The organism is Flavobacterium aquidurense (assembly GCF_002217195.1).
GTDB lineage: Bacteria > Bacteroidota > Bacteroidia > Flavobacteriales > Flavobacteriaceae > Flavobacterium > Flavobacterium frigidimaris.
In genome coordinates, this window is record NZ_MUGR01000002.1 from 347 (window position 1) to 115,689 (window position 115,343).

Consider the following 115,343-nt stretch of genomic DNA (forward strand, 5'->3'; position numbering starts at 1 on the left):
AACCTGAAACAAAAAAAACTTGAAACAAAAATAAGTTACATGAAATCAATCATTTTACGAGAAATAAAATCCTTTTTTGGCTCTCCTATTGGCTATTTGGTCATCGCTATTTTCTTAATTAGCAACGGACTATTTTTATGGGTTTTTCAAGGAGATTACAATATACTGAACACGGGTTACGCTGATTTGACTCCGTTTTTCACTTTAGCGCCCTGGATTTTAATTTTCCTTATTCCGGCCGTTACCATGAGAAGTTTTTCTGACGAAAAAAAACAAGGAACATTAGAATTGCTTTTGACGAAACCATTATCGATCTGGCAAATTGTAAACGGAAAATTTTTAGGTTCGTTCCTATTAATTATTCTGGCAATTATCCCAACCTTTATATATGTAAAAGTAATTTCAGATTTGGGTTCTCCTGAAGGAAATATTGACATGGGAAGCACAATTGGCTCTTATTTCGGATTATTGTTTTTGATTGCAGCTTATTCTGCGATCGGCATCTTTACTTCTACCCTTTCAGAAAATCAGATTGTAGCTTTTATCATATCCGTTTTTCTGTGTTTTATCTTTTATTTCGGGTTTGAAGGTTTGTCTTCACTGATTCCGGGATCGTCAACTATTATTTCGGCGCTGGGTATGCAGGACCATTTTAAAAGTATGAGTCGGGGCGTTATCGATACTCGTGATGTTATTTACTTTCTGAGCATAACAGTGTTGTTTCTGTCTTTTACTGTTTATCAATTAAAATCTTTTAAAGCGTAATGAAAGCATCTACTCAGCAAAATATCAAAACATTAGCCATTACTCTTTTTGTTTTAATCGTTTTAAATGTATTAGGAAGTTTATTTTTTCACCGATTCGATTTAACCAAAGACAAACGATACACTTTATCCGAAACCTCTCTGCAAATTGTAAAACAGGTTAAAAATCCGTTATCGATTAAGATCTATATGCAGGGTGATTTACCAGCAGATTTCAAACGTTTACAACAGGAAACCAGACAATTACTCGAAGAATTCCAGGCCTATAACAGTAATATCGTTTTCGAATTCGTTAACCCAATGGAAAACGAAGACGAAAGTATGGATGTTATAAAATCGTTATATCAAAAAGGTCTTACGCCAATCAATATCACTGTTGATGACAAAGGAAAACAATCTCAGGCAATGGTTTTTCCCTGGGCGATTGCGGTTTACAACAATAAAGAAGTCAATATTCCTTTATTGAAGAACATAATGGGAACTTCGACCACTCAAAAAGTAATTGGATCAATTCAGCATTTAGAATATTCGATTGCCGATGCGATTAACAAAATCAGCAAAGACAGGCAAAAAAAGGTTGCGATCATCAAAGGAAATGGAGAACTAAAAGAAGCTCATATAGCAAAAATGCTGATGCAAATTCGTGAGAGCTATTATATAGGTCCTTTCACGTTAGATTCTGTAGCGAAGAACCCAAGCGGAACTTTAGACACCTTAAAAAAATATGATTTAGCGATTATTTCAAAACCAACTGAATCTTTCTCTGATGAGGAAAAACAGGTTTTAGATCAGTTTATCATGAATGGCGGTAAAACATTATGGCTGATCGATCAGGTTGCAGCTGACATGGACAGTTTGTATAACCAGTCAGGCACAACTCTTGCGTATCCAAGAGATTTGAATTTAAACGATATGTTCTTTAAATACGGATTCAGAATTAATCCTGATCTGGTAAAAGATGAACGAGGAAGCAAGTTGAAATTGGCGACAGGCGAACAAGGAAGTGCAACACAATATCAGGAATTTATCTGGAAGTTTGCTCCGGTTGTAGTGCCAACCAGCAGTAATCCGATTGTAAAAAACTTAGGCGAAATCAAATTTGATTTCGCAAGTTCGATTGATACTTTAAAGAACGGAATTAAAAAAACAGTTTTATTGCAATCGTCTCAATATTCGAAAGCAATTGGAACTCCTACAGAAATTACCTTAAACAGCGTTACAGAAGAAACTTCTCCTCAGGATTATCTCAACAAAGGAAACATCCCGCTTTCTGTTTTATTGGAGGGTTCTTTTCATTCTGCTTTTGAGAATCGTGTTTTGCCTTTTAAAGAAAATTCATTTTTAGTAAAAGGAAAACCAAACAAGATGATTGTCATTGCTGATGGAGACCTGGCAAGGAATCAGCTGGATAAAAATATGATGCCGGTTGAATTGGGTTATGATCAGCGCACCGGAAACTTATATGACAACAAAGATTTTATGATGAATTGCGTTAATTATTTACTGGATGATACCGGACTTATTAACATTAGAAGTAAAGATGTCAATTTACCTTTATTAGACAAGAACAAAGTTTACGAAAATTATAGCCTGACACAATTCATAACTATCGGACTTCCAATTCTAATTTTATTGGTTTTTGGATTAGCATTTACTTACATTCGTAAAAGAAAATACAGCAAATAGATGTTAATAAAAAAATTGCGAAACTAAGATTGTTTACGATATATTTGTAAAACCTATCTTAGTTGCAGAAAAACTAAGTGAAAGAGCAAAAAAATAAAACAAAAGAGATGAAATTTATAGTATCGAGTTCGTACTTATTAAAACAATTACAAGTTTTAGGTAGTGTAATCAACAGTAACAATACGTTGCCTATTTTAGATAACTTTTTATTTGAACTAGACAATAATGAGTTGACAGTTTCGGCTTCGGATCTTGAAACTACGATGTCTGCTACATTATCAATCGATTCTACAAGTAAAGGAAGTGTTGCTGTACCTGCAAAACTTTTGCTTGAAATTTTAAAAACGTTCCCGGAACAGCCTTTAACTTTTACAGTTGAAGAAAACAATACGGTTGAGATCAGTTCAAACTCAGGAAAATATGCTTTAGCATATGCTGCAGGTGAAGAATTTCCTAAATCTGTAAGTCTTGAAGATCCTTCTGTAACGCTTGTTCCTGCTGATGTTTTAGCAACTGCAGTAAGCAAAACAATCTTTGCTGCCGGAAATGATGATTTACGTCCGGTAATGTCAGGAGTTTTCTTCCAGTTCTCACCGGAAGGATTGACTTTTGTTGCTACAGACGCTCACAAATTGGTAAAATATGCCCGTACAGATGTAAAAGCATCTCAGGTGGCTGATTTTATTATGCCAAAGAAACCTTTGAATATTTTGAAAAGTATTTTAGGAAGTTCTGATGCTGAAGTAAAAATTGAATACAACGATTCAAATGCGACTTTCTCATTTGACAACTATATCTTAATGTGTCGTTTGATTGATGGAAAATACCCTAATTATGAAGCGGTAATTCCAAAAGAAAATCCAAACAAATTAATGATTGACCGTTCTTTATTTTTAAGCTCTGTTAAACGTGTTGCGATTTTCTCTAACAAAACAACACACCAAATTCGTCTAAAAATTGCCGGAGCTGAATTGAATGTTTCTGCTGAAGATATCGATTACTCTAATAAAGCGGAAGAAAGACTGACATGTGATTATCAGGGAGACGATCTTCAGATTGGTTTTAACTCTCGTTTTCTAACAGAAATGCTGACTAACCTGCAATCAGATATGATTATGTTAGAGATGTCATTACCTAACAGAGCCGGAATTTTAACACCAGTAGATGGTTTAGAAGAAGGTGAAACTGTTACAATGTTGGTAATGCCCGTGATGTTAAATAGTTAACATCAAAAGTTCTTTTTGTTACAGGGATCTTTTTTAGTTTCAAATTAAAGACATATCATTGTAAAAAAAAATAACAACGCTATTAACCAACCATTTTTTATACCTAGAAACCGCAATTCTTTTTTTAAGATTTGCGGTTTTTTATTGTGGGAAAGTTTTTTTTGTTTCAAGTTTCAGGTTTCAGGTTTTTCCTGAATTGTGTGGATTGTGTGGATTTTACCGCAAAGCACGCAAAGTTTTTTCTAGCGTTAACGTCTACAAACGCAAAGTTCGCAAAGTTTTGAGTGAAAAAACTTTGCGAACTTCTATTTTTGTAAAGTTAATTTATAAGTTACACTTTTTTAATCTCGCAGAGTTGCAAAGTTTTTTAAACTCATACTCTCATTCTTTGGTTAGCCTAAATAAGATGCAGACGTTATCAAGATAAACTTTGCGTCCTTGCGTCTTTGCGAGATTATTTTCAGCCCAATAAAAAGATTCTTGCGTGCTTTGCGGTAAAATCCACACAATGCAAGAAAACCTGAAACCTGAAACAAATAAAAACTTGAAACAATTTTTATAACTTTGTACTATGAAAATAGAAATTTGGTCGGACATCATGTGTCCGTTTTGTTATATCGGAAAAAGACAACTGGAAACAGCTTTAGCTGAGTTTCCGGATGGTGAATTTGAAATTGAATGGAAAAGTTTTCAACTTGACCCAACGATCACGCCACAATCAGATAAAGACGTTTATACGTTTTTAGCTGAGAGAAAAGGTATTTCTGTCGAGCAGTCTGTAGAAATGCACAAAGGTGTCACAGAACGCGCAAAAAGTGTTGGTTTGGACTATCATTTTGACAAAGCTATTATCTCAAATTCATTAACTGCACATCGCATTATACAACTGGCTAAGACTAAAAAACTAAGCGATGCAATGGAAGAGATTTTCTTTAAGGCATATTTTACTGAAGGAAGAGATTTAAATGATGGGCCAACCTTAATAGAATTAGCTGTAAAAGCTGGCTTAGATCAGGATCTGGTTTTACAAGTTCTAAAAGATGAAGCGTTATTTTTAAAAGATGTTCAAAATGATATCACCGAAGCGCAGGAAATTGGCGTACAAGGTGTTCCTTTTTTCGTTTTTAACCGAAAATATGCAGTATCAGGCGCTCAGCCCGTTGAAGCTTTTGTGAATACTATAAAAGAAGTATTGAAATAAATGATCTTATCATTCTGAGGAACGAAGGATCTCCAAACTTTGTAGCACTACTTGTGGAGATCCCTCGTTCCTCATGATGACAAACTGATAAAAAATTGTTAGTTCTTCGACTTCGCTCACATTGACAAACCAAGTCAAATCTATCTATTCTCTTTACTCTTTACTCTAAAATCCACACTCCTAAATCACTCCCATTTTCTGCATTAAGAAAGTAGCGCTTTTGTTTTTACAGATTCCGCTTCGGAGTTTGTAGTCGAAATGAAGCTCGTTATTTTGAATTTCTACTTCAAAACATTGATTGGTTAATGTATCCGGATATTCATTTGTTGTTAAACAAACCTCGATATCATGCGTTGCTATGGCTCCAATTGCATTTTTAGCAATGACCTTTTTCACGACTTCGATAGTTCCGTTTCGTTTGTCATCAGAGTTTGTACCTCTTAATATTTCATCTAACAAAACAAAAGCAGGCTGATCTTCCAACGCATCCATAATTTGTTTTAAACGCTTGATTTCGGCAAAAAAGTAAGATTCGCTATCTGCTAAAGAATCCGACAATCGCATTGAAACTAAAACTGGAAGTGGATGAATATTAGCTTCTTTAGCACAAACAACTGAACCTACTCCTCCTAAGACCATATTGATGCCCAAACTTCGTAAAAAAGTACTTTTTCCGGACATATTAGATCCTGTCAAGATCATAAACGATTCTGGATAAAAATGAGTATCGTTCCCTACTCTGGTTGCCGGATTTAATAAAGGATGGCTTAAATCAGAAAATCCGATTTTATATTCTGAATTGATTTTCGGGAAAACAAAATCAGGATTATTGTACGCCAGATTCGCAAGGCTATTTAAGGCTTCAAATTCACCAATAATAGCAATCCATTTTTCCAATTCGGTCGAATAATTGTCTTTCCATTTTAAAAGCGATTTCAAAACATGAAGATTAAATAAAAACGAGCCATTAAATACAACTGCTGTTACAAGATTATTAATCGTATCCATTCTCGAAAACAATTCAGACAAGTCTTTTAAATGTTTGCTGGCGGTAGCATTTTTAAAAATTAACTGTTGCTGTAAATCGATTAATTTTTTGGATTGAAAAGTTTCCGTTTCAATTTTCTGAACTAATAAACTGTATTGTTTAATGATTTTATCTACGTTGTCCGCTTTGGCGATTTCAGATTGAATCCTTTTGAATGACTGCCCTAAAACAATTAGATTCGCAATAAAAATATACGTCAGGTAAGACAATAAAATAGTTTTTGAAGTAATAAAATAAGCTACTAAAAATCCTAAAAACAACGTTGGAAGAATAACAGATAACGCAACTAAAACTTTAGGTAAGGTATTATTTTTAAATGAATTCCAATAAAGTAACGAATCATACGAATTTTTAGAATCGTTGCTGATCATTGCAAGAGCAAGGAAATCCTGACGCCAGTCGATTTTAGATTTAAGCTCATTGATTGCTTCCTGATTTTCGAGAATTGTTTCATTGGGCAACAAGTTTAACAATTGATTTGCCAATGTTTTTTTTCCGATAAAAGTGGCGGTTCTGTTTGTATTCTGAAATAAAGAATGTTCTCCAAAAATATCTAAATCGTAAGCATACGGATGATGAAAATCATTGAATTCAATTCCGTTTTCAAAAGGTATTTTTTCTCTTTTTAAATACGTGATTTCGTTTTGATTCAGTTTCAGAATTGCTGTTGTAAGCTCTTTCTGAAAAGATAGGCGTGAATGAATTCTCATTAAAAAAAGAAAACCAACAAAAGACAGAAAAGCAAAAACTGCATAAAGAATCTCATTGGTTTTTATATAATAGAACAATAAAAACAGGCAAAGAAAAATACTTAAAAGACGCAGAATACTAATGCTGTTGTATCTCTTGTTGATTTTATGAAAAATTGTAGTGTAATGCTTAACTTTATTTTGATATGCTTCCATTTCTTAGATTTAAATGAAATACAAATATAGCTTTTACACCTAGCATTTTACTATCAAACTTTAGCAGATTTTATGTTTCATGCATTACTAAAACAGGAATCGAAACTTCTTTGGCTATTTTTTTAGTAAAGCTGGACTCAAATAAACTCTCAAAGAAAGATCTTTTGTGTGTTATCGTTGTTAACACGTCGATATCTTTATACAATATAAAATCAAGAATTGTTTCTTTTACTTCGTCACTTGGCAGAACGAGAAACTCAACATTTTCATTGGCAAACTCTTTTTCCCATTCTTTGATAGTTGTATCCGCAACATCTGTACTTGTTGTTTTTACATATAAGCTTTTTACTTTTGCATTTGTTTTTCGAGCAATATTGAGTACTTTTCTTAGCTCTGCTTTATCTTTTTCACGATAACGGGTTGTAAATCCAATTGTTTTTATTTTTTTATATTTTGCATCTGCAGGAATACATAAAACAGGAACTTTAATTTCTGAAATTACGGCATTTGTATTTGAACCAAGAAAGAATTTAGTCCAGTCTGTGACTCCTGACGTACCCATAATAACAAAATCTACTTTATCTTCTTCTACGGCATTTTTTAGATTATAAATCAAATCACCATCCATCAGGCGATGTTTTATTACAATATCACCTAAGTTTCGCTCGTCTGCGATGGTTCTTAATTTTGGAATTTCATCTTTGAACATTTCAAATTTTGCCAATTCAATAGAACTGTAAATCGCGGCATAGTTCTCGGGAAAAAACTGACTGTCATAAACCGGAATCTCGAAAGTATGCAGTAAAATAAGTTCGGCGTTGACAATTTTAGCAAATTCTAAAGCATGTACAAATGCATTTGTTGCAGATTCAGAAAAATCGGTGGGGAATAATATTTTTTTCATTTTGATTCGGATTTAGAAGTTGTTCTCTCAAATTTAGTCATTCTAAAAACAAAATACTCTGACAATTATCAGTATTTTAACATTTAATAAATTCTTAATAAATGAATTGCCGACAATTACAGAACATATACAGAACGAGACTTCGGAGACACAACTTTATGGCTTTTTTTATACCTTTGCACCATGATAAATCAAGATTCTATAGTTGCATTGGCTACTCCGTCCGGAGCCGGGGCGATTGCTATAATTCGAATTTCAGGTTCTGAAGCAATTGCAATCGGAAATTCGGTTTTTAAATCCATAAAAGACAAAGACTTAACTAAGCAAAAAACACATACTTTGCATTTAGGACATATTGTTGATGGTTCAAAAACACTTGACGAAGTATTGGTTTCTGTTTTTAAAGGGCCAAATTCGTATACCGGCGAAAATACTGTCGAAATCTCCTGCCATGGCTCTACTTATATTCAGCAGCAAATTATTCAATTATTACTGCGAAAAGGCTGCAGAATGGCGGATGCCGGTGAATTTACGCTGAGGGCTTTTCTAAACGGAAAACTTGACTTATCACAAGCAGAAGCAGTTGCTGATTTGATTTCGTCTGACAATGAAGCTTCGCATCAAATTGCCATGCAGCAAATGCGTGGCGGTTTTAGTAATGAAATTGCCAAATTACGTGAAGAGCTTTTGAACTTCGCTTCTTTGATAGAACTGGAATTGGATTTTGCAGAAGAAGATGTAGAATTTGCAGACAGAACTCAATTTCATGAATTATTAAACAGGATTGAATTTGTCTTAAAACGTTTAATAGACTCTTTTGCTGTTGGAAATGTGATTAAAAACGGAATTCCAGTTGCTATTGTGGGAGAACCAAACGTAGGGAAATCAACTTTGTTAAATGCTTTATTAAACGAAGAACGCGCTATCGTTTCAGACATTGCGGGAACAACCCGTGATACCATTGAGGATGAGTTGGTAATTGGCGGAATTGGTTTCAGATTTATTGATACAGCAGGAATTCGTGAAACTAAGGATGTTGTTGAAAGCATCGGAATTAAGAAAACTTTCGAAAAAATTGAACAAGCGCAGGTTGTTATATTTTTGTTTGACGGTTTCAAGTTTCAGGTTTCAGGTTCTGACTATATTCTGGAAATTGAAAAAGTTAAAAATAAATATCCTTTAAAACCGATATTAGTTGTTGTAAATAAAGTTGATTTGTTAGATGACAATGAGCTTAGATTGATTAATGAGAAACTTGAAACTTTAAACCTGAAACTTTTGAAAATTTCTGCAAAAGAGAAAATTGGTGTTGAAGATTTGAAGAATGAATTGCTTTCTTTTGTCAATACCGGTGCTCTTAGAAACAATGAAACAATTGTTACCAATACAAGACATTATGATTCGTTACTAAAAGCTTTAGATGAAATACAAAAAGTAAAATTTGGTCTTGAAACGAATCTTTCGAGTGACTTAATTGCACTTGATATCCGTGAAGCATTATATCAGTTTGGGTTGATTACAGGTCAGGTTTCCAATGATGAATTGCTGGGGAATATTTTTGCTAATTTCTGCATCGGGAAGTAAATCCACTTTCTTTAAGTTTCTAATACTTTCTTCTACTTGACTACCATTGATTTAGCTTGATTTTTACTTTCTAATATTATCTTTAGTTTGTACATTTGTTACACTCTTTGTACACCTTATCAAAAATAAGGTGTAAAAATGTACAACTTATGATAATCAGTTTAAAGAAGAAAAAATTACAAAACGGTAAGTATAGTTTATATCTTGAATACTACAAAGGATCTACTGCTAATGCAGATGGGAAGCGTGTGCATTTGAGGAATTTTGAATACTTAAAACTATATCCACATCAAGACCCTAAAACGGCTACTGAAAAGAAAGAAAACAAAGAAATTGAGATATTAGGTGAACAGATACTATCTATCAGAAAAGCTGAATACTTTCAAGGTAAATTTGATATTAAAAACAATACAAAATCTAAAACATTATTTTTAGAATATTATAGTAATCAAGCTGAAGAACGAATTGATTCGCCAAAGAATTACGGAAACTGGACAGCTTCTTTTCTACATTTAAAACGATTCTGCAGTCCAAATATAACTTTTAATGAAGTAGATGAAGAATTTGTAAAAGCATATCGGAATTACCTGGATAAAGATGCTAAAACCAAGAGTGATCTACCCCTATCTCAAAACTCAAAATATTCATACTATAATAAATTCAAAGCGGCGATACGATCAGCTTTTGAAGATGGTTACCTCACTACAAATCCTGTCAAAAAAGTAAAAGGATTTGAGCAAGCAGAAAGTCAAAGAGAATATCTAACTTATGGCGAGTTAGTAGCTATGAGTAAAGCTTATTGTAAGTATGATGTTTTGAAAAGGGCATTCATTTTTTCCTGTTTGGTTGGCCTGAGGTGGTCTGATATTAATACCCTAGTTTGGAAAGAAGTTAGAGATGAGGGAGATATTAGTCGGGTAAATTTTAGACAAGAAAAAACCGACGGGGTAGAATATTTATATATTTCTGCAGAAGCGAGAAAACTTTTAGGAGAAAGAGAAAATCCTTTAGATCGTGTTTTCAAAGGCTTGAAATACGGAGCTCATTTTAATGCCGAAATATTAAGATGGTGTATGCGAGCCGGATTAACAAAACACATAACCTTTCATAGTGCCAGACATACCAATGCAGTGTTGCTTTTAGAGAACGGAGCGGACATTTATACCGTTTCAAAACGATTAGGACATAAGGAATTAAAAACCACAGAAATCTACGCTAAAATCATTGATTCTAAGATGAAAGAAGCCGCTAACTTAATCCCTAACATTAATACTTGATTCATATGTTGCATTCTTTTTTTAAGCTTAAAAATAAACAGCACAAAATTTCAAGCCAATTTAGAGACGCACTAACATTTTGCACTACCAATAATTTGTTGATAAAAAAGAAACTTTCTAAACTGAACGAGCCTCAATTCTTATTTATTCTAGAAAAATTATTTAGGCATCCTATTGATCAAATAGAAACTAATACCCTTAATTGTTTTTTTATTCATTTAGAAACTCAAGAATCTGAACAATTTGCCTTACCATGGTTAGATCAAGAAACTATTGCGCCTAATAATGAAAAATTTATTCCAGAAACATATGTTGAGTTAAATTGCAAAAAAGGACTTGAATCATTAGTTAATCATTATGTCAACACCAAAGAATACGGCAAGGATACTCATATTAATAAGCTTTTAGTATTATTGGATTACATCTATAAGGATATTTTACAACCAGTGAATTTAAATAATTACAGTCTCTATGATTATATTGATAATTTAGATGACATTACTGACATGAAAAGATTCATATACATCAATGATATCAGAATTGCTTTAGATAACTATGCCGATATGGCTCAGCAATTATGTGATAGAATTAACACTAAGATTACGTCACTATCAAAACCTAATGTTAGTAGTGAAAATTTCAGATTAGAAATAGATCCTAAGATTTTGAAAAAAATATATTTTGGGCTAGAGCAAGAAATGTTCATTAACCAAGAAAAAACAACATACAATCAGTTTCTTGATGTTTTACAACTTGACTGGAAAAGTCATAATTCAATTATCTACTTTGAAATGGACCATATCCTTTTTAAGCACTTCATCGATTTCCTTGATTTATATTTCAATTTAAAAATGCAATTATCAACTATTGAGTATTCTGCAAAAATTGCAAATAAAAATGGCCTAATAAAAGCTAGTCGAGTATCTGCTTCTATAGGACAATATCGTAAATTTATGAAAGATCGAGATGATATTAACGCCTTGAAATCAATGTTTGAAAAAATTAAAAATTATTAAGATCTTAATATATTAATATTTATCTATTACGCTTTATTGACTTTTGCTTCTATAACGATAAAACAAAACACTTATGGAAAGCAATGCTATTATTCAAAAATTAGCTCATTTAGAAAAACTTATTATTGGGACTAATAAACAAATCTTCACTGTTGATGATGTTGTAAACTATACTGGATTCTCAAAAAGTTATGTCTATAAATTAGTACATATGAATATCCTTCCCTATTCAAAACCAAACAATAGAACTCTCTTCTTCACCAAATCAGAGATTGATGAATGGCTACTCCAAAACAAATCTAAATCTATTTCTCAGATTCAGAACGAGGCTATTACTTATACTAATTCTACTAAAAAATAAAAGCGTCCAATTCCGCCGAATTGTAACGCCTTTATTTTAGTTCTAACCGTATTGTGTCGCATAAAGATACAATAAAAACCATATTGTATAATGAAAAACATATATTTAAGAATAGGAACTACCTATTTTAAGAGATCCCTATACCCTTTACCTTCAGGAGATTTCATAGAGATTTTGGTTATTTGGTCAGCTGAATTGATTAGACAAGACCATGGTAAAAATTCACTTTCAGAAATCGAAAGATTTGATGGTTTCATTTGTATTCCTGAAAATCGTCCTGAATTCTTTAAAAAAAGAGTTCAGGACTATTATAACACCTATCACCAAATAAGTAAGTCACCCATAGAAGGTAATATTACAAATACGATTACCTTTTTAACTCATATTTTTGGTGATCAGCTAGAATTAGGAATTGATTATTTACAGTTAATTTATTCTAAGCCAACTCAAATTTTACCTATTTTATGCTTAGTAAGTAAAGAAAGATCAACAGGAAAATCAACTTTTCTTAAGTGGCTAAAAGAAATTTACGAATACAATCTGACTTTCTTAACAAATAGCGACTTCACATCAAACTTCAACTCTGACTGGAGTTCTAAGCTTTTAATTTGTATTGATGAAGTTCTATTTAAAACCGATGAACTTACAGAACGTATAAAATATCTTTCTACAAGCAACACACACAAAACAGAAGCCAAAGGAAAGGACAAAAAAGAAGCTTCCTTTTTTGGAAAATTCATATTGTGCTCCAATAATGAAACTTCATTTATCAAAATTGATGCTGACGAAATTCGATTTTGGATTATTAAAGTACATCGATATAAAAAAGAGGATGTTAATTTCTTGAAAAAACTAATTGAAGAAATACCTGCATTTCTATATTTTCTAACAAATAGAAAATTGTCAACTGAGAATCAATCTCGAATGTGGTTTACTCCAAAACAAATTAAAACTAAAGCTTTGGAAAAGTTGGTACTTCACAAATCAAGTAAAATTGAGCATGAAATAGCAAGTACTTTATTGAATGTAATGGAAAGTATCGATATTGAAATATTAGAATTTAGTATCTCTGATTTGCTTAATATTCTAAATAAGTTTAAGATAAAATATGATGCTATTGAAATAAAAAAAATCATAAGAGAAAACTGGAAATTATCACCTTCACCAAACTCCAATAAGTACCAAAAAATCACAGTCACAAATGACTTGGATATTTATCAAAATCAAGCTAAAGGAAGACATTATATTATTTTGAAAAATTTTTTGGTCGAAAAAATGATGATTTGATGACAGCATAAGCTCAGCCCTTTATTCATAAGACTTAAACCTGTCATCATTTTGTCATCAAAAATAAAAATGATGACAATAAAATGATGACAGATAAAAAAAAGCATCAAATTTTGATGATTTGATGATATTTTGATGACAGCCTTAGCCCTTACCAGTATTAGCTTTAGAGTAACTTGTCATCAAATCATCAAAATTTTCACTTTCTTAACCCTAAAACAGAAAGACACATGAATTCGACCCAAGCAAGAGAAATTCCGATAGAAAAAATACTCGAAAATTTAGGATGTATGCCGACAAAATCAAATGAAAATGAAAGCTGGTATTTGTCTCCTTTTAGAATTGAAAAAACTGCTTCTTTTAAACTAAATAGAACTCTAAATCGTTTTTTTGATCATGGCGAACAAAAGGGTGGAAATGCTATTGATTTTGTAATATTCAAATTTGGGTTTAGTGTTTCCGAAGCTTTAAGTTATCTTGAAAAATTCGACAGTTTTTTTTCTTTTCAAAAGCAAGTTTTTGAAAGTCCTGTAAATGTAGAAAGCAACATTAAAATTGAAAAAGTGATCGAAGTTCAACATTTAGCTTTAATTCAATATTTGAGAAGCAGGAAAATTTTAAAGTTTCACAATGAAAACAATCTAAAAGAAGTTCATTACACTATCAACGATAAAAAATATTTTGCAATCGGTTTTGAAAACCGAAGTGGTGGTTTTGAACTCAGGTCTAAATATGCTAAACTATGTATTGGAAAAAAAGATGTCAGCCTAATTTCAAACCAATCTAAAATAATAAGAATATTTGAAGGTTTTTTTGACTATCTATCATTTATGCAAATCAGCGGTGATAAAAGACTCGAGCAATCTGATTATCTGATTTTAAATTCTACAGCCCTATTAATAAAAAATTTAGTCCATCTAAAAGAATATAAAAAGATAGAATTGTATTTGGATAATGATCATACAGGAGGTAAATATACCGCTATAATTTTGGAGCAATTTCCTTACTCTTTAGACCTAAGAAAAACGTACAATAAGCACAAAGATTTAAACGAATGGCTAACCAAAGGGGAATAAGATTAATTAGATAGTCAAATAGCGAGGTGTGTTTCGATGCCGTGAAAAACATCAAATCTTCGATTTTTACTTTTCACGCATCAAAACGCCTTGCCCTCCGGGAAGATAAATGCTCCAAAGTCGTATTTTAAATATAACTTTTTGTTTATGAGTAATATTAATAAAGGCGGTAGGCCCAAAAAAGAAGTTAAGAGAACTAAAGAGAAAAGAATTTTGTTCACTGAATTAGAAACGGAACAAATTGATAAAATGTTTTCTGAGAGTGATTATATGAATATGAACACTATGATTAGAGATATTCTTTAAAAAAAGAAATATAGAATAATAACGTTCAATAATGATGCTCGAATCCAAAAAGACATCTTAATTGAAGAGGTTAGAAGAATTGGAAACAACTTTAACCAGTTAATAAAAAGTTTTAATGAACGGAAAATGGGTACATTTAGCAAGATCGAAATTGAGATGTTGTTAAAAAGTCTTGCGGAAATAAAAGAAGTTTTTTTCAAAATTCAAGATATAGCTACAGAGAACTATCTACCAGAATCACGTAAACCATTACAGTAAGCAAGCTCTTTATTTATTTATTTATTTATTTATTTATTTATTTATTTATTTATTTATATAGTGCTATATTACTATAGTCGTATAGCACTATACTTATCCGTTAAATCTTGCTCTATAAACCCATGAAAAAACATGAGTAAGATATTACTCATTACTGATTGTTTTGCTAATTTATAACCTAAACGTTACATAATGGAAGATATAAAATCCCTAGAAGAATACATGATTCTAATTGGTCAGAAACTTGAAATGCTCCGTCAAAATATGGATTTCATACAAAGCGACATCAAAGATGAAGTTGGAATAAGCCGAAAAACTGTTAGTTCTATTGAGAATGGAAATAATTTTTCAGTTGAAAATTTAGTTAAATTATTAATTACTTATAACCGAATAGAATCTTTTTTAAACGCCATTACTCTACCCTATGATTTTGACATTAAACAGTATAAAAAAGAACTGAAAGAATTTAATAAAAAATATAAAACCGAATGGTGATTCAATCCAAAAAAAAAGAGGATTAATACTTAGATAGTTATACTTAAAAAAAATCAAATCATCAATGTACTATGGAACAATATTATAAACTTATGGATGAATATTCCGAAAGAGAATTATTTAAAGAAATCATCCATTTCATGGATATATCTTTTCCCGAATGGAAAACTAATCGAGGTTTAGGTTTTACATCTTTAGAGTTTATAAGACATTGTATTGATTTTTTAACTCTATCTAGCCTGGAGAAAAATGATAAAGTTCTTAAGCTAAGATACTTAAAGACAGTGTACATGAGTTTAGTAGAAGACTATGAACGTTTTAGAATGGAATATCAATTTATATTTTCATCTTTTGCGTTGGATAAATTTTCTGCTGAATATGCGGATGAGATTGAAGATGAATATTTGACTGATTTTAAATATAATTATCTGTATAATAGTTTTTTAAATGATGAACTTCCAAAAGTGACTTATGATTTTAAGTGTTAAGTACTGAAACTATAATTACAATAAAAGAAAGATATTTCTTTTATTTTTACGGTTTTCCATAATATTAAAAATCATTTTTTCAATATCTTAGCAAAGATTTGTAAAAGTTATTCCCAGATGCGACAGAACCTTTTTTTTACATAAATAGTCAAATTTTAAAAAAAACTATTTTAGCTTCCATGGATTGGTGAGAAAAATATAATATTGTAAGGCCAATATCAAACTAGGAAGTAATTCTAAAAAAATTAAGTAATCAAATAATTAAAGTTATATTAGAAATAGTTAAATGGAAAAAATAAATAAACCTGAGGGCTTACCTGATTGTAAAATAATAAATGCGCTTATAACTAAGGCAAATACGAAAACTGATTATGAATTCAATTACATAAATCATTTGGAAGCGATTAGGAAAATAATTTCAATTGAAGTTTCTAGGATTAATCTTTTATTTCCAGAATATACACCACATGATGAACAATATCATCTTAAAAGATTATTTTATGTTGCAGATCAAATGCTTGGAGATGATATTATTGAGAATATGAATGCAACAGAATTATTTCTGCTATGTGTTTCATTGTATGGCCACGATTGGGGTATGGCTATGAGCGAGGAAGAAAAATCATATATTTTAACAGGTAATGATGAAGATGTTAGTAGTACTGTAAATCTTTTGGACGATGAAAAAAATAGAATAAGAGAATTTTGTAGAATTAAAAACATTGAAGTTGGTAAAATTGAAATAGAAGATTGGAAAGAGTATGTTAGACTTACTCATGCTTTTCGAAGTGGTAAAAGGATAAAAAAATATTTTGAGCCAATAAGTTCGGGAATTGCTGATTTTGCTTCTCGAATTTGCGAAGGACATTGGCTTGATTTTGATATAATTGATGACTATACTTCATATCCAACAGATGCATCAATTCATAGAGAAATAGTTAATGTAAAGGCATTAACTATATATGTTAGATTGATTGATCTTTTGGATCTCGGAGAAGATAGAACTCCTTTTATTCTATGGAAGTTTGTAGCGCCAAGAAATAAATTTTCAAAACTAGAATGGTCTAAGCATAGAGCTTTGCAGCCAGTTACTTTTCCAAAATACCAATTGACTAGATCTATTCAAGTTGACGGAAGTACTGATGATCAAAATGTCTACATGAGTATTCTGGATTTAAAAAGGTATGTTGATGAACAATTCAGACAATGTTCCGATATCTTAAATCGAATTAACCATAGCTATCATAAATTAAATATATCACATATTGATTGGCGTATTGCTCCTAGAGGTTTTGAACCGGTTGCTATTCAATTTGAGTTTGATAGAAACAGAATGTTTGACATTCTTGGAGATGAAATATATCGTGGCAATCCGTATGTTTTTGTGAGATAGTTATTGCAAAATGCAATTGATGCAATTGAGATGAGAGCAGAAATACTATTTAAAAAAGATTTATCCTTTGTACCGAAAATAAAAGTAGAAGTTACTGAAGATGAAACTTGTTATATTGTTCGGATAACAGATAATGGAATTGGAATGGACGAGTATATAATAAGAAATTATTTAGCTGTTGCTGGAAAAAGTTATTATCGTAGTTGTGATTTTCAAAAAGAAGGATTAAAAATGGATCCTATTTCAAGATTTGGTATTGGTGTTTTGAGTTGTTTTATGACTGCAGACTACATAGAAATTGAAACATTTAAGGATCCAAATACAACCAAAAGTCAAAATCACTTAAAAGTAACTATCCCTTCAAAAGAAAATTATTTTAAAATAAATAGAAATACCGAAACATTTAATATCGGAACCACTTTCAAAGTTTTTGTAATTAAAAATAAATTACCTGATATTAAAGGAACTAGTAGCAAAATAGATTTTAATATAACAGAATATTTGAAAAAAACTGCAGGATTTGTAAAGTATCCTATCTTTATTAATGAAAAAGGAGTTGAGTCATTGATAAACAATCCAAATGTTATAGGCCAATCTAACACAAACTCATTCAAAATTGATTATAAATTTCCCATAGAAAAGGCAATATTTCCGCAAAATAAAGTGACTGTTGAGGAATACTTCGTTGAAAAAAGATTTTATCTAAAATCAGATTTAAAATTAGAGACTTTTGACGGTTGTTTGACATACCTTTTACCGAAATCTGAAAGTGTTGATATTATAAGTGATGGACACTCATGGCCAATAAGTGAAGCGAAAGTTGTAGATTATAATTCTAAAATTGAAAAGAACAAAAGAGTTAAGTGGACTGAGAACTGGGTTTCGTTTAGTAGATACTCCTTTTATGAAGATAAAAATATAATTCCGGAGAGAAGTTATAGCGTTTTCATGGACGGAATATTAATTCAAGAAATTACACCACCACAAATTAAAATAAACACTATAGATGAAACCAAATGGAATAAATATTACAGACGTTCTATGTCTGAAAATTTCGTTAGTCCTCAGCTAATTGTTAATATTCCCAAGCCAACTGGAATGAAAATCGATTTAGCAAGAACAAATATTGAAACTATCGAAAAATGGGACAATGCAATTTGGATTGCTTTTTGTGATTATTTGCGAAATAATATAGTAAAAGATATATTAATCAAAAGACCAAAAGATAAATTATTATCACTGAGTAAATTACTTACTTTTTACAAATTAACGGAGGAAATTATTATTGAAAACTTGTTAGCTAATTCAAAGTATCCTTTGACATTTATTGCAGATAATGGCTCTATTAGGTATCAGGATTGTGACCCTTCAACAGAGGAATATATAAAACTTGCTCCATACGAATTTGGTTATGAATTTTACAAATTACTTGAATCAGAGTATATTGACTATGTAAATTACGAGGGTAAATTAGATTTGTGGAGAGGAGATGCTGTTATTAATTTCGACAATGTCAGTTATTTCGAAAATTTACCTGTTTCACTAATAAATTTAGGTACTTTAACTAAAGCATTTATAAAACGTAATTATTTTATTGATACTATTGAATTCATTACTTCGCCACTTGGAGAAAAGTTTCCGTTAGTACAGGAGGTACAAAAAAGAAGACCAAATGATAAGCCTTTAAAATTAGAAATAAATGAGATTCCAGTAATATGCTTAGACACAATTGATAGTTATTCTTGTACTAATTTAAACTCTTTGCTGAATGAACATTTTCACTCATTTCCTATACTTGTGAGATTTCCATCTCCATATGAGTCCAAAATGTTTTATGGATTCAGGTTTTTAAATTTAAACACAAAACTTATAAAATGTTTTGTAAAAATTTGCATGGGTATTATAGTGGCGAAAGAAGAGAATTCACTTTCAAAAGAAATAATAGGGCAATTATTCGATATGATTAATGAAATTCGATTTGTCAAATCATTTTATTCTGACTCTGCACAAATAAAAATAAGTGACTTTAATTTTAAAATGAATGAAATTTTTCAAGAAGCATTAAAGCATCGAATAATTGATAATGATTTATGTGTAAAATCGGAAATAACCATTGATGACTTCGTCGAAAATTCAGTTGCTTTTGATAAAAAACTAAAATCATTCAATGTGAATTTTAGCTTGAAAAAACACTTAAAAGGTAGTAACGAATGGGGGAAAAGAATAGTATAAGGTATATAAGCTAAGCGAAAGTATAAAGTCAAATGAGTTATGTAGCTAAATCTTTCGTTTCCAAATTAATTACTTATTTAAACTAGCGAAATGAAAAGAAAGATGAGGAATGTTCATCCAGGAGAAATTTTAAAGATGGAACTTGTTTTAGGACGAAAGTTTTCCGTAAGCAAAATCGCAGAAATGTTAAGTACAAAGAATTCAGAAATTTCCAATATTTTAAATAGTAGAGCGGTAATCTCACCTACTATGGCTTTAAAACTTGAAGCCGTTTTTGGAGGAAAAGCAGATTTCTTTATGCGTTTACAGATAAATTATGATTTAGAAAAAGCACAAAAAAAATTTAAATTCTAACTCAGATGAGTTAATTGTTTAAAATGTAGATATTTCCAACATTAGTTTCAACAAATTCGAAATTAATACTATAAAACTAATTAGATCCGTCATGAGAGCCAGTATATGGCTAGTATAAATAAGTTGTACGCAATTATAAACTACTCCAATGAAATTAACCATTCCAAATTTAGTTTTTATCCTTTTAATTGGAATAACTACAATTTGTTTAACATTTCTTACGACTAAAGGTCAATTTACTGATAATAGATATAATAGATTATGGGATAAGTTAACAAAAAGAGGTAAAACAGTATTTTTTACTTTAATTTTTATGCTATTCTTATTAATTACACAAGAATGGAATAATCAAAATTTAAATTCAAATAACCAAAATCTAATAGACTCTATTCAATTTAAAAGGAATGATGATATAACTAGAGGAATTAAAAAAGGAGTTGATTCAAGTAACAAAAAATTATTTGAGAACCTTTCAATAGCATTAGCAAACCAAAACTTGAAATTTGATACTCTAAATAAATCCTTCATAAAATTCAAAAATTTGAAAGAAACTATCAATAATTTTGCTATAGATGACCCCGTAATTTTCATCGATTCAAATGGTATTTCATTTAATAAAAGAAGAGGTTTCTCTAATAACTATAAAGTAAAATTTATAAGCCAAAATGCTGGATCTACACAACACAATATAATAAGTTACTGCCTTATTCATTTTCAGGATGGTTCTTATAATATCGACAAAGCTAATCTATTTGCAAAAGATTTACATATTCCTAAAAATGCAGTATGGATTACAGGAATTAATGTTGATGCTTATAAACCAATAACAACAATCTATTTACTTCTGAAGGGTACATATTCTACTATTGATAAATCAAAAAAATATGAGATAGAAGATTTATATGCATATGACGTCGAAGCTCAAAAGGTTTCGATTCCGATTGCTGATCGAGGAAGAATTATTTCTATAATAAATGAATTGTCCTCACAAAAAAAATAACTACTTACACACGTCTCTTGCCATATTGTAAATTTAGTGGAATTACCGCTTTTAATCGTATTTTAGTTTAAACGAAATTTAAAAAAGTAAATAATATTTTTTTTTACTATCAACAATTACTCCTTTCTTTATCAAAAAACTACATCTTTTGTACACCTCTACCCTTCTAATCCCTTTAAAAACAAGCCATGTTACTTATTGCATCGGGAAGTAAAACTCGTAAGAGAACATAGTGAAAAATTCATAAAAAAACTCCGATGTCGTCAGGCATCGGAGTTTTTAGTTTTATGTAGAATTATATTTTAAGAACGTGGTTTAGGCAAGTTTCTGTCGTACATAATAATGCTTCCTGCCACTGCAACGTTTAAGCTTTTCTCTGATTTAAATTTTATCAAATGATGGCATTTATCCATTACTTTTCTGGACAAGCCGTGATCCTCTGCTCCCAATAAATAAACACAGCGTCTTGGATGTTCGAAGGTTTCTAAATCTGATGCTTTTTCATCTAATTCAACACCTATCAATCTTGCTCCTTTGGGTAAGTTTTCGAAAAACGCTTCAAAAGTATCGTAATGAAAATAAGGTATTGCTTTTACTGCATCATGAGTATCACACGCTTGTTTGGCATATCGATTGCCTATGGTAAATATAAAAGTAGCTCCTAAATTTTGAGCTGTTCGCCACAAAACACCCAAATTCTCAGGCGTTTTACCATTTTGGATCCCTATGCCAAAATATTCATTTATAAAATTATCATTCATAAATGCAAAAGTACAAACTGTAAGTACATAAGTCAATTTTTTATTGAAAGGAAGACTCATTGTGGAGATCTCTTTTATACATTCAAACACAACTTTCCCTACGTTTTGTGCTTTGCAGGGAAGATGCTGTTTGTCATTGTAAATCACGATTCTAAACACTTTAAAACACAATATTAGAAGAAAATACATCTTTCCCGAAGGAATTAATTCTAATTTTAAAAAACTAAAAAATTGTAATAGAATATATCTTATATTCGTTCAAAAAAGAAAGTTTATGTTGTAAAACCAACCTAATTAGAGCTTATTAACAGATGGCTAAATACATTTTAGGAAAAAACAAAATGCATTACCAAAATTAAAAGCGTATTAATAAATTATGGAAGTCTATTTCTGGAATATCTTCATGATCTTAATGGGAGCAATAGCCATTATTGTTTCTTTTTCTATTCATAGAAATCAATCAAAACTAAAAAGAAACGGAGTGATTGGAGAGGCCAAAATAATATATTTTTCTACTGAAAAAGGGATTAGCGATTCCCCTTCTTTAAAAATACCTGTTTTTACATTTTCTGCCGAAGATCAAAATGGAGTCAAAGTCTATTATGTAAAAGGAAAAAGCAATTCGATCTGTGAAATTGGAGAATTGACTCCGATATATTACAATCCTGAAGATCCCGAAAAAGAATATTATTTACCCAAAAAAGATTTTCTGATGAAGTATGTTGCATTTTTTATAGGAACGTTCTTTTTTTGTCTGGGTTCTATTTATTTGATGAAAAATTTAAATTATCCAACTGAGGATTATTTTCTATACCTAATTATTAGTTTATTTTCAGGAACCTTACTCCTATATACGATGGGGAAAATATATAATTTAATACATCGAAAATAGAATCTAAAGCCGATTTGCATTAGTTATTTCATTGAATGATTTACTATTTTTATACTCATCTACCCTATTAAAAACATTTAAAAATAAAGATTAGCAAATGACGATACAAGATTTGATTGGCAGTTATTCGATTTCCGGAAGCAATCAGGATGAGAGTCCTGAAATAACTTACGAAGGCATTTTGAATTTATCGCTGGATGAAAATAACAGAATTATTGCTCAATGGCTTATTAATAACTCTCAACAACAAAAGGGACATGGTTTCTTTAAAGACAATATTTTGGTCCTTAATTTTAGCTATAAGGGAGAAAATAATATAACCTTTAAAGGAGTTGCTGTTTACCGATGTCTCACTAAAGATGTCCTGGAAGGTTTTTGGTCTGAGAAACACGGAGATCCGCTCTATCTTGGAGCTGAACATTGTTTAAGAATAACCAGTACGGAAAGACTGAACTAGCTTATATTATACAACCGTACTAAAAAGATACATCAACAATTAAGTAATTTTTTGGCACAAAAAAACACCTGCTATTGACAGGTGTTCTTTTGTGCTTTTTCTTAGTAGATTAAGCTACTACAACGTTTACTGCGTTTGGTCCTTTTTTACCTTCTGCGATGTCATAACGTACTTCGTCATTCTCACGAATGTTTTCTGACAAACCTGAAACATGAACGAAAATTTCACTTCCACCATTCTTTGGTGTTATAAATCCAAAACCTTTTTCTTCATTGAAGAATTTTACTGTACCTTCTTGCATCTTAATAATTATTTATTGGTGGTAAATATAGTAAAATTAACAGTACAACTCTGAAAAATAAGTACTTATATATAATTATTACTTAATAACTTCTAAATCAGACCACTTTACATGTTTCTCAACACTACCGGATATGATGTAAATCAGGTATTTTTACTTGTTTATCTAATACTTTAAGAGACCTTTTCGTACTGATTATCAATACTATTATTACTAATAAAATTGTTTTAGATAAAAACAATAAAACATAAAAGCCCGTTATTTTAAGACGTTTTATATATTTGCATTATTTTAATTAAGTCTAAATAATAATGTTAAAATTTCCTACTCTCCTTCTGGTGCTCTTTACAATTGGTTCACTTTCTGCACAGCAAATTTCAAAAACAACCACAAATAGTAAAAAAAATAAAACAACAAACATCAAAAATCAGGATACTATCTTACCGGATAAAACATCGACTGATAATGAATTGCAGGAAATTGTTATTTCTGCTTCCAGGCAGGCAGAAAGTTTAGATCAAGTTCCTTCTTCTGTCACTATACTTTCAAAAAAGCAACTGCAGCAGCAACTCATTATAAGTTCTAATCTTAGTGATATTTTAGGCGCCTCTGTTCCCGGATTGGGTTTTACGACTAATAGAACCCAGAATCTGGGCCAGACTTTACGTGGTCGCCGTGTATTGGTTATGATTGACGGTATTCCGCAATCTACTCCTTTGAGGGATGGCGCTAAAGACATGCGTTCTCTGGATCCTACTGTATTAGATCGTGTAGAAGTAATTAAGGGAGCAACTGCTATTTACGGAAATGGTGCTGATGGCGGTTTGATAAATTATATTACTAAAAAAGCAAATCAGGACAAGGCAATAAGCGGATCAACGGAAATCGGAAGTGCTTTCTCTCTTATTAAACCTAAAGGAACGGCTGGTTTCTTCGTTTCGCAACTCTTTACGGGAAAAGTTAAGAAATTTGATTATGTAGTGAGCGGCCGTTATGAAGAAACCGGGCTTTATCGCGATGCCAAGGGCCGTGTGCTCTCTCCGGAATATGGTATGAATGATCTTCGCAACTGGAATGCTTTTGCTAAAATTGGTTATGATATCAACCCGAATAATCGTGTAGAATTAATGTACAACTATTTCCAGAGTACTCAGCACACGGATTATATTGCAAAAGCCGGAATTTACGGTAATTTTGATTCACCAACTACAGGGATTAAAGGACAAAGACCCGGAGAGCCTGAAGGAACGCCTTATAATCACAATGCAAGTTTAAGTTATATCGGAAAGAATTTTATCGGAAATACGGATGTCAATGCTACTCTTTATTTTCAAGATTACCTTACATTAATTAATTATAGTGACTTTTTCGAAAATAACGGACAGCCTGCTACACAAAGTAAGAAATTGGGTTTTCGTTTAAATCTAAATACGCCATATGAGTTCAGTTCTCTTATTTCTGGTAACCTGACTTATGGGTTAGATATACTTTCAGATATAACAGACACGCATCTTACGGATGACAGGGTGGTAATTCCTGAAATGAGTATGACAAATCTGGCGCCGTATTTTCAGCTGAAGAACATGTTTGGACCAAACTTAGTATTAAAAACAGGCTTAAGATTAGAAAATGTAAATATTGATGTCCCGGATTATACTACAATTGGTATTCGTAATTATGTAAACGGAACTTATGTAGGCGGCAGTATTGCAGTAAATGGCGGAGCATTAGATTTCAATGCGCTTATGTTTAATGCCGGACTTCGCTATACAAAATGGTCTTTATTTAAACCTTTTTTTAGTTTTTCTCAGAGTTTCAGTGTAGCTGATTTGGGTCTGGTTTTACGTGCTGCGAAAGAAAACACCGTTAGTAATACTTCAATCAAAGCGGTAACGGCTAATAATTATGAATTTGGATTCTCCGGCTCTTTCGATAAACTTTCTTATGAAGGCGCTCTTTATTACAGTACTTCTAAACTTGGTGCTTCTTATGTTTATATTGATGGTAATCCGCAGATTTCAAGATCGCCTGAAAAAATTTATGGTTTTGAACTGTCAGCAAAATATCGTCTTCATCCAAAAGTTGACATTGGCGCCAATTATTCTTTTACTGAAGGAAAACGTGAACTTGCAGACAAAAAAGTGTATTTGGGCGGAGATCGTATAAATCCACCTAAAATAGCAGCTTATACTATTTTCAGACCTCTGGAAGCCTGGTCAATATTTTTGCAAATGACGAGCACGACAGGCAGGGATAGATTTGAACCTGTCAATGGAGCTTATACTTATGGCACAGGACCAATCAAATCTTTCACGGCTTTTAATCTTTCTTCCAGTTATACTTTCAGAGAAAAAAGTACGATTCGTTTTGGTGTCGAAAACTTATTCAACAAAGACTATTATACCGTTATATCGCAATGGCAGTCTAACAACATGAATTATGTAAAAGAAAACGGCACACGTTTAACTATTAGCTTTGTGCAGGCATTCTAATTACATCAATTACTATTTAATTCAAGGTCATAAAAAAAGCTAAATCTTTCGATTTAGCTTTTTTATTTAATAATATAGTGGAGTATCCTTTTTTGGAATTCAGTTTATTTTACATCAAACCATAGTTTTGTCGTAAGTAAGTCTTTTCCCTGTGCAGATACTGCAGTCTGATAACTTGTTCCGTTCAACGATTGCTCAGTACCCGGATAAAAGAAACGTGAAGGAATCTGCCCGTTCAAAACAGTAGATGGACCAGCAGTCAATACAGGATAATCAAGTCTTCTCCATTCCACAAAGGCATCGAGACCTTGTCCAAAGAATGCAATCCATTTTTGCGTACCAATAGATTTTGCATAATTAGTTGCGTCGTATTTCACAGATGCCTGATTAAGATAACTAGAAATGGCTGTCGCATTGGTAATGCCAAATTGATTGAACGATGCTGTAATAGCCTCTTTATAAAGCTGCTCTGCATCTCCGGCGATAAAACCACGAGCTACTGCTTCAGAAAGATTGAACAACGTTTCAGAATACGAAACAATTACTGCCGGTGATGTCGAAGTCAGGAAGTAACTTCCGGGTTTTGATGTTTTAGCAAAACCCTGGCTATTGGCATCACTATTTGATAATCCATTAGCACCTCCAACATATTTGCCTACAGTAGCATCTGATGGTAACTGAGCATAAACTGGCAAACGCGGATCTGCTAATTCATTTAGCTTGTCAACCAGTGTTTTCGAAATACGAAAATCGTCACGGGTTTCAAACCAGGCCGAAGCAGGATTTTGCTGAGGCGAACTGATGTAAGTAAACTTAAAAGTATCATTATTACTGCTTAATACTCCCGCAGCGTCGCTTGTCGCTTCAATCGCAGCTTGCTTGGCTAAAGCAGGTTCTTTATCAGAAATTCTCAAAGCAATACGCAAACGAAGCGAATTTACCAGTTTTTTCCATTTTGAAATGTCTCCTTTATAAGCTAAATCTCCTGTAACTGCACCATTTGCGGGATTCAACAGCGATTGAGCTTGTTTCAGATCTTCTAATAATCCTGTGTATACTTCTTTTTGAGTATTGTATGCCGGTGTTACTTTCTGACCTGCTTCTTTATAAGGAATGCTTCCGTAAGCATCTGTCAACAATAAGAATGTCCATGAACGCAACGTTAATGCAATTCCTTTATAGTTTGAATTTGCCTGTTGATCTGAAAATTTCAGAATCGTGTTCAAATCCGTGATTAAAGTTGCATATCCTGTATTCCATAACGAAACGAATGAAGTGTTGGATACATCGTATCTGTCCGGTTCTGTGTATTGAATTTTAGCCCAATGCTGCACAAATAGCAAAGACGAGTTAAAGTTATTATCAGATCCCCAATAGATGTCAGCGCCCTGTTTTAATGATCCTGTTAACAGGTAAGGTGCTAAAGGTGTTTCTGTTGCGTTTGGATTTTTATTAATTTCATCCAGACTGTCGCTGCAAGAGACCAATGATACTGCAAACAGCGTTATATAAGCTAGTTTTTTTAGCATGATTTCGTGTTTTTAAAATTTAAGATTAACATTAAGACTAAAGCTTCTTGTTGTTGGCAAAGCCAAACTCTCCAATCCTTGTCCGTTTCCTGTATTAAAAGCTGATTCAGGATCAATATTTGGTACATCTTTGTAGATAAAAAACAAATTACGACCTACTGCAGTAACACTTGCGGCCTGAAAACCAAGTTTCTTAGCAAATGACTTATTGAAATTGTAAGCCAGTTTTATTTCTCTTAATTTTACAAAAGTTGAACTGTAAATATAAGCTTCACTTATATTGTATGAAGCTTTGTAATATTCCTGTGCACTAATTACCTGATTGTTTGGTGTTCCGTCAGCATGTACTCCGTTAAAGATCATTCCGTCATCATATACCACAGCTCCGTTTGGAGCAGTACCGCCATTCAATAAAGTTTTCGTAGTACCAGTTACATAATAATTTAACCCGCCATTAGCAGCATCACGACCCGGCATCGTTTGATCTAATACACCAGTATAAGTACCTGTTCTGTTGGTTCCTGAAAAAAGTTCTCCACCTACACGGGCATCAACAAGAAACGAAAGTTCAAGGTTTTTATAAGTCAATGTGTTCGTAATACCACCTAAAAAGTCTGGAGTATAATGTCCTAATACTTTTTTTGTTGGATCAGCTTGCGGCAATCCGTTTGCTCCTACTATTATATTTCCGTTTGTATCACGCAAATAAGCTGTACCGTAAAGTGCTCCGTAAGCTTGTCCTACAGATGCCAATACATCAACACCTCCTGAAGAAGCAATTGTGTAGTTTTGAATCTGTTTTTCATAATCAAGAATATCAACTTTGCTTATATTTCTTGAATAATTTACACCCACGTTCCATTTAAAATCACGAGTCTGAATAGGAGTTCCGTCCAATTGAACCTCTATACCGTGGTTGTTTATTTTACCGGCATTGATTAATTGCGAATTATAACCGCTCGCAGTAGTTGTTTTGATTTCCAGAATCTGGTCAAAACTATTAGTGTTATAGTAAGCGACATCAAGGTGCAGTCTGTTTTTCCAGAAAGAAGATTCCAGACCTACTTCAGTAGAACGGGTTGTTTCAGGTTTCAGGTTCTCATTAAGTTTCTTTTTAGAAGAAGTCTGAATTGGATTTCCGTCAAATGCCGTTTGAAAATCATAAACCGTAGCCAATTGATATGGATCTGCATCGTTACCTACTTCAGACCAGCCACCACGTAGTTTTAAGAAATCTAAAGTACTGCTTTTTAAATTCAGTGCATCAGATAATACTAAACTACCACTAACAGAAGGATAGAAATAAGAACGGTTGCTGCTTGGCAATGTCGATGACCAGTCATTACGTCCGGTTACATTCAAAAACGCATAGTTTTTATACCCTACTTGTGCAGAAGCATATACACTATATACTTTTAATTCTGAGAAATAGTTAGATGAAGTCAACGGATCACGGGAGTTGGTCAATGTGTACAAATCAGGTACAGCCAAACGTGGTGCTTTTTGATAATTGTTGGCATCACTGTGGTTACGTTCATTGAATCCTGCAAGAGCGTCTATACTAAAATCGTCATTCACTTTCTTGGTATACGTAAAAATACCTTCTGTATTTCTTTCATCTACAGTGTACGCATCTTCAGCATAAGATCCAAAAGGAGTTCCGTTTGTACCATATTTAATCTCGTATTTTCTGCGGTCGTTATAATAGTCAACTCCTGTACGGAATTTAAAAAGAAGTCCGTCTGCAAGTTTTGCTTCTAAATGGATATCTCCTATAAAGCGGTTACGCTGTTGGCTTGTAGTATTGTAATACGCATTCCAATATGGATTGCTGTAATAGCTATTGTTCCAGTTAACATCTCTGTTATCTCTAAGTGCATCCGTATCAACCTGACGTCCGAACCAAAGAAACTGTAGCATTACACCAGCAGCACGGTTACCTGATGGTCCTCCTGGCAAAGTTGGAGCAGTCGTAACAATATAATTTGCCGTAACCCCTACTTTTATACCTTTGGTTATTTGGTAATTCGTGTTAACCGTAAAGTTCGTTTTGTTTATTTCACTATTAGGTACTGTTCCTAATTGTTTTTGATTGTTTACTCCTAAACGAAAATCTGATTTATCATCTGATTTGGCGATCGAAATACTGTTATCATAAGTAAGACCTGTATTAAAGAAGTTCTTCACATTATCAGGATGCGCCACAAAAGGAACTGCTACCCCATTTGAATTGAACTGAGGAATAAGGCGTCCGTCTAATTTAGGTCCCCAACTTTCGTCAACACCATCATTAATTCCGCCACCTTTACCATCTACATAGCTAAATCTTCCGTTTGATCCCTGTCCAAATGAATTTTGGAATCTAGGTAAAGTTGCAACCTGTGAAACCGTGATACCTGAACTGAAGCTTATGCCTAATCCTTGCTGACTTTTTCCGGATTTTGTAGTAATCAGAACAACACCATGTGCTGCACGTGATCCGTAAAGAGCAGCAGCATTTGGTCCTTTAAGTACCGTTAAGGTTTCAATATCCTGCGGATTTAAATCGGCAATTGCATTTCTAAAATCACGGGTAGCTCCACCAACAGATCCTAATTGCGAGTTGTCTACCGGAACTCCGTCAACCACAAATAATGGTTGGTTATTTCCTGATATAGACGTTTCTCCACGAATAATGATACGTGAAGATCCCATATCTCCTTGTGAATTGGTGATACGTACTCCGGCCAATTTACCACTAAGACCATTTAAAAAATTCGTTTCTTTTGTTTCTGACAACTCCTTGCCTTTAAGCGCCTGAGTTGTATATCCTAACGATTTCTTTTCTTTTGTAATACCTAGTGCGGTAACTACTACTTCTGATAATGCATTTTGCTCTTCAGTAAGACTAATAGTAATTGGATTTGAATTGACTACAACTTCCGTTTTTTTATATCCTAAAAAACTTACTATTAAAGTGTAAGGGAATTTTTGCCCTGTTTGGAAATGAAATTTTCCATCAAAATCTGTTACTGCCCCGTGTGTAGTACCTTTAATGTTTATCGAAGCGCCTATAACAGGCTCTTTTGTAACCGCATCGATTACTGTACCATCGAGTTTTGACTGAACTAAAGCTTTTGTTTCCTGCGCTTTAACCCCTATAGAAATCAACAAAATGCATAAAAATGCATATCTATTTAATTTTGTTTTCATTACTTTATTTTAGTTTAATAAATAAGGCCAGTCGAAGTTAGGTTTACTCCTCTCTCGCTTTCCTTATCGAGATGAACAATTTCTTTAAGCTTCACCATTTCTGCTGCAACAGGAATGGTCTTTTTTATCAGCTATGCATTCGTTTTTTCATTTTCATTTATTTTAGGTTACTATTCTTTAAATTGGTCCATACCAGAGTCACCCCTAAAACAAGGGTTGCTTTCATTAAAAATGGGTATAAATTAGGGATTGAAGAATTTTTGAAGGTAGCAGCCTGTAAGGCGCGAATGGCTAGATGGCTATTCCTTTTTCAAAAACAAAATATTTTATTTGATAATCTTTAATCTTTGGTATTTAACTTATTTTTAAATTCTACTAATTTGGTAGAACAAAGGTATATTAAAAATCTTAGTCCCAAAATTTTAATTGTTTTTTTTATAAAAAAAATGTTAACGAAAACGATTCATTAATTTTAATTCACTAATAATAAGAAAGTTAACTTTTAACCCTTTTTATTTTATTGTGTAAGAATTTTTCTAAAACGATAATAATATCTTCACAAAATCCTCCTGAACTCTCTAGTGTTATACAATTCAATAATTGTACTTAGTAAGCCAATGGTGCAATAGTATCGGAGGAAGTGTCTCCTATTTATTTCATGTTATATTTATCTCAAAATAAAAATTGAGTATAATAAACCTGAAAAATTACAGTTTATAGCAGGAATAAAAAGAGATAATGATTCCTATTTTCTACAATGAAAAAATTTCAAATTAAAAAAACATCACAAGACAACTGGACTGTTTCGCATAATGAATTCCCCAAATTTACCTGCGTTTTCGAAGACAAAAAATTTAATTTCAGCAGGACAATAAATGGGCTTGAAGATCCAATGGGAAGGCCGAAAGAAGTTCAACTGCTTCAAAAAATGGAAAAATGGCTTCTACAGTATCATAAGGACAAAATGAATGATTGAAGGTTAATAACGCATCCATCCCATAAACAAAACCTCTAAAATCAAATGGCTTCAGAGGTTTTGTTGTTTTTTCGAAACTGAATCCAAACATATCCTAAGGCTAAGAAAACCATTGCTGCACTCGTATACATCAGCATTGGGATTTTTGCAATTACATCCTGATACACCCATCCGGCAAAAAGTGCCCCAAGACCTATTCCAGCTTCCAGGGCAATATACATCGTTGCCATCGCTTTGCCGCGGTGTTCAGCAAAACTCATATCGACTGTCCACGCATTCAAGGCCGGAGAGACAATTCCTGTGGAAACTCCGTACAATGCGGCTCCTGCCAAAAATCCGGCAATTGATGTTGAAAATCCCACAATTACCAGCGATATAATCAATAAAAAGAGTCCGATTCCGATCAGGTTAAGCCGGCCATATTTGTCAGAAGCTTTTCCGGCGCCAAAACGAATCATTACCGAAGTGATTGTGAAGACCATGAAAAACAAACCTTTGTTAGCAATTCCTAAATGCTGACTCCAATCCGGAATCAACGTTAGAATCACACCATAAGCCATATAAGACAAAAAAGTTACGATAGCCGCCGGAAGTACTTCGAGGGCAATAATATCTTTTCGTGAAATTTTTAGAATGCGCAGGCTAAAACGCTGTTTGTGTTTTAGAGTTTCCTTCATGTTCATCAGAATAACGATAGAAAGAAGTGCAAAAACAGACGAAGCATAAAAAAGCATGTTCATAGAAGAGTACAGTTTTATCGAGCTTCCAATAGCAGGTCCAAGCGCCATTCCTATAGAAAAACACAATCCGTGTAAACCTAAAGCTTCTCCCCATCGTTCTCTTGGCACAATGTCCGCAACATAAGCCGCAGTAGCCGTAGGTTTGAATCCTGTAGAAAATCCGTGAATCAATCTCAGGAACAAAAATCCGGAAACTGTTCCTAAAACCGGATATAAAATACCGCAGACAAAACAAACAATAGAACCCACTGCCATTACGGGTACTCTTCCTAAAGTATCAGTCAACCGTCCGCTAAAAGGTCTTGAAATCCCTGCTGTTAATGTAAAAAGTGCAATAATCAGTCCTTTGTATTCTGCTCCTCCCATATTGCTTAAATATTCCGGAAGTTCAGGAATCAGCATATTAAAACTGGCAGAAAAAAGTAAGGAACTTAAACAGACTAATCCAAATTGTACATTATAAATTGGATGGATGGCTTTTACAGGGGAATTCATGAGGATTTTTTAGAAGTGCAAAAATAATGAAAACTCCACTTTAAAACTAATAACAAGCCTAAATTAGCCAGTCACTTTTTTACCGCAATTACAGTTTCATTATAATACAATAAAAGCAGCCGGTAATTAATACTTTAGCTGCTTTTACCTAATTAAAAAATTTAACGATTTACAATAACATTGTCAACTTCCTTTTTTTGTGAATGACTATTTCGTGTCTCTGCAAAAAGCTGAAAATCTGATATTTCATATTCAGGACATGCTCCTTCTTTAGATGTAATATAAGCTCCTAAAGTTACTGCCTGCTGCATAATATCATCTATAGAAGCTGTTTTATCCAGTCTTTTAGACAAAAAACCGGCTAAAAAGGCATCTCCGCTTCCTACCGTATCAGCCACTATGATATCGACAGCCGGATACAGGTACAACTCACCATCGTTGGCGTAAAGCGCTCCCTTGCTTCCTTTTGAGACGATAATTTCCGGCAGTTCAAAAACATCCTGCAGATAGCTGACAATATCTTCTTCTGAAGCGTATTGCTTTCCTAAAAATTCCATTAGCAATAATAATTCTGCTTTATTGAATTTGGCGAGGTGCGATCTATGTAAAAGATCCTTAATGACACCTAGATCATAATGTGGTTTTCGGAGATTAATATCAAAAACATTAAACCTGCTATTTTCAAGTAAGGTAAACAGTGTGTTTTTTGATTTCGGATTTCTTGTTGCAAGTGAACCGAAAACAAGAGCGTCTTCGCGTTTTATCGTTTCTATATCTTGAGCCACTACTTCTATAAAATCCCAGGCTACATTACTTACAATATCATAATGGGCTTCCTTGTGCTCATCAAATGTAGCCACAACAGTACTGGTTGGATAATTTTTGTTTATTTGAATGCTATCAACCGGGATATTCCAGTTTTCTATTTTTTTTATAATTTCTGTCCCGGCATTATCATCTCCCACGCTACTGATCATTCGGGAATCAATTCCCATTTTAAAAAGGTTGTACGCAACGTTAAAAGGCGCTCCGCCGGCACTTTTTTCCTTTCCCGGAAAAAGATCCCATAATACTTCGCCAAAACAGGCTACTTTTATCTTATTTGAATTTGTCATTTTACTATTTTTTATACTTGAGAGTAAGGCATTGGCTTTGTGGCCCTGCCGGAACTTAAAATATTCCGTTAGTTGTAGTTCTTTTTAAAACATAGAGACACAGATTCTATATGTTCCAAAAAGGTGTTTCAATTCTTTAAAAAGCACAGAACTTAGCTATGTGTAAAAAAACATATTTCGTTTTACATTCTTTTTACAGATTTAAAACCTATGTTTCTATGTGTTAAATGTAATTTTGGTAATTACATGCAACGGGTTATTTATATCATATCTTTTTCTCTGGGTTGTGATCCTATTAAAGCGTACAGCAATATCAATAGTTCGCATACAAGGGTCAGACACCAGGTCCAGCGCCACGAACCAAAGAGATCTGCCAGCGCACCCTGCAGCAATGTAAAAACTGCACCACCGAATACTGCTGATATAAAAACTCCCGAAGCCTTTGAGGTATATTGTTTTAATCCTTTTATAGAAAGCGAATAAATACAGCTCCACATAGAAGAATGCAGTAAACCTATCGCAACCAAAAACCAGATATTCTGGAAAACCATCGCAATTACAGCAAAAACTGCTGCTATGATCGTGGTGGTAATTAATTGCTGACGGGCCGAAACCCTGCTAAGAAAACTGGATATTACGCGCCCTACAAGAAAACCTCCCCAATAAAGCGTAGAAAGCAAAGCATGTATGCCAAGATCCATCCCGCCAATGATGATGTCTGTCTTCCCGAAGAAAGAAACAGGATTTCCCAACTCTTCAAGTTCAAACGCATATAAATTGATATTGGCGCCAATAGCTACCTCTGTACCTACATAAAAGAAAATAGCGATCACTCCTAGTGCAAAATGCCTGAAAGACCAAATACTCTTTTCCAGTTTTTCTCCCACTGTCGCACGGGTATGCGCGATATCAGGAATGTCAAGTTTTCGTACCAAAACTGCCACTGCCGCAATGCACAATATAAGCAGTACAAGAGGTGTAATTAACTGTTTGATTTCAATATTATCAATAGAAATTCCTCTAAACATTACCAGTGTCACAAAAAATGGTGCTGAGGTAGTTCCTATAGAATTAATTCCCGTGGTAATACTCAGACGCTGAACGGGCTGTGTACCGGGTAAATCATAAGAAGCCACATAAGGATTTACCACTACTTGTATGATTGCTGCGGAGGTACCCATTAAGTAAGAACCTAACAAGAAGACAATATATCCGTAAGGAATTACTGCTCCGCCTGCCGCGAAATGAAAATCAGGAAACCTGTATCCTATTTCTACGGCACACAAATACATTAGAAGTCCGGCTATAATAAAGAAAATACCTCTAATGATAGTCTTTTTATATCCGAAGGTATTGACCCACCTACTCCCTAAGGTACCGTTGATAAGATATCCCAGGAAAAAGAAAAAAGAAATCAAGGTGGTCAGCGTATTTTTATATGCTCCCGCTTCAGATAAAAATGTAAACTTTAAAGGTGCCTGAAGCTGCTCATTTACGGTAGTCAGAAAACCGACAATAAAATAAATAAAAGTAACTACGATGTAAGGTAATATTCTGTATTCTGATTTTAGTTTCATATTCGTTGTATTAACAGTTTGACCCTTATGCTACTATTGTTGTCAATACAGTTACTATTCCGTCTTGTTTTATCGCATTAACGAAATGCATATAAGATGCTGTAAATTTCTCTGAACTGCCAAGGTCAAAACTTTTAAACGGGGCTAACTTCAGAAAATCCTGAGGAATATCACTTTCGATAAGATCACTATCAACAGTATCCAGCCACGGTTCTGCGATATCGTATTGCAATCCGTCAGAATCTGTTTTATATTTTAAATAATGCCTGTAAGAAGCGATAAGAAAGGCCATACGTGACAAGTCTTTATCCTCTTTTATCATTTTGCCAAGATTAGGCATAATGTAAACCGGAAATTTCGAAATACCGTCATAACACAATCTGCTAAGCTGATCGCTTACTGCGCGGTTGGCAAAACGCTCTAAGAGTGTCTTTTTATACAACTCAAGATCTACCCCTTCAGGCGCAGGTACATAAGGTGTAATATCTATATTCATAAAATCCTTTAGCAGACTGATAAAAAGATTGTCGTGCATCGCAACATCAACTTTACGGTAACCCGCCAAAAATGCAGGATACGACAATAGTGTATGTGATGCATTCAAAAGACTTAGTTTCATGTTTTCGAAAACGGCAACGTCTTTTACAAACTCAACTCCTACTCTTTCCCATGCTGGTCTTCCTGCAATAAAATCATCCTCAATAACCCATTGAATAAAATCTTCGCAATAAACAGGCGCCTTGTCATCAATTCCACTTTTCTTGTTAAGGCGTTTAATATCCTCCGTTGTTGTTGCAGGCGTTATCCTATCAACCATACTGTTAGGAAAAGTAACGTTTTGTGCTACCCAGACTGCAAGTTCGTCGTCCTGTGCTTTTATAAAAGTTGTAAATGCTTTTTTTGCCGTATCACCGTTATGCTGAAGATTGTCGCAGGAAAGAATCGTGATGCCGCCATTTCCTTTTTCCTTGCGGGCACGCAACCCTTCAGCAATAAACCCAAAAACAGTAGCAGGCGATTCAGGATTTTCAATATCGTGCATGATTTTTCCATCCTCAAGCCTGAAATCACCGGTTTCCTTGTCCAGATTGTATCCGCCTTCTGTAATAGTAAGTGAGATAATTTTGATCGTACTTTCAGCGATCTTATCAATTACAGCTTTTGGATTTTCATAACCTGCTATAATTTCCTGTAACGCACCAATTTTATAAATCTCATCCTGTCCGTCCCTGCCGCAAACCGTTACGGTGTAATCAAAATCCTGTGACTTTAAATTTTCTACTGTATTTTTATCCGCAGCCAGCAAGCTTACTCCACATATACCCCAATCGCTTTGGTCTTTATGTGCTAACAACGTATTGGTATAAAATGCTTCATGCGCCCTGTGAAAGTTACCAACCCCGATATGTACTATACCCTGACTAATAGCTCTAGCATTATATTGATATTCTATAGTTTTCATTTTTTTGATTTATTTGGTAATAATTTGTCGATATTTTTATCAAACTTATGACATTCACCTACTATTTACATCGTTTTCGTAAAAAAACCATTATGGGAACGTTCCCAATATATTGGGAACGTTCCCATGTTATTAAATTGTATTTTTTAGTTTTAATTATAATTCATTTAATCACCTGAAAAAAGCAACTCCTGAACTGACAATAAGGTGTTTCAATTCATAAAAACTTACAAAATTATCCGAGGAAAAGAAACAGTTTTCTTTATAAACATAAAATCTACATCGAAGCTTCAGGACTATGTGTCGGATTATTGTTATTTTTGAACAAATTAAGCATGATGAAACGAACCACCATAAAAGATCTTGCACAGTATCTTTCCTTATCTACTTCGACTATATCGAGGGCATTGCTTAATGATAAAAACATACATTCTGATACAAAAAACAGGGTTTTGGAAGCCGCTCAAAAACTGGGATACAAACCCAATGTAACGGCTCTGAATCTCAAATACGGCAAAACGAAAAGCATAGGATTTGTTGTTCCGGAAATGACAACTCCTTTTTCATCTAAAGTGCTGCAAGGTGTTCACAACATTCTTTATCCTTTGGGATATAAGGTTATCATTCTGCAATCAGACGAAGATCCTGTACGCGAAAGGGAAAATCTGCTGTTGCTGGAAAGTTTTAATGTTGACGGGATTATCATTAATCTTTGCCACGAAACCCACAATCAGAGTATCTATGAAGAAATAATACATCGCGGAACTCCCTTGGTATTTTTTGACAGAATCCCACAAAATACGCTTGATGTTTCGAAAGTTTTGGTGGACGATCATATTAAGGCCTCTTTGATGATCGAACATCTTATTAGTTGTGGGCGTACCAAAATTGTGCATTTAATGGGGCCTTCGACTGTTCGAAATGCGATAGAACGTGCAGGTGGTTATCAACGTATTTTAACCAAGCATAATCTTTACGATTCGCAACTTATGATAAAGACTAATGGCGTAGGATTTGAAGCCGGAAGAATTGCCGCCAAACAATTAATTGACAACAACGTGAAATTTGACAGTATTTTTGCTTTTACTGATACCTTAGCGATTGGTGCGATGAACTATTTACAGGAACAAGGTATAAAAGTTCCTGAAGAAATTGCCATTGCAAGTTTCTCGGGAACAGAATTCTCTGTCAATGTATTTCCTCAATTGACCAGTGTCGAGCAGCCTTTGACTCAAATGGGCGAAAGTGCCGCAACACTTTTAATCGAAAAAATAAAAGACAATACATCAGCAAGCCAAACGATAATACTGGATGCTAAACTTGTATATCGTGCTTCTACATTAGGTAAAGAAGTGTAAAATCTATTGGTCTAAAAACAATTGAGAATAGCCTGAATAAAGTGAAAAAAGAAGGAGTAAAAAAAATGAAAAATGAAGGAACAAACTGGACTATTTGTCCGGAATGTCAGGGACGCGGCAAAAAAAGCCAACGGCTCAGCAAGAAAGTAAGACTCCGTTATCAGACCGCACTGGATGAGTTCGAAAAAGCAAATAGCGAAGAAACAGCTCCGGTTCGCCCTAAAGCCCACTTAATCTCCTGTTTGAACTGTTCGGGATCCGGATTACTTCCTTCCCTTGATCCTGCTTTACCGGACAAAGAAAATTACCCGCACGTTGCAATTATTGGCGCAGGTATTGGCGGAGTGGCTCTGGCAGTGGCCTGTTTGCACCGCGGAATCCCTTTTACGCTTTACGAACGCGACAGCAATTTTGATTCCCGATCTCAGGGTTACGGACTGACTTTGCAGCAAGCCAGTAAAGCAATCGAAGGATTTGGGATTTTCTCCTTAAACGAAGGCGTGATTTCAACACGACATTTGGTTCATACTACAGAAGGAAACGTAATTGGGGAATGGGGCGTGAGAAAATGGATACCGTCTGATACAACAACATTTCAGAAACGTTCGAATATACATATTGCGCGACAATCTTTACGTCTGGCACTTCTGGAGCAACTTGGCGGAGAAAGTGCCGTAAATTGGGGACATCAATTAATAGATTTTACCAAATGTAAAGATGAAAGTATTACCCTGAGCTTTCAGGTAAACGGAGAGATCAAAAATTGCAAGGCTGATGTTGTAGTTGGCGCGGATGGTATTCGCAGCTCAGTTCGGAAGCTATTGATTGGTGAAGATGTTACGCCTTTGCGTTATCTGGGCTGTATTGTAATATTGGGTATTTGTCCTTTGAAAGCTCTTAAAGGACTTGATAGCTCTTTATTAGATTCCGCTACCGTATTTCAAACTGCCAATGGCAATGAGCGCATCTACATGATGCCATATACGTCTGATGCCATAATGTGGCAGCTTAGTTTTCCTATGACCGAAGATGAGGCCAAGACATTAAGCGCTCAGGGGCTTAAAGCTCTTAAAGAAGAAGCCTGTCGCAGAACACAATGGCACAGTCCTATACCTGAAATTTTATTAGCAACACCGGAAGCTCAGATTTCCGGTTATCCCGTATATGACCGTGAATTGCTTCGCTCTGAATTGTTGGAAAAAAACGGACAAATAACACTAATTGGAGATGCAGCGCACCCAATGAGCCCTTTTAAAGGACAAGGAGCCAATCAGGCACTTCTTGATGCGCTCACATTGGCCCGGCTGCTATTTAAAGGATGTAAATCTTTATCACATTGGAAAAAAGTGGGATTAAGAGAAAGTGTATTGAATGAATTTGAAACAGAAATGTTAGAAAGGAGTGCTGTCAAAGTAAAAGATTCAGCAGATGCCGCCCAATTCCTGCATTCTGATATTGTACTACATGAAGGCGATGAACCAAGAGGACGCTGTTTGAAGAAAAAAGACGATTAAAAAATAGACTATAATAAATAAGAGCCATCTTTTAATGGCTCTTATTGTATCTGGTATACTCTAATGTTTTATTCTGTTCGTTTTACTGATAACTTATCCAGACAAAAATAAGCTGCGGTATTCATTCCATAAACTAAATCAAAGTCTGTTGAAGACATTTGAAAAACAAGATATTGTACTTCTCCTAAACTTTGAAGATTAGTTGCGCTTACATTTACCCAGCCTGTAGGCATTACCAATGAAGATCCTGTATGATTGGCTAATGTATGAGTAATGGGATTGGTAATAGTTCCGTCTTCGGTTACGCCGTAAATTAATAATTTGAAAGAATCACCTGAAGTAAACGCCCTTGCAAATCCATCTCCGTACAAACAACCGTAATAGGGCCATGGATGCATGTTTATTTTTAATCCTTCAACTTGGTATAATCCAGTGTTTCCAATTTTAATCCAGTTAGAAAAACTGCTTTCGCTAAAAGTAGTTCCTTGTGGATTTTTAGGATCTAAATAACTTGACCAATAGGCAACAATATAAGGATCTCCTGCTGTTCCCGGAGTCCCCGGAGTTACAGAAGAAGAACTTCCAAAGCCACTTCCCGCCATTGTTCCCCACTGATGCGCTACCCAGCCATCAGATCCGCCAGGTGCTGCGCCTGAACCATAATCGGTAATATCATTTACATTAGATACCGTAAAACCATCCCAGTAATTATAACCTGCAGAAGTTGCTGTATGCGAAAATGTAAAGATGTCAACATTAAGATTAGTACCGGAAACATAGGTATTCTCCCAGTATTTACCGCCAGTTGTAGTGGTTCCGCTTGCTAATAATGCACTGGTCAGAGTAAGTGTTGATGTGGTTCCAATTGCCGGATCTGTGACCGTTTTTCTTGTTACGCCACTTTTGCTTGTTGCTACTGCACTTGCGCTTTCGTTATTTAAAGGAGCATCATCATTGTTACAGGATGAAAGGCCTAAAAACAAACCTACTGTCAAAACATAAAGTACTTTTTTCATCATTTATAAAATTTAGGGTTAATAATTCGTCTTTAATTAATTTTAAAAAGTAGGCTTATTTGCTTTTAGAAAAATTCAAATCTTCTGCCTGTATAAAGTAGCTTGTTACCAGATCTGTAGCGCCAGCCTCCGCAAATGTCGAAACGAATACTTTGATAAAATCGATTCCCGGTAAATGAACTTTCTTTCCCTTATTGTCTACAGCCCAGCTAATATCTATTGACGGATCTTTGATGCCTCCGTAACCCCACTCAAAAGCTCCTACATTAAACACTGTACCTTCTCCATCGCTAACATCTTTTACCGGTAAATACACTTTTGTTCCTTTTACTGTATAAGATTCTCCCATCCATTGTGGATAATAATTATAGCGTCTCCATTTTTTTGTTTTTGTAATAAAACCGGATGCGTTTTTATTGTCTGTCCATTTAAGATATTCTTTATCAAACTGCCAGTCCTTTGTGCCTGTTACAGCTGCTTTAGCCGGATCAGGCTTGTTGTATGTCATTTCATAATTTTTGACAGTAGTCGATTTATGGTATTCACTACCCGCAATTTCGTACCATTCGTTTTCGTCTGCGATACCGTTTTTATTAGCATCGTAGGCAACATATATGCTTACGGGAGAAAATTTTAAACTACCGTTGTTCTCATTCATTAAAACCTTGAAATCGCGTTTACCATACGTATTTATTACTGTATGGTCAAAAGCTGTAACAATTGATCCTCCAAAAGTTCCTAATGAGATACCATTTTCTTCTGTAAGATCTGATTGAATTTGTGCCATAACTTCTGCTTTGGTCGTGAATGGAGTATTATCACTGCTATAACTAGGTGCAGGCAAATAATCGATAACAGATATTACTTTTGAAGTATAGGTTTTGCCTGTTTCTGAAACAGCAACTTTTGTAGACACCTGTTTTGTCAGTTTACCTAATGTTACGGTTAGATCTACAGTATAACTGGCTGATTTGGGCGCTATGAACTGTAATGTCTTCGTGTCTCCAATAACAGAATCTTTTACAGTTCCGTTAGTACCAGTTGCTTTTACTGTCCATTTATATTCTGCAAGAGCCGGATCGCCATTTTCAATCACTACTTCGGGATCTACAGTAACCGCATTATACCTGCTTACTGTAAAATCTGAGGCTAATTTTAAGGAAAGTGAAGCTTCTTTTACTGGTTGCGTTTCAGGATTGTCTTCTTTTGAATCATCATTGCTGCAGCAATAAAAAGCGCCAACAGCTACCAGAAACAAACTATGTTTTAAATACTTTTTCATATTCTTATTATTTTACTTTTTTTAAATTGTATTTTTTTAACAGATGAAGATCCGCAGCACCTGCAAATCGGGTAGCCATTGAAGATTGTTGATGACAAAGTCCCATTGGTTCGCTCACACAGTTTACTACTTTTATAAAATTAATTCCCGGAAGATTGGCCTTATTTCCGTTTTTATCTACTGCCCAGTCGATATCAATATCAGGGTTTACAGCATTTGCATATCCCCATTGCGGAGGAGTAAAATTCCATAGTGTAGTTTGTCCCGGACGTGCCGTAACAAAATCTACATTCAGTTTTGTTCCTTCATACGTAACCGCATTCTGAGTAGCCCATAAAGGATAATATTCCTTTTTGCTCTTCGATCTTGGCAGGTAATAAGTCTCAGCTGAGTTGTTTTCGCAAAAGATGTGCTCACGATCCACAAACATATCATTAGGCCCGCCAACTACTACAGGCGCTCCTGCTGCTTTTTTATGATAGGTAATTTTAAAATTCTTTATGGTATTTGCTTTTGTATGCTGACTTCCTATGATTTCGTACCATTCATCTTCGTCCGGTTTTCCGTTTCCATTTTTATCATATGCAACATATATTAAGCCCGGTGCCGGCGGATTGGCTTTATCTGTTAAATCACCACCGTAAATTTTAAAATCACCTTGTCCCGGAACATTCACAACAGTATGATCAAAACCTACGATAACAGATCCTCCAAAACCACCTAAATCAAGTTGATATCCCACGCTGGTTTCATTGATTCTGCCCAATGCAGTTCGTACGATATCTTCTTTTTTGAATCCGTCTTTATATAAATCGTTGGCAAACATTCCCGGTGCCGGATCAAAATCAAAAATGCTTGTGATGTAAGGATTGTAGTTTTTAGCCTCATTCGTTACATTGATTATTGTTTTTTTGCTGCCTTTTTTATCCCCTGACGAAACATTTAAAGTAAGTTCATAAGCGCCAGCGTAAATCGCTGTAAAACGCAGGTCTTTTGTATTTCCTACGATAGAATCTGTAGTTTGGTTCACCGGATTTTTGGTCAAAACCCACTCGTAAACAGGACTGGAAATTTCGGCAGAAGCCACTATGTTTAAAACACTAAATGTTGGCGCTTCATATTTTTCCTGAAGTGTAATTGCGATCAATTTTTGCTCAGGTTTATCATCATTACTGCTGCATCCTGTAAACACGGCTGCAAAGGCAATTAATAATAAATGGGTAAAGTTTTTTTTCATAATTTCTGGTATAATAATTTAATTTAACACACTATTTAATGGATTATCGGGTTGGGATGTTTTCTCCCAAAAGGTGCAAATCTGTGGCTCCCATAATCTCTGTCGATGTCTCACCAAGCCATCCAGCCTGCTGATTAAGACCATTGTAAACTTTCACAAAATCAATTCCCGGAAGACGGATTTTATCTCCGTTTTTATCTATCGCCCAATCAATATCAATCGCCGAATCATCATCATTGTTAGGCGCATTGTCTGCGTAGCCGTATAAAAAGGCATACTGCACAAAATAACTTCCTGTTCCACTTTCGTCAACCGCATTGTCCGGTAATCTTGTACCTTTAAAAGTGATACTTTGCTGATCTTTCAGCCATTTTGGCCAATATTCAAGAGAATGGTTGTAAGCATTGTTTTGTACCAGATAACCGTCTTTGCCCTGATTGTCCTTCCAATAGATATATTCCGTATCCGTAAAATTTACTGTTCCTGTTCCACCGCCCGGAACGGGTATTTTATTAGGATCCGGTCTGTAATAGGTTATTTCATAATTATGAATCGTTTTTTCCATTTTATGTCCGGCACCTTCTATTTCGTACCATTCATCGTCCGGAAGCCCGTTTTTGTTTTTATCATAAGACACCATGATTACCCCCGCTTCACTACTGCCGCCACGCATAGTACTATTAGGGTTAGGATTGGCTTCTGCCCAAAACGCATTACCCAATACCCTGAAATCGCGTTTTTCCTTAACATTTACAATAGTATGGTCGAAGCCAAAAACAACATAACCACCAAAAGCACCAAGAGAAATCAGGTCTCCGTTTTTCTTGGCCAGGTAAGTATTCGTTCTTGTCAAAACCCTCTCGGCCGTATCTCCATCATTGGCTGCCGGCAAATCGTTTATAAATTGTCCCGGAGCAGGTTTAAATTCAAAAACTTTAGCGATAAAAGTTTTAAGTTCTTTTGCTTCTTTGCTTACTGTAATGACAATCTTCTGGTTCTGGATTGCTCCTTTGTCATTTATAGTAACTGTCAGATTATAAGTTCCGACTTCTGTAGCTGCAAACAAGGCTTCTTTTGTGGTTGTATTGACCAATGAATAATTCTGGGTTGGTGCATTGGTTACCGTCCAGCTGTAAGCAGCATCTGCGCCGGCTACAATATTGGGACTCACGGCAAGTATGGTAAATCTTGCTACATTATAAGGGAGATCCTGACCGGCTATTGGAGGATTACTCACATCGTCACTTCCGCCATTATCTGAACAATTGGTAAGCATAATTGCTGCAGCCAAAAGGATCGTCGATCTAAAATAGGGTAAGGCTCTTTTATACATATATTTATTGTTTTAATTTTTAATTATAAAAAGAATAGTTATTAAACTATTTGTTGAGGTAACTTTTATTTTATAACTGTCTATATGAAGAGTACAACAGATAAAAATATTCAATTGAATCCCGTAATGGCGGAATATAAATTGCTCCGACTTTGAAGTTTGTCGGAATTTTTGAATAAGGATTTTTAGGAATTGGGATTGCGAAATGAGCTTTAATATGCTCGTTTAAACTTTGAGATAATTTTCCGGACAAGCTTTTTATTACAGCGAAATGCCAACGAAGTTTTAATTGTAGTGTATCGAATTTTAAAACCCGCAAAAAAGCCTCAGACTTCCCTGATTGAACAAAGGAAGCGGTTATTACAAAATGAAATAAAAGTTTTTTTCCGGTAGTATACATCACTCATTTAATTAAATAAACTCCGTGATATAACAATCAAAAGCAATAAGAGAGAATCCCGTTATAAAATAACAGGTCAATTTCTTGTTGTTCAACTTTATTCCACGAAAGTCTTAAACTATGTGATTCTGGCAGGTCTCCTGACTTGTTCCATCTTTAAACAACCTTCTCATCCGCCGCAGCGAACAATGGCATGAGTAACGTTTAAAGACTTATATAGAACTTACAGTAGCGGGTCTGTTCAGGATTTGCACCTGATTCCCTTTTAACTGTTTTTTCTTAAGAAAAAACAGACCAAAATCTGAGGGTAAATATATAATTATCTTTATAGAAATCCACTACTTTTTATCATTAAATTAGATTTATCACAATTTTTATAAAAAATGTAATGGTTAAACTTCTAAAAAATTGATTAAAATATCATTTTCGTAAGAAATAACCATTTCGTGTTTTTAATGTTGATTTTAAAGACTTTCCCTGAACCGAAGCCTTTCTGTATCATCAAAATACAAGCTTTATTTTAAGTTAAGAATGTGTATCTTTACTATCAAAAATCCTACAATACGTATCGTGTTGCTACTGTGCAGTATCAAATGCAACGGCAAAAAAATCGCAAATTTGTTCTTATCCATATCTGTAAATACCCCGAAATATTTCTTTAATACAACGAATTGAATCATTTGGTTTTAAGGAAAGCAACAATAATCTCTCAATAGCAGTTATAGATTGAATTAACATCACTTAAAAACTATTACATATGGCATTTGATTATATACCGATAGAAAGAGTTGAAAAACTAACTAAAAAGGAGTTTATAGACAATTATTACAAACCGCAGAAACCTGTTGTAATTACAAATCAAATAGAAGACTGGCCCGCTTTTACCAAATGGGATTTTAATTTTATCAGGGAAGTTGCAGGTGACAAAATGGTGCCTTTGTATGACAGCCGTAAAACCGATTATACTAAAAAAGTCAATGAACCTGACTTTACAATGACAATGTCAGAATACATCGATATTCTTGAAAAAGGTCCGACTGATCTCCGTATATTTTTATACAATCTTATGAAAGAGGTTCCTGTAATGAAGTCTGATATGCAGTGGCCGCGCCTGGGACTTCGATTACTTAAAAATTTGCCTCTTGTTTTTTTTGGCGGTCAGGATGCAAAAGTATTCATGCATTATGATATTGATTTTCCTAATATTTTTCATGTACATTTTGAAGGTAAAAAGCAATGTGTTTTGGTCGATCCTAAAGAAACAAAATACATGTATCGCCTGCCCTATTCCTGGTTGTGCAATGAGGACATTGATTTTGATAACCCTGATTTTGAACGATTTCCGGCACTTCGAAAAGTAAAGCCCTACATTACCCAGCTCAACCACGGAGAAATGCTGTATATGCCGGAAGGCTGGTGGCATTATATGAAATATCTTTCGCCGGGTTTCTCCCTGAGCCTGAGATCCCTTGCAGGAAGGCCTTTGAACTTGTGGAAAGGTTTTGCGAACGTTGCCATCATCCGTTATTATGATAACTGGATGCGCAAAAGAAAAGGTCAGGAATGGCTGGATTACAAAGATGCCGAATCTATTCGCAGGACTAATGCCGCTTTAGAAGCAGCAGAATAAACAATAGATAGAAAAAAAACATAAAAAACTCCAAAATCTATTGACTCTGGAGCTTTAAAAATACTATCGGTTTTAACTAAAGATTTTAAACCAATCTGATTCCCAGACTTCTGTAACTATCCAGTTTGCTGTCATCACTTGGCAGATCTGTAATAAGTGTATTAACCTCTTCAAGATCACATACTTTGAAGGGTTCTGTATTGTTTATTTTTTCAATATTTCCCAATGCAATTGTCTGTTTCGCATTGTTTAACATCATTCGTTTTATTTCTGCTTCATCATTAAAGGTCGATGTTATCCCAAATTTACTTTGTATGGCGCAGGCACCTAAAAAATAAATATCGGCAATATAATTCTTTACGTCTTCACAGGTTTTAGCGCCTAAATTGGTTTCTGTATGCCTGTTGTAAATACCTCCTAAAATAATAATTTCAATGTCTTTGAATTTTGAAAGAATCGGTATAAGGGCTACATTATTCGTTACAATCCTGAAATTCGAATTCAGCGGAAGATGAGCAGCAATTGCACATACAGTTGTGCCGCCATCCATAAACACGGTTTGTCCGTTTTTAATAAATTGTTGGGCTTTTAAGGCAATTGTCTGTTTACCGTCTGAAAGATAGGACGCTCGATCCTGAAAATTCAGAGGATTTTTTGATATCGATATGGCACCTCCCCTAACTTTAGACAATAATCCGTTATTGTGAAGAAGTTCAATATCCCGACGAATGGTATCTTCAGAAACTTCAAGATCAAGTGCCAGTGTATCATAAGTCACTTTGCCTTTCTGTTTCAGCAATCCAAGTATATGGTCAAAACGTTCTTCTTTTATCATGAAATTTTAATATTAATAGTTGGATACAATGAATTGTAAAACATCCAACACTTAGTATGAATACAAATATAATAGATTAAGCAATTTTTAAAAAGTTTGATAACTCTTTAATTTCTTCCAGAACAACTGCCCCCATCTCTGCCATTTCTTTTTCATTGAATCCATTAGTGAGTCCGTATAGGGTAAAGCCTTCTTCTAAGACATTTTTTGCCCCAATAATGCTATCTGCAATTACCGCACATTGTTCCGGTTTATATCCCATTTTTTTTGCAGCTTTCAGGTACAATTCAGCATTTGGGTCCTGATTTTCCATTTCGCAGGTGGTAAATATTTCTTCAGGCTTAAAAAAATGAAGCAGATTGGTTAACCTCAGATTAAATTCAATTTCTTCTCTTGGAGTGTTCGATAATACACAAAATGGAACTTTCATCATTTCAAGCATTTCTCTGACGCCTTCTTTGGCATCAAGTCCATGCCTTAATTCTTCATATATTTTTTTTCGTAGTTCTTCTTCAAAATCGTCCGGAACACTGATATCAAAAAGATTTTTAAGCTGTATTATATTCTGCTCAATTCCTTTCTCGCTAAAAAGCCATACAGCATCATCCAATTCGATGTTTAATCCGTATTCTTCAGCTTTGTCTAACAGGACAGAAATTATTATCGTTTCTGTATTGAGTAAAATAGCATCACTATTAAAAATAATACACGCAATGACCGGAGCAACCTTTTCTTCTTTCATACCTTTTTCTTAACTAAAAAATCTATTATTCCTGTTTTCTCCATTTATAGGCTGCTGCGACTAATACCAAAAAGATCCCGCAACATCCCAAAGCTATTGGCAAAGAGAAAAATTGCGCAAGCAAACCTAATAAAGCCGGACCTGCCAATTGTCCTGCATATCCCATCGTGGTAATCGCCGGGATAGCCACTGCTGCTGAAATGTTCTTTAATCGTCCGGCTTCGCTTAAAAAAACAGGAACTATATTCGCTGCACCCAATCCTAAAAGTATAAAGCCAATCAATGCTGTTATCGTCCACGGAGTCAATACGGCCAGAAATAATCCTGAAGCTGCAATAAGACTTCCTGCAACGACCACCACTTTACTGTTAAAACGTGATACTATTTTATCGCCAATCAAACGCATTGTAGCCATGGCAATCGAAAAAGTTGCATATCCCATTCCGGTAAACGCTTCGTTGACACCGCGGTTTTCATGTAGAAATAATGCACTCCAGTCTAACATTGCGCCCTCAGAAAGGAAAACGATAAAACACATGATTCCCAGAAAAACAACACTCTTTTTAAGCCACGAGAAAGATTTGGCTCCTGTTTCTTTTTCTGAAGAAAAATTCGCTATAGCAGCTTTTTCTGTTGCAGCATCAAAAAGAAAGCGATACTGAAAGGAGACAATCAAAATGAGCAGTATGGCGATACTTACGGCAGCAGTTATTGGCTCCAGGCCAAATTTCATTAAAAAGCCCAAACCAAGAGAACCAAAAAGTCCGCCAACGCTAAAAAGTCCGTGAAGAGAAGACATAATCGGTTTTCCGTACAGGTTCTGAACCTGAACACCGTGGGAATTCATGGCAACATCGACCGTTCCCACTGCGGCACCAAAGACAAATAAAGCAACCCCCATTGCTATTGCCGTGTTTAAGATTAAAAGTAAAGGCAGTGTCAGTGCCATCAATAAAGTGGCACAAAGAATAACAATCCTGTTGCCGTATTTATGTCCCAGATAACCACTAACCGGCATCATGGTTATTGCGCCACAACCCAACATCAATAGTAACAAGCCTAGATTGGCATCGTCAAGGTTCAATCGTTGTTTTGCGTACGGAACCATCGGCGCCCAACTTGCTATTCCTAATCCGCAGACCAAAAACATTGTTTTTGTAGCTGTTTTAGCTTTAACCACATTGTCAATCATAATTCATTCATTTAAATATTATTTGCAAATTAATGCAAATTTGCATTAATTTGCAAATAATATTACAGAATTAAATTTTTAGAGTCAGAATGATGAATGTTCTTATAGAAGATTCCTTTCAAAAAAATAAACCATTAAAAGAATAAACATGAAAAAAAGACTAATTGTAGATATCGATGGTGTCCTTGCTGACATTTACGGACAGTTTAGAAAATTTGAATTAGAAGATTTTGGCCACAATCAGGATTTATCTAAAATTACAGGAAAGTTGGAAGAAGAAGCATTTGTAAACGGTGAAATCTATATGGCAACTCAGGGATTTTTCAGACACGCTGCCGTTATTAAAGGAAGTGTTGAGGCAATCGAAAAACTAAATCAAACGCATGACTTGTTTATCGTTTCTGCTGCAACAAAATTCCCGAATAGTATGGCAGAAAAACAGGAATGGCTTCTGGAATATTTTCCCTTCATAACATGGGAACAAATTGTATTTTGCGGTACAAAAGAAATTATAAAAGGCGACATCATGATTGATGACCATTTTAAAAATCTCGACAAATTTTACGGTCAGACGATACTGTTTAGCCAGCCTCATAATCTCAACCGAATCGAAAATGGACATAGCAGGGTCACAAACTGGAAGGAAATTATCAAGTTGCTTTCATAAATCCAAAGATCTTAACCTGATCTGAAAAATTAATTATAAAAAGTGAATATCGTTTTATTGTACTATTTACAATACGTATAGATAAAGAAAAGACAGCCTAAATAAACTGAGCTGTCTTTTTTTTTTAGGATCTTACTACTCCTTAAAGTAATTAGCGCCCCAAATGGTATATCGCTTTTTCATGGTTTCAATTTTTGTTTGAAATTCTGTCCAGTTTTTACTTTCTTTTGGCGACCACAATACCTCGCTTAAAGCACTCAAACGTGGAAATATCATATATTCTACTTTGGCAGGATTAGCCATATATTCTGTCCATACATTGCCTTGAGCACCCAAAACATATTTTGCCTGTTGTGCATTCAACTCTTTAGGAATTGGCTCATAACTGTATACTGTATCTAAGGGTAAAAAGCCGCCAATAGTCACTTCTTTTTCATCCTTGGTTTGAGAATGGTCTAAATAAACGTGGCTTCCCGGAGTCATTATCACCTGATGGTTTTCTTTTGCAGCAGCAATTCCGCCTGCTTCTCCCTGCCAGCTCATCACGATCGCATTTGGCGCAAGTCCGCCTTCTAATATTTCATCCCAGCCAATTAAAGTCCTTCCTTTTTTATTGATGTATTTTTCTATACGCTGGATGAAATAACTCTGAAGTCCGTGTTCGTCTTTCAAATCTTTGTCTTTGATCATTTGCTGACAAAACGCACTTCTTTTCCAGGCATCTTTAGGAGATTCATCGCCACCCACATGTATGTATTTTGATGGAAATAAAGCCATTACTTCATCCAAAACATCTTCCAGAAATTTAAACATATTTTCTGTTGGAACAAACACATCTGTATGAACACCCCAGGTTTCCTGAACAATTTTATTTCTTCCGTTTGCCATCTCCTGTTTGCTCTTCGCAGACATCATATTCTCCGGTAGATTCGTTTTCTCGTCCGGAAAACAGCTCAACTCCGGATAGGCAGCAATGGCGGCACTACTGTGTCCCGGCATTTCGATTTCCGGAATTACCGTTATAAAACGATCCGAAGCATATTTTACAATGTCTTTTACTTCTTCCTGAGTATAAAAACCGCCCTCAGGAGTATTATCGCTTCCTTTACCGGGATATTTGCCTATAATGCTTCCGTTTCTTTTAGAGCCAATTTCAGTTAGTTTTGGATACTTTTTTATTTCGATTCTCCAGCCCTGATCTTCGGTTAGGTGCCAATGAAAATAATTCATTTTATGCAAGGCTAGGTAATCAATGTATTTTTTTACAAATTCAACGGAGAAAAAATGACGTCCAACATCCAGCATCGCTCCTCTGTAAGCAAAACGAGGTTCATCTTTTACATCTACAGCTGCAATGGCAAGACTACTGCTTTTTTCTACAGGCAATAACTGAATAAGGGTTTGCATGCCATAGAAAGTTCCCATTGGGGAATTACCATTAATTTCAACACCATTTTTACCTGATTTAAAACTATAGCCTTCTCCTTTTAGTCCTTCAATATTTTTTTGACTTATTAATTTTATGGAATTTTTCACTGCTTTATTTACAACAGGCAATTTAAAACCATAATAATTAAATAAATAAGTATTCAAAAAAGCAGCCGCAGCATTGTCTTCTTTATTGGCGACAACTAAACTCGTTTGCGAACTGATCACAAAGTTTCCGGTTTTCCTAACCACTTCTACTGGCTGAGGAATGATATTTACTTCTTGTGCAAACGACAATGTGCTGCAAAAAAGAAGTGAAAATAATAATGACTTTACCATGTTTACTATTTAATTAATTATTGTTAAAACTAAAAAAATCCTCGATGTGTACGATAACACTTTAAGAAAAATGCGTAACAAATTTACTTAAAAACATATTTCCGAAACTTGATGTTATTAAGTTAAGAGATTTTAGAAAATAAAATTAATCTTGCAAAGACGGGAAGTCGCAAAGGTTTTGTACTTAAGCTTTGCGACTTAATGCCTTTAACAGAGATTTATTCGCCCTAACATTTTGATTTTATCTTAATGTAATAGCTTTTTTTACCCCGCTTTATTTTGTATACGCCACAGCGTGTTGTTTACTGCTGCCTAAACCATCCATTCCCAATTCGATTACATCTCCTTCTTTGATGTAAATTGGGTCTGGTTTTATTCCTAAACCAACTCCCGGAGGCGTTCCTGTACTGATGATATCACCTGGAAGCAAGGTCATAAACTGGCTTAAATAATGTACTAAAAATGGGATCTTGAATACTAAATTCGAGGTATTACTGTTTTGGAATTTTTTTCCATTAACAGTTAACCACATTGGTATGTTATTCACGTCTGCTATTTCATCCTGAGTTGCCAAAAAGGGTCCAAGTGGTGCAAATGTGTCGCAGCCTTTTCCTTTTGCCCATTGTCCGCCACGCTCTATTTGAAAAGCTCTTTCGCTGTAATCATTAAGTAAAGCATAACCGGCAACATAATCTAAAGCATCTGCTTCTTCTACGTAACTTGCTTTTTTGCCTACTACAAAAGCCAACTCAATTTCCCAATCTGTTTTTTCGCTGTTCTTTGGGATGATCAAATCATCATTTGGCCCGCATAAAGAGGTTGTTGATTTAAAAAAGATAATAGGCTCCGTTGGAATTGGTGCATTCGTTTCTAAACAATGATCTACATAATTTAAACCAATGCAGATTATTTTTGATGGTCTCGCCACCGGAGAGCCTAAACGTACATTGGCATCCACTTCCGGTAAAACCGGATTACTTTCTAATGCTTTTTTTAATTTCTCTAATCCGTTTTCTTCAAAAAACGTTTCGTTGTAATCTGTTACTATTGAAGAGACATCAAATCTTTTTTCTCCTGCTAAAATACCCGGTTTTTCTTTACCGGCTTCTCCAAATCGTATTAGTTTCATTGTATTACTTTTATTATATTATACTTCTTCTTATCTGTTCAGACAATATTATTTTTGCTCTTTATTCATTCCAATTGTACCTTCAACATACGCTTTTTCAACGGGTAAAACTGGTCGATATGGCAGGGAATGAATAAGGCGACCTTCATTATATCTTAGTTATTTAATTTAATAAAGCCTCCGTCTATAGGATAATCGCAACCGGTAACAAAACCGGATTCATCGCTGCATAAAAACAAAGCCAAAGCTGCCACTTCATCCGGTTTCGCCATACGGCCAATGGGTTGTGACTTTGATAATTTCTCAAACATTTCTGCTTCCTGACCCGGATAATTCTTCGCAATAAATCCGTCTACGAAAGGAGTATGCACGCGCGCCGGAGAAACTGAATTACAACGAATGTTTTCGCTCATATAATCTCTTGCTATCGATAGCGTCATTGCCATTACAGCTCCTTTGGCAGTAGAATAAGCAAATCGATCCGGAATACCTACCCAGGCAGCAATCGAAGCCATATTTAAAATAACGCCTCCGCCAGCATTTCTAAAATGTGGTATCGAAGCATGCAGACAATTGTATACCCCTTTTACATTCACATTCATGATTCTGTCAAAATCTGCTTCAGGAGTGGTATCTACTTTGCCTACATGAGCAATTCCTGCATTGTTTACCAGAATATTAATGTTTCCTATTTTTTCAAATGTGGCCAATACTTCTTGCTGACTGGCGACATTACAGGCATGAGAAAATACTTTTCCTCCATTTGCTTTTATTTCGTCAACAGCTGTTTTAGCACTTTCCTCTGTTAGTTCTATAATGTGTACTTCGGCTCCCTGCTTTGCAAATAAAACCGAAATGGCTTTTCCTATTCCGCTGCCGCCACCGGTAACAACCGCTTTTTTATTTTGTAATGAAAACATATAATTAGATTTTTAGATCATTAGATTATTAGACTTTTAGCTCTTGAGAGTTGCAATTTATAACTCATTGGCTGTAATTAGTTTTAACACATAGAAGCATAGATTCTGCACGCTCAAAAAAAGGCGTTTCACTTCCTTAAAAGACACAGAGTTTAGCTATGTGTAAGAAACATGTTTCTTTTTACACTCTTTTATAAATCCAAAATCTATGTTTCTATGTGTTAAGTGAAATTTTAGTAATTACACTCAATGGGTTAATTTATAACTCATAATTACTACAATGACACTCCTCTTTTCCATGGAATAAAATCATCCTGATTGAGTAATACGGCTTTTGGAATAATTTCTCCGCTTGCCGCTTTGATACAATATTCCAGAATATCTTCTCCCATTTCTTCAATGGTTTTTTCTCCGCTAATTATCGGACCACAATCAATATCGATAATATCGCTCATTTTTTTAGCCAAAATAGAATTTGTAGCTACTTTAATAACCGGACAAACGGGATTACCTGTTGGAGTTCCTAATCCTGTGGTAAACAAAATTAATGTTGCTCCGGCAGCCGCTTTTCCGGTTGTGGCTTCAACGTCATTTCCCGGTGTACAAACCAAACTCAAACCTGCTTTTGTTACCGGTTCTGTATAATCCAATACATCAACTACGGGTGCTGTTCCTCCTTTTTTAGCTGCTCCGGCACTTTTTATGGCATCGGTTATTAATCCGTCTTTGATATTTCCCGGCGATGGATTCATGTGAAATCCTGAACCTACTTTATGTGCCAGGGCATCGTAAGACTGCATTAAATCAATGAATTTTTTAGCAACGGTTTCTGATGTACAACGATCAATCAGGTTCTGCTCCACTCCACACAATTCCGGAAATTCAGCCAGCAAAACTTTACCGCCTAACGCTACTAGTAAATCTGAAGCATAACCTACTGCAGGATTAGCAGAAACCCCGCTAAAACCATCACTGCCGCCACATTTTACTCCAAGACACAATTCGCTTAACGGTGCTGCTACTCTTTCGAGTTTGTTTATTTGTATTAATCCTTCAAATGTTTTTTTAATGGCATCGGCAATCAATTGCTCTTCACTTTTTGATTGTTGCTGCTCAAAAATATACAAAGGTTTATCAAAGGATAGATTTTGCTTTTTAACATCATTCGTAAAATCCTGTACTTGCAAATGCTGGCAACCCAAACTCAATACGGTTATTCCCGCCACATTTGGATGATTTGCATACGAAGCCAGTAACGCACTTAAAGTCGCCGAATCCTGACGCGTGCCTCCGCAACCACCCTGATGGTTCAGAAATTTGATACCATCTACATTTTTGAAGATTTTATTCGTATTTTGATCCGGAGCCAATTGTACATCAATTGAATCGAGGCTTTCTCCTTTTTTAAACGCTTCAAGTAAATTATGGGTATATTGGGTGTACTTATCGCTCACTGAATATCCTAACTCATTGTGCAAAGCTTCACGGATTACATCCAGATTGCGGTTTTCACAAAATACTGTTGGTACAAACAACCAGTAATTGGCTGTCCCTACACGGCCATCATTTCTTTTGTATCCTCTAAAAGTCCTGTCTTTAAATTTTGAAACATCCGGCGCTTTCCATTCAAAATCAACATGACGATACTGATACGGTTCTGCCGCATGTTTCAGGTTGTCTGTTGTCATGAGGCTTCCTTTGGCAACATCATTTTGCACTCTTCCAACCAAAACACCGTACATGGTAACTTCAGCTCCTTCTTTTAAATCAGTTGTATAAAACTTATGCTTTGCCTTAATAGTATCCTGAAGGATATAGGTTTCTTTATCAAAAGTTACACTTTCTCCTTTTGCCAAATCTGTTAAAGCGACCAGCACATTATCTTCCGGGTGCATTTTCACCACCAATCTTTTAACTCCGTTTTCTAACATATTATATAAATAAATTTTATGCTTTATTTGTTTTATGTCCGTTAAATGCAAACAATAATATTACTGAAAAACACGTCAACGGAACAACGTAACCATACTGAATACTTCCTGTACTATCTGAAATCAACCCTAAAACCGGAGGAAGTAAAGCGCCTCCCACTATAGACATTACGATTAATGAAGATCCTATTTTGGTATTATGTCCAAGACCGTCAATTCCCATGGAGAAAATAGTTGGAAACATAATACTCATAAAAAAAGCTATTGTAATTAAGGTATACACCACAATCATTCCTGAACCGAATATGGCTAATATTGATAAGAGGATATTAATGATGGTATAAATGATTAATAATTTTCTTGGTTGTATGTATTGCATGAAAAAAGTTCCTGCAAAACGTCCTAACATAAATGCCAGACCAAAAAATCCAAGATATTTGGCTGCAACACCTTCTTCGAGGCCTGCTGAAGTAGTTGCCATTTTAATAAAAAAACTTCCAACACAAACCTGCGCTCCTACATAAAAAAACTGGGCCAAAATCCCCCATCTTAAACGCATTGATTTTAGGGCTCCTGCAAAACTGGCTCCTTCAACTCCTTCTTTGTTTTCATCTTTTACATCGGGCATATTGGTAAAATAAAACAATACTGCCACTGCCAGAATAATAAGTCCCAAAATCAGGTAAGGCATCTTTACACTTGCTGCTTCTTCTAAAACATACGCATGCAATTCTGCCGGTGCCATTGCATCCATTTGGGCCTTCGTTAAATTTTTTCCGGATAAGATCATTGGTCCAACATAGGCCGGAGCAATAAAAGCGGCAAGTCCGTTAAACGATTGTGAAAAATTCAGTCTTTTCGTTGCCGTTTCAGACGGGCCTAATATTGTTACGTAAGGATTGGCAGCTGTTTCTAAAAAAGTAAGTCCGCACGCGATAACAAAAAGAGCGCCCAGAAAATAAATATACTTCAATTCATTGGCAGCAGGCACAAATAAAATTGAACCAATACCAAACAAAACCAATCCTATCATGATACCCGATTTATAACCGTATTTTCTCATGATATAACCAGCGGGCAAAGCCATAACAAAATAGGCGATAAAAACAGATGAATCAATAAGTGAAGATTCTAAATCTGTAAGATTAAATGCTTTTCTTAAATGCGGAATAAGTATCGGATCTAAATTGTGTACAAATCCCCAGAAAAAAAACAAACTGGTTACCAATATAAAAGGAAACAGCCATTTTTTATTTTCTGTAGAACTGACATTCTTCTGAACATCCATTTGAGTTGGTAATGCCATATGTTTTTTATTAATTTTATGCTTTTTTAGAATTATAAAAGTATAATGTATGACGTATAATTACTGATTCAATATTACCCTTGTTTAATTAGTAATTGTCCTTTCTAAAATTATCCGAAAAAAAACAGCTCTATTTAAAAGGAATGTGGAAAATATTGATTTTTTACTGCGCCATCTTCAAACAAATCTATTACAGCATCGCCCAAAGCATTTGTATATAATTCCTCTATTGTCTATTGTCTATTGTCTATTCTCTCTATTCTTTCTTCTCTATTCTTTCTTCTCTATTCTTTCCTCTTTGCTCTTTCTTCTTTCCTCCAAACATAAACTCCATTCCACTTATTTTTTTATATTTGTTTTTTTGCAAAATCGATTTAGTAAATCGATTCTGATTTTGAACTTTTAGCCATTAACCGCTGTTCTTTTATTATTCTGAAAGAACGAAACCAACGAAACCAAACCATGAAGAAAAAACTTTTCACCCTCTTTACCTTTTGTATCCTCTCTTTGTCCTTTGCACAAAAAACACCCAAAGCAATTAAGGTCACCTATCAAAGAGCCTCTAACGGAAAATTGATCGAAAATCAGGATCCATTGTATTTATTCGCTTCTAAGGAATTGAGTTTGATTACAACAGATAAAATCATGCAGAAAAAAGCTGATTTTCCGTTTGAACAGACTTTTACAGACTTTAGTACTAAGACCATTTTGCAATTGGCGCAGCTGAAAGCAGAGAAGTCGATTCTCAATCACGATAATGAAGCTTTGGGAAAGCAAAAGTTTGAATTTAGCAATGCAACTAAAAAAATTCTGAATTATACCTGCAAAAAAGCAACAACTTCCATAAACTCCAATACAATAGAAATTTGGTACACTACCGAATTAACATTAAAAGGCGGACCAAGTGTTTTGGGACAAGACTTAGGTTTGGTTCTGGAAACCATTCGTAACGGCAATAGTACTATTACTGCAACAAAAATCGAGAATCTAAAAACTGCACCTGCAATTTTTGCAATTCCAAAAGCTCAGTCGGTTGACCAGCTGACGTACAAAGATCTGTTATGGAAAAGCCGTTTTGTGAATATTCCGGTTTTCACCAAAGAACAGATTCATTTTGTATCTGATGCAAAATCCAATGACAGTATTTTCAGGTTTGCGAGCGGCACTGTAATTGTCCGAAAAGTAAAGTTTCCTGAAATCAAAAAAGGAAGCGCTATTTATGTCGATGTTACGGAACAATCAAATGGTGATGCTTATGACAGAACGGGTTCGGTTTTTATGATTCCAACGGATAAAAAAACCTCTTTCCTTGACGGATTAAAAAATGGAGTTCAGACGTTGCCTGTTTATGAAAACGGAAACGGCAAAAAATATCAGGGCGTTACAGCAACAAACGATTATACACCTTTGTTGGAAATGATGCGCTTTTTTACTCCTTTTGGCGTGAAGTATTTTAACTATTTACAACTAAAAAATAAAGTTTGGCAAGACAGTGTCTTCTATCGTCAGGATATTTCTTTATTACAGCCTAAATTGAGCAATCAGGAGGTATACATAGGAATGTTTATTGGGAATTATGATGCTGGCGGACACAAAGCAAGCCTGAATATTTCGATTCACCAGGGCGAAGACAACAACGAGAAAGGCGATTTTATTTTACCTCTTTTCAATACACTGAATGTAATGGAAATGGCGGGACAGGATTACGCCACTATGTTTGATAACGAAAAAGGACTTGAAATGACTTTTGAAATCCCTCAGGGATATAAAAATTTCAAATTGAGTTATACGACAACGGGTCACGGTGGCTGGGAAAATGGCGATGAATTTTTACAGAAGAAGAATACTGTTTTTATCGATGGAAAAGAAGTTTTTGGTTTCACCCCATGGCGAACCGATTGTGGTTCATATCGATTGAGTAATCCTGCATCGGGTAATTTTGGGAATGGATTGTCATCATCCGATTTAAGCCGTTCTAACTGGTGCTCGGGAACAACCACGAATCCAAATCTTATTGATCTGGGAAATCTTACAGCAGGAAAACACACGATCCGCGTTGCTATTCCGATGGGAAAACCGGAAGGCACCAGCAGCAGTGCATGGAATGTTTCCGGTTTCCTGATTGGAGAAAGGTAATTGATAATTAAATTTAGATAATATCGACTTATTGACGGAACAGAAGTCTTTATACATTTAAGTTTCAAAAAAAACGTAAAATAATTAATCGCAATAAATTATGACTTTTAGCGGATCTATTGTCATTATTCAAAGTCTTTATTTAATGCTGTTTTTTTTCTATTAAAAACTATCAAACCACTTAACTAAAAAACCATGAAAAAAATCACACTTTGCCTGCTGTTTTTCTCCATGAGCTGGACAGCAATACTAGCACAAACCTACACCCCTACTGAAGGAAACCTGAAAAACAGAAAAGAATTTCAAGACGATAAATTTGGAATGTTCGTTCATTTTGGTCCTTACAGTGTTCTGGGAAATGGGGAATGGATTATGACGAACCAAAACATCAGAGTAACGGAATACGGAAGGTTAATTAACGTTTTTAATCCTCAGGATTTTGATGCGAAAAAATGGGTTGGCATTGCGAAAGCGGCAGGAATGAAATACATCACTTTTACCACGCGCCATCACGATGGTTTCAGCAATTTTGACACTAAATTATCCGATTGGAAAATTACAAACACGCATTTCAAAAGAGATCTTCTTAAGGAACTGGCCGATGAATGTCATAAAGAGGGAATCAAACTGTTTTGCTATTATTCGCTTTTAGACTGGACAAGAAGTGATTATCAATACGAAACTGGAAAAACTGGAAAAGGAACAGGCAGAACTCAAAAAAGTGACTGGGACAGCTACGTTCGTTTTATGAAAGGTCAATTGACTGAAATACTGACCAATTACGGTGAAATTGGAGGAATCTGGTTTGACGGACATTGGGATCAACTGGACAATGATACGGATAAAACACTGACGCCGAAAGTAAATTGGCATTATGACGAAATTTACCAGCTGATTCACACGTTACAGCCTAATTGCCTTATTTCAAACAACCATCATTTATCACCGATACAAGGTGAAGATTTTCAGGCTTTTGAAAAAGATCTGCCAGGCGGAAATACCTCCGGATTTGGCGGGCAATCCGTTTCTCAATTACCATTGGAAACCTGCGAAACGATGAACAATTCCTGGGGATTTAATATCAATGACAGAAAATACAAATCGACCAAAGACTTATTGCATTACCTGATCAATGCCGCCAGTTTAAATGCTAATTTCCTTTTGAATGTTGGTCCGATGGCAGACGGATCAATTCAGCCGGAATTTGTTGAGACTTTAAAAGAAATAGGAAGCTGGATGGATAAAAACGGAAAAAGTATTTACGGTACAAGAGGCAATGTAATACAACCGCAGGACTGGGGCGTATTTACGGCAAAAGAAAAAACGTTGTTTGCACACATCATCAATACATCAAAACAAGCTGAATATATTTTTATCCCGGAAATGAAGCAAAAAATCAAAAAATGTTATTTGATAGACAGTAAAAAAGAGCTGAAATTCAAACAACAGCCGGAAGGAACTTTTGTCTATTTGAATGGTGTAAAAATAGATCCGATCGATACCATAATAGAAATGCAAATACAATAATTTTTATAAAGTTTAAGAGCGAAGGCTATAAAAAACTTTGACAGAAGCTTATGTTCAAAATTGAATACTTTAAATCATTATCAAAGTTTAAAATTAAAATTCGTTACGCTCTTTGTTTTAATAACTTCTGCTTTTATTTCATTTTATCTCAATAAATTAATTATCAAATATGTTTAAAAAAATTCTTTTCCTGTCTGTTGTTGCTTTGATTGCAACCGAAAAAGGAACCGCACAATCAACATTTTCTGCTAAAAAATTCCTTCAGCATGACCGTTATCTGGCTTCAGATAAGTTAGAAGGCCGTCTTGCGGGAACAAAAGGCAATAATGAAGCGGCAGCTTACATCAAAAAATATTTTAAAAAATTTGGTCTTAAAAAATTTAATAACGATTATTATCAGCCGTTCAGGATTTTTATGAAACCTGATATCAACAAAATGAAATCAGATAGTGTATCTACTCAAAATGTTGCAGGTTATCTGGAGGGATCCGATGAGAACCTCAAAAAAGAATTTATTGTGATTGGGGCACATTATGACCATTGGGGATGGGGCGGAAAAGGTTCCGGCAGCAAGAAAAAAGACACGCTTGCCATTCATAACGGAGCAGACGATAATGCTTCGGGTGTTTCGGCTCTTTTGTCTATTTTAGAAGAGCTTCATCATCAAAAAATCGCACCCAAAAGAAGTATTATCTTCATTTCTTTCAGTGCCGAAGAGGAAGGTTTATTGGGATCAAAATATTTTGTCAGCCACTTGCCTGTAGACAAAAGTGCTGTAAAAGTGATGATCAACATGGATATGGTAGGGCGATTGAATGATAAAAAAGAACTGTATATGGGCGGTGCCGGTACTTTTCCTGATGGCGTTGAGCTCATGAAGAAACTAGGTGAAGGAAGCGGACTTAATCCTATTGTTTTTGCAGGTGATGTGGGCGGTTCTGATCACGTTACGTTTTACAAAAACGATATTTCGGCTATAGGATTACACACCGGAGGACATCCGCAATACCACACGCCTGAAGACGATACGGCTTTGATTAACAGTGAAGGCGGTGCTTTAGTCTCGAAATATATCTATAGCGCTTTGGTTTCGATTGCTAATTATGAGCAGCCCTTAACTTTTATCAGGCAAAATTAAAGGTGTCAGGTTCCTTCTAATTGCTTCTCTGAACAATGATCGAAAGTGCTTAAATAAAAATCGGCTAATTGCAGTTCCTCTTCCTGTAATTAGCCGATTTTTTATGCTTTACATCAACGCATTTCTAGCAGGTTTTATTCTACTAAAAAAGACCGGATGAAATACTAAAAAACCCCGGACTCAGAAAAATCCTGAGTCTGGGGTTTACCAATTACTAACAAAACATTAAAAATGAAATTATTTTACGTCCCAGAAGATTTTAGTACTTAAGTTGTCTTTATCCTTCACTACATTATAATTTTCTGTATTATAAACGCGTTCAGAATTTGGATAAGTCCAACGTGTTGGAGGAGTTTTTCTAATACTGCTTGTCTCATCTTCCATAAAATTCAACACCGGAAGTTTTAATCTTCTTTGTTCCGCCCAGGATTCATCAGCCTGCATGATATTGTAGTGAATGTACTTTTGAAAAGCAATCAACTGCAATTGATCAGCAGGCGATACTGCTCCCGCAAAGTTAATTTTAGCAATATAAGCATCCACTTCAGCGGCTGTTGGTTCTGCAGTTGGTTTCCATGTCAAAACATCTGCTTTGTCCCCTAATCTCACATAGTAATCAACGGATTGCCTGATGGCTTTCTCGAAATGTGTTTTTGCAGCACCGCTATTGCCGCTTCTCGAGTAGTATTCTGCCAGAATCAGGTTTACTTCAGCAGCATTTATCAATGTTCCCGGTAACCATTTGTTTTTACTGATTACAGATCTGTTGTAAATCGATACCACAGTATTGGAAATCAACTGATCCTGAGCTCCAGATGCCAACAAAGGATCCAATCCTATGTAAGTTGTTGAACTTGCTCCTTTTTCAAATAACCATGCTTCACGAGGATCACTATTGGCATTCATATGGTCGATCATTGGTTTTGGAGCAATGTTATTGTTTCCTGATTCTAAAGCATCGAAGAAACCTGAAGTATCTAAATCAGTATCCTGAGTATACACTTTGAATGCAATATTCTCTGCACTTTCATCAACAATTTTTGCTTCGGCAATAATTTCGGCAATTTCAGAATTGGCTCTGGCTGCCATAGCAGGAACTGCAGAAACTCTGTTCAACAATTTCAAACGCAAAGAGTTGCAATAGTTTTTCCAGCTTACCAGGTTTCCTTTATTGATTAAATCCTGATTTTTGAATTCCACATCAACCTTAGCTGATAACGTAATTGTGTTTAATTCAGTTGAGAAAGCTTTCAATTCATCGAGCATCTTAACATAAAGCTCCGTTTGATTGTCGTATTTAGGAGATGCAGCACCATAGTTACCGCCTGTCATACTAATTTTACCTGCCTCAGAAAAAGGAATATCTCCAAAATTATCTATCATCTTTGACGTATGATCGTACAAATAGATGGTTGAAGTAATCGTGTATATTCTATTTTCTGTTTGTTGAGCAACAGGCAAAGAAGCCATGACTTTTTCAAGCTCTCTGTATTGGGTAATGAATTTATAATATCTTTCCCATCTGTTGGTCACCGCTGCTCCCGGAATGTAACGGCCCGCTACATTTGTAAAACCATGAGCTTGTGTATAACTAAGAGAAGTCGTTCGTATTACTGTATAATAATTCCAGTAAGACGGGATTACATCCTCGAAGTTAATTTTCATGAAGCCTGCAAATTGTTTAGGCACATTTGTCTCTGCTACAGTAGACGGATCTCTATAAGCATTTTCGAAATCACTATCTGAGCAGGAATTTAAAAAAATTGCTACCGAGGCTAATGATATATATAATAATTTTCTCATGTTGTCTGTTTTTAAATTATAATTTATCCAATTAGAAAGATGCTCTTAACATAACTCCGTAACTTCTTGTAGAAGGACTTAGTCCGGCATTGTTTACGTTTTTGTCCCATCTGGATCCTGCAGTAGTTGCCTCAGCATCCATATCTTTAATGGTTCTGTAGATGTAAAACAAATTACGTCCAAAGAAAGAAAAGCTTAATTTCGTAGCTCCAATTTTACTGGCATAAGACGCCGGTACATTAAAAGCAAGGGATACCTCTCTTAGTTTAACATAATCATTCTTTTGAATATACAATTCATAACGTGAACTACTGTATTGAGGGCCACCCCAATTGTAAGTCATATTATAATAACCTGCCTGAGAAACTACATTAGTATTTGGTGCGCCATCGGCAGTTACTCCAGTCATCAACATACCATCGCGGAATAATGTCTGGCCACCCGGTCCTGCAGTAGCGCTATTAGGAACCTGAACTCCTTTACCGCCGCCATCTATGTAATACGTTAAACCACCACGCTCATTTGTAGAATAGTTTAATGTCTCCTCTGTTAAACCGGCTGACTTCATCCAGTTGAGCCCTGTTGGCATCAAATAACCTCCATAAGAATAATCGATATTGACATCTAATGTGAAGCTTTTATACGTAAATGAGTTCATCAAACCACCTACTCCTTTAGGCATAGCTGTTCCGTATTTTACCCATTTATCTCCATCAATCATTAAGAATCCGTCAGAGTCCACTATATTATTTCCGTTAGCATCTGTTTTAAGAGGGTGCGCATAAAGACCTCCCATTGGATCACCAACAACTGATTTTAACTGAGCAGCAGATCCGTCGTAATCAGCATGCAATAATTCACTTGCACCGTTTGCCAATTTTACAATTTTGTTGATATTTTTGGCCCAGTTTAAAGTGACATCCCAAGAGAAACTCTCGGTTCTAAAAGGAGATCCAGTCAAAGCAACTTCAAATCCTTTATTACTCAACTCTCCTACGTTTGCTAATATTTTACTTGCTCCTGTAGTTGGTGCCAGACTCAAATCAAGAATTTGATCTTTAATTTTTGCATCATAATATGAAAAGTCTAATCCTACTCTTCTATCAAAGAATTTAGTTTCGAAACCAAATTCGATCTCATCCTTCATTTCAGGTTTGATTGACTCGTTACCATATAAATCCTGAGAATTTGTGATCAAAACCGGATTTGTAGTTCCCTGAGTTCCTAAAGTATTCTGAATAAAAGCAACGTTAGCTCTGTAACGATCCGGGTAGTTACCTACTTTACCCCAGGAACCACGCATTTTTGCATAACTGATAAATTCCGGAAGTTGAACAGCATCTGACAATACAAAACTTGAATTTACAGATGGGTAGGTAAAAGTATTATTATTTGGGTTCATTGTAGAAGTACGGTCTCTTCTGATCGTTCCTTCAATGAATAAATAATTTCTGAAGCTACCGCTTAAAGTTCCAAAAATCGCATCTTTTACGGTTTCATATCTTGTAGAAGTACTTGTAGCAATACCTATAGATGAATTCATATCGTACCATCCTTCAACACTCAGTCCGCGATTAGTAGAACGGGATAATGTTTTTCCGGTTTCCTGAGAACCTGAATAACCAAGAACAGCATTCAAACCAAAATCTTCATTAAATTTCTTATTGTAAGTCAATAATAAATCGCCGTAAAGAATATTATAGTCCTGAGCATCCATCATAAAAGATCCGGAAGAATCTCCGTCTCCGCCAAATTGATAAAGCAATGGTATTTCTACAGGGTTTTTATTTTCTGTATTTACTGAAGTCAAATCCGTCGAAACACGGCCGCGTAATGATAAATCTTTAGTAATAGAAAGGGTTTCAGTAACGCTTGCAATCAAACGGTTTGTAATCTCCTCTTGTTGCTTGGCATTTGTATTCCAGAAATAATCAGCAATATCACCTTTGAAACCATTACGGTAGATATTTTCACCCGGAGTTAAACTTTGTGTGTCTTTACCTTTCACGTATTTATATCCTAAACTGGTTTGGTATTTCGCTTTGTACCAGTCACCATTATCAAATGGACTTAACATTCCGGTAAAATTGTTTACCAAACGATCCATCGCAAAAGTACGGTTGTGAATACTCTGATTCATATAACTCACAATAACATCAGTTTTTAACTTACCTGTTTTGAATGAAGCATTTAAGTTAAAATTATTCTTCTTGTTATTATTTCCCATACTTAATCCTTCTGATTCAATATGTGTATAAGAGAAACGAGTGCTACTGTTTTCTGTATTACTTGTCAATGCTACGTTTGTTGTGGCATCCCAGGCATTTTGGAACAGGTTTTTGTATCCGTTTTTTTGTGCAGCATAAGGACGTACTACTCCATCCCAACTCATTGTTGGTTTACCATCGAACCACGGACCAAAGTTGTTACTACTATTTGAAACCCCTCTTGTTTCTTTGATTCCGTCGCCGTCTGTGTCATAATATTGAAAACCATCCGGAGCTAAATATCCACTGGAATAATTGCCATTCGTCCATCCCGGACCTCTTTCGTACTGAAATCTTGGCAGGTAGGCAATTTCATTCCCGGAATAACTGGTACTAAAATCAATACCCAATCCTTTTTTTCCTTTACCTGATTTAGAAGTAATCAATACCACACCGTTTACAGCTTCTGAACCGTATAATGCAGCTGCAGAAGCTCCTTTTAGAATCGAAATATTCTCAATATCTTCAGGGTTAATATCTGCTAAACCATTATTTTTAACACGTTGCTGGTTCCAATAATCATTATTATTAACCTCTCCGTCACGAATAGGTACACCATCAAGAATGATAAGCGGCTGATTTCTACCCGTGATAGAGTTTATTCCACGAATCTGAATGTTGATCGCTCCTGCTCCACCCGGAGTAGAACTAATACGTACTCCCGGTGCTTTACCATACAGAGAGTTTGCAATTGTAGGTGATGCCGTTTTTACGATCGCATCTGCTTTTATAATACTTGTTGCGTACCCAATTGATTTGTTCTTTTTAGCCTGACCCAAAGCGGTAACAGTAACGCCGTCAAGTTCATTGGTTGCGCTGGCTAATTTTACTTTCATTCCGTCAACAGCTTTCAGTTCTGTTGTTTTAAATCCTATTGAGCTCACAATTAGGGTTGCTCCCTCATTTACCGAAATTGTAAATGCTCCATTTTCATCGGTAGTAGTTACCTCTTTTCCGCCTTTTTCCTTAACGATAACGGAAGGAACCGGAAGATTTGCATTGTCTGTAATTACTCCGGAGATTGTTTTGTTTTGTGCATTCACTCCTTGAAAACACATTACTGTCAGAAAAACTAACAGCGACTCATATAACAGTTTTCTCATAATTAATTTTGGTTTGGTTAAGTTTGGTTTGTAATTTTGTTTGAGGTTATAAGGTTCTGTTTGCTTAAAATACGGAACGCTAAAACCTTCATTTTTTTTATTGTTAATTCTCCTCACAAGGATTTCACAATAATTAAGTTTCTGATTAATGCCTCTTGTTTTCTTTTACCTCATAAGCGTTCTTTTTTTTATTTAATAATTCTCTTTATTTTTCTGGTTTGCTATCCTAATTCACGTTAAGCCCCTACTATAACGTTTTAGTAAATTATGTAAAAAAAAAGGAATACAATTCCTAAACCGATTCCCTTATAATTAGGCTTCCTTTTTTCTTTTCTTTCTCGATGATGTAAGTGCTGCCTTCGTTCATTTGCTTCATTAATAATCGTACTGTTTTTTTTCCCATCTCTTCAATTGGCTGGGATAAAACGGTAATAGAAGGAGCGTGTAATCTAAAACTCTCATGATCATCAAAACTAATTACTGCTTTATCTGTTGGAATTTTCAATCCCAATTTCCTTAAGGACTGCAAGCCGGCGAGCAGCAAATAATTGGCACTAAATAAAACAGCGTCAATTTTTAGATTACTCAAAAAATCAGCAATCTCGTTGATGCGTTCTTCTTCTGTTATATAATATTCCAAATCAAGAATTCTGGAGTCATCATACAATCCTGCTTCTTTCAACGCATTTACATATCCCTGCTTTCTTAAATTCATCTGAATCAACTGTGAAGAATTCGTAACAAATGCTATGTTTTTGAATCCGTTTTTCAAAAGATACTGTGTTGCCGTCCGGGCTCCGTCGAAATTATCCAACACTACATGGCTCACCTCCTGTTCTTCAAAATACCGGTCAACCAAAACAACGGGACACTGAAGTGCTATCAATCGATCTATTGTGGTTTTCATATTTTCTGTAGGCGTTATTATAAAACCATCTACATTTGCCTGCAATAAGCTATCGACCAACTCAATCGCACGTTCGTCATTTCCGCCCGTGCTGCAATAAAATACCCTGTAATTTAGATCTATTGCTTCTCTCTCGATTACTCTTGCCAAATCAGAAAAAAACCGATTCGAAATATCTTCTACTATAAGCCCAATTGATCTTGTTTTACCAGTCCTCAAACTGCTGGCAATCATATTGAGTTTAAATTTCATTTCCTCAGTAACTTTTAGAACTTTCTTAATTACTTCTTTGCTGATTCCCATCTTCTCTCCTTTATCATTCAGGACAAATGAAACCGTCGTAACCGATACATTTGCAGCCTTTGCAATATCTTTAATGGTAATCTTTTTCTTCATCAAACGTTAAGCTTATCTTAAATATTAGTTAATTTATTTAAGCAAATATATATTTAATAAAACGATTTACAAAAACGTTTTAGCATTTTTTTTACATCTCTTTTATTTTTTTAACACATAAAGAAAATTTATTCAAAAAATACAGCTAAATGACTATAAATAAAATAGGTACAAGATAAAAACCAGCATTATTTTTCTAATAAATCAGAAAAACAGCCTAAAATTTAAGAAAAATTAAACCCGTAAAAAAACTGCCAAAAAAAGCCTTCAAATCATGAAGTCTTTAACATAAATATATGTTAACGCTTATTTTTCTAATTAAATTATTTATGCCTGTAATTAGCAGTACGTGATGGTATCACGATACTGCTATTTTATTACTTTAAAATTTATCCTGCTTACTCCTTAACGGTAAGAATTTCTCTCAATCGAATATCTCTTGAAGAAGCACCAATCATGATTCTGAAATCACCCGGTTCGACCACCCATTTCATTTCTTCGTTCAACATTTGAAGTGTTTCTTTGCTGATATCAAACGAAATTTCTTGTGATTCTCCCGCTTTAAGCGAAATTCTATGAAAACCTTTCAACTGTTTGATCGGTTGTGCAAGAGATGCCAAAACATCCCGTACGTACAACTGAACGACTTCATCGCCATCAACTTTACTTGTATTTTTTATTGTGCAATACACTTTTATTGCTTCTGATTTCATTATTTGCTTTTTACTCAATCGCATATTACTGTACTCAAAAGTTGAATAACTCAACCCGAAACCAAAAGGGAATAAAGGAGCACCGTTTAAATTGGTATAATCATCTGAACGGCCTGTTGGTTTGTGGTTGTATACCAAGGGCAATTGCCCTTCGAAAACCGGGAAAGTAATTGGTAAACGTCCGGCAGGATTTTTATCTCCAAACAAAATATTGGCTACGGCATGTCCGCCATCTTCGCCCGGATACCAAACATCTAAAATTGAAGGTACATTGTTGATCCATTTGTCCATCGTGATAGCACTTCCTCCCACTAAAATCACTACAACCGGTTTTCCTGTTGCCGCCACAGCGTTTATCAATTCTTCCTGATGTCCTAACAAACCTAAATAAGCTCTGTCATTGAACTCTCCTTCTTCGATTCCGGCAGCAATAACAGCTACATCTGATTTTTTAGCAGCAGCTACAGCTTCTTCAATTTTCTTTTGCCAATCGTTATTCACATCAACATTCCAGACCAGTTTGAATTTAGCATATCCCTGCGATTCGAAAAACTCAATTCTGATGTCGTATTCTTTATTTTTTTCAAAATTGAAATCAACCAGTTTTGTCGAATAGGTCTGGCTTTTCCAATTGTCAATTATTAGTTTTCCGTTCAGATACAAACGATAACCATCATTGCCTTCAAAACCAATTTTATACGTTCCGGTGACTGGCGCTTTTATTTTTCCGCTCCACTTAACCGAATAAAAATCGTAGTTAATTTTTTCCTGATCCGGAGAATACAGCGTCCAGTCAAAATTAATCGCATTGTCTAATCTTGTCAGGACCGGGCTTCCGGTTAACTGCACATTATTAAAATATTCACCTGTTAATCCGTTTGCGCTTTTTCCTTTTTCAATACTAAATAAATTAGCTGCCGGCACAGGAACATAATCGGTGCTTTTTCTTGCGCAGCCTTCTGCCAGATTGATAACGGTTGATTTTCCTAACTTCGCTTTTATTCCTTCAAGCATACTCACTTTTCCATTACCGGGTCCGCTGTAGCCTCCCAATCGTGCTTCGGTAATATCATTTCCTATTAAGGCAATTGATTGTATCGATTTGTTAAGAGGTAAAACATTGTTTTCATTTTTCAACAATACCATTCCTTTTTCAGCCGCTTCTCTAGACAGTAACTTATGCAGCGGATTTCCGTTCCATTTGTTTGTTTCTTTTTCATCAGCATAAGGGTTTTCGAACAATCCCAGTTCAAATTTCAGTCTTAAAACTCTCGCTACAGATTCGTCAATGTTTTTCATGTCGATTCTTCCATCCAGAAAAGGCGGCTGGAATAATTTGTAATGATCGTAAGCGGTTTGAAAAATCACATCTAAACCATTATTGATTGCATTGGCACCGGATTCCGGGTAATCTTTTGCAGTATAATGCAATACATTTCCTCCTCCAACGGCATTTGCATCTGAAATAATGAATCCTTTAAAATTCATTTGCCCTTTCAGTTTTTTATTCAACAGCCAGTCGTTTGCTGTACAAGGACTTCCGTTTATACTATTGTATGAAGTCATAACACTTCGGCTTCCGCCCTCTTCAAAGCAAGCACGAAAAGGCGGTAACTGATATTCCTCCAGATAACGTTCGTTGTACTCAATCGGGTAACTGTCACGACCACCGTCTCCGCTATTTGCGAGGAAATGTTTTGGAGTTGTAATCACGCCTCTTTCCTCAAAAGACGATACATACGCCACGCCCATTTTTGCAGAAAGAAAGGGATCTTCGCCATACGTTTCCTCTACACGTCCCCAACGTACATCAGAAGCCAGGTTGACAACGGGCGATAAAATCTGACGAATACCACGGCTTTTTGATTCTAATGCGATAGCTGTCGAAACTCTTTTCATCAATCCGGGATCAAATGTTGCCGCCAGCGAAATAGATTGAGGAAAAGCAGTTGCTCCGTCCCTTACCAATCCATGCAAAGCTTCATCAAAAGCAATAATTGGAATTCCCAGACGTGTTTTTTCTACAAAATAGTGTTGTATTTTATTGATCAGTTTTACTGTTTCCTTTGCATTACTTGCTGCGCTGTAATCTAAAATTTGATTACTGGCATCAGTACTTCCTTTGGCACTCACCTGAAAACCGAATATTCCGTTTTTATAATGCTCAGCGCCGTCAGACAAATCACCGGGAATCATGAACATTTGCCAAAACTTTTCCTCTACGGTCATTCGGGACAATAAATCCTGAACACGCTCTTCAACAGGCAATTTTGGGTTTTTATAATTTGGAACATTCTGAGAGAATAATGTCTGAACTCCCAGAAACAAACCTATTAAAAGTGCTTTTTTATTCATGATTTTATTTTTTTTTATGAAATGCATCAAAAGAGTTACTACGACTAACTCATTCAATGTATTGAATGCATTTGTAAATCTATCTGCTTATTTTTTTACTAAATCGATTAACCAGAACGATAAAAAAATATCATCTTCTAAAATGAAGATGCCATTTTATATTCTTTGGTTAATTGGTAAGGAAACCTCCCTGGCCTCTGTACAATTTAATTGGTGCGTCTAATGTTACTTTGATACAAGTCACATATTTGTCTGCAGTATTTTCCGGCAAATCGATGTAAACCAATCCCGGAACTGCGCTCCAGGAAATTTTACCTACTACTTTATGCGTCAGTTTTGTATTGGAACCTAAAACCGTAATGTCCTGAATTTTATTATCAAGTCCTTTCAGCATCAATTGCCCTGAAGTTTTTCCGTGAACAAATAAGTAAAGTGTTTTAGAATCTTTAGAAAGTGTCGTAGGTCCGTAAAAGTGCCCTAATTCAATTCCGGGAATAGTTCCAAAAATACCTTCTCCGTTTCTTCTGTTCCAGTCTCCAAGTTCTTTCAGGGTAGACACAACCGTTTCAGGATAAGTTCCGTCAGGTTTTGGTCCGATGTCTAATAACAGATTCCCACCGTTTGAAACTGCATCTACAAAAATAGTGATAATCTCGTAGGGTGTTTTCCAATTGTTATCGCTTACACGGTATCCCCAGTTTTCATTCATGGTCATACACAATTCCCACCATCTGAATGCCGGACGCACTACCGGAAAGTTTTGCTCCGGAGTATCATAATCACCATATCCCTGCAAACGTCCGTTGATGATTGTATTAGGATTTCGGTCTAACATCATTTTACGTGTCTTTTCAGCTTGCCATTCGTCAGCGCTGTGTTCCCAATCGCCATCAAACCACCATAAATCAGGATTGTACCCGTCTGAAATTTCTTTGATTTGCCCCTGAAAGAACTTCTGGAAACGTTCCCAGCGGGCCGGTTCTTTTTTGATGTCGTAACGTGCTTTATCTTTCAGAAAACCCGGATAATCATTGTGTGTCCAGTCGATTAAAGAGAAATAAGCACCGCATTTTATGTCTCTTTTGCGCAATTCTTCAAAAAAAGGTTTTATCATGTCTTTTTTGGCCGGACAGGTTTTTACTGAACTCAGTTTCCCTAATTTCGTATCGTACATCGCCACACCATCGTGGTGTTTTGTAGTGATTACGGCATATTTGGCACCTGAATCTTTGATCATATCTGCCCAGGCAGCAGGATCGTATTTACTCAGAGTGTAGCTTTTTTGCTGTTTCATATAATCCTCTACAGAGATTTTCCCGTTGTGAAAACTCCACGATTCAGAAACATCTGCAACCGAATAAATTCCGGCGTGAATGAAGATTCCCAGTTTGGCATCTTCAAACCATTTCATTTTTTCAGCAATATCTTTTGCAGCAATTTTGTTCTGCGCAATGCCCGTGATACTTGTTCCAACAACTAAAGCTGCTAAAATTATTTTCTTAATCATTTCTATTTCTTTTAATATTTATTATTTTAACTACTTTGGCGTAATATTTTAACACATAGAAACATAGATTCTACATGCTTAAAAAAGGCGTTTCACTTCTTTAAAAGGCACAGAGCTCGGTTATGTGTAAGAAACATGTTTCTTTTATACTCTTTTTTACAGATCAAAAATCTATGTTTCTATGTGTTAAATTAAATTTTAGTAATTACACCCAATAGACTATTTGATTCTGATCGTTGTTGTTGCAGCCTGCAATCCTGCACTTTCTGCTTTTACCGTAAATTGTCCTTTTTGATCTTTCTTCGCTTTCACAATCGCTAAAACTTTTCCGTTATAAGCAGGTCTCTCTGTACTTTGAAAAGGCACAAAACTCGTTGCGTCTCCGTTGTCTGTTGCCACAATTTCTCCCGCTCCTTCTATCGAAAACCTTACTAATGGATTTGAACGCGGAACGAGCAAACCATTACTATCACTAATATCTACTGTTACGAAAACAAAATCAACATCGTCTGCAAGTACTTCTGTTCTGTCAGGAGACATTTTTAGTTTTGTCGCAATTCCGGTGGTTTTAACAACATCTGTCGCCCATTTTTTTCCTTTTTTATAACAGACGACTTTCAATTCTCCGGGAGTATAAACCACATCATCCCACGTCAAACGAAAATCTTTCCCTGCTGTCATTTTCTTTCTGCCCAGGCTTTTTCCGTTTAGAAACAATTCGCCTTCATCACCCGAAGTATAAACATGTACAGGGACTACTTTTCCAACACGTTCACTCCAGTTCCAGTGTGGCAATATGTGAGCCGTTGGTACGTCTGGCCTCCAATGTGATTTATAACTGTAATAACGGTCTTTTGGGAAACCTGCCATATCAATAATTCCAAAATAACTGCTTCTTGATGGCGGATTACTTTTTTGTAATTCGGCTAATTTTGCTTCCAGTTCAGTTTGTTTTGAGGGGTCAGTTCTAAAGTTTAATAAATTGGTTTCATCTGAATTGTACGGTGTTGGTTCTCCCAGATAATCAAAACCGGTCCAGACATATTCTCCCAATAAATGTGGGTATTTTGCATTGGTACGAAATTGTGTATCAGGCGAACAGCCCCATCCCGGGAACGCATCATCATAAGACGAAATTTGCCAGGATGTTTTGTTGTATTTATCGTCAAAGAAATATTCACCACGAGAACTGACTGTTGAAGCTGTTTCGCTGCCAAGTGTTGGCTTATTCGCATATCTTGGATCAGCATCCCATTTTGGCTGCTGGTCGAAGAAATAGTTTACTCCCATCACGTCGAGTGCAACAGCGGCACCAGATCCTCTTCCTCCATCCGGATCATTATATCCGTTAGAAATTGGACGCGTTGGATCTTCTCTGCGCATAATATCTGCCAGCTCTTTGGTCAGTTTTACGTTTTGCTGATCCGGTACTTCATTTCCAATGGACCAGATAAATACCGAAGGATTGTTTCTGTCTCTGTGTACTAAAGCGACCAGATCTTTTTCGTGCCATTGATCAAAAATCAGATTATAATCGTTCTTTTTCTTTCCTGTTTTCCAGGCATCAAATGCTTCGTCCCAAACTAAAAATCCCATTTTATCTGCCAGTTCCAACAATTCCGGCGCAGGAGGATTATGAGAAGTACGCAAAGAGTTACAGCCCATTTCTTTTAAAATGACCAGTTGTCTTTTTAATGCCGAAGTATTGATCGCGGCTCCCAAAGCACCTAAATCATGATGGTTGCAAGTCCCGAAAATCTCTACTTTTTTTCCATTCAACAGGAATCCGTTTCTTGCCGTAAATTCAATCGTACGCACACCAAAAGGCGTATTATAAATATCCACTACTTTTCCTTCGACAGTAACTTTAGTTTGTGCCACATAACGATTGGGCGTTTTTAAATCCCATAATTTAGGATGGTGCAAAACCGAATGTGTTTCTGCTTCTTCGGTTGTGTTTGGTTTAATTTCAAGTGTAGAAGAAATTAATGATCCTGCTTTTGCTTTAGGCTTATCGTGGATATCCATTTCGTATAAGTCGGTTGTAACAACCGCTTTTACAGTTTTATTTGTAGCGTTGTCAACCTTTACCAGTACTCTGACATCAGCGGTTTCTTTCGTAATATTTGGAGTCGTAATATACGTTCCCCAGTGGTCAACATGCACCGGATTGGTTTTTACCAGCCAGACATGACGATAAATTCCGGCACCCGGATACCAGCGTGAGTCCCAGTTTTCTGTATCCAGACGAACCGCTAAAATATTTTCCTGTCCAAATTTTAAAAATGGAGTCAGATTCATACGAAACGAATTGTAACCGTATGGCCAGGTTCCCACATAGCTCCCGTTCAGGTACACTTTGGCATTCGCCATTGCGCCATCAAAATCAACAAAAACCTGTTTTCCTACATCTGACGCCGGAACAGTAAAATGTTTGCGGTACCAGCCAATTCCTTTCCACGGCAATTTACCTGTTTCTCCTCTTAATTCAATTCTAAAAGGTCCTTTGATAGCCCAATCGTGAGGCAAATTCAGTTTTTCCCAGTTGGTTTCATTCGTAGCAACAGATTCTAAATTCTTAGGCTCTTCCTTAACTAATCCGTCAGCCTGAGATCCGTATCTTGAAAAAAGCCAATTATCATCAAATGACTGCGTATCAACCGATCCCATTCTTTTTATCGCTGTATTCTGTGAAAAAACAGATAATCCCATCATCATGCAAAGCAGCAGAATAATGCTGTTATACTGTGTAAACATTTTCTTGTTCATATCCATTATATTTAATTGTTTTATGCGTTTGCAAAACGAACAGTATTACCATCAATACCTATTTATTTAACGAATTTCTTATATCTGTTTTAACTTCTTTCTTTGGCATTTCGAAGGCTGCAATATTTGTTTTCCAACTGGTATTAAAAGTGTTGTTTTTAATTACTACATCTTTACAGGCAGTCAATGTAAACGAATTTTCATTTGTTCCGGTTTCCGGCAAATTGGACGGATTGATCGTATTATTCGAAAAAAATAATCCTTTAGTCGAACGTGCAGACAAAATGGGTTTGTCGAAAATTTTGAATGTATTGTTGACGATTCTAATGTTGCGATGCACATAATAACCCTCTGTCAGTTCGTGATTTTCAGGCATTATATTGATTATTGGTCCGGCGTTATAGCCGCATTCTTCAAAAGTATTATTCCTGATCAGTACATCTGAAACCGCACCTGATTCAAACCAGCCCGAAGCATCGTTTGCAATCAGGATGGCGTGCATACCTGTACGATAGAAAATATTATTTTCAATTAGTATTTTTCGGCGTGTTGTCAGCAGTAAACCTCTTGTATTGGTACGCTCAAATCTCGAATTCCTAACGGTAACTTCAGGAGTCCAGGTGGTGTTTTCAATGACATCACCTACTTTTACTTTATTAGACAGTTCGCCCTCCAAAACCAATTCCATCTCTTTTTTGTTTATCAATATTGCCGATTTCAGTTTGCCGTAAACAATTGGTTTTAATGTTTTCGGACTTACAAAACTGATGCTGTCTCCGGCAAAAAAGGCTTCGAATCCGTAGGTTTGATGGTGCATGAATTGCACTTTTATTTTCTTGTTTTCTGAAATTTCAGTTATTTTCAAATGAGTTCCGTGCACGTTCATTGGGTCATCATGCGAACCTGAGGTTTTGCATCTGTCTATCAGTATTTTACCTTTGCATCCTGAAAAATGAAAACAATCTGCAAACGAAGCAATGACACGGCCGGAATCTTCACGTGGCGCAACTATCACTTTCAAAAATGTAATATTTTCGGCAAATTGAGAAACAATTCCCAATCCGTGCATGAAATGCATTTTGACATCAGACAACACAATGTCTTTGCTCAAAGTAATAAATCCTCCGCAATTATCCCGGTAAGGATCACGAACAGAAAGTACATCGCCTGCTTTGTAATTTGTTTTTGTAAAATCACCTTCAAACAAAACGGTTCTGTTTTCTTGCTGAGTGGCTTTTGAATTCAAAAATGTGTCAAACGATGCATAACGCATCAGGTCTTTGTCTTTATCTAATGAAATTGTGAAAAATGAACTACTTTTCCAGCCTTCTCCGTAAAAACCTATTTTTCCTTTTTCGATAAAATATCTGGAATCAGGATGAATTTTTATTTTGACAGCAGATGGCGAAACTGAAATAATGGCTGCTTCAGATATTGTGGGGCGTTCATAATCGAATTGAATGTTTTTAATCTCAATATTCTGGCAGTTGAACAATGCAAATGAAATCATTTTTCCGTGTAAAACTACCAGCGTATTATTTCCGTCCAACGTTACATTTTTCAAATGATCGAAGAAAAAACCAATGTTTTTTACTTTTGATAGCGTATCATTTTCTGTTGTATTTGAAATATAAATTTCTTTTTTAACGGCATCTTCCGGCCACAAATCAATTCTTCCTCCGGGCAGCTGAATGACAACATTCTGTTTTCCTTTGCATTTTTCTATCGCTTCCCTGATTCCTTTACTCGCATTCAGATAACTATTGGATTTTACGCTAAATTGCGTGACTTTTATAGTATCAGCAACTTGACCCGAAACACTGAATGTTATCAGGAAAAATAAAAAGAGTGCTATTATCTGTCTGGTTAAATTCATTTTTGGTTTAGCGATAAAAACTTCGTTATCAATTATAATGAACGGTCTAAATGTGTGTATCCTCCATCAACATAAATCAATTGTCCCGTAGTGTGACTTGATTTGTCAGACAATAAGAAAACCGTCATATTTGCAATTTCCTCCGCTGTTGTCATTCTGTTTTCGAACGGAATTTTTGCTGTGATTTCTTTTAATTTTTGCTCCGGATTTTCAAGCGTTTTAATCCACGTATCATATAAAGGCGTGTAACATTCAGCCACAATAACTGAATTAACACGGATTCCGTATTTCAATAATTCAATCGCCCACTCACGGGTTAAAGCATTTCGTCCGCCATTTGATGCAGCATAAGCAGACGTATTTCCTTGTCCGGTATCGGCTGTTTTTGAACCTATATTTACAATTGCACCTTTTGTCTTTTTCAACTCCGGCAAAGCATATTGTGCCATCAGGTAATAATGCACAAGATTTTTATGAATCGATGCGACAAATTTTTCGTAATCCCCGCTTTCCAGGCCTACACCATCGTTTACGCCGGCATTATTGATTAATCCATCGATACGGCCGCAAAGCGTAATTACTTGTTCTACGGCACTTTTGCAAGCTTCAGGATTGGTCAGTTCCGCTACTACCGCTAAAGCTTTTCCGCCTTCGGCTTCTATTTCTTTAATCGCAATTTGATTGTCAGCATCAGCTCTTCCTATAATCACAGGAATTGCGCCTTCAGCAGCCAGAACTTTGCAGATTCCAAGTCCAATTCCTTTTGCTCCGCCGGTTACGATAATTACTTTGTCAGTCAGATTAAGATTCATCTATTCTTTATTTTAGTTGGATAGTTAGTTTTTTGTTTTTTTGATTGTGCAATTAATCTTTTAAATCAAAGAATTCAACAGCGTTGTTACCCCAGATTTTATCCTGATCTTTTTTTGAAAATCCCGAAAAATAATGCGTTATAATCTCACATGATTCCGCATAAGAAGCCGCAAGCAAACAAACTGGCCAGTCACTGCCGAACATCAGACGCTCCGCTCCAAATACCGCTGTCTTTTGCCAAATCCAGCAAAAAGCGAGTTTCTTCTTCGCTCTGATCCGCCTGAACAGCCACACAGCCCCCAAACTGATTTGCTGCCAACAGCGGTTCCAGATCTGAAGGTAAAAAATCCCGCTTGATTACTTTCATATCTTCATTGATCCAGGCATCTTTTACCGGATGATATTTCCAAAAATGCTGATGGCTATCTATTCTCATGCAAGTCAAATATCTTATCCATCATCATCCATTTTTCACCTTCTTTTGCTAATGGCAATGCTTTTTGATATTTCCACATGAGTTCCTCCCATTTCTGAACCACTGGATTATTAGCGTCCATTTCCCCTTTTCTTTCAAAAGTAAAAGTCTCATTGGCCTCGATAATCATAAACAACCTGTTGCCAACACAATAAATATCAAGATTTTCAATTCCTGAATCAACGATGCTTTCAGTTATTTCAGGCCAGATCTTTTCATGGTGTTTTTTGTATTCTGCTATTAATACCGGATCATCATTGAGATCTAATGCAAGACAATATTTTTGAGTTACCATATTATTTTATTTAAAATTTCAGGTTTAAACCTAAAACTATTCATTTATCAATTAAAAAAAACAAAATTTCATGCGTTTATCAAGCCTTCACTTCAACAACAATTTTGATTTACTAAATCGTTTTTTGTGTTTTCGAGCACACTTTTTATTGCAATCTTAAAAAAATAAAATTATTGCATTATTAAGTATTATTTTAGCTCAAAATTATCATTAATTAATCATTTATTATCTTTATAATTAATTTCATAAAAAACGACCAAATAATTATCTATTTATGTAATAAATTATCGATTAAAAAATTAAATCTTCTTTACACGAAACAATGTCCCGAAAAAACAGTTAGTAATTACAATCAAAATAAAACAGATTCAATAAAAAAGGGATGTAAATTATTCGATACTCTCCTTATAATAATTAAGGTACAGCATAAAGTCAGTTATTGCTATTTTACAAAAAGTATGGCGTTTTTAAACCAATGCTTTTTTTCGATATTCCTTGGGAGTGGTTCCCATTAATTTCTTGAATAATTTATTGAAGTTCGATGCGGTTTTGTAGCCGCATTCGTAGGCAATTTCAGAAATACCCAAATCCGTTTCAATTAGATATTTGCACGCATTTGACACTCTGATTTCATTTAGATATTCTACAAAAGGTTTTTTGGCTTTCGCCTTAAACATTCTGCAAAAAGATGTAGGTGTCAGGTTAGCAATTTTAGAGATTTCATCAAGTGATATTTCCTCTTTATAATTCGATTTTACATATTGAAAAACTGCTGCAAGCCGGTCATTTTTATTATCATCACTAACTGAGACATACGAATTGTCGTTGATATACCTCAAATCTTTGCTTTTAGATAACAGAAACAAAATTTCAATAAGTCCCATAATCACTTCAAAACCTTTCTTTTTGATTAGTTTTTCCATTTTTTTAGCAATCAGCGTATTGGTCTGTCCGGTAATCGACACTCCTTTTACGGCCTGAGAAAGGAACTTTTTGACTTCCTGTGCCTCGGGCAATTCATAGAAGGAATTCCCAAAAAGTTCCCTGCTAAAATAAATCACCATGGCTTTCGCCTTTAAACTATTAATTCCTTTGTAAAAAATTTCATCATTAAGCCAAACATGCGGAATATCATCTCCCAGAAAAACCATATCTCCCGCTTCGAACGATTCTACTGAGTTTCCTATTATTCTTTTTCCGTGACTTTCTAAGATATAAACCAACTCAAATTCCGGATGTGAATGAAAAGGCGACTGAAAAAAAGACTCTTCACGAGAGAACACTGAAAGTGATGTATTCGTATAGGAAGCGATATTTGTTTTTACAATTTTCATTTTAAGAATAATAATGATAATTAATAATTAAATAAGGATAAAATTGAATTAATCACTAAATTGATTTAGATCTAATTTTAGATTTCCTAAAAAACAAAAATAACAAAAAATGCTTACGAGCCAACTAAATCGTTTTAATAAGATCAAAATATCTAAAAACGGCTTCGATATTTTTTTCTGAGACCACTCTGCAGATTGTTATTTTACAGGTAAAACCGATACTAATATCAAATTTAAAATAATAGTAAATACACCATTTGAAATGTATTTAACTTCAAAAAATAAAACTGAAAAATGAAAAAAGGGCTTACATTCTTCCTGATTGCTTTATCTGTGAATTTGATCGCGCAGACCAAAACTACCGGAAATGTTGTTGAATATTTTGGAAAAGAAAAAATTGTAACTACCGCCGAAGGAAGTGTTTTATACCATTTTGTAAACGGTTACACACTTGCAGCGGATAAAAAAATCGGTACGCTTTTTAATGGGCAAGATGCTGTTGCCTGGCAATACGCCGTTGGAAAATTTGTAAACCCGGATCAGCAAAAAGGAGACTGGCAGCCTGTCAAAGTGGATTCTGTTGGCGTTTTTAGTCAGAAGGAAATGAAATCTGCGTTTCTTTTTACAGCCTACAATTCCCCAAAAGAACAAATTGTGCTTTTAGAAACTACAGGCGGAACCCGCACTTATATCAACGGTTTGCCTCACGAAGGCGATCATTATGATTTTGGCTATACATTGATTCCGTTTAAACTTCGTAAAGGCATAAATGAATTTGTATACACTAAAGGACGTTTTGGCCGTGTGAAATCACAAATTATTGTGCCTGCAAAAAGCATTCAGTTCACCAAGCGAGATATGACGCTTCCGGATATTATCAATGGTGAAAATGACGAAAAATGGGCTTCAATACGTATTATTAATGCTACTGAAAAAGAGCTTAAAAACCTTGTTATTACGACAAAATTGTCAAGCGGAGAAACGGTATCTTATACAACAGATGCTATTATGCCTTTGTTTGTGAGAAAAGTTAAATTTAAAATTCCTGCTGCAAAATCTAATTTTACTGGTGAAGTAAAAATGAAAATAACGCTTACTGACAAAAGCGGAAAAGTGATTGACGAAACAGAAATTACAATTCAGCAACGTTCCGGAACTGTGCATCACGAACGCACTTTTATCAGTAAAATCGATAACAGCGTGCAGTATTACAGTGTAGCTCCCGCATCAGAAAGCGGGCAAAAAGCGCTAATTCTCTCTGTTCACGGTGCTTCGGTTGAAGCCCGAAATCAGGCAAGGGCATACAAACAAAAAGACTGGGCGCATATTGTTGCGGCTACCAATCGCCGTCCTTTTGGTTTCAACTGGGAAGATTGGGGCAGAATTGATGCTTTGGAAGTGCTCGCGGAAGCCAAAAAAGTATTTAATACTGTTCCGGCTCAAACTTATTTAACAGGGCATTCGATGGGCGGTCACGGAACCTGGTTTCTGGGAACGACCTATCCGGATCAGTTTGCTGCAATTGCTCCCTGCGCCTCCTATCCTGATATCGCAACTTATGGATCTGATAAAGGCGATGAAATGCACGATATGTTCAAAGCTTTTGAGCCCATCAGGCGCTCGGCCAATTCCGGCCGTGTAAAAAGCATCATTCAAAACCTGAAACAATCCGGTGTGTATATCCTTCATGGAGACGCTGATTCGACTGTCCCGATTTCGCAGGTAAGGGAAATGCGCCAGATTTTAGGTACTTTTCATCCTAACTTTTGTTATTATGAATATCCTGGAGGTGAACATTGGTATGGTGATCATTCTGTAGATTGGCCTCCTATTTTCGAATTCTTCAAACGCCAAACGATACCAGCAAATAAAGAAGTCAGAGAAATTGATTTCCACACCGCTACTCCTGCCGTTTCTGCTACAGATTATTGGGTAAAACTGCAACAGCAAATTCGCCCGTTTGATTTCTCTACTATCAATGCAAAAATTGATAAAGAGTATATTACTGTGAAAACAAAAAATGTCGCTATTATGGAACTCGATTTGATTTCATTAAATCTAAAAGGCGAAATCACGATCAATATCAACGATCAGATTCTCAAAACAACAATAGACAAAAAAGCTATCCTGGCTTTGCAAAACACAAAATGGACTTTGATAAACGAAATCAATACGGATCAAAAATATGCAGAACGTCAGGGCGGATTCAAATTTGCATTCAATAACAATGTTGTTTTTGTCTATGCAACAGGCGGATCTGCTGCTGAGCGCGAATGGTACCTGAACAGAGCGCGTTTTGACGCTGAAACCTTTTATTACAGAAGCAATGGAAGTATCGATGTAATCTCTGATAATGAATTTTCATTGGAAAAATACAAAGATCGAAATGTAGTACTTTACGGAAATGCCGCTAATAATAGTGCCTGGAAATTGTTGTTGAAAAATGCGCCGGTTCAGATTGATAATCAGCAGATAAAAATAGGCAACAAAGTACTAAAGGGAGATGATCTTGCGGCTTATTTTGTGCTGCCCAGAAAAGACAGCAAAACAGCAATGGTAGGTGTTGTCGCAGGAACTTCTGAAAAAGGGATGAAAGCAACCTGGGCAAACAACTATATTTCCGGAATTACCGGTTTTCCGGATGTCATGATTTTTAAAGCGGATTTGCTTTTGAATGGTTTGCCGAATATGAAAGTAAGCGGTTTCTTTGATAATGACTGGTCTGCCAATACATTAGAATATTTTAATTAACTGATGAGTAAAATTACCTTTGAGATGCAACGCTTTTACCTGGTTTATACTCTCTTTCTTTAAAATTTAAGGAGCTGAATTTATTTTTAAAATTACATTAAATCTGAATCAATAATGACAGCTAAAAAACGAGTTTAAAAAATAAGAGAAACGATTTTTTACTCAAAACGGAGTGGTTTTGTTTAATTTACTAATACGATTTAGTAGTTCAATAAAAACTCTTACTTTTAGCAAAAAAAGCATATCAAAATAGTCAGGTAACTTTGATACATTAATTAAAAACAATCTTTTACCAACTCTATTGTTACCTGGATTCAAATGATCCTTCAGAAGGCTAATTTAAAACCGTGATAAAAATTACTGACAAAAGAAGTTGAAATAAAAAACTAAACAAGTAACCAACAGGATAAAAAATTACATAAATAAAAAGATGGAAAAAAGATTTGCAATAGCTATGGATGTTGGCGGGTCACATATTACTACCGCGGTTATTGATCTGAGTGAGATGAAAGTCTTTAAAGATTCCTTTATTAAGGTTTCTTTCGATTCAAATTTACCAAGCAAAACAGTAATGGATTATTGGGAAAATGCTATCCGTACTTTATGGGAAAATTCAGCAATAGAAAAATTATCAGGAATTGCTTTGGCAGTTCCGGGTCCGTTTGATTACGCAGATGGAACCTGCTGGATCAAAGACCAGGATAAATACGATCATTTCTATGGCCTTAACATAAAAGAGCTTTTAAGAGAACGCTTCGATTTTGATCGGGACTTCCCTATTGTTTTCGAAAATGACGCTAACAGTTTTGGGAAAGGTGAAGTCTATAAAAACATCGAAAATCTTCCTAAAAATGTAATGGCAATAACTTTGGGAACTGGACTTGGTGCCTGCTTTATCGAAAATGGAAAAATTGTAAGCACGGGCAAGAATGTGCCTCAGGATGGTGAAATTTGGAATCTTCCGTACAAAAACGGTATGGCAGAAGATGCTGTTTCACTAAGAGGTTTGCTTGCCAATTACCATAATCTAAGCGGTATTGAATTGAACAACGGACTGGAATTATACCATTTAGCGATTGAAGGGGATGAAGAAGCGATTCGGGCGTTTCACAAATTTGGAGAAGAACTGGCGGAGGTTGTACTTCCGTGGTTGAAAAGCTTTAATGCTCATATGCTGGTTATTGGCGGAAAAGTGGCAAATGCGGGAGATTTGTTTCTGAACATTTTAAGGGAAAAAGCAAAAAATGAAGGAATCGAAATCGAACTGGTACTCTCAACTGACAACGAAACGACTGCTTTATTAGGAGCTGCCAGCTTGCTTTATAAAGCTTAATATTATACTATTTTCTAATTTTTAACAATCGGTTTAACTCACACAATATGACGAATCGTAGAAATTTTCTAAAAAAAACGGCAATGGCTTCGGCTGCTGTAGCATTAAGTTCCTTTACTGTAAAATCAGAAGGAAACGAAGAACAAAATGAACTTCCTGACGGTAAAGTAAGAAAACCAATTGTGCTTTCTACCTGGCGTTTTGGCTTGCAGGCGAATGAAGCTGCCTGGGAAGTATTAAAAAAAGGAGGCCGCGCCTTAGATGCTGTAGAAGCGGGCGTAAAAGTTCCGGAAGCTGATCCAAAGGAAAGAAGCGTAGGTTATGGCGGAAGACCTGACAGAGATGGCCGCGTAACATTAGATGCGTGTATTATGGACGAAATGTCAAATATTGGATCTGTGGGTTGTCTTGAATTTATAAAACATCCTATTTCTGTCGCTCGTGCTGTGATGGAAAAAACACCTCATGTGATGCTGGTTGGCGATGGAGCTCTTCAATTTGCCCTATCGCAAGGATTTCCTAAAGAAAATTTATTGGTTCCGGATTCTGAAAGAGAATGGAAAGAATGGCTGAAAACCTCAGAATACAAACCAATTGCCAATATCGAAAATCATGATACTATTGGAATGATTGCTTTAGATGCCGCCGGAAACCTTTCCGGAGCCTGTACTACAAGCGGAATGGCTTTTAAAATGCACGGACGATTAGGGGATTCTCCAATCATTGGTGCAGGTTTGTATGTCGACAACGAAATTGGTGCAGCAACTGCAACGGGCCATGGTGAAGAAGTAATCAGGATCTCGGGAAGTCACCTGGTTGTTGAATTGATGCGTCAGGGAAAATCTCCGCAGAAAGCCTGTGAAGAAGCTGTTTCGAGAGTGGTCAAACTGATGAAAAACAGAAATAAAGATTTGAAAGATATTCAAGTCGGATTTATTGCTTTGAACAAAAAGGGAGAATACGGTTCTTATTGTGTTCAGAGCGGTTTTAACTATGCTGTTTATGATGAAACAGGAAACCGATTAATAGATCCTGAATTTTATGTAAAATAATCAATAGCAAAAACAAAGGCTAAACAAAAAACAAAAACAAAAGACCAATAATGAAAAACAGATTAAAACTAATGTTCGCAGCATTCATCTGTGCCGGTACGTTTTCCGTACATGCGCAAGGTGATTTTAGTATGGAAGCGGACCAATCAGAAGAAGCAGGTTATATTGCGCCAAAAGATCCGCTGGTAAAAGCAAATCTTGAAAAATGGCAGGGTTACAAATTTGGAGTAATCATACATATGGGACTTTATACTCAGTTGGGTACTGTAGAATCCTGGGCTCTGGCTCCGGAAGACTGGGTAACGAGGGACGGTTATGATGATTATTACAAATATGCTACTGATTACCGAAACACCAAATTCAAATTGAACCCAACAAATCTGAATTCTGAAAAATGGGCTAAAATGTTCAAAAATGCCGGAGCAAAATATATGATTTTCACTTCGAAACATCACGATGGATTTTGTATGTACGATTCAAAATTTACTGATTTCAAAATTACAAACCCTGAATTCCCTTATGCTAAAAATCCAAAAGCCGATGTATTAAAGGATGTATTGGATGCTTCCAGAAAAGAAGGTTTGGCAGTGGGCGTTTATTTCTCAAAACCGGACTGGACTTCTGAAACCTTCTGGTGGCCGTACTATCCGCCAAAAGACAGAAATCCTACTTATGATATTACGAAATTTCCGGACAGATGGAAAAACTATATACAATACACTCAGAATCAGCTGAACGAATTGACTACAAATTACGGAAAAGTTGATATTCTCTGGCTTGACGGATGTTGGGTCCGACCGCTTTCGACCATTAATAAAAAAGTCGAAGAGTTTTGCAAATATCCTTATGATATGGATATCGACATGAAATTAATTGCTGAAACAGCCCGTAAAAAGCAACCGGGAATGCTTGTGGTAGACCGTTGGGTTCCCAGCGAATACGAAAACTATCTGACACCGGAACAAAAAACTCCTGAAAAACCTTTGAGCGTGCCGTGGGAAAGCTGCATTACTCTTGGCGGAGCCTGGGGCTGGGTACCAAATGATCATTACAAATCATCCAAAGAAGTTATTCAATTAATGACGAGTATTGTAGTAAAAGGAGGAAATCTTTTGTTGGGTATAGGACCGGATCCTAAAGGAGAATTTGATCCTGAAATTGAAACAACTATGGCTAATGTAGGGAAATGGCTGAGCGCAAATGGAGAAGCGATTTACGATACTAAACCTGTTGAACCATACCTGGATGGAAAAGTGGGTTATACCCAAAAAGGAAAGGCTATTTACGGGATTTATATGCCTGCAAAAGACGAAAAAGAGCTGCCTGCTGAAATTACTATTAAAACCAATGCAAAAGGGAATTTGAAAGCTACTTTACTGGGAACCAAACAAAAACTGGCCAGTAAAAAGACAAACGGAGGAATTGTTGTTACGATTCCCCAAGAACTAAGAACTTCTTTAGCTGCCCAGGAAGCTGTTGTGATTAAATTGAGTCAATAATTCTAAGTAGAAGATTTAAAATTAGAAAAAATGAAAAAACAATTAGTAACGATTTTGGGATGTTTTGCCTTTCTGTCCATGACGGCACAGAAAATTGGACCACCAGCTCCTTATGGAGCATTGCCAACTGAATCACAGTTGAATTGGCAGGAACTCGAACAATATGTTTTGGTGCATTTTACGCCTACCACTTTTCAAAACAAAGAATGGGGATATGGCGATGCTGATCCCAAAATTTTTAATCCGGTAAAATTTGATGCCAGTCAGATTGTGAATGCTGCTAAAGACGGCGGTTTCAAAGGGGTAATTTTTGTTGCGAAACATCATGACGGGTTTTGTTTATGGCCAACTAAAACAACGTCTTACAATATTAGTAAAAGCCCTTTTCGTAATGGTAAAGGCGATATGGTAAAAGAATTTGAAGTTGCTGCACGTAAAGCGGGAATGAAATTTGGCCTCTACTGTTCGCCTTGGGACAGAAATAATGAAGATTATGGAAAACCTGAATATGTAGAGAAATACAGAAACCAGCTAAGAGAACTGTACTCGAATTACGGAGAATTGTTCATAACGTGGTTTGATGGTGCCAATGGAGGCGACGGCTATTATGGCGGTAAAAATGAGAAAAGAAGTATCGACCGCTCTACTTATTACGGCTGGGAGAAAACCTGGGGAATATCTCGTGAATTACAACCCGGAGCTGTTATTTTTGCGGATAATGGCGATGTACGCTGGGTAGGAAACGAAAGAGGTTTTGCAAACGAAACTTCCTGGGCAACTTTTACTCCGGAACCAATAGCAGGAAAAACAGTAGCTGTTCCAGGAGAAACTGATTCGGAAAAAGCACAGGGCGGAACGCGAAACGGTAAGTTCTGGAAACCTGCCGAATGTGATGTCCCGCTTAGAAATGGCTGGTTTTATCATGCCAATGAAGACAATCAGGTAAAATCAGTTGCTGAATTATTCGAAATTTATTGTAAATCTGTGGGAAGAGGTGCCGGCATGGATATAGGACTTGCACCAAATACAGACGGTGTATTGCATCAAAACGATGTTAAGGCTTTGAAAGATTTCGGCGATTTCCTAAAGAAATTGTTTGCTGATAATCTTGCACAATCTGCTGTAATTACTGCTTCGGAAGTTCGGGGTGAAAATCAAATATTTTTCGGAACCAAAAATCTTACGGATAACGATCGCTACTCGTATTGGGCAACCAGTGATGAAGTAAAAAAAGCATCCGTAACTTTAGAATGGGACAAAGAACAAACGTTTAATATCATTCGCTTAAGAGAAAATATTAAATTAGGGCAACGTATTGAAAAAGTCGAAATTGAAGCTTTTATCAATAAAAACTGGAAAAAAGTAGGCGAAGCTACAAGTATTGGTGCAAACCGATTAGTACGTTTACCCAATTATATCACAACTTCAAAATTGAGGATTCTTATTAAAGAATCTCCGGTTTCTATTGCTTTAAGTGATGTTGGTGTTTTTAGGGAGCCGGAACAATTGGCACTTCCAAAAATTAAAAGAGACAAAGACGGAAATGTTTCGATCACTAGTGAACCAACTGTAAATCAAATTCGCTATACAATAGACGGGACAGAACCTACTCTGCAATCTCCAGTTTATGCAAGTCCTTTTCCATTTTTAAGCTCAGGCGATGTCAAAGCCAAATCATTTGGTACAGATCAGAAATCGAGTGAGACGGCAATTCAATCGTTTAATGTTTGCAAAAAAGACTGGAAAATAAGTACCGTAACTTTTGAAAACGAGGAGAAAGAAAAATCCGTGAATGCTATTGATGATAATGCGGAAACTTTTTGGAGTACTGCTGATAACCCTTCGTTAATGCCTTTACCGCAATCGATAGTAATTGATATGGGGTCAGAAATGGAAATCGCTTCTGTATCGTATTTACCTCGTAAAAACGGAACGGGTGGAATTGTGAAAAATTACCAATGGGAAGTAAGTACAGATAATAGAATCTGGACAACAGTTGCTCAGGGCGAATTTGCGAATATCAAAAGTAATCCGGTGGAGCAAAACATTGTATTAAAAACGGCTGCAAAAGCCAGATACATTAAGTTTAGCGGAAAATCAAGTGTTGAAGGAAATTATATTTCCGCGGCCGAATTGGGGGTAAAAACAATAAAGTAATTTGTGTTTTTCTCCTTAACAGAAAAACTGTTAATTTGCGATAAAGTTATTTCTATCCTGCTTTTAAAATTTACAGGAAAACTTTTTATAATCCGGTGCTGTTTTTTTCGTTAACATTGCTGTAATCTTATTGCTTTGAAAACAATTTAAGCAGCACCGTATTAATAAGAAAAACTACCAAGACAATCACGCATAACACTATTATTATGAATTTTAATTCTGGCAAACTTTATCGGGTACCCTTGCATTATCATATCTTTTTCTGGCTGACTTATTTTTTGTTTAATACGTTTCGCTGGGGAAGTTATTTTAATGATTATATGTATTCATTAAAGACCAATTTGTTGGGGTTCCCTATTCATATGTCTTTGTGTTATTTGAATATTTTAATCTTCATGCCTTATCTGGTTTATCGAAAAAAATATTTCCTGTACGTACTTGCAGTCTTGTCTTCTATATTTATAATGGTGGTTATTAAATTTAATTTTACCTATTTATTAATTACTCACAATGTCTGGCCGGAAGGACCTGAAACCATAGACAAACTAACCCTTAATTATACGATCGATATGATGATGGGGGAACTTTATGTAATCACTTTTGTGACGGCAATTAAAATAACATTAGATTTTCTAAAAGAGCACAAAAGAGTCGCAGATCTTGAAAAATCTCAATTAGAGACTGAGTTGCTTTTCCTTAAATCTCAAATTTCTCCGCACTTTTTCTTTAATACACTTAATAATATTTATTCTCTGTCTGTAGAAAAATCAAATAAAACGCCAAAAGTGGTACTGAAACTTTCAGAACTAATGCGTTATATGCTGTATGATACACAAAATAAAAGACAGACTTTAGAAAATGAAATCCTCTGTATTCAGAATTATCTGGATTTGGAAAGAATTAGAAATGACGATCGGTTAGAGATCAACATGTCTATTTCAGGAGATATTCATGACAAGCAAATATCCCCTATAATATTACTGACCTTTATCGAAAATGCATTTAAACATGGTGTCAACAAAAACACCGGAAAAGTAATCGTTAATATTGGCTTTAAAATAAAAGGCGATTTTCTTCATTTTACTATTTCAAATCCAATGGCGGAAATTACACACCATAAAGACAATATCAACAACTCAAGTGGTATAGGAATAGAAAACATCAAAAAAAGACTTGAACTGGGTTATGATAAAAATGATTATAAACTTTCTTTAAAAACTAAAAAGAATGTATTTATCGTAAAACTTGTAATTAAAGTTGTCTAATATAGATTGTGGTTTTCCTTTTATCATTGCTTCATTTTGCCCGAATAAAACCTCATCGTAAAGTATAATCATAAAAAAACTCCAAAATCAAATGATTCCGGAGTTTTGAAATTAAAGAAATGTTTATGAGACTAAACCGTTAAAGGTTCTGCTTTAAAACCTTTGCTTTTGATGATAGCGATGATTTCATCCTCTGTAGCACCTTCTGATTGTACGGTAAGGATTTTATCAGCATTATCAGTATCTACGTTCCATTCGCCAATACCCTGTGTATTATCCAAATCAGATTTTACTTTTGCTACACATCCACCACAATTAAGAGTTGTTTTGAATTGAAGATTTTTATTTTCCATTTTATTGATACTTTTATAATTATATGATACCGCAAATTTCCGTCAATTATGCTTCAATTTCTTTACACTATTCCCTATTTGATTTGTGATATTTACTGATTAATAAGTAAGTCAAAAGTTTTAAAGTCATAAAGCCAAAAGGACTAATGTTAATTAAATTATCAAAAATCAATGAATTACTTATTTTTATCTGATTACAATGTGATTGTTGCTTAGCTATCTTTTATGTTATTTAAAACTTCATTTTTTGAATCCTAACAGCATTTAGTATCGCCAGTAATGCAACGCCTACATCGGCAAATACAGCTTCCCACATCGTAGCAAGTCCGCCTGCACCAAGTAGTAATACAATTGCTTTTATAGAAAATGCGAGTACAATGTTTTGCCAGACTATTTTTTTGGTTTGTTTACCAATGTTTATTGCCATCGCAATTTTCGAAGGCATATCATCTTGTATCACTACGTCAGCAGTTTCTATGGCAGCATCACTTCCCAGGCCACCCATTGCAATTCCAGCATCGCTCAAAGCAATTACCGGGGCATCGTTTACTCCGTCTCCCACAAAAGCTACACTGCCATTACTGGCTTTGATTTCTTTTACTTTGTTTACCTTGTCTTCAGGAAGTAAATCGCCGTAGGCATTATCTATCCCTAATTGTTTGGCAACGTGATCTACAACAGCGCTTTTATCTCCGCTGAGCATTGTCACTCTTACATTCATGCTGTGCAGTTTATCTATAGCAATTTTTGCATCAACTTTAATACTGTCTGAAATAGTGAGATAACCTACGAATTTTTGATCGTAAGCAATAGCAATTACTGTGTACACGATAGTAGCAGTATCGGCATCATGGCTGATATTAAATTTATCCAGCAATTTAAAATTACCTACCAGTAATTCCTTTCCGTTTACAGTTGATTTAAGCCCATGTCCGGCAATTTCTTCTGTATCTGCCAGATTGATGGTGTTGTCTACTTCGCCTGCATAGTCATGTATGGCAGTTGCTACGGGATGGGTACTCTGACTTTCGAGAGCATTGACCATTTTTAGGATTTGGTCTTTATTAAATTCGGGGTTTATGATCACTTCCTGAACCTTAAAAACACCTTCGGTCATTGTGCCTGTTTTATCGATGACTACATTCTGGATGCTGGCCAGAATATCCAAAAAGTTAGAACCTTTAAACAAAATACCATTATGGCTTGCTGCTCCGATACCTCCAAAATATCCTAAAGGAATGGAAATTACCAAGGCACAAGGGCAAGATATAACAAGGAATACCAATGCTCTGTACAGCCAATCACTAAACACATAGGTATCAGCAAAGAACGCTGGCAATAAAGTTATACCAACAGATAGCAATACAATAATTGGCGTATATACTTTGGCAAACTTACGAATGAACAATTCTGTGGGCGCTTTTTGAGCAGTTGCATCCTGCACCAGTGCAACTATTTTACTAAGCTTACTGTCCGAATAGGCTGTAGTTACTCTGACTAAACTTATAGTACTGCCGTTTATCATACCTGCCAAGACCGTTTCTCCTTTTGATTTCGTATCGGGTTTACTTTCTCCCGTAAGTGCAGCTGTATTGTATGAGGCACTTTCTGAAATCTGCTGTCCATCCAATCCTAACTTTTCTCCCGGTTTTAACTGAATGACATCTCCTATTTTAGCGTCTTCAGCTTTTATAATGACCTGTTTGTTATCTCTGATTACAGTAACCTCATCAGGTCGTTGATTTAACAGGGATTTAATATTTCCTTTGGCGCGTGATACGGCAAGAGTCTGGAATACTTCTCCTACTGCATAAAACAGCATAACGGCCACGGCTTCGGGATATTCGCCCAAAGCAAAAGCGCCTATTGTAGCAATAACCATCAGAAAAAATTCTGAAAAGAAATCTTTGTAGCGAATACTCTCAATAGCTTCTTTAATCACCGGTAACCCAACAGGAATATAGGCGATTATATACCATGCTAATCTTACCTGACCGGTAAACCAATTTTGCAGAAAATAATTATCGAAAGTTATGGCGGTTAACAATAAAATTAATGAAACAACGGCAGGCAAAAACAACTGAAATGTAGTTTTCCCTTCCAGATCGTGGCTGTGATCATGGTCGTGTCCGTGACTATGACTGTGGTCGTGATGATGATTGTCTTTTTTCTTACTATCGCATTGGTTTTGATGCGCCTCTGTTTTTTGAGGTTTTAAATAATTATCTGTAGTACAGCATTGCTTTGACATAACTAATAGTTTTTAATTCTATGGCAAAGTTATCTGTCTGTTTTGGGAACCTGGTTGCAAATGCCTATCTGGCAAATAATCTGTTTTCCCGAAAAGATCTAAAGCCTCAGATTAAAATGATTCCAAGGATTTCTATCTACTATTTTTCTTTAAGAATCTAAAAGAATTTGGAACAATTTTCACAAATGCCTTTCATTACAAAATTGACACTTTCTAATAAGAATTTTTCTGGAAGCTGAATGGGCGGTATAGAAATACTTTCGAGACAATAGGTATTATGGCAGCGGTTACAATTAAAATGAACGTGCAGCTCACCTACTGTGCACATACAGGTTTCATTACAAATTGAATATTTCATTGAGCCTGAACCATCATCAATGTTATGGATAAGCAAGTTTTTATGAAACAAATTCAGCGTTCTGAAAATGGTTGATTTAGTAACCGTTTCTAATTCCGTCTCCAAATCCGTCAGGCTAAATGCTTTTTTAAATTCAGTCATTGTTTTAAATATCAATAACCGTATCGATGTTGGCTTTATATTCCTGTTCCATAATTTTTTTTCTAAACCTTCCATTTTTTATACTTTATTGACGCTTCTGTTACAAATTTAAAGAAAATAGCGAGCGATACTAATGTTACAAATATTCCATTAGGAGTAATTACTTCGTCTGTTTGCGTCGTTTGGGCTATAAAAGTTCAATTAAACACATAGAATTATAGGTTTTATATGAAAAAAAGAACACAAAAAAGAAATACATTTATTTCGCATAGCAAGAGTTATGTGTATTTTAACTAAGTGAAACGCTTTATTTATAACTAAAAAAATCTATGTTTCTATGTGTTAAAAATAATTGTACTCAACACTTACAAATAATGTATATACCCTATCTCTGGCAAATACATACAATTGTCGCAATTATCATATTCGACAGTAGCTGTAGCGGGCTGCTCAAAATTAGCTTTTAAAAAGGCATCCGAAAACAAAGCATATGGAGGGAATTTGGCAATATGGTTCTTGAGCATTTTGTGAGCTTCTACAACTGGCGTTCCGTAAAGTTTCTCAAACCTGCCAATTTTATATCTAGTAAAAGTGCCATAGTGCACAATAATTTTTAATGATAAAGGAATTTCCATCGTGAGCTGTAATGATAGTCTGCTTACTTCTTTCCTAAAGTTATTGTACATTATTTCTATCTGAGTTAAGGTACTCTCAAACGAGGGGATCTTGTGGTATTTGTAAAATAATACAGCATCGCCTTCAATCTCAGAAACTTCTAAAGCTAGTGTATTGCTGTTTATTATTGATTTAAGGAGGTTTTCTGTGATGTATTTTCCGATGACCATATTGGTATTTATCACAAAATCTGTAAAACCGGATATGTCCGGAATCATTACCATTCCTGTTTTATATGGAGTATTAAATTCTTTCATAATGCTGATTTGATAAAAATGACCCCATTCTTAGCCCACTTTCAAAATAGTAAGGAAGAGGGCTAAAAAAAGAGTCCTAAATTATTTAACTTATATTATGTTATTTTAAGCGCTTTGATAGAAAAAGCAGCAATGATTGCGGCAATTATACATATAACGGCCGCTGAGAAAAACGCAGTCTGAAAACCTGCATTTAATGCCCCAATATCTGTTTCTCCTATTGCTTTAAGCGTATTGGTTTTTGCCGAAGAAATTGCAACAACAATACCCAGACCTAAAGCCGACCCCACTTGATAACTTGTATTGACTAATCCGGAAGCCAGCCCCATTTCTTCAGGTTTCGCTCCTGACATTGAAGCTATAGTTCCCGGAATATAAGCCAATGACATACCAAGAGCCCCTAATAAGGAAGCTGGCAATACATTGATTAAAAATGTTCCGTCGGGCGGAATGGTGCTAAACAGCAGAAGTGATCCGCTAAGCGCTATCAATCCAGCGATTAAATTTGCTTTAAAACCAAACTTAGCGACTAATTTTCCGGTAACGCCCACCATCAAAAACATGATCGCAATTGTCATCGGCAATAAGGCAAGTCCGCTATTGAAGGCCGAATAATGAAGCGTCTGCTGTAAATAAAGGTTCAGGAAAAACCATAACGGAATCCATCCTGCAGCCATTAATGCCATTACTAAGTTACCTCCTGAAAGATTGGGAACTTTAAAAATACTCATAGGTACTAACGGTTCTTTTTTCTGTTTCTGAACACTATAGAAAACAAGAAATAATACCAATGAAAGTGTTAATAGTCCGATAGTTTGTAAAGACTTCCACCCCGCTCCTTCTCCGGAAACGATTGCATATACCATTACTACCAATGCTGTTGTGGCAAGAATTGCTCCTGCAACATCTACTTTTCCTTTTCGGGTAATACCGGCAAATAGTAAGCTTTTGCTATAAGCTAACACAATAAGCCCTACGGGAATATTGATTAGGAATATCCAATGCCAGGAAAGCCATTGCGTAATTGCTCCGCCAAGGAAAACTCCTGCAGAACCACCCGCAGCGGCAGATGCTCCCCAAAAGCCTAAGGCTTTATTGAGTTCTTTTGGATCGGTAAATTTAGATAGTACGAGTGTCAGTGCTGCCGGGGCAATAAATGCAGAACCTAAGCCTTGCAATGCTCTTCCTGTATTTAATGCTGCTTCTGACCAGGCTACTCCAGCCAAAAGTGATGCAGCAGAAAGGATCACAAATCCCCACATAAAAATTTTACGAGCACCAAACAGATCAGACAAACGTCCGCCGAGAAGCAAAAAGCCTCCGAACAGAATAACATAGGCATTAAAAATCCATTGCAAGCCGCTTTGCGAATACCCAAGATCTGCTTTGATCGCGGGCAAGGCAACCCCAATAATTGAGGTATCCATAATTACTATAAATTGTGCCGTGCAAAGCAAAAAAAGTGCCGACCATCGTTTGCTATATGGTACAGGTTTGTCTATTGGCTGTTTATTATTTTTAGTCATATTTTTTTTTTAATTGTTTTTAGTTAGTAATTATAAACTTAACAGCCCAAGAGCTTGTTGTAGCGCTACGTGAAGCATTCGCAAATTATAGACAGCGTTCAGGTAGTTGATCTTAGCTTGTGTCAATGCCAGTTCAGCATCAGTCAATTCAAGTCTTGATCCTAAGCTGTTTCTGAAACGGTCATCAATCATTCGATAGTTTAATTCTGCGGACTTTACCGTTGTTTCCTGTATGTCCAATTGCGTTACGGCTTCTTTCCATTTGCTTATAATGGTAGCCAGTTCCGTCTTAACCTCATCTTTTAAATCGTTTAATCCTATCTGCTCCTGCTGCGTTTTAATTTTCGCCTGATTGATTTGAGATTGGGTACGATTGCCATTAAAAATGGGTACACTCAGCTGTAAGCCTAAAAAAGAGGTTCTTGGCCAGGCATATTCGTTAATTTCCATATCATCTGCTTGCGCCTGTATCTGATATTGACCTATTAATGCCAGCTGTGGCAACAGTCCTGCCTGAACAGCTTTTAACTTTTTTTGCTCTATCTCAATAGTCAGTTTTTGAATATTCAAATCTTTCCTGTTTTTGTCAGCAATTATTAAGGCTTCATCCACTTGGTAAAATTCACTTTGACTGGCTTTTATGTTGTACTCAAGGTCATCTGTCAGTTCAATGTCTCCCGAATCTTCTAATCCGATAAGTCTTTTGAGTTCAAGACCGGATACCTCTATATTATTTTTTAGATAAGAGACAGATGATTTTAGATTGGCTACAGCAATAAAACTTCTTAACGTATCTGATTTCAATCCTCTGCCTTGCGCAAACAGCGATTTTGAATCTTGAAGTGCTTTAATATTACGTTGATGGCTTTGTTCAAGTAAACCTAGTTGTCGGTTCATCATCAGCATGTTAAGATAGCGACTGGAAACCTGAAGTGCTACCCGGCTTTTTAAATCTGCAGTTTTTTCATCCTGAATTTTCTGGTTGATTTTCGAGGCTTTTATAAGCTGATGTGTAACCGGGGCAAAAATGGGCTGATACAACGAAACGAAAGCATTATAGGTATTTCTTCCGCCTACGGCAAAGTCCTGCACTGGTTTATCTGTGCCTACAAAGGAACCGGGAAGAAATATAACCTGCCTGTCAAAGTAATGAGAAAAGCCTGCGTTTGCGGAAATACTGGGCAGCAAACCACCTTTTGTTTCCCGCGTCTTTTCTTTGGCATTTATTTCTTCCAAAATCTGAATCTGTAACGCCTTATTTCCTTGTTTTGCCATTTCTAATGCATCAGTGAGTGCCAGCTTTTTTTTCTGTGCATGCACTGTATTAGCGCTGCTAAGCAATAACAGCGCTGTAACTATGTGTAAGATATTTGTTTTCATTTTATCTTCTTTGAGATTTAAAAATCATGATTCTATGGCTGGATTGTTTGTATCTTCAGCATCTTCTTCTACAATAAGAACTTCTCCTTTTTTGCTTGACAAATAAGAATAAACAGCCGGAATGATGAATAATGTTAATATTCCCGAAAAGACAAGTCCACCTACTATAACAATCCCTAATGACTGGCGGCTATTAGCGGTAAGCGCAATGGGTAATGCTCCGAAGATCATAGCTAAAGAAGTCATCAAAATTGGACGGAAACGCTGCTCTGCTGCCTGTATTGCCGCATCGTATTTAGAAAGTCCTGTATCTTTTAGATGATTGGCAAATTCTACGATAAGGATTCCGTTTTTGGTAATTAATCCTACCAGGGTAATAATCCCGATTTGACTAAAGACATTTAAACTCTGACCAAACCACGACAGACTTAAAATAGCTCCTGTTACTGCCATAGGTACCGTTAACATAATGGTTAGCGGATCACGAAGGTTTCCGAACTGAGCGGCTAAAATCATATAAATAAGCAATAATGCGAGAATTAGTGTAAAGGCGATATTACCCTGGCTTTCATCATAATCTCGCGACTGACCCGCTAATGAGCTTTTGAAATTTTCTCCCAGCACTTCTTTCTTTATCTTTTCAATTTCCTGAATTCCTTCGGCAAGGCTCACTCCTTCTGCAGTTGCGGCCGATACTGTAGCTGATATGTATTGATCGTATCGATATATAGCAGCCGGACTAACCGCTTCTTCTGTTGTTATCAGGTTGTTCAACGGAATCATCTTTCCTGTTGCTGAACGAACATAGATGGCGCTTAGATCACTTTTATCATTTCTGTGTTGACGGTCTAATTGTCCAATTACTTCATACTGACGGTCATTGCGCAGGAAATATCCGTAACGCTGTCCGGAGAACGAAAGTTGTAACGTGTGTGCAACTTCCTCCATCGAGACGCCCATTAAGGCTGCTTTTTCCCGATCAATATTTATTTTTACCTCTGGTTTGTTTATCTTAAGATCCGCATCTACAAATAGTAATTTCTTACTTTGGCGTGCTGCTGCAAGGAATTTTGGAAGCACCGCTGTTAGACTGTCAAGATTGGGTGACTGCAATACATATTGTATAGGCATACCTCCTCCATAACGGCTTCCGATGGTTGGAGGCAGATACGGAAACAAAAGAAATCCTCTAAATTTCCCCGATGCTGCACCATATTGATTGTATAAATCCTTAATGCTTGATTTTCTGTCTTTAGGATCTTTCAGATAAATACTTTGCACAGCTACATTAACTGGCGCCGGAGCAGGAATAAAGGAAATCGCAACCATCGAATAGGTCTGATACAAACCATCCGTAGAATCGTTTACATACTTCCCAACTTCGGTCATGTGCTTTTTCATATAATCGAAAGAAACGCCTTCTGGAGCAACAGCAATTAAATTCATGTTCGAACGGTCCTCTATCGGAGCGAGTTCAGAAGGAAGTCCTTTACCAACAAGATAAATAAGTAAAGTTGTGCCGATTAAAAATACCCATGCCAGCCATCTGAATTTCATAAATGTGATTAACAAACGAGCATATCCATTATTCATACGCACGAAAAAAGGCTCAGTCACACTATAAAACCAGCTAGGCTTTTCTTCTTTCTTCAAGAAATAAGCACTCAGCATTGGAGTTAACGTCAAAGCTACAAAAGCCGATACCATAACAGAACCCGATACTACAATCGCAAATTCCTTGAAAAGCTGTCCACTGATTCCACCCATAAAAACAATAGGCAGAAATACTGCTGCAAGTGTAATGGTAGTAGAAATAACAGCAAAATAAATCTCCTTAGAACCTTTGAATGCTGCTTGTATGGGTGACATTCCTTCTTCTATTTTTTTATAGATATTTTCGAGTACTACAATAGCATCATCGACCACCAGTCCTATCGAAAGTACTAATCCCAAAAGGGTAAGTATATTGATGGAAAAACCAGCGATATACATGATAAAAAAAGCAGAAAGAATAGAAACCGGAATCGCTAATACTGGTATGATGGTAGATCGCCAGTCTCTTAGAAACAGAAAAATAATCAATACCACTAACCCAAAAGCAATAAACAGGGTTTCTTCAACTTCTTTTATAGATTCTCTTACGGAACGCGTATAGTCGAAACCGACTATTAAGCGATATTCAGATGGAATATCTTTTTTTAGCTGATCTAATCTTCTGTAAAATTCATCTACTACTTCTATAGCATTTGCACCACGTTGTATCTGGATCGCCACACCTACACCAACGCGGTTAAGACCTCCGGTTTCATTGATGATAGCCGTACGTTCGTTTACTTCTCCTAATTCGGCAGAGCCAATGTCTTTTAATCGGATTACCCTATTATCAACTTGCTTGATGAGCATTTCTTCAAAATCTTTTACAGAAGTAAGACGTCCCATGGTACGAATACTTAGCTCGCTATTATTCCCATCTATCCGACCCGCAGGTAAGTCAATGTTTTCTCTTAGCAATGCTTTGCGAATATCTTCGGGAGTTAGTTGATAAGCGGCAAGTTTAGAAGGTTCAAACCGAAGACGCATGGCGTATTTATGTTCTCCTACGATCGCAACATTATTGATTCCGGGGATAGACTGTATTCTGTCTTTTATTGTAGTCGATGCGAGGTGACTCACCTCTTTTATGTCTTTGGTATCACTTTCTACTTCAAGAAAGGCTACCAGATTGTCTGGCGAAGATGCCTTTTGTACAATGGGGGGATCTACATCTGTGGGGAGCTGTTTTCGTGATTTGGCTACTTTGTCCCTGACGTCGTTTAATGCGTCTTCAATGTTTATTTCACGGTTAAACTCTATCGAAATGACACTTACCTGTTCTCTGGATTCAGAAGAAATGGTGCGTATTCCGTTTGCTTCGGATATTGATTCTTCCATTGGTCTGGTAAGCTTGGATGCAATTACATCAGGACTTGCACCGGCATAGAAAGTAATTACAGAAATTACCGGTGGTTCTGTTAATGGAAATTCCCGAATACCTAATTGTTTCCATCCTATTATTCCTAAAATAACAATGAGGAGGGAGAATACACCGGCTAAAACCGGCTTTTTTATACTTAAAGCTGATATACTCATAACGCTAAAATTTGAATTTGATTAATTGGGTACAACGGCTTGTACTGGAGTACCATCTCCTATACGAAGCATATTTGAAATTATGATACTATCGCCGCTCTTAATCCCTGATGTGATTACAGCATCCGTTTCTGTCCTGTTACTTATGGTCACCGCCACAGGTTTTGCTACACCGTTTTGTATTACAAAAACAGCATAACCTTTATCGCTTGGTGATAAAGCTTCGGTTGGTACCATTATGCCCTTTGTTCCTTTCGGTGTTACACTGAAATACACTTTTGCCGAAAGGCCTGCACGAAATTTTCCGTTTGCATTATTTGTTACGGCCTGTACCTGTAAACTTCTGCCCTGAGCATCAAGCCCCGGTTCGGTAGCCTTGATAGTGGCCGAATATTCCTCATCGGACAACTCCGAGGTAAATCGTACTTTGTTTCCGGTTTGTATTAGCGGCAGGTATTTTTCAGGAACAGCAAAATTGATTTTGATACTGCTTTGGTCCTGCAGTATTACCAGTTCTGCACCAGGCGAAACATACGCTCCCAGATGTACTTTTGAGATTCCGATTTTTCCCGAAAATGGAGCCCGTATTACGGTTTTGGCCAGATCAACCCGAAGTAGTTCCTGCTGTGCAACTAAGGATTGATACCGCATAACTGCCTCGTCATTTTCCTGTGGACGCACCGTTTCTGTCTTTAAAAGATTAGCCATTCTGTCTTTAGTAAGACGGGCTAGTTCCAGTTCAGCACCAACCTGTTTCAATCGGGATCTGATGTCGGCATCATTGAGTTTGTAAAGCACCGATCCCTGACTTACATAAGTGCCGTCTTTAAAGGCGACATGGGTAATCTTTTGAGGCAGTTCGCTCGTAATAGAGACTTCGCGATACGGCATCATTGTTCCCACTACAGCCTCTTCCTGATTGAGTTGCTTTTCCCTGGCAATGATAATGTCAACCGGTAATTTGTTGGCATCCACTTTCGTTTTTGCATCATTTTTCGGTGCTTTTTCCGTTTTGTTTTCGCAAGCAATCAATAAAATGCTCAACAAGGGAACTAAAATTCCCAACCTTTGTGTAGTATGTTTGTATAACATGTTCTTTTTTTTAATTATCCAACTGACTATTAAATTTCATTGTCAAAATTACAGTGAGATGTCAGGGGGCTTTATACACAATTACAGGTAAGAGTTGTGAGATTTACGTTGTTTTAAGGTCCTGAGGCGCCGAGCAACTAAGCTTCTGAGGTTTTCTGTAGAGACACTCCGTAGTTCATTTTAGAAAGCAGAGTGAAAAAGGTTTGATTAATCTTTTTCATGTAAAGAAGCAAAGCCATAAAGAACTGAGATATACTTTGCAGCTTTGCGAGAGATTTTTTTTTACGATTACGTTAAAACTAATTTGTGTGTACCTTCTCCCGAAGTTTGGGATAAAATTAGTTTTTTAGAACAGCAATAAAATGCTAAAGAGTCTTAGTTGTATGAGATTGTTTCTCTATAATAGTGACTTTATCAAGTCTGATTCGTTTATAGTAGGAAGACGTAAAACCCGTGTATTTTTTTAACTGATTGGATAAATGCGCGGGGCTGCTGTAACCTAAAGTGTGTGTGATTTCAGACATCGACAGATCTGTATAAACAAGGAGTTCTTTTATTTTCTCCATTTTTCTCAGAATGATGTATTTTTCAAGGGTTTGCCCTTCGGCAGCAGAAAATAAAGCGCTAAGTGTATCGTAGTTCTTGGTAAGTTTATCACTTATTAATGAAGAGAATTTGGTAGGATTCCCGCTTTGCAATTGCATTGTGATGCCGCTTTCTACCAATTCTTTGATTTTTTCTACAGTTTCCTGGGTTTTACTGTACCGTAGTTCAAATCCGTTTTTTTTAAGCATCGATTTAATGCTTTCCAGACTTATATCGTGTGCCGTATCTTCTATTACAACACGTCCTAACTCAATAGTGATAATCTTAATTCCCAGATTAAAAAATTCTTGTTCGAGAACATAAATGCATCTGTTGCAAACCATTCCTTTGATTAGTAATGTCATAAAACTGATATTAATGATGTATTGTTCATTTTTCCTGATTTTGGTATACAAATTTCCTTATAGCAGTGCGGTATTGTATACTGCTATTCCTAATTTGATTTATAATATTTACTGATTATAGAATTACAGCCAGCTGGAAAAATAAAAAACGGCGGCCAAAAATTATGAAACCGCCGTTTGGCAAACGCATCAAGGAGTTTTCTACAACTAAAAATTATTACTTTGATTCTTCAACAGGAGGGTTATAGTCAGATAAGCTTGTGACCCTTACGGTATCTATTTCTGCAAGAGGCCATGTAATTGGCAGCATGGTCATATAACCACATTTAGGGCATTTGTCCCCTTTTGAGCCTATCATTTCTTTGTGCGACGGGCAACCTGTAATAAATTTTCCGTTTTTATCGAGTGCCTGGCCCAGTTCATTTTCGTACTGGTTTACTTTTTTTAGTGTGTCTTTCTGTACACCGTCATATTGGGTTTGATGCTGTTCAGTGCTATTGCTGTCCTTGTGGGCATCTTTGTTTTTGTCATTATCATTTTTACATGATGAAGCAAATAGTGCTACACAAGCCATTATTGCTATTATAAATTTATTTAGTTTCATGTTGATTGTTTTTTATTTATTCTTCCATACTTATTTTTTCCATTTCAAACGCAGGCTGTTGCTTACTACACTTACGCTGCTCAAAGCCATTGCGGCTCCGGCTATCATTGGGTTTAGCAAAAATCCGTTGATTGGATACAGAATACCGGCTGCAAGCGGAATACCAATAAGGTTATAGATAAACGCCCAGAATAAATTTTGTTTGATAGTGGCTACTGTTTGCTTAGACAATCGAATAGCCTGCGGTATCTTGGTAAGATCGGATGAAATAATGGTCATCTTGGCAACATCCATGGCGATGTCGCTCCCCTTACCCATTGCGATACTTACATCAGCCGTTGCCAAAGCAGTACTGTCATTGATTCCATCTCCTACCATCGCAACAACTTTGCCTTGTTTTTGCAATTCTTTTACAAAATCGGCTTTGTGTTGTGGCAATACCTCAGCTTTATAATTTTTGATTCCTGTTTGTCGGGCAATGGCTTTTGCAGTAGCTTCGTTATCTCCGGTAAGCATATACAATTCGATGCCCATATCCTGCATTTGTCTGATCGCTTCGACAGATGTTTCTTTGATCTTATCTGAAATTGCAATAACCGAAAGTGCTTCTTTACTATTGGCAAACCAGATTACCGTTTTGGACTCTCTTCCCCATGCTTCAGCCTGATTCAATAGCGAATTAGCAATATTTATAGTATTCTCTTCTAATAATTTCTTATTCCCAACAAAATACGTTTCACCACTATAGTCCGCTTTTGCACCTTTGCCGGTGATACTTTCAAAATTAGATAAAACCATACTTTGAGCACCTTTCAGATTTTTTACTACAGCTTCTGCCAAAGGATGTTCTGATTGCTTTTCAATACTAATTAGAATGTTTTTTGTTACCTCCTGCTCCTCTAGCCATTTTATGCCGGTCACTTGTGGTCTTCCTTCGGTTATGGTTCCTGTTTTATCAAGGACAATTGCATTTACTTTTCTGGCGAGTTCCAGACTTTCGGCATCTTTGATTAAGATACCATTTTCAGCTCCTTTACCTACCCCCACCATAATTGCTGTAGGTGTGGCTAAGCCCAAAGCACATGGACAAGCAATAACTAAAACGGTAACAGCTGCCAACAAGGCTTGTGCCACAGCATTTTCGCCTCCCAGAAAGAACCACAGAAGAAACGTAATAATTGCAATACCAATAACAATTGGAACAAAAATACCCGCAATCTTATCTACCAGTTTTTGCACCGGGGCTTTACTTCCCTGAGCATCCTGCACCATTTTGATAATCTGGGCTAGCATGGTTTCTTTACCTACTTTAACAGCTTTGAACTGAAAACTTCCCTTTTGATTTATCGTTCCGGCAAATACCTTTTCGTTTTCTGTTTTCAGTACAGGTACAGGCTCGCCGCTCAGCATACTTTCATCCACATAGGAATTACCGGAAGTCACCATTCCGTCGACAGCGATTTTTTCGCCCGGTTTTACCAGAATAATATCACCAACACTTACATCTTCAATTGCTACTTGCTTCTCTGTTCCGTCCGGCTGAATCACCAGCACGGTTTTGGGCTGTAATCCCATTAATTTTTTAATAGCTGATGAAGTATTGCCTTTGGCTTTTTCTTCTAATAATTTACCCAGAAGAATAAATGCGATCACTACGGCAGCGGCTTCAAAATAAACATGGGCGTGTAATCCGCGTTGGTGCCAAAAATCCATAAAAAGCATATTGAAAACACTGAACAAATAAGCAATTCCGGTACTCAGAGCTACCAGTGTATCCATATTGGCGGAGCGGTGTTTGGTTTGTTTCCATGCATTGATAAAGAAATCTTTACCAAGCCAAAGCACTACCGGTGTAGAAAAAAACCACATGATCTCATTGCCATAAGGCACATCCATAAAAAACATACCAATGGTTACTACAGGTAACGATAGTATAACTGCCCAGATGGTTTTGATTTTTAATTTTTTGAATTTCTCTTCATGAATGGCTTCTAAAGATTCCTGCTGTTTTGCTTCGTCAACAATCAGCAAGTCGTAACCAACAGCCTGAACTGCTTTTTGCAGTTTAGAAGCATCAGTTAGATTTGGGAGATATTCTACCGTTAGATTTCCAGTTGCAAAATTTACAGAGGCGCCTACTACTCCTAACTCATAGGTTACGATGCTCTCTGCACTGCCTGCACAGGATGCGCAGGTCATACCCAGAACCGGAAAGGTATTTTTGACTGTTGGCACACCATAACCCAGGTCTTTGATTGCCTTTACGGCATTACCCACTGTTTCGTTACCTTTGACAGTAATGGCTGCTCTGCGGTTGTTTATTTCTACTTTGTGGGTTTCGACGCCTGCAACCTGTGCTAATCCTTTTTCTACGATCAATGCACAGTGCTCGCTTTCTACGTCTTCAAGGGGAATATAAATTGTTTCCTTACTATTATTTGTTGCCATAATTCGCTTGTTGTATTTTACATGCAAAGTTGGCAACTATACAGAGGAATAGTATTGCGGAATTATGGATTTGATTTGTAATATTTACTTAAACCTTATCCAGTGGCTTTCTTTTTTCTTCCCGAATCTGTTTGAAATGACTTGGGGTTAATCCGGTTACTTTTTTGAACTGATTACTAAGATAAGCAACACTTGAATAGTTAAGGCGCAGTGCGATTTCGCTTAACGATAACTCATCATAAACCAAAAGTTCTTTTACCTTTTCTACTTTTTGGGCAATAAAATATTTTTCTATTGTCGTGCCTTCCACCTCAGAAAACAGGTTAGAAAGGTAATTGTAATCATGATTGAGTTTTTCACTCAACAGGTCAGACAAATTGCTTTTTGAATCATTATCCTGATGATGTACCAGATCGATAATAATGTTTTTTATTTTTTCGATGATTCTGCTTTTCTTATCATCTATCACTTCAAAACCCAAAGGAATCAATGCGGCTTCGACTGCATTTCGTTCATCAGGGTTAAGTTCCTTTGTAAGTGTTACTTCGCCTAACCTGATATTTGTAAAGTCTAAATCAAGTTTTTCGAGCTCATCCTGAACGACCATTATGCAACGGTTACAGACCATATTTTTAACAAACAGTATACTCATATCTTTGTTTAATCACTTTTTTATATTAGACAAACTTACCATTAAAATTCAATTAACTGTTTCTTTTACCAAAGACTGTTTAAATCTGTACGCTGAAATAACCGCTGTTTCAGCAACAAAACAGGGTTCTTATGAACTTTAAATAAAGCACTTACTAAAATTTAAATTACTCCTGAATATTTCCCTACATTTGTTAAAATAGAGGTGTTTTTAAAATTAAGAAACATTCCGTGGGCAGAAAACACTACAGCTTATAAATATAAATAAAAAGTCATAATGATAATTGAATATTTAGATAAACACAACCATATTATCCGGATAAAAAGCATTGATGAGATGCCCAAAGACTTAGGTTCTATATCCAGTATGCAGCTTATTGATTATTCAAAAAATGATATTGCCGCTATTGAAAAGCTATTTAGTATCGATACTTCTATATTAAGCAATAGTGATGATATTGAGATAAGTTCCCACTATGCCGAGAATGAAAACCAGCTGGCTTTTAATTTTTCCTTTCCCTACTATTCTTCTCAAAATAAAATCGAAGAGATGATTGTTTCTTTTATTCTCAAGGAAAATATAATGTTTTCATTTATGGCAGTAAATTTCGAGCAATTTATCTCCGAAACTAAAAAACATGAATATTTTGAAAACATGAAAAATTTCCCGCTCACTTTAGATTCATTTCTTCGAATGCTAATTGGGATCGTTCCGGATTATTTTGCGGATTTAACGGAAGTCATTTCAAAAAATATTAAAAGCACGTATTACAATTCCCAAAAGCGAAAAGCTTTTTCAGAAAAAGAACTGGATGAATTAACAGCACTGAAATTCGATAATTATCTTATTAGGGAATCACTGAATGAATTTAGAAGAATTTTGCTGTTATTGAAAAAAAGCAACAAACTAAGCACTGAAATAAAAGAGATGATTATTTTTGAATTGGAGGATTTAACGGTAATCAACGAATATGTAGTGAACAATTTTGAGCGGCTCGAAGACCTCAAAGACTATGTAAGCAATAAAATAGACCTGGAACAAAACCGCATTTTTAAAACATTAACGATTATCACAACCTGTATATCATTGCCAATGCTTATTGCGGGAATATATGGTATGAATTTTAAGTACATGCCTGAACTCGAATGGAAATACGGATATGTTTATGCTGCTATATTATTATTACTTTGTTTTGTGGTGCCGCTATTGTGGTTCAAACGAAAAAAATGGCTGTAATTGAGCTGTATGTTTTTGGATAGTGTACCTCAGCGTTTCCCGACAAACAGTTACTACAATACATAAAAAAAACCTATTCCGTAATGAAATAGGTTTGCATTTTTGATGATTGAAACTAAAACAATGATTGAAACGATATAAGGCGATAAAACTATACATCCGGCACCCGTTGTTTAAATGCCAGATGTATTTACAAATCAACCTCCAATTAAATTCTTATTTTACTGTGTAAACAACATGATTCGCTTCACAAACTCTAAAATAGCCTAGTACAAAATTATTCGCATCGGTAGTGTTGACTATATTTCCTCTTATATTGCCCGGTACAGCGCCAAAAGGGTTCGAATTTGTTGCTTCTAAAATTAAATTCATGTAATTATAAAAGTTTTTAGAAATACCGCGATGTGTGATGTCAAGAACTTTCCCTGGCTTTAGATCTGTATCAGTAAATTTTTCATTTATTTCATTTCCATTAACAAATTCATCACTTGTGGAGGTGTATTCCGGATAAGGCAAAAGATCCGTTTTATAATCCGTAAGATAATAATTGGCCTGATCAGCCGGGTCTTTATAATAAAATGTGACCACAATAAGGTCTTCGCCTGTTACATCAGCCATGAATTCCTGGTCTATTCTTTCAATTTTCGGTACGCCAATTAGTTTTTCAGTAGCAGTTAAACTTTGTCCGTCGACTTGTACTAATAATTTGTATTCCATATCAATTACGGGTACAAAATTAGTACACTTATATAACCCCGGTTCAACTTCATTAAATGTAAAAATATCTCCATTACTATTTTCTACCCTTACCTGTGCTCCAGAAACCTTCGGCGTCGTTGGGCTGTAATAAGGTGCCATTCTGGTTATTTTTATAGACTGTTCACTGCCGCTTGTTCCTTTTTCCCAGATTATCTCGGCATCGATCACGATTTTAGGATCTCCTGTTTCTAAATCAAGTTCAACCACCTTGTCGCAGGACAAAAAGAGTAAAACGAAAAGAAGACTAAATAAAGTAACTGTTTTACTTTTTAAGCTGTATTTTTTTAATCGTAACATACTATTAAAATTTAAAATTATAAGAAACGCCAGGTACTAATCCGTAAATAGACAGCTGTCTGGATTCATTGGCTCCCGTATTATCGTTTTGAGAAAACATCATTGATGCGGCATTTTGCCTGTTATAAAGATTATAAATACTAAATACCCAATAGCTTTGCCATCCTTTCTTTTTATCTGGTTTAGGAGTATAAGTTGCACCAATATCCAAGTGATGGTATGCAGGAAGTCTGTCCGCATTTCTCAAAGTATAGTTAGGCACATTTCTTCCTCCAAATTCATAATAACCATTTGGATACGTTACCGGCTGACCTGATTGCAAGCTGAAATTAGCATTAAAAGACCATTTAGGATTGAATTCATAATTTGCAGTAATATTCAGATTATGCAATTTATCGTATCCTGACAAATACCAATTGCCATTGGCAATACCCGGTTCTTCAGCTGTTCTGCCGGGTGTTCTTTGTTCCGCTTTAGACAAAGTATACGAAACCCATCCTGTAAAGCGGCCCGTATTTTTTCTGAATAATAGTTCCATACCATAGGATCTCGCTTCTCCGTTCAGGATGTCCTGCTCGATATTATTATTACCCAATAAATTGGCACCATCAATATAATCAATACGGTTCTTAATCTTTTTATAAAATAACTCTCCCTCAAAAGAATATTCGCGTTCCTTAAAATTTTTGAAATATCCTACAGCATACTGATCCAGCATTTGTGGTTTTGTAAAAGGTCCGCTTGGTGTCCAGATCGTCATAGGCAACGGAGCACGGGTATTAGACAACATATGAATGTATTGCGCCATTCTGTTGTAGCTGGCCTTTACTGAAGTTTCATCATTGAAAGCGTATGACAATGCCAATCGCGGTTCAAAATTATCAAACTTACTGATGGTTTTTCCCTTTCCGTAATAAGTACTTCCCGTTGGCGTTGCTTCTTCGTAAATATGATATAACGGATTGTATACTACTGCTTGTCCGTTTTCGTAGGTACTGATACTCTCTCCACCTAAACGAAGAAAGGTACTGTAACGAAGTCCGTAACGAAGATTCAGTTTTTCTGTAACCTGATTTTCGACATCAAGATAAGCAGAAGTTTCTAAAGCATATTTTTTATCTAACTGATTGTAATTAAACTGCGAATCAATACCGTAAGGCTTTACAGTTCCCGGATTAAAATCATAATACAAACCATCAATACCGTAGTTCAGTTTAAAATTGTCTGATAGGGTGTGATTCCAGTTGTATTTAAGCCCATAGTTGGTAATTTTACTGTCCCATTCAAATTTTTGAAATGGTATTTGCAGATTAAATTTATAATCACTGTAAAAAACAGAAAGGCTGGTATTCAAATTATCCGAAAATTTATGTTTCCAGCTGAACGTTCCCATAGTATTACCGTAGGTACTGGCAAAGAAATTATTAATATCAAACAAATCATTTCCCATATAACCCGAAAACGAAATTGTATTATTGGCTCCCAGGCGATAATTGAACTTAGCATTGAGATCATAAAACATGACAGAACTCTTAATGTCGGTAGCTTTTAGAAATAAATGCGCATAAGAAGCACGTCCTGCCACAATAAAGGAACCAACATCTTTTTTTATTGGACCTTGTACCAAAAGCCGGCTTGAGATAAGACCAATACCTCCATTTACTTTATACTCATTGAGATCTCCTGTTTGCTGACTTACATCAAGAACAGAAGAAACGCGCCCTCCAAATTTAGACGGAATCCCTCCTTTGTATAAATCTAATCCGCTAACAATATCAGCATTAAAAATAGAAAAGAAACCAAACATGTGCGAGTCACCGTATACCGGAGCACCATCTAAAAGAATCAAATTCTGATCAGCCGCGCCTCCACGCACATTAAATCCCGATGAAGCTTCTCCGGCATTTGTAACTCCGGGCAAAGTCAATAATGATTTTAAAGGATCCGGTTCGCCCATAGCGGTCGGGAGTCTTTTAATCTCGGCCATCGAAAGCTTGTTCACACTCATCTGAGTATTCTTTACATCCACTGCCTTGCTTGTGGTGATAATCACCTGCTCTAATTGCTCACTGTCGGAATCCATGGTAAATTTCATCCTTGCATCATCAGTAATTTCAACTTTTCTTTCCTTGTTGGCTAGCCCTATATAACTAATCGCAACAGTATAAGTTCCGTTATCGAGTTCTATAGAAAACATTCCGTTTTTATCCGTTATAACACCAGTTTGTACTTCTTTGACATAAACATTGGCGCCAATAATAGGTTCATTACTATCGTCAAAAACCTGACCGGTTAACTTGTTTTTTTTTTTAGCTGTAGTGGTCTTAGAAGTTTTTTTCTTCACAAAAATATTATTCCCTACTATCGAAAATTGAATCGATGCATTTGTATTCAGGTCGCTTACAAGATCTTCTATTTTGATATTTTTGTAGGTATGCTTTTTTGTAAAGTATTTTTGTTCTGTATTAATCTGATCTGTAAAAGCAAATTTAAAGTCGGTTTGATTCTCAATTTGCTTAAAAAATTCTTTTAATGTTACTGTTTGATCTACCGTTACTGTAATGCTCTGGGAGAACACAGACAAACTGAATAAAAAAAAGCATGCTGAAATTATATGCTTCATGAAATTTTGTATTTTTGAATATTATTAAATGGGATAGTTTTTTACTACCCTGACTATAAGGAAGGATGTTTAGTTTCGCGGCTAGTGCATCCTTTTCTTTTCTATTGAAAAGTAATCTGTTTTAAATCTTCATTTACTTCAAAGTTTAGGTTATACATTTCTGATATTAGTTGGACAATTGTTTTTAAATCTTCTTTTTTATTTATTCTTACCGTGATTCGCTGCTCATAATATTCTTGCGGCATATTTACTTTATAACCATAATTCGACTCAATGTAAGCGCTGACAGCGATCAGTTTTTCATTCTCAAAATCCGTAAACCTTTCAAATTCCGCTACCGATGCCGTTAGATTTCCGTATGTAAATTTTTCTCCGGGTTTCAGGATCCATTTTTTGTCCTGATTTTTTACATTCATCTGAACACTTCCTTCATAAAGTTCAACGGTTACTTCTTTTTGTGCATAACCTTTAACCGTAAAAGAGGTTCCTAAAACTGTAGTAGTGGTCTCATTGCAAAATACCTGAAAAGGATGCTGCTTGTCCTTTTTTACTTTAAAATAAGCTTCACCCATAATGTTCACTTTTCTGTTCACCGTAAAATTATTTGCATAGGTAATTTTAGAATTCGGGCTCAATTCGACTCTTGAACTATCAGGCAATGCAACCACTTTTAGTATTGAGCTCGTATTTTCGATAGTGGTTTGAGCTAATTGTACATCATGCTTTAAAGGATTACCATTAAAATAGAGTCCGGTACCGGCAAAAATTAAAACTGCTGCTGCCGCGGCATAATAAATCCAAGCCTTAGATTTCTTCTTTTTTGAAGAAAATGCCTTGGCCTGAAACTGTTCCCAGGAAATCTCTTTTTCACGATCAGAATGTGAAACGGGAGTTTCATTCCACACTTTTTTCAATTCTTCTTCTACTTTCTTTTCATCCATGTCTTTGAAGCTTTATATTTTTTGACAGCAAAATCCCTGCTTATTAAAAACACCATAAACCATTTCTTTTATATCCCTGTTGGTTTTGATCCTTAGAATAAGATCGTGATTCTCCTGATCAAAATTCATTATACAATCAGAAATAATAAACTGCAGAAGCACTACAATAAATTTTGCGTCTTCATTTGTTTTCACATCCGTTTTATAAGATTCAATATACATTTTATGTTTGCGTTTATAGAGATAACAAACGAGAACACAAAAGTTCCTAATGATCTTCGATTTTTTTTCTAATAAATTTACTGGCAAGGTAAATATGATTGGCAATTGTTTTTTCAGAAAGGTCTGTAATTGCTGCAATCTCCTTGTAACTAAGGCTTTCCAGTTTATGTAAAGTAAATATTTTTTGTTGCTGCTCGGGAAGCAAATTGATAAAATGATATAACTTTTCTCTTCTTTCTTCAAAAATTATGGTTTCTGTATCTTCAGATTCCATTTTTTCAAACTCCGGATCAAGCTGAATTATCTTATTCTCTCTGTTGACGTGATTGAGAATGATATTCTTGCAGATGGTAAACAATTGTTTATCGAATAAAACGTCTTCGTTAAGTAATTCCCTTTTATTATATAATCTTAGAAAAGTTTCCTGAACAAAGTCCTGCGGAGTCAGAACAGTAAAATCAAAACGTTTGGCAATGTTTATCAGTTTGTCATAGTAATTGAGATACACTTCTTTGAAAGAAGCCTCATTACCTTTTTTCAAACTTAAAATAAACTTCCTGTTGTCCATAAACGTAAATACGATGATTCTTCTTAAATAATCTAATATTGATGTGCTTTGAATTGGTCGCTAAAACTTAGACTTTGTTACTTTTTTTTATAAAATTTACTGCACAAAGAACAGAAATTTTATTCTAAAATTTTTTAACAAAAAAGAGATAATCTCAAAAAACAGTAATCTTAACTTTTAATTATGAAATCATCATGCCTTTTAATCAATGTGGTATATTGTAATTTTCTAAAAAAATAAAACACAAAAAAAACAGCATAATTGAAATACCATTATACTGTTTTTTATTAACTTATTTAAGCTGATCCAGAAGATACAAATAGGGCGGAAAAGAGTGATGAATCATTAAATCTTTACTCTCATTGGGAAATTTTTTATAATAATTCTCATCATTATCATTGGGATAAAGGACAATTGTATTGCCTGTGCGAACATAATTATTGCTATTGTAAAATTTAGGCGCTACAAACTCCGGCAGAATTTTTTGTACCCTTTTTGCCATTTGCTGACCTAACAATTTTTGATACGTCTTAACCGTCTTAAGCGATGGATTCGTTAACTTGCCATACACCATATTGAGGAACATTCTCTTAAAGAAGGTTTGCTTTTTTATTGTTTCCTCAAGCATTGCAATTGGACTAACAACAGGTAAATCATCCGGCATTTCGACTGAAAAAGGCGTTTGAGGTACCCAGTCTACAGCGCTCACCACATTATACGCCCAGCCATTTTGGGTTTGATTTTCGTAATCATAAGCAAAATATAAATTTCCGGGTTTAGGGGCTGCACTGCAATAGGTCTTAAAACGGATATCAGCCGGCAAAACTCCCCTATTTTGCAAATTATAAAAATGAGCCGTTAGTAAATAACTTATACCTCCGCCCTGACTATGTCCCATAATCAGGAAATTTTTGATTCCTGCTTTGTAACAGGAATCAATTTTTGGCACCATTTCTTTAGAAATAAATGCAGTACTTAAAAGATAACCTGTATGAACCGCGGCATTTTTATTGGTTGATAATTCGTATCGAAAAGTGTCTGTGCTGGAGATTTTCAGTTCGCCTTTCGCCGGAGTCATTGCCGCATAAAGATTTGCAAGCCAGCTTTCGCTTTTTTCAGTAGTTCCTCTGGTACATAATACAGCTGTATTTCGGTCTTTGAGCCATAATTCCCAAAGATTGTCTAAACCAATCGGTTTGCTTCTGTAGACTAATTTTGAATGTTCCGGCTGGGGAATTGTTTTTGCTTTTTCCGGAGATTCAGTCGACTGAGTAGCGATATAAATCAATTCTCTGTATTCTGCCTTATCAAATCCAGGTTTTAAATCCTGCGCATTACTGTGTGCCCATGAAAACAAAATACAAAATACAAATACGTAAGATTTTAAAAATTTCATAACGATAAAGTTTTTAATTAATTATTGCTGCTCGCTTGTACTATAACTTGAAGATAAATTCATTACTGAATCTTCGGTCCGATTACTCTAAGCAGCGCATTTTACCTTAAAGACTATTCATATCGTCTATTGGTAAACTTATCTTACAATAAATATAATCATTATTACAGTACTAGCGTAAAATACCGGAAATGATATCTTCTCCTAATACGATAAATATCTTAAACACAACAAAAACACACGCGCTCAAAACAAAGGCGATTAGCATTTTATACCATATAAAACGATTTATAAACCACCTCATAAATCCAAATATACGGATCTGTTTTTTCTAATTTAATTGATACATAACCGAAATTAATGTTGTTAACGTTTTGTAAAAAGAGGCAAAAGTGTTTTTTAAATACTATTTTTATGAAATGAAATTAAAAAACCCGGCCACTCTTTTTAGTTATCTTAAACAGCTTTTGCTGGTTGTGGCTTTGGTGTACGCTTTTTCTAATTGTCACGTCAAAAAATCTGTACTGCATTTTGCCGGAATAGGAGTTGTAGAAATTTCTCAAAAAAGCCTGACTTCCCTGCCTGTTCAGGGATCTTGTACTGCTAATATTCTTCATAAGAATACGAGTTTCAAGAAATCTTTTTCAATCCCTCAGGTGCCAATAGTTCCGGGATTAGCAATGTTTCATTTTCAGGTACAGAAAAATTCAGTTACTGCTAAATTACAAATTCACCCTGCTTTCGAATTCGAGAAGAGTTCTATTAATTATCCTGCTTTATTTATAGTCTTTAAAAATCTAAAAATTGCCCCGCGAGTTGTTTCACATCTTGCTTAAAACAATTTATTATTTTTAAAATTTTATAAAATGCAACATCAAAAAACTTTTAATGCCGCTTCTATAGCT

At 35.7% G+C, this 115,343-nt stretch carries 91 protein-coding genes and 1 riboswitch (1 of these 92 cut by a window edge); of the genes, 38 read left to right on the plus strand and 53 right to left on the minus strand.

Annotation, left to right across the window (positions count from 1 at the left end):
* Window positions 1–39: 39 nt before the first annotated feature.
* The 4 genes from gldF to B0A67_RS01235 all read left to right on the plus strand — a co-directional run bounded on the left by gldF (window position 40) and on the right by B0A67_RS01235 (window position 4,877).
* A complete protein-coding gene (gene gldF / locus B0A67_RS01220) occupies window positions 40–765 on the plus strand; it encodes a gliding motility-associated ABC transporter permease subunit GldF (RefSeq protein WP_072958594.1) in 726 nt (241 codons plus the stop codon).
* The gene (gldG, locus tag B0A67_RS01225) at window positions 765–2,450 is read left to right on the plus strand and encodes a gliding motility-associated ABC transporter substrate-binding protein GldG (RefSeq protein ID WP_072958591.1); all 1,686 of its coding nucleotides are present in this window, start codon (window positions 765–767) and stop codon (window positions 2,448–2,450) included. Before gldF ends, gldG begins: the two co-directional genes overlap by 1 nt.
* Window positions 2,451–2,557: 107 nt before the next feature.
* Window positions 2,558–3,676 (plus strand): DNA polymerase III subunit beta, encoded by a 1,119-nt coding sequence (gene dnaN / locus B0A67_RS01230; RefSeq protein ID WP_072958716.1) that lies wholly within the window; start codon window positions 2,558–2,560, stop codon window positions 3,674–3,676.
* Window positions 3,677–4,247: 571 nt separating this feature from the next.
* Window positions 4,248–4,877, plus strand: a complete 630-nt coding sequence (locus tag B0A67_RS01235; protein WP_072958588.1) for a DsbA family oxidoreductase — start codon at window positions 4,248–4,250, stop codon at window positions 4,875–4,877.
* 180 nt (window positions 4,878–5,057) lie between these two features.
* On the opposite strand, the gene B0A67_RS01240 is transcribed toward B0A67_RS01235, so the two are convergent.
* Together B0A67_RS01240 and B0A67_RS01245 are read right to left on the minus strand one after the other, a co-directional pair.
* Window positions 5,058–6,830 carry a MutS-related protein gene (locus B0A67_RS01240; RefSeq protein WP_072958584.1) on the minus strand — a complete coding sequence of 591 codons (1,773 nt, stop codon included), beginning with the start codon at window positions 6,828–6,830 and terminating at the stop codon, window positions 5,058–5,060.
* Between the two features lie 70 nt (window positions 6,831–6,900).
* On the minus strand, window positions 6,901–7,734 hold the full coding sequence (locus B0A67_RS01245; protein ID WP_072958581.1) for a universal stress protein: 834 nt from the start codon (window positions 7,732–7,734) through the stop codon (window positions 6,901–6,903).
* Between the two features lie 183 nt (window positions 7,735–7,917).
* Here B0A67_RS01245 and mnmE point away from each other — a divergent pair, with 183 nt between their 5' ends.
* From mnmE to B0A67_RS01310, 14 genes are all read left to right on the plus strand, one after another.
* Window positions 7,918–9,318 carry a tRNA uridine-5-carboxymethylaminomethyl(34) synthesis GTPase MnmE gene (gene mnmE / locus B0A67_RS01250; protein WP_072958576.1) on the plus strand — a complete coding sequence of 467 codons (1,401 nt, stop codon included), beginning with the start codon at window positions 7,918–7,920 and terminating at the stop codon, window positions 9,316–9,318.
* 149 nt (window positions 9,319–9,467) lie between these two features.
* Window positions 9,468–10,595, plus strand: a complete 1,128-nt coding sequence (locus tag B0A67_RS01255; RefSeq protein WP_072958571.1) for a site-specific integrase — start codon at window positions 9,468–9,470, stop codon at window positions 10,593–10,595.
* Between the two features lie 5 nt (window positions 10,596–10,600).
* Entirely contained in the window at window positions 10,601–11,611 is a 1,011-nt protein-coding gene (locus B0A67_RS01260; RefSeq protein ID WP_123887323.1) for a hypothetical protein, read from the plus strand.
* Window positions 11,612–11,684: 73 nt separating this feature from the next.
* Window positions 11,685–11,972 carry a helix-turn-helix transcriptional regulator gene (locus B0A67_RS01265; RefSeq protein ID WP_072958564.1) on the plus strand — a complete coding sequence of 96 codons (288 nt, stop codon included), beginning with the start codon at window positions 11,685–11,687 and terminating at the stop codon, window positions 11,970–11,972.
* A gap of 90 nt (window positions 11,973–12,062) precedes the next feature.
* The gene (locus tag B0A67_RS01270) at window positions 12,063–13,259 is read left to right on the plus strand and encodes a primase-helicase family protein (protein ID WP_072958561.1); all 1,197 of its coding nucleotides are present in this window, start codon (window positions 12,063–12,065) and stop codon (window positions 13,257–13,259) included.
* 230 nt (window positions 13,260–13,489) lie between these two features.
* Window positions 13,490–14,335 (plus strand): toprim domain-containing protein, encoded by an 846-nt coding sequence (locus tag B0A67_RS01275; RefSeq protein WP_072958558.1) that lies wholly within the window; start codon window positions 13,490–13,492, stop codon window positions 14,333–14,335.
* Between the two features lie 147 nt (window positions 14,336–14,482).
* Window positions 14,483–14,641 (plus strand): hypothetical protein, encoded by a 159-nt coding sequence (locus B0A67_RS24870; protein WP_207557293.1) that lies wholly within the window; start codon window positions 14,483–14,485, stop codon window positions 14,639–14,641.
* A gap of 60 nt (window positions 14,642–14,701) precedes the next feature.
* Window positions 14,702–14,899, plus strand: coding sequence for a plasmid mobilization relaxosome protein MobC (mobC, locus tag B0A67_RS25380; RefSeq protein WP_394364329.1), 198 nt, complete (start codon window positions 14,702–14,704; stop codon window positions 14,897–14,899).
* 192 nt (window positions 14,900–15,091) lie between these two features.
* Window positions 15,092–15,394, plus strand: a complete 303-nt coding sequence (locus tag B0A67_RS01285) for a helix-turn-helix domain-containing protein (RefSeq protein ID WP_072958554.1) — start codon at window positions 15,092–15,094, stop codon at window positions 15,392–15,394.
* Window positions 15,395–15,465: 71 nt separating this feature from the next.
* Entirely contained in the window at window positions 15,466–15,882 is a 417-nt protein-coding gene (locus B0A67_RS01290) for a hypothetical protein (protein WP_072958551.1), read from the plus strand.
* A gap of 286 nt (window positions 15,883–16,168) precedes the next feature.
* Window positions 16,169–17,275: an HD domain-containing protein gene (locus B0A67_RS01295; RefSeq protein WP_072958548.1), complete on the plus strand. Its 1,107-nt coding sequence runs from the start codon at window positions 16,169–16,171 to the stop codon at window positions 17,273–17,275.
* A 3-nt stretch (window positions 17,276–17,278) separates the two neighbouring features.
* Window positions 17,279–19,507 carry an ATP-binding protein gene (locus B0A67_RS01300; protein WP_072958545.1) on the plus strand — a complete coding sequence of 743 codons (2,229 nt, stop codon included), beginning with the start codon at window positions 17,279–17,281 and terminating at the stop codon, window positions 19,505–19,507.
* 90 nt (window positions 19,508–19,597) lie between these two features.
* Window positions 19,598–19,861: a HigA family addiction module antitoxin gene (locus B0A67_RS01305; RefSeq protein WP_072958542.1), complete on the plus strand. Its 264-nt coding sequence runs from the start codon at window positions 19,598–19,600 to the stop codon at window positions 19,859–19,861.
* A gap of 148 nt (window positions 19,862–20,009) precedes the next feature.
* Window positions 20,010–20,861: a hypothetical protein gene (locus B0A67_RS01310; RefSeq protein ID WP_072958539.1), complete on the plus strand. Its 852-nt coding sequence runs from the start codon at window positions 20,010–20,012 to the stop codon at window positions 20,859–20,861.
* Between the two features lie 302 nt (window positions 20,862–21,163).
* Here B0A67_RS01310 and B0A67_RS01315 read toward each other — a convergent pair whose 3' ends face one another.
* Entirely contained in the window at window positions 21,164–21,622 is a 459-nt protein-coding gene (locus B0A67_RS01315; protein ID WP_072958713.1) for an RNA methyltransferase, read from the minus strand.
* Window positions 21,623–21,998: 376 nt separating this feature from the next.
* On the opposite strand from B0A67_RS01315, the gene B0A67_RS01320 reads away from it, so the two are divergent.
* Both B0A67_RS01320 and B0A67_RS01325 read left to right on the plus strand, forming a co-directional pair.
* On the plus strand, window positions 21,999–22,514 hold the full coding sequence (locus B0A67_RS01320) for a DUF3592 domain-containing protein (protein ID WP_123887328.1): 516 nt from the start codon (window positions 21,999–22,001) through the stop codon (window positions 22,512–22,514).
* A gap of 97 nt (window positions 22,515–22,611) precedes the next feature.
* Window positions 22,612–22,971 carry a hypothetical protein gene (locus tag B0A67_RS01325; RefSeq protein WP_072958534.1) on the plus strand — a complete coding sequence of 120 codons (360 nt, stop codon included), beginning with the start codon at window positions 22,612–22,614 and terminating at the stop codon, window positions 22,969–22,971.
* 109 nt (window positions 22,972–23,080) lie between these two features.
* Here B0A67_RS01325 and B0A67_RS01330 read toward each other — a convergent pair whose 3' ends face one another.
* On the minus strand, window positions 23,081–23,272 hold the full coding sequence (locus B0A67_RS01330) for a cold-shock protein (protein ID WP_072958530.1): 192 nt from the start codon (window positions 23,270–23,272) through the stop codon (window positions 23,081–23,083).
* 311 nt (window positions 23,273–23,583) lie between these two features.
* Here B0A67_RS01330 and B0A67_RS01335 point away from each other — a divergent pair, with 311 nt between their 5' ends.
* Window positions 23,584–25,764, plus strand: coding sequence for a TonB-dependent receptor (locus B0A67_RS01335; RefSeq protein WP_072958527.1), 2,181 nt, complete (start codon window positions 23,584–23,586; stop codon window positions 25,762–25,764).
* A gap of 104 nt (window positions 25,765–25,868) precedes the next feature.
* On the opposite strand, the gene B0A67_RS01340 is transcribed toward B0A67_RS01335, so the two are convergent.
* Together B0A67_RS01340 and B0A67_RS01345 are read right to left on the minus strand one after the other, a co-directional pair.
* On the minus strand, window positions 25,869–27,293 hold the full coding sequence (locus B0A67_RS01340) for a SusD/RagB family nutrient-binding outer membrane lipoprotein (protein WP_072958524.1): 1,425 nt from the start codon (window positions 27,291–27,293) through the stop codon (window positions 25,869–25,871).
* Window positions 27,294–27,305: 12 nt separating this feature from the next.
* Window positions 27,306–30,485 (minus strand): SusC/RagA family TonB-linked outer membrane protein, encoded by a 3,180-nt coding sequence (locus tag B0A67_RS01345; protein WP_072958521.1) that lies wholly within the window; start codon window positions 30,483–30,485, stop codon window positions 27,306–27,308.
* 757 nt (window positions 30,486–31,242) lie between these two features.
* Between B0A67_RS01345 and B0A67_RS01350 the strand changes: the two genes are divergently transcribed.
* Entirely contained in the window at window positions 31,243–31,461 is a 219-nt protein-coding gene (locus B0A67_RS01350; protein WP_072958518.1) for a hypothetical protein, read from the plus strand.
* 41 nt (window positions 31,462–31,502) lie between these two features.
* Here B0A67_RS01350 and B0A67_RS01355 read toward each other — a convergent pair whose 3' ends face one another.
* The 4 genes from B0A67_RS01355 to B0A67_RS01370 form a co-directional block, all read right to left on the minus strand.
* On the minus strand, window positions 31,503–32,696 hold the full coding sequence (locus B0A67_RS01355; protein ID WP_072958516.1) for an MFS transporter: 1,194 nt from the start codon (window positions 32,694–32,696) through the stop codon (window positions 31,503–31,505).
* A gap of 161 nt (window positions 32,697–32,857) precedes the next feature.
* Entirely contained in the window at window positions 32,858–33,811 is a 954-nt protein-coding gene (locus B0A67_RS01360) for a carbohydrate kinase family protein (protein ID WP_072958513.1), read from the minus strand.
* A 260-nt stretch (window positions 33,812–34,071) separates the two neighbouring features.
* Entirely contained in the window at window positions 34,072–35,388 is a 1,317-nt protein-coding gene (locus B0A67_RS01365; RefSeq protein WP_072958511.1) for an MFS transporter, read from the minus strand.
* Between the two features lie 25 nt (window positions 35,389–35,413).
* Complete coding sequence (locus tag B0A67_RS01370; protein WP_072958509.1) at window positions 35,414–36,850, minus strand: mannitol dehydrogenase family protein; 1,437 nt, start codon at window positions 36,848–36,850, stop codon at window positions 35,414–35,416.
* Window positions 36,851–37,185: 335 nt separating this feature from the next.
* On the opposite strand from B0A67_RS01370, the gene B0A67_RS01375 reads away from it, so the two are divergent.
* Together B0A67_RS01375 and B0A67_RS01380 are read left to right on the plus strand one after the other, a co-directional pair.
* A complete protein-coding gene (locus B0A67_RS01375; RefSeq protein ID WP_242670902.1) occupies window positions 37,186–38,208 on the plus strand; it encodes a LacI family DNA-binding transcriptional regulator in 1,023 nt (340 codons plus the stop codon).
* Window positions 38,209–38,273: 65 nt separating this feature from the next.
* Window positions 38,274–39,722 (plus strand): FAD-dependent oxidoreductase, encoded by a 1,449-nt coding sequence (locus B0A67_RS01380; protein WP_072958710.1) that lies wholly within the window; start codon window positions 38,274–38,276, stop codon window positions 39,720–39,722.
* 68 nt (window positions 39,723–39,790) lie between these two features.
* On the opposite strand, the gene B0A67_RS01385 is transcribed toward B0A67_RS01380, so the two are convergent.
* From B0A67_RS01385 to B0A67_RS01405, 5 genes are all read right to left on the minus strand, one after another.
* Window positions 39,791–40,738 (minus strand): DUF4465 domain-containing protein, encoded by a 948-nt coding sequence (locus tag B0A67_RS01385; RefSeq protein ID WP_072958502.1) that lies wholly within the window; start codon window positions 40,736–40,738, stop codon window positions 39,791–39,793.
* 55 nt (window positions 40,739–40,793) lie between these two features.
* Entirely contained in the window at window positions 40,794–42,020 is a 1,227-nt protein-coding gene (locus B0A67_RS01390) for a hypothetical protein (RefSeq protein WP_084074521.1), read from the minus strand.
* A 7-nt stretch (window positions 42,021–42,027) separates the two neighbouring features.
* Window positions 42,028–43,257: a hypothetical protein gene (locus tag B0A67_RS01395; RefSeq protein WP_072958499.1), complete on the minus strand. Its 1,230-nt coding sequence runs from the start codon at window positions 43,255–43,257 to the stop codon at window positions 42,028–42,030.
* 43 nt (window positions 43,258–43,300) lie between these two features.
* Window positions 43,301–44,590, minus strand: a complete 1,290-nt coding sequence (locus B0A67_RS01400) for a hypothetical protein (protein WP_072958497.1) — start codon at window positions 44,588–44,590, stop codon at window positions 43,301–43,303.
* A 70-nt stretch (window positions 44,591–44,660) separates the two neighbouring features.
* Window positions 44,661–44,990 carry a hypothetical protein gene (locus B0A67_RS01405; protein WP_072958494.1) on the minus strand — a complete coding sequence of 110 codons (330 nt, stop codon included), beginning with the start codon at window positions 44,988–44,990 and terminating at the stop codon, window positions 44,661–44,663.
* A 113-nt stretch (window positions 44,991–45,103) separates the two neighbouring features.
* Window positions 45,104–45,304, minus strand: a riboswitch (cobalamin riboswitch).
* Window positions 45,305–45,747: 443 nt separating this feature from the next.
* On the opposite strand from B0A67_RS01405, the gene B0A67_RS01410 reads away from it, so the two are divergent.
* A complete protein-coding gene (locus B0A67_RS01410; RefSeq protein ID WP_072958491.1) occupies window positions 45,748–46,620 on the plus strand; it encodes a cupin-like domain-containing protein in 873 nt (290 codons plus the stop codon).
* Between the two features lie 85 nt (window positions 46,621–46,705).
* Here B0A67_RS01410 and B0A67_RS01415 read toward each other — a convergent pair whose 3' ends face one another.
* The 3 genes from B0A67_RS01415 to B0A67_RS01425 form a co-directional block, all read right to left on the minus strand.
* Complete coding sequence (locus B0A67_RS01415; protein ID WP_072958486.1) at window positions 46,706–47,455, minus strand: DeoR/GlpR family DNA-binding transcription regulator; 750 nt, start codon at window positions 47,453–47,455, stop codon at window positions 46,706–46,708.
* Window positions 47,456–47,531: 76 nt separating this feature from the next.
* Window positions 47,532–48,197 carry an HAD family hydrolase gene (locus B0A67_RS01420; protein WP_072958483.1) on the minus strand — a complete coding sequence of 222 codons (666 nt, stop codon included), beginning with the start codon at window positions 48,195–48,197 and terminating at the stop codon, window positions 47,532–47,534.
* A gap of 25 nt (window positions 48,198–48,222) precedes the next feature.
* A complete protein-coding gene (locus tag B0A67_RS01425) occupies window positions 48,223–49,389 on the minus strand; it encodes an MFS transporter (protein WP_072958480.1) in 1,167 nt (388 codons plus the stop codon).
* 148 nt (window positions 49,390–49,537) lie between these two features.
* Between B0A67_RS01425 and B0A67_RS01430 the strand changes: the two genes are divergently transcribed.
* Entirely contained in the window at window positions 49,538–50,056 is a 519-nt protein-coding gene (locus B0A67_RS01430; RefSeq protein WP_072958477.1) for a 5' nucleotidase, NT5C type, read from the plus strand.
* Between the two features lie 135 nt (window positions 50,057–50,191).
* Here the strand turns inward: B0A67_RS01430 and B0A67_RS01435 are convergent, their stop codons facing one another.
* From B0A67_RS01435 to fucP, 5 genes are all read right to left on the minus strand, one after another.
* Window positions 50,192–51,823 (minus strand): beta-N-acetylhexosaminidase, encoded by a 1,632-nt coding sequence (locus tag B0A67_RS01435; protein ID WP_072958474.1) that lies wholly within the window; start codon window positions 51,821–51,823, stop codon window positions 50,192–50,194.
* Between the two features lie 274 nt (window positions 51,824–52,097).
* Complete coding sequence (locus B0A67_RS01440) at window positions 52,098–52,952, minus strand: fumarylacetoacetate hydrolase family protein (RefSeq protein WP_072958470.1); 855 nt, start codon at window positions 52,950–52,952, stop codon at window positions 52,098–52,100.
* A 155-nt stretch (window positions 52,953–53,107) separates the two neighbouring features.
* On the minus strand, window positions 53,108–53,872 hold the full coding sequence (locus B0A67_RS01445; protein ID WP_072958467.1) for an SDR family NAD(P)-dependent oxidoreductase: 765 nt from the start codon (window positions 53,870–53,872) through the stop codon (window positions 53,108–53,110).
* A gap of 275 nt (window positions 53,873–54,147) precedes the next feature.
* Window positions 54,148–55,803, minus strand: coding sequence for a UxaA family hydrolase (locus B0A67_RS01450; protein ID WP_072958464.1), 1,656 nt, complete (start codon window positions 55,801–55,803; stop codon window positions 54,148–54,150).
* A gap of 16 nt (window positions 55,804–55,819) precedes the next feature.
* Window positions 55,820–57,109, minus strand: a complete 1,290-nt coding sequence (gene fucP / locus B0A67_RS01455) for an L-fucose:H+ symporter permease (RefSeq protein WP_084074520.1) — start codon at window positions 57,107–57,109, stop codon at window positions 55,820–55,822.
* A gap of 462 nt (window positions 57,110–57,571) precedes the next feature.
* Here fucP and B0A67_RS01460 point away from each other — a divergent pair, with 462 nt between their 5' ends.
* The 3 genes from B0A67_RS01460 (at window position 57,572) to B0A67_RS01470 (ending at window position 61,910) form a co-directional block, all read left to right on the plus strand.
* A complete protein-coding gene (locus tag B0A67_RS01460) occupies window positions 57,572–59,245 on the plus strand; it encodes a GLPGLI family protein (RefSeq protein WP_072958460.1) in 1,674 nt (557 codons plus the stop codon).
* 195 nt (window positions 59,246–59,440) lie between these two features.
* The gene (locus B0A67_RS01465) at window positions 59,441–60,772 is read left to right on the plus strand and encodes an alpha-L-fucosidase (protein ID WP_072958456.1); all 1,332 of its coding nucleotides are present in this window, start codon (window positions 59,441–59,443) and stop codon (window positions 60,770–60,772) included.
* Between the two features lie 169 nt (window positions 60,773–60,941).
* Window positions 60,942–61,910: a M20/M25/M40 family metallo-hydrolase gene (locus B0A67_RS01470; protein WP_084074518.1), complete on the plus strand. Its 969-nt coding sequence runs from the start codon at window positions 60,942–60,944 to the stop codon at window positions 61,908–61,910.
* Between the two features lie 237 nt (window positions 61,911–62,147).
* On the opposite strand, the gene B0A67_RS01475 is transcribed toward B0A67_RS01470, so the two are convergent.
* The 12 genes from B0A67_RS01475 to B0A67_RS01525 all read right to left on the minus strand — a co-directional run bounded on the left by B0A67_RS01475 (window position 62,148) and on the right by B0A67_RS01525 (window position 80,523).
* On the minus strand, window positions 62,148–63,713 hold the full coding sequence (locus B0A67_RS01475; RefSeq protein ID WP_072958453.1) for a SusD/RagB family nutrient-binding outer membrane lipoprotein: 1,566 nt from the start codon (window positions 63,711–63,713) through the stop codon (window positions 62,148–62,150).
* Between the two features lie 31 nt (window positions 63,714–63,744).
* Entirely contained in the window at window positions 63,745–67,083 is a 3,339-nt protein-coding gene (locus tag B0A67_RS01480; RefSeq protein WP_072958696.1) for a SusC/RagA family TonB-linked outer membrane protein, read from the minus strand.
* A gap of 292 nt (window positions 67,084–67,375) precedes the next feature.
* Window positions 67,376–68,386, minus strand: a complete 1,011-nt coding sequence (locus B0A67_RS01485) for a LacI family DNA-binding transcriptional regulator (protein ID WP_072958449.1) — start codon at window positions 68,384–68,386, stop codon at window positions 67,376–67,378.
* Between the two features lie 398 nt (window positions 68,387–68,784).
* The gene (locus B0A67_RS01490) at window positions 68,785–71,454 is read right to left on the minus strand and encodes a glycoside hydrolase family 3 C-terminal domain-containing protein (protein ID WP_072958693.1); all 2,670 of its coding nucleotides are present in this window, start codon (window positions 71,452–71,454) and stop codon (window positions 68,785–68,787) included.
* A 169-nt stretch (window positions 71,455–71,623) separates the two neighbouring features.
* The gene (locus tag B0A67_RS01495) at window positions 71,624–72,961 is read right to left on the minus strand and encodes an alpha-L-fucosidase (protein ID WP_072958446.1); all 1,338 of its coding nucleotides are present in this window, start codon (window positions 72,959–72,961) and stop codon (window positions 71,624–71,626) included.
* A gap of 219 nt (window positions 72,962–73,180) precedes the next feature.
* On the minus strand, window positions 73,181–75,730 hold the full coding sequence (galB, locus tag B0A67_RS01500) for a beta-galactosidase GalB (RefSeq protein WP_207557294.1): 2,550 nt from the start codon (window positions 75,728–75,730) through the stop codon (window positions 73,181–73,183).
* Window positions 75,731–75,788: 58 nt separating this feature from the next.
* On the minus strand, window positions 75,789–77,606 hold the full coding sequence (locus B0A67_RS01505; RefSeq protein ID WP_072958443.1) for a right-handed parallel beta-helix repeat-containing protein: 1,818 nt from the start codon (window positions 77,604–77,606) through the stop codon (window positions 75,789–75,791).
* Window positions 77,607–77,638: 32 nt separating this feature from the next.
* Window positions 77,639–78,418: an L-fucose dehydrogenase gene (locus B0A67_RS01510; RefSeq protein WP_072958441.1), complete on the minus strand. Its 780-nt coding sequence runs from the start codon at window positions 78,416–78,418 to the stop codon at window positions 77,639–77,641.
* 52 nt (window positions 78,419–78,470) lie between these two features.
* Window positions 78,471–78,623, minus strand: coding sequence for an amidohydrolase family protein (locus B0A67_RS25320; RefSeq protein ID WP_317044062.1), 153 nt, complete (start codon window positions 78,621–78,623; stop codon window positions 78,471–78,473).
* On the minus strand, window positions 78,610–78,855 hold the full coding sequence (locus tag B0A67_RS25325) for an amidohydrolase family protein (RefSeq protein ID WP_317044063.1): 246 nt from the start codon (window positions 78,853–78,855) through the stop codon (window positions 78,610–78,612). The genes B0A67_RS25320 and B0A67_RS25325 overlap by 14 nt, the downstream gene beginning before the upstream one ends.
* On the minus strand, window positions 78,842–79,189 hold the full coding sequence (locus B0A67_RS01520; RefSeq protein ID WP_072958435.1) for an L-rhamnose mutarotase: 348 nt from the start codon (window positions 79,187–79,189) through the stop codon (window positions 78,842–78,844). Before B0A67_RS01520 ends, B0A67_RS25325 begins: the two co-directional genes overlap by 14 nt.
* 467 nt (window positions 79,190–79,656) lie before the next feature.
* Window positions 79,657–80,523, minus strand: coding sequence for an AraC family transcriptional regulator (locus tag B0A67_RS01525; RefSeq protein WP_072958433.1), 867 nt, complete (start codon window positions 80,521–80,523; stop codon window positions 79,657–79,659).
* Between the two features lie 294 nt (window positions 80,524–80,817).
* Here B0A67_RS01525 and B0A67_RS01530 point away from each other — a divergent pair, with 294 nt between their 5' ends.
* The 6 genes from B0A67_RS01530 (at window position 80,818) to B0A67_RS01555 (ending at window position 90,580) form a co-directional block, all read left to right on the plus strand.
* Complete coding sequence (locus B0A67_RS01530) at window positions 80,818–83,274, plus strand: carboxylesterase family protein (protein ID WP_072958430.1); 2,457 nt, start codon at window positions 80,818–80,820, stop codon at window positions 83,272–83,274.
* Between the two features lie 430 nt (window positions 83,275–83,704).
* The gene (locus B0A67_RS01535) at window positions 83,705–84,607 is read left to right on the plus strand and encodes an ROK family protein (RefSeq protein WP_072958427.1); all 903 of its coding nucleotides are present in this window, start codon (window positions 83,705–83,707) and stop codon (window positions 84,605–84,607) included.
* 47 nt (window positions 84,608–84,654) lie between these two features.
* Entirely contained in the window at window positions 84,655–85,659 is a 1,005-nt protein-coding gene (locus B0A67_RS01540; RefSeq protein WP_072958423.1) for an isoaspartyl peptidase/L-asparaginase, read from the plus strand.
* Between the two features lie 50 nt (window positions 85,660–85,709).
* The gene (locus B0A67_RS01545) at window positions 85,710–87,158 is read left to right on the plus strand and encodes an alpha-L-fucosidase (protein WP_084074516.1); all 1,449 of its coding nucleotides are present in this window, start codon (window positions 85,710–85,712) and stop codon (window positions 87,156–87,158) included.
* 30 nt (window positions 87,159–87,188) lie between these two features.
* Window positions 87,189–89,315, plus strand: coding sequence for an alpha-L-fucosidase (locus tag B0A67_RS01550; RefSeq protein ID WP_072958417.1), 2,127 nt, complete (start codon window positions 87,189–87,191; stop codon window positions 89,313–89,315).
* A gap of 206 nt (window positions 89,316–89,521) precedes the next feature.
* Window positions 89,522–90,580, plus strand: coding sequence for a sensor histidine kinase (locus tag B0A67_RS01555; protein ID WP_072958414.1), 1,059 nt, complete (start codon window positions 89,522–89,524; stop codon window positions 90,578–90,580).
* A gap of 131 nt (window positions 90,581–90,711) precedes the next feature.
* On the opposite strand, the gene B0A67_RS01560 is transcribed toward B0A67_RS01555, so the two are convergent.
* The 12 genes from B0A67_RS01560 to B0A67_RS01615 form a co-directional block, all read right to left on the minus strand.
* Complete coding sequence (locus tag B0A67_RS01560) at window positions 90,712–90,933, minus strand: heavy-metal-associated domain-containing protein (protein WP_072958411.1); 222 nt, start codon at window positions 90,931–90,933, stop codon at window positions 90,712–90,714.
* A 232-nt stretch (window positions 90,934–91,165) separates the two neighbouring features.
* The gene (locus tag B0A67_RS01565; RefSeq protein WP_072958407.1) at window positions 91,166–93,184 is read right to left on the minus strand and encodes a heavy metal translocating P-type ATPase; all 2,019 of its coding nucleotides are present in this window, start codon (window positions 93,182–93,184) and stop codon (window positions 91,166–91,168) included.
* Between the two features lie 157 nt (window positions 93,185–93,341).
* The gene (locus B0A67_RS01570; protein WP_072958403.1) at window positions 93,342–93,758 is read right to left on the minus strand and encodes a Fur family transcriptional regulator; all 417 of its coding nucleotides are present in this window, start codon (window positions 93,756–93,758) and stop codon (window positions 93,342–93,344) included.
* A gap of 290 nt (window positions 93,759–94,048) precedes the next feature.
* The gene (locus B0A67_RS01575; RefSeq protein ID WP_072958399.1) at window positions 94,049–94,615 is read right to left on the minus strand and encodes a DUF2652 domain-containing protein; all 567 of its coding nucleotides are present in this window, start codon (window positions 94,613–94,615) and stop codon (window positions 94,049–94,051) included.
* Window positions 94,616–94,710: 95 nt separating this feature from the next.
* Entirely contained in the window at window positions 94,711–96,141 is a 1,431-nt protein-coding gene (locus tag B0A67_RS01580) for an MFS transporter (RefSeq protein WP_072958396.1), read from the minus strand.
* A 30-nt stretch (window positions 96,142–96,171) separates the two neighbouring features.
* Window positions 96,172–97,521: a TolC family protein gene (locus B0A67_RS01585; RefSeq protein WP_072958394.1), complete on the minus strand. Its 1,350-nt coding sequence runs from the start codon at window positions 97,519–97,521 to the stop codon at window positions 96,172–96,174.
* A gap of 24 nt (window positions 97,522–97,545) precedes the next feature.
* Window positions 97,546–100,650, minus strand: a complete 3,105-nt coding sequence (locus B0A67_RS01590; protein WP_072958391.1) for an efflux RND transporter permease subunit — start codon at window positions 100,648–100,650, stop codon at window positions 97,546–97,548.
* Between the two features lie 21 nt (window positions 100,651–100,671).
* Window positions 100,672–101,742, minus strand: a complete 1,071-nt coding sequence (locus B0A67_RS01595) for an efflux RND transporter periplasmic adaptor subunit (RefSeq protein ID WP_072958389.1) — start codon at window positions 101,740–101,742, stop codon at window positions 100,672–100,674.
* A gap of 365 nt (window positions 101,743–102,107) precedes the next feature.
* Window positions 102,108–102,692, minus strand: coding sequence for a response regulator transcription factor (locus tag B0A67_RS01600; protein WP_072958687.1), 585 nt, complete (start codon window positions 102,690–102,692; stop codon window positions 102,108–102,110).
* A gap of 217 nt (window positions 102,693–102,909) precedes the next feature.
* Window positions 102,910–103,266, minus strand: coding sequence for a hypothetical protein (locus tag B0A67_RS01605; RefSeq protein WP_072958386.1), 357 nt, complete (start codon window positions 103,264–103,266; stop codon window positions 102,910–102,912).
* Between the two features lie 60 nt (window positions 103,267–103,326).
* On the minus strand, window positions 103,327–105,744 hold the full coding sequence (locus B0A67_RS01610; protein ID WP_072958382.1) for a heavy metal translocating P-type ATPase: 2,418 nt from the start codon (window positions 105,742–105,744) through the stop codon (window positions 103,327–103,329).
* Window positions 105,745–105,832: 88 nt separating this feature from the next.
* Window positions 105,833–106,396, minus strand: a complete 564-nt coding sequence (locus tag B0A67_RS01615) for a helix-turn-helix domain-containing protein (RefSeq protein WP_072958379.1) — start codon at window positions 106,394–106,396, stop codon at window positions 105,833–105,835.
* 276 nt (window positions 106,397–106,672) lie between these two features.
* On the opposite strand from B0A67_RS01615, the gene B0A67_RS01620 reads away from it, so the two are divergent.
* Window positions 106,673–107,632, plus strand: a complete 960-nt coding sequence (locus tag B0A67_RS01620) for a CorA family divalent cation transporter (RefSeq protein WP_084074515.1) — start codon at window positions 106,673–106,675, stop codon at window positions 107,630–107,632.
* Between the two features lie 216 nt (window positions 107,633–107,848).
* Here the strand turns inward: B0A67_RS01620 and B0A67_RS01625 are convergent, their stop codons facing one another.
* The 6 genes from B0A67_RS01625 to B0A67_RS01650 all read right to left on the minus strand — a co-directional run bounded on the left by B0A67_RS01625 (window position 107,849) and on the right by B0A67_RS01650 (window position 114,438).
* Complete coding sequence (locus B0A67_RS01625) at window positions 107,849–108,688, minus strand: DUF4249 domain-containing protein (protein ID WP_072958376.1); 840 nt, start codon at window positions 108,686–108,688, stop codon at window positions 107,849–107,851.
* 4 nt (window positions 108,689–108,692) lie between these two features.
* Entirely contained in the window at window positions 108,693–111,311 is a 2,619-nt protein-coding gene (locus tag B0A67_RS01630; protein ID WP_072958373.1) for a TonB-dependent receptor, read from the minus strand.
* A gap of 101 nt (window positions 111,312–111,412) precedes the next feature.
* Window positions 111,413–112,252, minus strand: coding sequence for a FecR family protein (locus B0A67_RS01635; protein WP_072958370.1), 840 nt, complete (start codon window positions 112,250–112,252; stop codon window positions 111,413–111,415).
* 12 nt (window positions 112,253–112,264) lie between these two features.
* A complete protein-coding gene (locus tag B0A67_RS01640) occupies window positions 112,265–112,474 on the minus strand; it encodes a hypothetical protein (RefSeq protein ID WP_072958367.1) in 210 nt (69 codons plus the stop codon).
* A gap of 46 nt (window positions 112,475–112,520) precedes the next feature.
* Entirely contained in the window at window positions 112,521–113,042 is a 522-nt protein-coding gene (locus B0A67_RS01645) for an RNA polymerase sigma factor (RefSeq protein WP_072958364.1), read from the minus strand.
* Between the two features lie 292 nt (window positions 113,043–113,334).
* On the minus strand, window positions 113,335–114,438 hold the full coding sequence (locus B0A67_RS01650) for a lipase family protein (RefSeq protein WP_072958359.1): 1,104 nt from the start codon (window positions 114,436–114,438) through the stop codon (window positions 113,335–113,337).
* Between the two features lie 419 nt (window positions 114,439–114,857).
* Here B0A67_RS01650 and B0A67_RS01655 point away from each other — a divergent pair, with 419 nt between their 5' ends.
* Both B0A67_RS01655 and B0A67_RS01660 read left to right on the plus strand, forming a co-directional pair.
* A complete protein-coding gene (locus B0A67_RS01655; protein WP_072958356.1) occupies window positions 114,858–115,274 on the plus strand; it encodes a hypothetical protein in 417 nt (138 codons plus the stop codon).
* A 30-nt stretch (window positions 115,275–115,304) separates the two neighbouring features.
* Window positions 115,305–115,343, plus strand: partial view of a TQO small subunit DoxD gene (locus tag B0A67_RS01660; protein WP_072958353.1) — the start only. 966 nt of this gene lie beyond the right edge of the window; 39 of the gene's 1,005 nt are visible here — the first part of the coding sequence; its start codon is at window positions 115,305–115,307; its stop codon lies beyond the right edge, outside the window.

Excerpts from the sequence above, each read along its gene's own strand:
- B0A67_RS01360 (WP_072958513.1), bottom strand. The coding sequence starts at position 33,811 with ATGACAAATTCAAATAAGATAAAAGTAGCCTGTTTTGGCGAAGTATTA.
- B0A67_RS01405 (WP_072958494.1), bottom strand. The coding sequence starts at position 44,990 with ATGTATACTACCGGAAAAAAACTTTTATTTCATTTTGTAATAACCGCT.
- B0A67_RS01545 (WP_084074516.1), top strand. The coding sequence starts at position 85,710 with ATGAAAAACAGATTAAAACTAATGTTCGCAGCATTCATCTGTGCCGGT.
- B0A67_RS01335 (WP_072958527.1), top strand. The coding sequence starts at position 23,584 with ATGTTAAAATTTCCTACTCTCCTTCTGGTGCTCTTTACAATTGGTTCA.
- B0A67_RS01620 (WP_084074515.1), top strand. The coding sequence starts at position 106,673 with ATGATAATTGAATATTTAGATAAACACAACCATATTATCCGGATAAAA.
- B0A67_RS24870 (WP_207557293.1), top strand. The coding sequence starts at position 14,483 with ATGAGTAATATTAATAAAGGCGGTAGGCCCAAAAAAGAAGTTAAGAGA.
- B0A67_RS01610 (WP_072958382.1), bottom strand. The coding sequence starts at position 105,744 with ATGGCAACAAATAATAGTAAGGAAACAATTTATATTCCCCTTGAAGAC.
- B0A67_RS01330 (WP_072958530.1), bottom strand. The coding sequence starts at position 23,272 with ATGCAAGAAGGTACAGTAAAATTCTTCAATGAAGAAAAAGGTTTTGGA.
- B0A67_RS01525 (WP_072958433.1), bottom strand. The coding sequence starts at position 80,523 with ATGAAAATTGTAAAAACAAATATCGCTTCCTATACGAATACATCACTT.
- B0A67_RS01315 (WP_072958713.1), bottom strand. The coding sequence starts at position 21,622 with ATGAATGATAATTTTATAAATGAATATTTTGGCATAGGGATCCAAAAT.
- B0A67_RS01570 (WP_072958403.1), bottom strand. The coding sequence starts at position 93,758 with ATGGAAGGTTTAGAAAAAAAATTATGGAACAGGAATATAAAGCCAACA.
- B0A67_RS01535 (WP_072958427.1), top strand. The coding sequence starts at position 83,705 with ATGGAAAAAAGATTTGCAATAGCTATGGATGTTGGCGGGTCACATATT.
- gldF (WP_072958594.1), top strand. The coding sequence starts at position 40 with ATGAAATCAATCATTTTACGAGAAATAAAATCCTTTTTTGGCTCTCCT.
- B0A67_RS01550 (WP_072958417.1), top strand. The coding sequence starts at position 87,189 with ATGAAAAAACAATTAGTAACGATTTTGGGATGTTTTGCCTTTCTGTCC.
- galB (WP_207557294.1), bottom strand. The coding sequence starts at position 75,730 with ATGAACAAGAAAATGTTTACACAGTATAACAGCATTATTCTGCTGCTT.
- B0A67_RS01640 (WP_072958367.1), bottom strand. The coding sequence starts at position 112,474 with ATGTATATTGAATCTTATAAAACGGATGTGAAAACAAATGAAGACGCA.
- B0A67_RS01340 (WP_072958524.1), bottom strand. The coding sequence starts at position 27,293 with ATGCTAAAAAAACTAGCTTATATAACGCTGTTTGCAGTATCATTGGTC.
- B0A67_RS01480 (WP_072958696.1), bottom strand. The coding sequence starts at position 67,083 with ATGAGAAAACTGTTATATGAGTCGCTGTTAGTTTTTCTGACAGTAATG.
- B0A67_RS01585 (WP_072958394.1), bottom strand. The coding sequence starts at position 97,521 with ATGAAAACAAATATCTTACACATAGTTACAGCGCTGTTATTGCTTAGC.
- B0A67_RS01590 (WP_072958391.1), bottom strand. The coding sequence starts at position 100,650 with ATGAGTATATCAGCTTTAAGTATAAAAAAGCCGGTTTTAGCCGGTGTA.
- B0A67_RS01420 (WP_072958483.1), bottom strand. The coding sequence starts at position 48,197 with ATGAAAGAAGAAAAGGTTGCTCCGGTCATTGCGTGTATTATTTTTAAT.
- fucP (WP_084074520.1), bottom strand. The coding sequence starts at position 57,109 with ATGGCATTACCAACTCAAATGGATGTTCAGAAGAATGTCAGTTCTACA.
- B0A67_RS01435 (WP_072958474.1), bottom strand. The coding sequence starts at position 51,823 with ATGGTAAAGTCATTATTATTTTCACTTCTTTTTTGCAGCACATTGTCG.
- B0A67_RS01430 (WP_072958477.1), top strand. The coding sequence starts at position 49,538 with ATGAAAAAAAGACTAATTGTAGATATCGATGGTGTCCTTGCTGACATT.
- B0A67_RS01285 (WP_072958554.1), top strand. The coding sequence starts at position 15,092 with ATGGAAGATATAAAATCCCTAGAAGAATACATGATTCTAATTGGTCAG.
- B0A67_RS01485 (WP_072958449.1), bottom strand. The coding sequence starts at position 68,386 with ATGAAGAAAAAGATTACCATTAAAGATATTGCAAAGGCTGCAAATGTA.
- B0A67_RS01475 (WP_072958453.1), bottom strand. The coding sequence starts at position 63,713 with ATGAGAAAATTATTATATATATCATTAGCCTCGGTAGCAATTTTTTTA.
- B0A67_RS01650 (WP_072958359.1), bottom strand. The coding sequence starts at position 114,438 with ATGAAATTTTTAAAATCTTACGTATTTGTATTTTGTATTTTGTTTTCA.
- B0A67_RS01540 (WP_072958423.1), top strand. The coding sequence starts at position 84,655 with ATGACGAATCGTAGAAATTTTCTAAAAAAAACGGCAATGGCTTCGGCT.
- B0A67_RS01375 (WP_242670902.1), top strand. The coding sequence starts at position 37,186 with ATGATGAAACGAACCACCATAAAAGATCTTGCACAGTATCTTTCCTTA.
- B0A67_RS01560 (WP_072958411.1), bottom strand. The coding sequence starts at position 90,933 with ATGGAAAATAAAAATCTTCAATTCAAAACAACTCTTAATTGTGGTGGA.
- B0A67_RS01395 (WP_072958499.1), bottom strand. The coding sequence starts at position 43,257 with ATGAAAAAAAACTTTACCCATTTATTATTAATTGCCTTTGCAGCCGTG.
- B0A67_RS01645 (WP_072958364.1), bottom strand. The coding sequence starts at position 113,042 with ATGGACAACAGGAAGTTTATTTTAAGTTTGAAAAAAGGTAATGAGGCT.
- B0A67_RS01655 (WP_072958356.1), top strand. The coding sequence starts at position 114,858 with ATGAAATTAAAAAACCCGGCCACTCTTTTTAGTTATCTTAAACAGCTT.
- gldG (WP_072958591.1), top strand. The coding sequence starts at position 765 with ATGAAAGCATCTACTCAGCAAAATATCAAAACATTAGCCATTACTCTT.
- B0A67_RS01505 (WP_072958443.1), bottom strand. The coding sequence starts at position 77,606 with ATGAATTTAACCAGACAGATAATAGCACTCTTTTTATTTTTCCTGATA.
- B0A67_RS01400 (WP_072958497.1), bottom strand. The coding sequence starts at position 44,590 with ATGTATAAAAGAGCCTTACCCTATTTTAGATCGACGATCCTTTTGGCT.
- B0A67_RS01350 (WP_072958518.1), top strand. The coding sequence starts at position 31,243 with ATGAAAAAATTTCAAATTAAAAAAACATCACAAGACAACTGGACTGTT.
- B0A67_RS01615 (WP_072958379.1), bottom strand. The coding sequence starts at position 106,396 with ATGAGTATACTGTTTGTTAAAAATATGGTCTGTAACCGTTGCATAATG.
- B0A67_RS01565 (WP_072958407.1), bottom strand. The coding sequence starts at position 93,184 with ATGTCAAAGCAATGCTGTACTACAGATAATTATTTAAAACCTCAAAAA.
- B0A67_RS01365 (WP_072958511.1), bottom strand. The coding sequence starts at position 35,388 with ATGAAACTAAAATCAGAATACAGAATATTACCTTACATCGTAGTTACT.
- B0A67_RS01265 (WP_072958564.1), top strand. The coding sequence starts at position 11,685 with ATGGAAAGCAATGCTATTATTCAAAAATTAGCTCATTTAGAAAAACTT.
- B0A67_RS01305 (WP_072958542.1), top strand. The coding sequence starts at position 19,598 with ATGAAAAGAAAGATGAGGAATGTTCATCCAGGAGAAATTTTAAAGATG.
- B0A67_RS01445 (WP_072958467.1), bottom strand. The coding sequence starts at position 53,872 with ATGTTTTCATTACAAAATAAAAAAGCGGTTGTTACCGGTGGCGGCAGC.
- B0A67_RS01385 (WP_072958502.1), bottom strand. The coding sequence starts at position 40,738 with ATGAAAAAAGTACTTTATGTTTTGACAGTAGGTTTGTTTTTAGGCCTT.
- B0A67_RS01325 (WP_072958534.1), top strand. The coding sequence starts at position 22,612 with ATGACGATACAAGATTTGATTGGCAGTTATTCGATTTCCGGAAGCAAT.
- B0A67_RS01425 (WP_072958480.1), bottom strand. The coding sequence starts at position 49,389 with ATGATTGACAATGTGGTTAAAGCTAAAACAGCTACAAAAACAATGTTT.
- B0A67_RS01295 (WP_072958548.1), top strand. The coding sequence starts at position 16,169 with ATGGAAAAAATAAATAAACCTGAGGGCTTACCTGATTGTAAAATAATA.
- B0A67_RS01625 (WP_072958376.1), bottom strand. The coding sequence starts at position 108,688 with ATGTTACGATTAAAAAAATACAGCTTAAAAAGTAAAACAGTTACTTTA.
- B0A67_RS01580 (WP_072958396.1), bottom strand. The coding sequence starts at position 96,141 with ATGACTAAAAATAATAAACAGCCAATAGACAAACCTGTACCATATAGC.
- B0A67_RS25325 (WP_317044063.1), bottom strand. The coding sequence starts at position 78,855 with ATGAGAATAGATAGCCATCAGCATTTTTGGAAATATCATCCGGTAAAA.
- B0A67_RS01370 (WP_072958509.1), bottom strand. The coding sequence starts at position 36,850 with ATGAAAACTATAGAATATCAATATAATGCTAGAGCTATTAGTCAGGGT.
- B0A67_RS25320 (WP_317044062.1), bottom strand. The coding sequence starts at position 78,623 with ATGTTCGGCAGTGACTGGCCAGTTTGTTTGCTTGCGGCTTCTTATGCG.
- B0A67_RS01345 (WP_072958521.1), bottom strand. The coding sequence starts at position 30,485 with ATGAAAACAAAATTAAATAGATATGCATTTTTATGCATTTTGTTGATT.
- B0A67_RS01630 (WP_072958373.1), bottom strand. The coding sequence starts at position 111,311 with ATGAAGCATATAATTTCAGCATGCTTTTTTTTATTCAGTTTGTCTGTG.
- B0A67_RS01595 (WP_072958389.1), bottom strand. The coding sequence starts at position 101,742 with ATGTTATACAAACATACTACACAAAGGTTGGGAATTTTAGTTCCCTTG.
- B0A67_RS01260 (WP_123887323.1), top strand. The coding sequence starts at position 10,601 with ATGTTGCATTCTTTTTTTAAGCTTAAAAATAAACAGCACAAAATTTCA.
- B0A67_RS01390 (WP_084074521.1), bottom strand. The coding sequence starts at position 42,020 with ATGAAAAAGTATTTAAAACATAGTTTGTTTCTGGTAGCTGTTGGCGCT.
- B0A67_RS01320 (WP_123887328.1), top strand. The coding sequence starts at position 21,999 with ATGGAAGTCTATTTCTGGAATATCTTCATGATCTTAATGGGAGCAATA.
- B0A67_RS01635 (WP_072958370.1), bottom strand. The coding sequence starts at position 112,252 with ATGGATGAAAAGAAAGTAGAAGAAGAATTGAAAAAAGTGTGGAATGAA.
- B0A67_RS01355 (WP_072958516.1), bottom strand. The coding sequence starts at position 32,696 with ATGAATTCCCCTGTAAAAGCCATCCATCCAATTTATAATGTACAATTT.
- B0A67_RS01290 (WP_072958551.1), top strand. The coding sequence starts at position 15,466 with ATGGAACAATATTATAAACTTATGGATGAATATTCCGAAAGAGAATTA.
- B0A67_RS01245 (WP_072958581.1), bottom strand. The coding sequence starts at position 7,734 with ATGAAAAAAATATTATTCCCCACCGATTTTTCTGAATCTGCAACAAAT.
- B0A67_RS01310 (WP_072958539.1), top strand. The coding sequence starts at position 20,010 with ATGAAATTAACCATTCCAAATTTAGTTTTTATCCTTTTAATTGGAATA.
- B0A67_RS01490 (WP_072958693.1), bottom strand. The coding sequence starts at position 71,454 with ATGAATAAAAAAGCACTTTTAATAGGTTTGTTTCTGGGAGTTCAGACA.
- B0A67_RS01470 (WP_084074518.1), top strand. The coding sequence starts at position 60,942 with ATGTTTAAAAAAATTCTTTTCCTGTCTGTTGTTGCTTTGATTGCAACC.
- B0A67_RS01270 (WP_072958561.1), top strand. The coding sequence starts at position 12,063 with ATGAAAAACATATATTTAAGAATAGGAACTACCTATTTTAAGAGATCC.
- B0A67_RS01495 (WP_072958446.1), bottom strand. The coding sequence starts at position 72,961 with ATGATTAAGAAAATAATTTTAGCAGCTTTAGTTGTTGGAACAAGTATC.
- B0A67_RS01415 (WP_072958486.1), bottom strand. The coding sequence starts at position 47,455 with ATGATAAAAGAAGAACGTTTTGACCATATACTTGGATTGCTGAAACAG.
- B0A67_RS01450 (WP_072958464.1), bottom strand. The coding sequence starts at position 55,803 with ATGTTAGAAAACGGAGTTAAAAGATTGGTGGTGAAAATGCACCCGGAA.
- B0A67_RS01520 (WP_072958435.1), bottom strand. The coding sequence starts at position 79,189 with ATGGTAACTCAAAAATATTGTCTTGCATTAGATCTCAATGATGATCCG.
- B0A67_RS01440 (WP_072958470.1), bottom strand. The coding sequence starts at position 52,952 with ATGAAACTAATACGATTTGGAGAAGCCGGTAAAGAAAAACCGGGTATT.
- B0A67_RS01235 (WP_072958588.1), top strand. The coding sequence starts at position 4,248 with ATGAAAATAGAAATTTGGTCGGACATCATGTGTCCGTTTTGTTATATC.
- B0A67_RS01380 (WP_072958710.1), top strand. The coding sequence starts at position 38,274 with ATGAAAAATGAAGGAACAAACTGGACTATTTGTCCGGAATGTCAGGGA.
- B0A67_RS01465 (WP_072958456.1), top strand. The coding sequence starts at position 59,441 with ATGAAAAAAATCACACTTTGCCTGCTGTTTTTCTCCATGAGCTGGACA.
- B0A67_RS01600 (WP_072958687.1), bottom strand. The coding sequence starts at position 102,692 with ATGACATTACTAATCAAAGGAATGGTTTGCAACAGATGCATTTATGTT.
- B0A67_RS01555 (WP_072958414.1), top strand. The coding sequence starts at position 89,522 with ATGAATTTTAATTCTGGCAAACTTTATCGGGTACCCTTGCATTATCAT.
- B0A67_RS01575 (WP_072958399.1), bottom strand. The coding sequence starts at position 94,615 with ATGAAAGAATTTAATACTCCATATAAAACAGGAATGGTAATGATTCCG.
- B0A67_RS01530 (WP_072958430.1), top strand. The coding sequence starts at position 80,818 with ATGAAAAAAGGGCTTACATTCTTCCTGATTGCTTTATCTGTGAATTTG.
- B0A67_RS01460 (WP_072958460.1), top strand. The coding sequence starts at position 57,572 with ATGAAGAAAAAACTTTTCACCCTCTTTACCTTTTGTATCCTCTCTTTG.
- B0A67_RS01605 (WP_072958386.1), bottom strand. The coding sequence starts at position 103,266 with ATGGCTTGTGTAGCACTATTTGCTTCATCATGTAAAAATGATAATGAC.
- mnmE (WP_072958576.1), top strand. The coding sequence starts at position 7,918 with ATGATAAATCAAGATTCTATAGTTGCATTGGCTACTCCGTCCGGAGCC.
- B0A67_RS01240 (WP_072958584.1), bottom strand. The coding sequence starts at position 6,830 with ATGGAAGCATATCAAAATAAAGTTAAGCATTACACTACAATTTTTCAT.
- B0A67_RS01510 (WP_072958441.1), bottom strand. The coding sequence starts at position 78,418 with ATGAATCTTAATCTGACTGACAAAGTAATTATCGTAACCGGCGGAGCA.
- B0A67_RS01410 (WP_072958491.1), top strand. The coding sequence starts at position 45,748 with ATGGCATTTGATTATATACCGATAGAAAGAGTTGAAAAACTAACTAAA.
- B0A67_RS01255 (WP_072958571.1), top strand. The coding sequence starts at position 9,468 with ATGATAATCAGTTTAAAGAAGAAAAAATTACAAAACGGTAAGTATAGT.
- dnaN (WP_072958716.1), top strand. The coding sequence starts at position 2,558 with ATGAAATTTATAGTATCGAGTTCGTACTTATTAAAACAATTACAAGTT.
- B0A67_RS01275 (WP_072958558.1), top strand. The coding sequence starts at position 13,490 with ATGAATTCGACCCAAGCAAGAGAAATTCCGATAGAAAAAATACTCGAA.